Origin of the sequence: Streptomyces sp. NPDC048644 (genome assembly GCF_043199105.1) — a bacterium.
Lineage (GTDB): Bacteria > Actinomycetota > Actinomycetes > Streptomycetales > Streptomycetaceae > Streptomyces.
The window spans coordinates 1-115,343 of the sequence record NZ_JBICVO010000013.1 but is presented as its reverse complement, the minus strand read 5'-3'; the positions used below and the strand labels follow the sequence as shown (position 1 = coordinate 115,343).

Annotated in this window: 87 protein-coding genes and 6 pseudogenes (1 of these 93 running past the window's edge); 43 read left to right on the top strand and 50 right to left on the bottom strand. The window is 70.4% G+C overall.

The window, feature by feature from the left end:
* From ACGFNI_RS26505 to ACGFNI_RS26495, 3 genes and pseudogenes are all read right to left on the bottom strand, one after another.
* Positions 1-990 carry the 5' portion of an erythromycin esterase family protein gene (locus ACGFNI_RS26505; protein ID WP_393687153.1) on the bottom strand. The gene continues 309 nt to the left of window position 1, outside the view, so 990 of the gene's 1,299 nt are visible here — the first part of the coding sequence; the start codon lies at positions 988-990; its stop codon lies beyond the left edge, outside the window.
* A 240-nt stretch (positions 991-1,230) separates the two neighbouring features.
* A complete protein-coding gene (locus ACGFNI_RS26500; RefSeq protein WP_393687241.1) occupies positions 1,231-1,902 on the bottom strand; it encodes a CatB-related O-acetyltransferase in 672 nt (223 codons plus the stop codon).
* A gap of 99 nt (positions 1,903-2,001) precedes the next feature.
* Positions 2,002-2,336: pseudogene (locus ACGFNI_RS26495) on the bottom strand (ABC transporter ATP-binding protein); the annotation flags it as partial.
* Between the two features lie 171 nt (positions 2,337-2,507).
* On the opposite strand from ACGFNI_RS26495, the gene ACGFNI_RS26490 reads away from it, so the two are divergent.
* The 5 genes from ACGFNI_RS26490 to ACGFNI_RS26470 all read left to right on the top strand — a co-directional run bounded on the left by ACGFNI_RS26490 (position 2,508) and on the right by ACGFNI_RS26470 (position 6,812).
* Positions 2,508-3,155, top strand: coding sequence for a TetR/AcrR family transcriptional regulator (locus tag ACGFNI_RS26490; RefSeq protein ID WP_393687152.1), 648 nt, complete (start codon positions 2,508-2,510; stop codon positions 3,153-3,155).
* Positions 3,156-3,374: 219 nt separating this feature from the next.
* Entirely contained in the window at positions 3,375-4,625 is a 1,251-nt protein-coding gene (locus ACGFNI_RS26485) for a glycosyltransferase (protein WP_393687151.1), read from the top strand.
* 382 nt (positions 4,626-5,007) lie between these two features.
* Positions 5,008-5,547 carry a hypothetical protein gene (locus ACGFNI_RS26480; RefSeq protein WP_393687150.1) on the top strand — a complete coding sequence of 180 codons (540 nt, stop codon included), beginning with the start codon at positions 5,008-5,010 and terminating at the stop codon, positions 5,545-5,547.
* A 2-nt stretch (positions 5,548-5,549) separates the two neighbouring features.
* A complete protein-coding gene (locus ACGFNI_RS26475; protein WP_393687149.1) occupies positions 5,550-5,930 on the top strand; it encodes a tail fiber domain-containing protein in 381 nt (126 codons plus the stop codon).
* A gap of 168 nt (positions 5,931-6,098) precedes the next feature.
* Complete coding sequence (locus ACGFNI_RS26470) at positions 6,099-6,812, top strand: 2OG-Fe(II) oxygenase (protein ID WP_393687148.1); 714 nt, start codon at positions 6,099-6,101, stop codon at positions 6,810-6,812.
* Between the two features lie 156 nt (positions 6,813-6,968).
* Here the strand turns inward: ACGFNI_RS26470 and ACGFNI_RS26465 are convergent, their stop codons facing one another.
* Positions 6,969-7,949 carry an AraC family transcriptional regulator gene (locus ACGFNI_RS26465; protein WP_393687147.1) on the bottom strand — a complete coding sequence of 327 codons (981 nt, stop codon included), beginning with the start codon at positions 7,947-7,949 and terminating at the stop codon, positions 6,969-6,971.
* A gap of 524 nt (positions 7,950-8,473) precedes the next feature.
* Between ACGFNI_RS26465 and ACGFNI_RS26460 the strand changes: the two genes are divergently transcribed.
* Together ACGFNI_RS26460 and ACGFNI_RS26455 are read left to right on the top strand one after the other, a co-directional pair.
* Positions 8,474-9,694: a styrene monooxygenase/indole monooxygenase family protein gene (locus tag ACGFNI_RS26460; protein WP_393687146.1), complete on the top strand. Its 1,221-nt coding sequence runs from the start codon at positions 8,474-8,476 to the stop codon at positions 9,692-9,694.
* Positions 9,695-9,775: 81 nt separating this feature from the next.
* The gene (locus ACGFNI_RS26455; RefSeq protein ID WP_393687145.1) at positions 9,776-11,500 is read left to right on the top strand and encodes a styrene monooxygenase/indole monooxygenase family protein; all 1,725 of its coding nucleotides are present in this window, start codon (positions 9,776-9,778) and stop codon (positions 11,498-11,500) included.
* A gap of 52 nt (positions 11,501-11,552) precedes the next feature.
* Here the strand turns inward: ACGFNI_RS26455 and ACGFNI_RS26450 are convergent.
* The 3 genes and pseudogenes from ACGFNI_RS26450 to ACGFNI_RS26440 all read right to left on the bottom strand — a co-directional run bounded on the left by ACGFNI_RS26450 (position 11,553) and on the right by ACGFNI_RS26440 (position 15,264).
* A pseudogene (locus ACGFNI_RS26450) lies at positions 11,553-12,763 on the bottom strand (4-hydroxybenzoate 3-monooxygenase).
* A gap of 185 nt (positions 12,764-12,948) precedes the next feature.
* Positions 12,949-13,671 (bottom strand): GntR family transcriptional regulator, encoded by a 723-nt coding sequence (locus tag ACGFNI_RS26445; RefSeq protein WP_393687144.1) that lies wholly within the window; start codon positions 13,669-13,671, stop codon positions 12,949-12,951.
* 201 nt (positions 13,672-13,872) lie between these two features.
* Entirely contained in the window at positions 13,873-15,264 is a 1,392-nt protein-coding gene (locus ACGFNI_RS26440) for an aminopeptidase P family protein (protein ID WP_393687143.1), read from the bottom strand.
* A 380-nt stretch (positions 15,265-15,644) separates the two neighbouring features.
* On the opposite strand from ACGFNI_RS26440, the gene ACGFNI_RS26435 reads away from it, so the two are divergent.
* Complete coding sequence (locus tag ACGFNI_RS26435; RefSeq protein WP_393687142.1) at positions 15,645-17,618, top strand: collagenase; 1,974 nt, start codon at positions 15,645-15,647, stop codon at positions 17,616-17,618.
* A gap of 278 nt (positions 17,619-17,896) precedes the next feature.
* On the top strand, positions 17,897-18,583 hold the full coding sequence (locus ACGFNI_RS26430; protein ID WP_393687141.1) for a GntR family transcriptional regulator: 687 nt from the start codon (positions 17,897-17,899) through the stop codon (positions 18,581-18,583).
* On the opposite strand, the gene ACGFNI_RS26425 is transcribed toward ACGFNI_RS26430, so the two are convergent.
* The 6 genes from ACGFNI_RS26425 to ACGFNI_RS26400 all read right to left on the bottom strand — a co-directional run bounded on the left by ACGFNI_RS26425 (position 18,567) and on the right by ACGFNI_RS26400 (position 25,425).
* Complete coding sequence (locus ACGFNI_RS26425) at positions 18,567-19,193, bottom strand: SRPBCC family protein (RefSeq protein ID WP_393687140.1); 627 nt, start codon at positions 19,191-19,193, stop codon at positions 18,567-18,569. The two genes, ACGFNI_RS26430 and ACGFNI_RS26425, sit on opposite strands and share 17 nt — an antisense overlap.
* Positions 19,194-19,273: 80 nt before the next feature.
* A complete protein-coding gene (locus tag ACGFNI_RS26420; protein ID WP_393687139.1) occupies positions 19,274-19,759 on the bottom strand; it encodes a (2Fe-2S)-binding protein in 486 nt (161 codons plus the stop codon).
* Positions 19,749-20,621: an FAD binding domain-containing protein gene (locus ACGFNI_RS26415; protein ID WP_393687138.1), complete on the bottom strand. Its 873-nt coding sequence runs from the start codon at positions 20,619-20,621 to the stop codon at positions 19,749-19,751. The genes ACGFNI_RS26420 and ACGFNI_RS26415 overlap by 11 nt, the downstream gene beginning before the upstream one ends.
* Positions 20,618-22,939 (bottom strand): xanthine dehydrogenase family protein molybdopterin-binding subunit, encoded by a 2,322-nt coding sequence (locus tag ACGFNI_RS26410; protein WP_393687240.1) that lies wholly within the window; start codon positions 22,937-22,939, stop codon positions 20,618-20,620. The genes ACGFNI_RS26415 and ACGFNI_RS26410 overlap by 4 nt, the downstream gene beginning before the upstream one ends.
* A 572-nt stretch (positions 22,940-23,511) precedes the next feature.
* Positions 23,512-24,438, bottom strand: coding sequence for a VOC family protein (locus ACGFNI_RS26405; protein ID WP_393687137.1), 927 nt, complete (start codon positions 24,436-24,438; stop codon positions 23,512-23,514).
* 90 nt (positions 24,439-24,528) lie between these two features.
* A complete protein-coding gene (locus ACGFNI_RS26400; RefSeq protein ID WP_393687136.1) occupies positions 24,529-25,425 on the bottom strand; it encodes a LysR family transcriptional regulator in 897 nt (298 codons plus the stop codon).
* A 233-nt stretch (positions 25,426-25,658) separates the two neighbouring features.
* Between ACGFNI_RS26400 and ACGFNI_RS26395 the strand changes: the two genes are divergently transcribed.
* A complete protein-coding gene (locus ACGFNI_RS26395; RefSeq protein WP_393687135.1) occupies positions 25,659-26,324 on the top strand; it encodes an NIPSNAP family protein in 666 nt (221 codons plus the stop codon).
* 230 nt (positions 26,325-26,554) lie between these two features.
* Positions 26,555-27,568 carry an NADPH:quinone reductase gene (locus ACGFNI_RS26390; RefSeq protein ID WP_393687134.1) on the top strand — a complete coding sequence of 338 codons (1,014 nt, stop codon included), beginning with the start codon at positions 26,555-26,557 and terminating at the stop codon, positions 27,566-27,568.
* 186 nt (positions 27,569-27,754) lie between these two features.
* Here the strand turns inward: ACGFNI_RS26390 and ACGFNI_RS26385 are convergent.
* Positions 27,755-27,995, bottom strand: a pseudogene (locus ACGFNI_RS26385) (sigma factor); the annotation flags it as partial.
* A gap of 239 nt (positions 27,996-28,234) precedes the next feature.
* On the opposite strand from ACGFNI_RS26385, the gene ACGFNI_RS26380 reads away from it, so the two are divergent.
* From ACGFNI_RS26380 to ACGFNI_RS26365, 4 genes are all read left to right on the top strand, one after another.
* Positions 28,235-29,548: an alpha/beta hydrolase gene (locus ACGFNI_RS26380; protein WP_393687133.1), complete on the top strand. Its 1,314-nt coding sequence runs from the start codon at positions 28,235-28,237 to the stop codon at positions 29,546-29,548.
* A 249-nt stretch (positions 29,549-29,797) separates the two neighbouring features.
* Positions 29,798-30,562, top strand: a complete 765-nt coding sequence (locus ACGFNI_RS26375) for a GNAT family N-acetyltransferase (protein ID WP_393687239.1) — start codon at positions 29,798-29,800, stop codon at positions 30,560-30,562.
* Between the two features lie 429 nt (positions 30,563-30,991).
* Positions 30,992-31,384: an RNHCP domain-containing protein gene (locus tag ACGFNI_RS26370; protein ID WP_393687132.1), complete on the top strand. Its 393-nt coding sequence runs from the start codon at positions 30,992-30,994 to the stop codon at positions 31,382-31,384.
* A gap of 26 nt (positions 31,385-31,410) precedes the next feature.
* Positions 31,411-31,839 carry an RNHCP domain-containing protein gene (locus ACGFNI_RS26365; RefSeq protein ID WP_393687131.1) on the top strand — a complete coding sequence of 143 codons (429 nt, stop codon included), beginning with the start codon at positions 31,411-31,413 and terminating at the stop codon, positions 31,837-31,839.
* 99 nt (positions 31,840-31,938) lie between these two features.
* Here the strand turns inward: ACGFNI_RS26365 and ACGFNI_RS26360 are convergent, their stop codons facing one another.
* Entirely contained in the window at positions 31,939-33,180 is a 1,242-nt protein-coding gene (locus ACGFNI_RS26360; protein ID WP_393687130.1) for an FAD-dependent oxidoreductase, read from the bottom strand.
* An 83-nt stretch (positions 33,181-33,263) separates the two neighbouring features.
* On the opposite strand from ACGFNI_RS26360, the gene ACGFNI_RS26355 reads away from it, so the two are divergent.
* Positions 33,264-34,058, top strand: a complete 795-nt coding sequence (locus ACGFNI_RS26355; protein WP_393687129.1) for a TetR/AcrR family transcriptional regulator — start codon at positions 33,264-33,266, stop codon at positions 34,056-34,058.
* 93 nt (positions 34,059-34,151) lie between these two features.
* Here the strand turns inward: ACGFNI_RS26355 and ACGFNI_RS26350 are convergent, their stop codons facing one another.
* Positions 34,152-35,336 carry an RNA polymerase sigma factor gene (locus ACGFNI_RS26350; protein WP_393687128.1) on the bottom strand — a complete coding sequence of 395 codons (1,185 nt, stop codon included), beginning with the start codon at positions 35,334-35,336 and terminating at the stop codon, positions 34,152-34,154.
* 17 nt (positions 35,337-35,353) lie between these two features.
* Positions 35,354-35,761: a YciI family protein gene (locus ACGFNI_RS26345; RefSeq protein WP_393687127.1), complete on the bottom strand. Its 408-nt coding sequence runs from the start codon at positions 35,759-35,761 to the stop codon at positions 35,354-35,356.
* A gap of 850 nt (positions 35,762-36,611) precedes the next feature.
* Here ACGFNI_RS26345 and ACGFNI_RS26340 point away from each other — a divergent pair.
* The gene (locus ACGFNI_RS26340) at positions 36,612-37,529 is read left to right on the top strand and encodes a hypothetical protein (protein ID WP_393687126.1); all 918 of its coding nucleotides are present in this window, start codon (positions 36,612-36,614) and stop codon (positions 37,527-37,529) included.
* A gap of 395 nt (positions 37,530-37,924) precedes the next feature.
* Here ACGFNI_RS26340 and ACGFNI_RS26335 read toward each other — a convergent pair whose 3' ends face one another.
* Together ACGFNI_RS26335 and ACGFNI_RS26330 are read right to left on the bottom strand one after the other, a co-directional pair.
* Positions 37,925-39,562: an ATP-binding protein gene (locus ACGFNI_RS26335; protein WP_393687125.1), complete on the bottom strand. Its 1,638-nt coding sequence runs from the start codon at positions 39,560-39,562 to the stop codon at positions 37,925-37,927.
* A gap of 423 nt (positions 39,563-39,985) precedes the next feature.
* Positions 39,986-42,199, bottom strand: coding sequence for an MMPL family transporter (locus tag ACGFNI_RS26330; protein WP_393687124.1), 2,214 nt, complete (start codon positions 42,197-42,199; stop codon positions 39,986-39,988).
* Between the two features lie 269 nt (positions 42,200-42,468).
* Between ACGFNI_RS26330 and ACGFNI_RS26325 the strand changes: the two genes are divergently transcribed.
* Both ACGFNI_RS26325 and ACGFNI_RS26320 read left to right on the top strand, forming a co-directional pair.
* On the top strand, positions 42,469-43,695 hold the full coding sequence (locus ACGFNI_RS26325; RefSeq protein WP_393687123.1) for a sensor histidine kinase: 1,227 nt from the start codon (positions 42,469-42,471) through the stop codon (positions 43,693-43,695).
* Positions 43,692-44,441: a response regulator gene (locus ACGFNI_RS26320; protein WP_393687122.1), complete on the top strand. Its 750-nt coding sequence runs from the start codon at positions 43,692-43,694 to the stop codon at positions 44,439-44,441. The genes ACGFNI_RS26325 and ACGFNI_RS26320 overlap by 4 nt, the downstream gene beginning before the upstream one ends.
* Positions 44,442-44,461: 20 nt before the next feature.
* On the opposite strand, the gene ACGFNI_RS26315 is transcribed toward ACGFNI_RS26320, so the two are convergent.
* Together ACGFNI_RS26315 and ACGFNI_RS26310 are read right to left on the bottom strand one after the other, a co-directional pair.
* Positions 44,462-45,124: an SGNH/GDSL hydrolase family protein gene (locus ACGFNI_RS26315; protein WP_393687121.1), complete on the bottom strand. Its 663-nt coding sequence runs from the start codon at positions 45,122-45,124 to the stop codon at positions 44,462-44,464.
* A 61-nt stretch (positions 45,125-45,185) separates the two neighbouring features.
* Positions 45,186-46,712 carry an FAD-dependent oxidoreductase gene (locus ACGFNI_RS26310; protein WP_393687120.1) on the bottom strand — a complete coding sequence of 509 codons (1,527 nt, stop codon included), beginning with the start codon at positions 46,710-46,712 and terminating at the stop codon, positions 45,186-45,188.
* A gap of 182 nt (positions 46,713-46,894) precedes the next feature.
* Here ACGFNI_RS26310 and ACGFNI_RS26305 point away from each other — a divergent pair, with 182 nt between their 5' ends.
* Positions 46,895-50,176 (top strand): BTAD domain-containing putative transcriptional regulator, encoded by a 3,282-nt coding sequence (locus tag ACGFNI_RS26305; RefSeq protein ID WP_393687119.1) that lies wholly within the window; start codon positions 46,895-46,897, stop codon positions 50,174-50,176.
* Here the strand turns inward: ACGFNI_RS26305 and ACGFNI_RS26300 are convergent.
* A complete protein-coding gene (locus tag ACGFNI_RS26300) occupies positions 50,164-50,898 on the bottom strand; it encodes an acetoacetate decarboxylase (protein WP_393687118.1) in 735 nt (244 codons plus the stop codon). The two genes, ACGFNI_RS26305 and ACGFNI_RS26300, sit on opposite strands and share 13 nt — an antisense overlap.
* 188 nt (positions 50,899-51,086) lie before the next feature.
* Between ACGFNI_RS26300 and ACGFNI_RS26295 the strand changes: the two genes are divergently transcribed.
* Entirely contained in the window at positions 51,087-51,959 is an 873-nt protein-coding gene (locus ACGFNI_RS26295; RefSeq protein ID WP_393687117.1) for a 3-hydroxyacyl-CoA dehydrogenase family protein, read from the top strand.
* Positions 51,960-52,051: 92 nt separating this feature from the next.
* A complete protein-coding gene (locus tag ACGFNI_RS26290; RefSeq protein WP_393687116.1) occupies positions 52,052-52,675 on the top strand; it encodes a TetR/AcrR family transcriptional regulator in 624 nt (207 codons plus the stop codon).
* On the opposite strand, the gene ACGFNI_RS26285 is transcribed toward ACGFNI_RS26290, so the two are convergent.
* Together ACGFNI_RS26285 and ACGFNI_RS26280 are read right to left on the bottom strand one after the other, a co-directional pair.
* Positions 52,672-52,851 (bottom strand): hypothetical protein, encoded by a 180-nt coding sequence (locus tag ACGFNI_RS26285; RefSeq protein ID WP_393687115.1) that lies wholly within the window; start codon positions 52,849-52,851, stop codon positions 52,672-52,674. The two genes, ACGFNI_RS26290 and ACGFNI_RS26285, sit on opposite strands and share 4 nt — an antisense overlap.
* A 145-nt stretch (positions 52,852-52,996) precedes the next feature.
* Complete coding sequence (locus ACGFNI_RS26280) at positions 52,997-54,463, bottom strand: FAD-dependent monooxygenase (protein WP_393687114.1); 1,467 nt, start codon at positions 54,461-54,463, stop codon at positions 52,997-52,999.
* A gap of 63 nt (positions 54,464-54,526) precedes the next feature.
* Between ACGFNI_RS26280 and ACGFNI_RS26275 the strand changes: the two genes are divergently transcribed.
* Both ACGFNI_RS26275 and ACGFNI_RS26270 read left to right on the top strand, forming a co-directional pair.
* Positions 54,527-55,144: a TetR/AcrR family transcriptional regulator C-terminal domain-containing protein gene (locus ACGFNI_RS26275; protein WP_393687113.1), complete on the top strand. Its 618-nt coding sequence runs from the start codon at positions 54,527-54,529 to the stop codon at positions 55,142-55,144.
* Positions 55,145-55,625: 481 nt separating this feature from the next.
* Positions 55,626-55,992: pseudogene (locus tag ACGFNI_RS26270) on the top strand (transposase); the annotation flags it as partial.
* A 91-nt stretch (positions 55,993-56,083) separates the two neighbouring features.
* Here ACGFNI_RS26270 and ACGFNI_RS26265 read toward each other — a convergent pair.
* Positions 56,084-56,329 (bottom strand): annotated as a pseudogene (locus tag ACGFNI_RS26265) (TetR family transcriptional regulator C-terminal domain-containing protein); the annotation flags it as partial.
* Here ACGFNI_RS26265 and ACGFNI_RS26260 point away from each other — a divergent pair.
* A complete protein-coding gene (locus tag ACGFNI_RS26260) occupies positions 56,222-56,707 on the top strand; it encodes a class I SAM-dependent methyltransferase (RefSeq protein WP_393687238.1) in 486 nt (161 codons plus the stop codon). The pseudogene ACGFNI_RS26265 and the gene ACGFNI_RS26260 overlap by 108 nt on opposite strands.
* A gap of 410 nt (positions 56,708-57,117) precedes the next feature.
* Positions 57,118-57,930, top strand: a complete 813-nt coding sequence (locus tag ACGFNI_RS26255; protein WP_393687112.1) for a cutinase family protein — start codon at positions 57,118-57,120, stop codon at positions 57,928-57,930.
* Between the two features lie 118 nt (positions 57,931-58,048).
* Here the strand turns inward: ACGFNI_RS26255 and ACGFNI_RS26250 are convergent, their stop codons facing one another.
* Positions 58,049-60,988, bottom strand: a complete 2,940-nt coding sequence (locus ACGFNI_RS26250) for a BTAD domain-containing putative transcriptional regulator (protein ID WP_393687111.1) — start codon at positions 60,986-60,988, stop codon at positions 58,049-58,051.
* 652 nt (positions 60,989-61,640) lie between these two features.
* Here ACGFNI_RS26250 and ACGFNI_RS26245 point away from each other — a divergent pair.
* Positions 61,641-62,264 carry a lasso peptide biosynthesis B2 protein gene (locus ACGFNI_RS26245; RefSeq protein ID WP_393687110.1) on the top strand — a complete coding sequence of 208 codons (624 nt, stop codon included), beginning with the start codon at positions 61,641-61,643 and terminating at the stop codon, positions 62,262-62,264.
* A 61-nt stretch (positions 62,265-62,325) separates the two neighbouring features.
* The gene (locus ACGFNI_RS26240; protein WP_393687109.1) at positions 62,326-64,083 is read left to right on the top strand and encodes an asparagine synthase-related protein; all 1,758 of its coding nucleotides are present in this window, start codon (positions 62,326-62,328) and stop codon (positions 64,081-64,083) included.
* On the opposite strand, the gene ACGFNI_RS26235 is transcribed toward ACGFNI_RS26240, so the two are convergent.
* The 3 genes from ACGFNI_RS26235 to ACGFNI_RS26225 all read right to left on the bottom strand — a co-directional run bounded on the left by ACGFNI_RS26235 (position 64,067) and on the right by ACGFNI_RS26225 (position 68,085).
* Positions 64,067-65,266, bottom strand: a complete 1,200-nt coding sequence (locus ACGFNI_RS26235; protein ID WP_393687108.1) for a hypothetical protein — start codon at positions 65,264-65,266, stop codon at positions 64,067-64,069. The genes ACGFNI_RS26240 and ACGFNI_RS26235 overlap by 17 nt on opposite strands.
* Positions 65,267-65,548: 282 nt before the next feature.
* Entirely contained in the window at positions 65,549-66,094 is a 546-nt protein-coding gene (locus ACGFNI_RS26230) for a hypothetical protein (RefSeq protein ID WP_393687107.1), read from the bottom strand.
* A complete protein-coding gene (locus tag ACGFNI_RS26225; RefSeq protein WP_393687106.1) occupies positions 66,091-68,085 on the bottom strand; it encodes a Gfo/Idh/MocA family oxidoreductase in 1,995 nt (664 codons plus the stop codon). The genes ACGFNI_RS26230 and ACGFNI_RS26225 overlap by 4 nt, the downstream gene beginning before the upstream one ends.
* Positions 68,086-68,438: 353 nt before the next feature.
* On the opposite strand from ACGFNI_RS26225, the gene ACGFNI_RS26220 reads away from it, so the two are divergent.
* Positions 68,439-68,936: a methyltransferase domain-containing protein gene (locus tag ACGFNI_RS26220; protein WP_393687105.1), complete on the top strand. Its 498-nt coding sequence runs from the start codon at positions 68,439-68,441 to the stop codon at positions 68,934-68,936.
* Here ACGFNI_RS26220 and ACGFNI_RS26215 read toward each other — a convergent pair.
* The 5 genes from ACGFNI_RS26215 to ACGFNI_RS26195 are packed head-to-tail and all read right to left on the bottom strand — an operon-like array spanning position 68,909 to position 74,099.
* Positions 68,909-69,748 carry a hypothetical protein gene (locus ACGFNI_RS26215; protein ID WP_393687104.1) on the bottom strand — a complete coding sequence of 280 codons (840 nt, stop codon included), beginning with the start codon at positions 69,746-69,748 and terminating at the stop codon, positions 68,909-68,911. The genes ACGFNI_RS26220 and ACGFNI_RS26215 overlap by 28 nt on opposite strands.
* Before the next feature lie 35 nt (positions 69,749-69,783).
* Complete coding sequence (locus tag ACGFNI_RS26210; protein ID WP_393687103.1) at positions 69,784-70,758, bottom strand: TauD/TfdA dioxygenase family protein; 975 nt, start codon at positions 70,756-70,758, stop codon at positions 69,784-69,786.
* A 42-nt stretch (positions 70,759-70,800) separates the two neighbouring features.
* The gene (locus ACGFNI_RS26205) at positions 70,801-71,664 is read right to left on the bottom strand and encodes a hypothetical protein (protein ID WP_393687102.1); all 864 of its coding nucleotides are present in this window, start codon (positions 71,662-71,664) and stop codon (positions 70,801-70,803) included.
* A 30-nt stretch (positions 71,665-71,694) separates the two neighbouring features.
* The gene (locus ACGFNI_RS26200; protein ID WP_393687101.1) at positions 71,695-72,954 is read right to left on the bottom strand and encodes a hypothetical protein; all 1,260 of its coding nucleotides are present in this window, start codon (positions 72,952-72,954) and stop codon (positions 71,695-71,697) included.
* 11 nt (positions 72,955-72,965) lie between these two features.
* Positions 72,966-74,099 carry an amidohydrolase family protein gene (locus ACGFNI_RS26195; protein ID WP_393687100.1) on the bottom strand — a complete coding sequence of 378 codons (1,134 nt, stop codon included), beginning with the start codon at positions 74,097-74,099 and terminating at the stop codon, positions 72,966-72,968.
* A 256-nt stretch (positions 74,100-74,355) separates the two neighbouring features.
* Here ACGFNI_RS26195 and ACGFNI_RS26190 point away from each other — a divergent pair, with 256 nt between their 5' ends.
* Entirely contained in the window at positions 74,356-76,347 is a 1,992-nt protein-coding gene (locus ACGFNI_RS26190) for a radical SAM protein (RefSeq protein ID WP_393687099.1), read from the top strand.
* Positions 76,348-76,357: 10 nt separating this feature from the next.
* Here the strand turns inward: ACGFNI_RS26190 and ACGFNI_RS26185 are convergent, their stop codons facing one another.
* Genes ACGFNI_RS26185 through ACGFNI_RS26175 form a run of 3 tightly spaced genes read right to left on the bottom strand, consistent with a single transcriptional unit; the run spans position 76,358 to position 79,309 of the window.
* Positions 76,358-77,461, bottom strand: a complete 1,104-nt coding sequence (locus tag ACGFNI_RS26185; RefSeq protein ID WP_393687098.1) for an amidinotransferase — start codon at positions 77,459-77,461, stop codon at positions 76,358-76,360.
* Positions 77,458-78,285: an SDR family NAD(P)-dependent oxidoreductase gene (locus ACGFNI_RS26180; protein WP_393687097.1), complete on the bottom strand. Its 828-nt coding sequence runs from the start codon at positions 78,283-78,285 to the stop codon at positions 77,458-77,460. The genes ACGFNI_RS26185 and ACGFNI_RS26180 overlap by 4 nt, the downstream gene beginning before the upstream one ends.
* Positions 78,286-78,337: 52 nt before the next feature.
* On the bottom strand, positions 78,338-79,309 hold the full coding sequence (locus tag ACGFNI_RS26175; RefSeq protein WP_393687096.1) for a cupin-like domain-containing protein: 972 nt from the start codon (positions 79,307-79,309) through the stop codon (positions 78,338-78,340).
* A gap of 547 nt (positions 79,310-79,856) precedes the next feature.
* Here ACGFNI_RS26175 and ACGFNI_RS26170 point away from each other — a divergent pair.
* Positions 79,857-80,999, top strand: coding sequence for a glycosyltransferase family 4 protein (locus ACGFNI_RS26170; protein ID WP_393687095.1), 1,143 nt, complete (start codon positions 79,857-79,859; stop codon positions 80,997-80,999).
* Positions 80,999-82,006 (top strand): NAD-dependent epimerase/dehydratase family protein, encoded by a 1,008-nt coding sequence (locus tag ACGFNI_RS26165; RefSeq protein WP_393687094.1) that lies wholly within the window; start codon positions 80,999-81,001, stop codon positions 82,004-82,006. The genes ACGFNI_RS26170 and ACGFNI_RS26165 overlap by 1 nt, the downstream gene beginning before the upstream one ends.
* Before the next feature lie 100 nt (positions 82,007-82,106).
* Here ACGFNI_RS26165 and ACGFNI_RS26160 read toward each other — a convergent pair whose 3' ends face one another.
* On the bottom strand, positions 82,107-83,111 hold the full coding sequence (locus ACGFNI_RS26160) for a TauD/TfdA dioxygenase family protein (protein WP_393687093.1): 1,005 nt from the start codon (positions 83,109-83,111) through the stop codon (positions 82,107-82,109).
* Between the two features lie 431 nt (positions 83,112-83,542).
* On the opposite strand from ACGFNI_RS26160, the gene ACGFNI_RS26155 reads away from it, so the two are divergent.
* The gene (locus ACGFNI_RS26155; RefSeq protein WP_393687092.1) at positions 83,543-84,469 is read left to right on the top strand and encodes an aldo/keto reductase; all 927 of its coding nucleotides are present in this window, start codon (positions 83,543-83,545) and stop codon (positions 84,467-84,469) included.
* An 84-nt stretch (positions 84,470-84,553) separates the two neighbouring features.
* Here the strand turns inward: ACGFNI_RS26155 and ACGFNI_RS26150 are convergent, their stop codons facing one another.
* The 7 genes from ACGFNI_RS26150 to ACGFNI_RS26120 all read right to left on the bottom strand — a co-directional run bounded on the left by ACGFNI_RS26150 (position 84,554) and on the right by ACGFNI_RS26120 (position 92,572).
* Positions 84,554-86,530 carry an acetoacetate--CoA ligase gene (locus tag ACGFNI_RS26150; protein WP_393687091.1) on the bottom strand — a complete coding sequence of 659 codons (1,977 nt, stop codon included), beginning with the start codon at positions 86,528-86,530 and terminating at the stop codon, positions 84,554-84,556.
* Positions 86,527-87,120 (bottom strand): RBBP9/YdeN family alpha/beta hydrolase, encoded by a 594-nt coding sequence (locus tag ACGFNI_RS26145; RefSeq protein ID WP_393687090.1) that lies wholly within the window; start codon positions 87,118-87,120, stop codon positions 86,527-86,529. The genes ACGFNI_RS26150 and ACGFNI_RS26145 overlap by 4 nt, the downstream gene beginning before the upstream one ends.
* Positions 87,117-88,403 (bottom strand): MFS transporter, encoded by a 1,287-nt coding sequence (locus ACGFNI_RS26140; protein ID WP_393687089.1) that lies wholly within the window; start codon positions 88,401-88,403, stop codon positions 87,117-87,119. Before ACGFNI_RS26140 ends, ACGFNI_RS26145 begins: the two co-directional genes overlap by 4 nt.
* Complete coding sequence (locus ACGFNI_RS26135) at positions 88,387-89,262, bottom strand: TauD/TfdA dioxygenase family protein (RefSeq protein ID WP_393687088.1); 876 nt, start codon at positions 89,260-89,262, stop codon at positions 88,387-88,389. Before ACGFNI_RS26135 ends, ACGFNI_RS26140 begins: the two co-directional genes overlap by 17 nt.
* A gap of 61 nt (positions 89,263-89,323) precedes the next feature.
* A complete protein-coding gene (locus ACGFNI_RS26130; protein WP_393687087.1) occupies positions 89,324-90,295 on the bottom strand; it encodes a quinone oxidoreductase family protein in 972 nt (323 codons plus the stop codon).
* 26 nt (positions 90,296-90,321) lie between these two features.
* Positions 90,322-91,380: a 3-keto-5-aminohexanoate cleavage protein gene (locus tag ACGFNI_RS26125; RefSeq protein ID WP_393687086.1), complete on the bottom strand. Its 1,059-nt coding sequence runs from the start codon at positions 91,378-91,380 to the stop codon at positions 90,322-90,324.
* A gap of 172 nt (positions 91,381-91,552) precedes the next feature.
* Positions 91,553-92,572 carry an AraC family transcriptional regulator gene (locus ACGFNI_RS26120; RefSeq protein ID WP_393687085.1) on the bottom strand — a complete coding sequence of 340 codons (1,020 nt, stop codon included), beginning with the start codon at positions 92,570-92,572 and terminating at the stop codon, positions 91,553-91,555.
* Between the two features lie 247 nt (positions 92,573-92,819).
* Here ACGFNI_RS26120 and ACGFNI_RS26115 point away from each other — a divergent pair, with 247 nt between their 5' ends.
* The 5 genes from ACGFNI_RS26115 to ACGFNI_RS26095 all read left to right on the top strand — a co-directional run bounded on the left by ACGFNI_RS26115 (position 92,820) and on the right by ACGFNI_RS26095 (position 100,535).
* On the top strand, positions 92,820-94,322 hold the full coding sequence (locus ACGFNI_RS26115) for a long-chain fatty acid--CoA ligase (RefSeq protein WP_393687084.1): 1,503 nt from the start codon (positions 92,820-92,822) through the stop codon (positions 94,320-94,322).
* Between the two features lie 103 nt (positions 94,323-94,425).
* The gene (locus ACGFNI_RS26110) at positions 94,426-95,154 is read left to right on the top strand and encodes a FadR/GntR family transcriptional regulator (protein ID WP_393687083.1); all 729 of its coding nucleotides are present in this window, start codon (positions 94,426-94,428) and stop codon (positions 95,152-95,154) included.
* 171 nt (positions 95,155-95,325) lie between these two features.
* Positions 95,326-98,856 carry a carboxylic acid reductase gene (gene car / locus ACGFNI_RS26105; RefSeq protein WP_393687082.1) on the top strand — a complete coding sequence of 1,177 codons (3,531 nt, stop codon included), beginning with the start codon at positions 95,326-95,328 and terminating at the stop codon, positions 98,854-98,856.
* Positions 98,857-98,964: 108 nt separating this feature from the next.
* Entirely contained in the window at positions 98,965-99,555 is a 591-nt protein-coding gene (locus tag ACGFNI_RS26100; RefSeq protein WP_393687081.1) for a TetR/AcrR family transcriptional regulator, read from the top strand.
* A gap of 17 nt (positions 99,556-99,572) precedes the next feature.
* Positions 99,573-100,535, top strand: coding sequence for a carboxymuconolactone decarboxylase family protein (locus ACGFNI_RS26095; RefSeq protein ID WP_393687080.1), 963 nt, complete (start codon positions 99,573-99,575; stop codon positions 100,533-100,535).
* Here ACGFNI_RS26095 and ACGFNI_RS26090 read toward each other — a convergent pair.
* The 3 genes from ACGFNI_RS26090 to ACGFNI_RS26080 are packed head-to-tail and all read right to left on the bottom strand — an operon-like array spanning position 100,502 to position 103,586.
* Positions 100,502-101,365, bottom strand: coding sequence for a hypothetical protein (locus ACGFNI_RS26090; protein WP_393687079.1), 864 nt, complete (start codon positions 101,363-101,365; stop codon positions 100,502-100,504). The two genes, ACGFNI_RS26095 and ACGFNI_RS26090, sit on opposite strands and share 34 nt — an antisense overlap.
* Positions 101,362-103,194 carry a GMC oxidoreductase gene (locus ACGFNI_RS26085; RefSeq protein ID WP_393687078.1) on the bottom strand — a complete coding sequence of 611 codons (1,833 nt, stop codon included), beginning with the start codon at positions 103,192-103,194 and terminating at the stop codon, positions 101,362-101,364. Before ACGFNI_RS26085 ends, ACGFNI_RS26090 begins: the two co-directional genes overlap by 4 nt.
* On the bottom strand, positions 103,191-103,586 hold the full coding sequence (locus ACGFNI_RS26080; protein WP_393687077.1) for a hypothetical protein: 396 nt from the start codon (positions 103,584-103,586) through the stop codon (positions 103,191-103,193). The genes ACGFNI_RS26085 and ACGFNI_RS26080 overlap by 4 nt, the downstream gene beginning before the upstream one ends.
* 330 nt (positions 103,587-103,916) lie before the next feature.
* Between ACGFNI_RS26080 and ACGFNI_RS26075 the strand changes: the two genes are divergently transcribed.
* The 4 genes from ACGFNI_RS26075 (at position 103,917) to ACGFNI_RS26060 (ending at position 111,295) form a co-directional block, all read left to right on the top strand.
* On the top strand, positions 103,917-108,140 hold the full coding sequence (locus ACGFNI_RS26075) for an amino acid adenylation domain-containing protein (RefSeq protein ID WP_393687076.1): 4,224 nt from the start codon (positions 103,917-103,919) through the stop codon (positions 108,138-108,140).
* Positions 108,141-108,385: 245 nt separating this feature from the next.
* Entirely contained in the window at positions 108,386-108,691 is a 306-nt protein-coding gene (locus ACGFNI_RS26070; protein ID WP_393687075.1) for a chaplin family protein, read from the top strand.
* Positions 108,692-108,733: 42 nt separating this feature from the next.
* Positions 108,734-109,987, top strand: coding sequence for a hypothetical protein (locus tag ACGFNI_RS26065; RefSeq protein WP_393687074.1), 1,254 nt, complete (start codon positions 108,734-108,736; stop codon positions 109,985-109,987).
* A 297-nt stretch (positions 109,988-110,284) separates the two neighbouring features.
* The gene (locus ACGFNI_RS26060) at positions 110,285-111,295 is read left to right on the top strand and encodes an MBL fold metallo-hydrolase (RefSeq protein ID WP_393687073.1); all 1,011 of its coding nucleotides are present in this window, start codon (positions 110,285-110,287) and stop codon (positions 111,293-111,295) included.
* 101 nt (positions 111,296-111,396) lie between these two features.
* Here ACGFNI_RS26060 and ACGFNI_RS26055 read toward each other — a convergent pair.
* Together ACGFNI_RS26055 and ACGFNI_RS26050 are read right to left on the bottom strand one after the other, a co-directional pair.
* Positions 111,397-112,523, bottom strand: a pseudogene (locus ACGFNI_RS26055) (NADH:flavin oxidoreductase).
* 158 nt (positions 112,524-112,681) lie between these two features.
* On the bottom strand, positions 112,682-113,398 hold the full coding sequence (locus tag ACGFNI_RS26050) for an NADPH-dependent F420 reductase (RefSeq protein WP_393687072.1): 717 nt from the start codon (positions 113,396-113,398) through the stop codon (positions 112,682-112,684).
* A gap of 1,116 nt (positions 113,399-114,514) precedes the next feature.
* Between ACGFNI_RS26050 and ACGFNI_RS26045 the strand changes: the two genes are divergently transcribed.
* The gene (locus ACGFNI_RS26045; protein WP_393687071.1) at positions 114,515-114,910 is read left to right on the top strand and encodes a 3-oxoacyl-[acyl-carrier-protein] synthase III C-terminal domain-containing protein; all 396 of its coding nucleotides are present in this window, start codon (positions 114,515-114,517) and stop codon (positions 114,908-114,910) included.
* Positions 114,911-115,343 lie beyond the last annotated feature (433 nt).

The window sequence follows — 115,343 nt, the reverse complement described above, 5'->3', positions numbered from 1 at the left end:
GCTCGTCAGGCCGAGGGCGAAGTACTCATCGCCGAGCGCGCGGTGCAGGTGCTGTCCCATGGGGAGTCCCGTGAGGTGGCCGTTGAAGGAGATCGGGGTTTTCTGGATGTGGGCGTTGTGAGCTGCCAGCACGACGCGGGTTCCGGGTTCGTAGCGCTCCAGGTGCCACAGGACCGACTCGGCCATGTAGACGTCGCGGGCCGATGTGTCGGCGGCCAGTCCCTTCCCGGCGAAGAGTTCGGCCATGGCGCGGAAGGTGTAGTCGGCGTGGCAGGCGCCTTCGAGGCGGCGCACGGCGATGTCGTAGCTGTGCTGGTCGCCGCGGGAGACGTACAGCGGTTCCAACGAACGGAACCGGATGAGCAGACGCGTCAACGTCGCGCTGAGGGCGTCCTGTTCGGCGGTGGCCAGGCGTGCCCAGGCGGGCGCGGCGACGGCGCCTGAGCCACCGGCGAACGTTGCGGCGATCCGCATCGCCTCCTGGACCGCCGGCAGGGTTTCGGGGTCGATGTGGCGCAGATAGTCGGCGATCGGGGCCAGGGCGGGAAGCAAGGACCCACCGGCCGCGGGGATGTCGATGCCCGCGAAGCGCACCGGTGGTGCGGCTGTGCGGTTGTGCCGGCGCATCCAGCGCAGCGGTTCATCGACTCCTACGGGGATCGTTGCGGCGAGGTGGGCCGACAACTCGTCGTCCGCTCCCTCTCCCTGGGCCCAGGCGTCGAGGGGGAAGCCTTCACTGAAGCCGTATTCGAAGGCCAGGACGGTGAAACCGCAGCGTTCGGCCAGGAACCGCAGGACGCGCTCGCGCATGACTGCGAACTCGTTGATGAAGTGGGAACTTTCGCCGATCGCGACGACGCGGGCGTCGCCGATGACGGCGCGCAGCGGCTCCAGGTCGTCGAGCGGCGCCTCACGGTCGAGATGGGTGAGCGGGACGGCATGGGCGCGAAGCCAGTCGGTGAACGGGGTGTGGCAGGACGGAGCAGGCATGCTGACAGCTCGATTCTCGGTGCTGGATGGGGATGGATCGCCGATACGGGAGCGGTCACCGCACGGAGAGCGACCACCGGAGTGCGGCGGCATGGCGGTGCAGCCGCTCGGCCGCACCGCGCGTAGCGTCTCCCGAAGACGGGGCCGCGGACGGGCCGGCTGCGGGAGCCGACGGGCGCGAAGATCTCCGCAGGTCGCAGGCCGGTCTCCGCAGAGCCGGGCGTCCGGTGCCGGGACCGTTCAACGGGTCGTCGCGCTGCGAGGCGGTGTGTGACCGGGCGCCGCGTTCTCCAGGTCGTCGATGCTGCCGGACATGATCGTGCGGAGGTGTTCGGTGAGGTGCTGGAGCGGCCAGTCCCACCAGGCAAGTGCGAGGAGGCGGTTGATGTCGGCGTCGCTGTAGCGGCGGCGGATGAGACGGGCGGGGTTGCCGCCGACGATGCCGTAGTCGGGGACGTCGTCGACGACTACGGCGCCCGAGGCGATGATCGCTCCGTGGCCGATGCGGACGCCGGGCATCACCATGGCCCGGTATCCGAACCAGACGTCGTTCCCCACCACGGTGTCGCCCCTTCCGGCCAGGCCGGTGATGAGGTCGAAGTGCTCGGACCAGGAACCGCCCATGATGGGGAAAGGGAACGTCGAGGGGCCGTCCATACGGTGGTTGGCGCCGTTCATGATGAACCGCACGCCCTCGCCCAGCGCGCAGAACTTCCCGATGACCAGCTTTTCCGGCCCGTAGTGATACAGCACGTTGCGGGTCTCGAACGCGGTCGGGTCATCGGGGTCGTCGTAGTAGGAGAACTCTCCGGCCTCGATCAGCGGCGAGGTGATCAGCGGCTTCAGCAGCACCACTCGCGGCTGCTCGGGCATCGGATGCACCGCGGTCGGGTCGGCGGGAACAGGCGGCATCACGGATTGCTTCCTTCCTGAAGGGATGTCTGCGGGTCCGGAGAACCTCAGCACTTGGTGGTGAACGTCGCCATCGCCCGCATGGGGGCAGGTGGGCGGCCGTCGGCTCCGAGGCAGCCGACGATCATGGCGACGATGACAAGGGCGCCCTCGTACCCGGTCGGAGCGGCTTCCAACTCCTCGACGAGGGGCGGCAGATGGTTGGTGGGTTCGTCGGGCAACAGGATGTCCGACGGCTCGCTGAGCAATCGCGCCAAGGCGGGACGCCGCAGCTGCCCGGTGGCCAGCCGACCGACCGGCACCGTGAGCCGGCCGCGGTCGAACAGGCCCAGGGACAGGAGCCGTTCAATGTATCCGGCGGCCTCCCCTGCCGGTCCACGGGCGAAGGCGGCCGGCACGGCCTCCCCCGGTTCCCCGGGCCGCGGCTCTTGCGAGCGCAGTGATCTGTGTGGCCATCGGGGACTCCCAAGCATTCGAGAACGAGGCGGCCGTCAAGGGCCGCACGGCCGGGCGAACGCTTCGGAAGAGCATCGATCTCCACTAGTGCGACAGCTGCTGCTTTAAGATACTGCCATGACCCTGTCCCCCTCAGCAACGGATTACCAGTGACGACTCCCACCGACCCAGGACCAGAAGGCACCAGGCCCCCGACCCGACGCCGGCCCGGGGGCCGCACCGCCCGCATTCGCCGGCAGGTACTCGACGCAGTCCTCGCGGAGCTCGGCGAACACGGCTATGACGGGCTCACCACGGACACCGTCGCCGCCCGCGCCGGCGTGCACCGCACCACGGTGTACCGGCGCTGGGGGGACGTCGGCGGACTGCTCGCCGACGTCCTCGACGCGGCGAGCGACGACGACTGGCAGCCACCTGACACCGGCTCGCTGGAAGGCGACCTGGCAGCACTGAACCAGGAGATCCAAGCAGCCCTGACTGCACAGCCACCGATCGTGACAGCACTGATCGCCGCCTCGTTCCGCTCCGAGAAAGCCGCCCACGCCCAACAGCGGCTCTGGGAGGACCGGTACGCCCGCTGCGAGATCGTCGTCAGCCGGGCGGTCCGGCGCGGCGAACTCCCGCCGCACACCGACGCTCAGCGACTGCTCATCGCCGCCACCGCGCCCCTGTACCACCGGCTGGTGCTCCTCCGCACCCCACCCGACCCGCAACTGCCCGGCCACGCAGCCAGAACCGCCGCACTCGCCGCAGCCGCCGGCGCCTTCACCGAGCCCCCGTCAACGGGCAACACCTAAAGGAGAGTTCCATTGTGCGACTCATGACGAGACGCATCGCGAGGGGAGTTCACAAGGGACTTGGTCCGTCCACAGTGGACGGCGAAGGGAAAGGTGGAGTGCTCACACCTTCCCCTTCCATGATCAACATATAGCGCGCCGGGGGGCTTGTGGCAAGACCCGGGTCGTGCCGCAGAATCACCGGCCGAAGCCAGAACACGAGGGCACGGGAGTGGCGAAATGCGTGTGTTGTTGTTGGCGTACGGGTCGCGCGGGGACGTCGAACCGATGGTGGGACTCGCGGTGAGTCTGCGAGCGCTCGGCGCGGAGGTGCAGGTGTGCGCACCGCCGGACTTCACGGAGCTGCTGGACGGTTTCGGCCTCCCGCTGGTGCCGCTCGGCCGGTCGGTGCGCGAGATGGCAACCAGGGCGGTGACCGGGACGAAGGCGCCGCTGCCGGCGGCGGGCCTGTCCCAGCGCGCGGCCCAGATGGTCGCCGCGACGTATGAACAGGTCGCTGCGGTGGCCGATGGATGTGATGCAGTGGTGGCGACCGGCTTGATCCCGGCCGCGGCTGCCGCGCGGTCGGTGGCCGAGAAGCTGGGCATCCCTTACGTGTTCGTGGCCTACTTCCCGGCCTACCTGCCGTCGCCGCACCACCCGCCGCTCGCGTGGCCGGGCCGGCCGCTCCCGCCGGACGTGACGGACAACCGGGTGCTGTGGGACCTGAACACGGAGAATATGAACGCGCTGTTCGGCGACGCCGTCAACACCCACCGGGCGTCGATCGGCCTGCCCCCGGTGGACAACGTCCGCGACCACATCTTCACCGACCGCCCATGGCTGGCGGCGGACCCGGCCCTGGGCCCGTGGCTCCAGCCGGCGGACCTTGACGTGGTGCAGACCGGCGCGTGGATCCGGCCGGACGATCGCCCGCTCCCGGCCGCTCTGGAGGCGTTCCTGGACGCCGGCACACCACCGGTGTACGTGGGCTTCGGCAGTATGCCCATCCGCGACTCGCAGGACGTCACCCGGGCAGCCATCGAGGCAATCCGCGCGCAGGGCCGCCGCGTACTTGTCTCCCGCGGCTGGGCCGGCCTGGCCCCGACCGATGAAGGGGACGACTGCTTCGTCGTCGGCGAGGTGAACCAGCAGGCACTGTTCGGCCGGGTGGCCGCCGTCGTGCACCACGGCGGTGCGGGCACGACGACGACGGCCGCCAGGGCCGGCGCGCCTCAGGTGGTGGTACCGCAGATGGCGGACCAGCCGTACTGGGCCGGCCGGGTGGCCGGGCTGGGCATCGGCGCGGCGCACGACGGTCAGACCCTGACCTTCGAGTCCTTGTCGGCCGCGCTCAAGACGGCCCTGACCGCTGAGACCCGCGCACGAGCGAGGGACGTGGCCGGCACGATCCGTACCGACGGGGCGACGGTGGCCGCGAAGCTGCTGCGCGACGCGGTCAGCCGAGAAAGGCCGCCGGCGTCCGTGTGAACCTGGGTGGCATCGGCCTGGGCCTCTACCAGGTCGCCCGCGAACTGCACTTACTCCTCGCGGTCTGGACCGGCGTCTGCCTCACCTGTCACCGCGGCATACCAGAACCGCATGCGTTGCCGAGGGTGCATTCCGGCTCCGGGTCACGGGCGGCTTGATGTGTGGGAGCGCTCGGGTCGATCGCGTTCGTCATCGTCTTGCCGACGGTTCATCAGTTGGTGCGAACTCGCGTTTGTCAGCTGGTTGGGCCGGATGGGCGTGGATACGGTCGCTTGCGTCGTCCAAGAGGGGCGGCACTCGTCGCGTGCTGCACGCGCTCAGGCCGTCCCGGCCGTCATGCGCTGGTGCGGGTCACGGTGGGGCAGTTCCTATGGGAGTGGACATGAGTCTTGTAGGGCGTAAGACCGTCGCGGTGATGGCCGCGGCTTTGGCGTCGCTGGGCGCGGGGAGCGGGGTCACCGCGTCCGCGACCACCCCATCCGTCGCGTCGTGCAGCGGAACGGAATGCCCCAGCCTGAAGCCGGCCAGGCTCACGACCAGCCAGGCCAGCCTGAATGTCACGCAGATGCAACTGGAGAACATCCAGGCGATGGCGTCCGACGCGGTGACCGGGGAGCCCATCCGCGGCGCGAAGATCGTGTTCGCCACCATCGGCGGCCGGACGCTGGGGGCGGCCTACACCGACTACGACGGCGTGGCCGCGATCACCGCCCCGGAGAACCTGGGCCCCGGAACCCTTCAGGAGCTGCTGGGCGGTTACGAAGCCGCGATGGTCGGCGACGGCATCCACACGCCGGTCGGGGCCCACGGAGCGATCACCGTCGGCATCGATCAGGGCCCCGGTGTCCCGGGCTCCCCGTGCGCCATCTGCAGCGACCGCGGGCTCAAGCAAGACGTGGTGCCGGTCGACTGGAGCCGGTAAGGGTGCGTATCTTCCGCCGGCGGTCCCGGGGTGCCGACCGCATCGGCCCGGATCGTCATCCGGCCGGTGCCCGGGAGATCGGCGCTGTGGCCCCGGTCGGCGCGGTCAACGGCTACGCGGTCCTGGAGACCGTGGCCGCGCTGCCCGTCAGTACCTGGCGCTACCTCTGGGAGCCCGAAGACGTACGTCACCTTGGGCCGATGGCCCAGGACTGGCACGCAGCCTTCGGCTTCAACCAGGACGACACCAAGATCCCCGTCGTCGACGGCCTCGGCGTCGCCCTGGTCTGCGTCCAGGCACTGCACCGCCGTGTGGAAGAACTCACGGCCGAAGTGGACCGTCTGCGAGAAGCCGCGAGCGTGAACCCGTCCGAGACCGCGTGACGACGCCGGACGGCCGGCTGTGCTGCTCCGGTGGCCGGAGGGGCCGACGGTCAGTGGCCACGCGCCCGTCCCGGACCGAGCACGGTCCACGGTCGTCGCCGGTCCCTGAGAGGGCTTGGAGCGTCAGCCCTTCGGAACACCTCATCGAGACCCAGAAGGCAGGACACTTTGGCACCACACGACACCGTGACGGGATCGCCCGAAGCGACGGATCAGCGGCCGGCGGTGTGTGCGGACGCGATCTGGCGGCTTCCGGTGACGGTCTGCCGCGTCACTCAGTTCCTGGGTGAACGGGCGGCCGGCGCCTTGCTGGAGCGCGCCATCGCGTCCACCGGCGACACGTTGAAGCCCTCCATGATTCGAGACCGGGAGGTGGTCCCCGACTTTCGCCGGTCCCTGTCGTGCCAGGACTTCGCCGCGCCTGAGTTGATGGCCGCCATCGATGAGGTACGGGAGGCGGTCGAGCACACTCTGGGCGTCTCCTGCCAGTACACCGAGCCCAGCTACAGCCTCAACCTGCACAACGACGGCGACTTCTACCGGCCGCACCAGGACACCAGCGCCGAGTTCGCACCCCGGCGTCTGCTCACGTTCGTCTACTACCTGCACCGCACACCCCGGCCTTTCGACGGGGGCGCGCTGCGCATGTTCGACGTCGCCCTCCCGCTGCACACAGAGACAGCCGGGAAGTGGGAGGAGCGCACCTGGCGGGACTGGGAGCCCGAACACGACAGCATCGTGTTCTTCCGGCCCACCGCCTGGCATGAGGTACGGCCGGTCAGCTGCCCGAGCAAGCAGCACGCGGACAGCCGCTTCGCCATCAACGGCTGGCTGTGCAGCCCTGCTCCCCGCGAACCGCGGGGAGCAGCCGCCATGACGTGATTCCCCTCCGTACGGCGAGGAGGCCATCCCCGCGGTCGCGGGTGGTGAGGAGAGTGTTCGGATACCACTCCCCCAAGCTCTCACCGTCGGCGCCGCCAACCCGAGCCTCCTCGCCTTCGGCCCGGCTGCGGACCGGTCGGACCACCGCATATCCCCTTATGACCGCAACGTCTCCGAAGGCGGCTCCCCGAACTGCCGGCGGTACGCGAGTGAGAAGCGGCCCGGGTGCAAGAAGCCCCAGCGGGATGCGACGGCGGTGACAGTCGTGGCACCCGGGTCGGAGGCCAGGAGTTCCTTGCGTACGCGGTCCAGGCGGACCTCGCGCAGGTACGCGAGCGGTGTCGTGTCGAGGTGCCGGCGGAAGCCTTCCTGGAGGGCCCGTACACCGACGCCGACGCATTCCGCGATCTCCGCGACCGTGAGCGGCTCGGCGGCGTGCCCCTCGATGACCTCCATGGCGCGGCGGACCGCGGGCGGCGCGATGCGCGGCTGCTCGCCGAGCAGCGCCGGCGTGTAGTTGTGGGGCTGGGCCATCAACAGCTGGGTCATGAGGAGTGATTCGAGCTGTTGTGTCACGACGGGCCGGCTTGTCATGCCGTCAGGCCCCTCCGCCTCCCGGCGCATGAGGTCGACGATGTTGAGCCAGGAACGGGATTGCGGGGCGGTGAGATTCATGCCGAGCGAGAAGGAGATCGGGCGGCGCACGGTGCGGCCGAGCAGACTGCCGAGGTGCGATTCCAGGGACGATCGGTCGAACCACACGATCAGCTGCGGATTGCCGCTGCCCCAGAGCATGTCCAACTTTCCGGCCGGAGAAGGGACGGAAGCGAGTTCGGGAGAGGAAATGATCTCCTCCCGGCCGCAGGTGATTTCGGCGTACCCCGCGAGCGGGATCTGGACGAGGAAGAAGCTCTCCAGGTCGCCCGGAGTGATCCGGACTTCCGTTCCGTAGTCGAGGTAATACAGCCCTGTCCGGTCGAAGGGCGCGCCGTGCAGCCGGGCGTCGAGCGTCGCCGAGCGCTGCGTGATGTGCAGTTCATGCGGACAGAAAGCCCGGCCGACCTCGGCCCGTGCCTCCCAAATGTCCGCTGTGTGGAACCGCTGGCGGTTTGCGAGAGGTGGCTCTTCAGCGGGCATGTGAACCTCCACCGCCGAGACGCGCGATCGGGACAGCGACCCGCGTGATCCGGATAGCGCAGATGATCTTGCCATACCAAGGTTGATTCCTGACCGCCGAGGACCCGAGAAGAATCCAGGGAATCAACGATGCAGGGAGTGCCGGGCCGGACCGCGCTCGTCACGGACGGAGCCGCGCCCAGCGGACAGCCCGTCGCATGCGCGCTGCGCGTGCCACGCGCGACCGGTGCGGCGAGGGCCGCCGAGGCCCTACCCCCGCACATCGCGTCCCCCTTGCCTCTGCTGCCCCGGCTCGCCGGGTCGGCCAGGCCCCTCCAGTCGGCCGGGTGACCCGGAATCCACCCCCCGGTCCTCCGGGTGACCCGGCTTCCCGCGGCTGCCCGCCGCCCCCTCCGGCGGGCAGCCGCATTCCGCACAACCGCCCCCACTCATTGACGCCGCCACGTCGCCGAGACGCCGTCCCCGCGCACGGCACTGCACGGCACCACCTGAAACCGCACAACTCGCCCCCGGAGGTCCCCCTCATGCGCAAGATCACCATCGTCGGAGCCGGCCAGGCCGGCCTCCAGCTCGGCATCGGCTTGATCGCCCACGGTTACGACGTCACCCTCGTGTCCAACCGCACCGGAGACCAGATCCGCCAGGGCCGGGTCATGTCCAGCCAGGCCATGTTCGGTACCGCGCTGGCCCACGAGCGCAACCTCGGCCTCGACTTCTGGGGCGACGCCTGCCCGCCGATTGCCGGGCTCGGCGTGAACATCGCCGACGGCCAGGGCGGCCGGGCGCTCTCCTTCGACGCCCGTCTCGAAGCCACCGCCCGCTCCGTCGACCAGCGCGTCAAAATGCCGCTCTGGATGGGTGAGTTCGCGCGCCGCGGCGGCCGTCTGGAACTCTGCGAGGCCGGCATCGCGGACCTGGAGCGCTACGCGGCCGAGTCCGACCTGGTGATCGTCGCGGCCGGCAAGGGCGAGATCGCCGGGCTGTTCGAGCGGGACGTCAGGCGTTCCCCGTACGACGCTCCGCAGCGCGCGCTGGCCCTGGCGTACGTCACCGGCATGGCGCCGCTGCCCGACCGCACCGGCGTCAGCTTCAACGTCATCCCTGGCATGGGCGAGTACTTCACCATGCCCAGCCTCACCACCAGCGGCCCCTGCGACATCATGTTCTTCGAGGGCATCCCGGGCGGCCCGCTCGACTGCTTCGACGGACTGGCCCCCGACCAGCAGTTGGCGAAGTTCCAGGAGTTGCTGCGGACGTACGTCCCGTGGGAGGCCGAGCGCTGCACCGATCTCGCACTCACCGACGGGAACGGCACCCTCGCCGGCCGCTTCGCGCCGACCGTCCGCAAGCCCGTCGCCACGCTGCCATCCGGCGCGCAGCTGCTCGGGCTCGCCGACGTCGTCGTCCTCAACGACCCGGTCACCGGCCAGGGGTCCAACAACGCCTCGAAATGCGCGGCCTCCTACCTCGCCACCATCCTGGACCACGGCGAGCACCCGTACGACGCCGCGTTCATGGAGCTGGCCTTCGGCCGCTTCTGGGACAACGCGCAGTCCGCCACGGCCTGGACCAACGCGATGCTCGGCGCCCCGCCGCAGCACGTCCTGGAACTCTTCGGCGCGGCGAGCGCCAACTCCCGTATCGCCGCCCGCTTCGTCAACGGATTCGACGACCCGCGCGACTTCTTCCACTGGTTCATGGACCCCGTCGCCGCGAAGAACTACCTGTCCGAGGTCCATTCCTGAGTGCACGTCAGGAAATGGATCCTCGCAACCTGACACCCCGTCGTCAGAGATAGATACGTCACGAGAGCAGGACAGCAGGACATGAGAAGGATCGCGGTGATCGGTGCCGGGCAGGCGGGTGCCCAACTCGCCCTGGGACTCCAGGCGCACGGCTATGACGTCACCCTGGTCACCGACCGCGGCCCCGACGAGATACGTAGCGGCCCGGTCATGTCCAGCCAGTGCATGTTCGATACCGCGCTGCAGAGCGAGCGCGAACTCGGCCTGCACCACTGGGAGGACCGGGCCCCGGGCATCTCCGGCATCGCGTTCTCTCTCATCGGTCCGCACGGCGCTCCGGACGTCTCCTGGCGTGCGCCGCTGGAGGGCCACGCCCGCTCCGTCGACCAGCGCGTCAAGTGTGCCGCCTGGCTGGAGCGGTTCGCGGACTGCGACCGCGGCGAGGTCGTGCTGCACGAGGCGGGTGTCAATGACCTGGAGTGGTACGCCCGTACGCACGATCTCGTCGTGGTCTCGACAGGCAAGGGCGAGCTGAGCCGGCTCTTCCCGCGCAACTCCGAACTCTCCCCGTACGACCGGCCGCGCCGTGCGCTGGCTCTGACGTACGTCACGGGAACGGCGCCACGGGAAGGGGAGGCCGCCGTCCACTACCGCCTGGTCCCCGGCGTCGGCGAATATTTCTCCTTCCCCGCCCTCACCACCACCGGACCCTGCGACATCATGGTCTTCGAAGGCGTACCCGGCGGCCCGATGGACTGCTGGGACGACATCCGCACGCCCGAAGGCCACCTCACCCGCTCGCTGGAAATCCTCCACCGGTTCTTCCCCGATGAATACGAGCGCTGCCGGCACGCCCGCCTCACCGACAGCGGCGGCGTGCTGCGCGGCAGGCTCACTCCGACCGTCCGGCACCCCGTCGCCCGCCTGGCCTCAGGTCGGCACGTCCTCGGCATGGCTGACGCCGTCGTCCTCAACGACCCGATCACCGGCCAGGGTTCGAACACCGCGGCCCAGGCCGCGGCCCACTACCTCGACAGCATCATCCGCCACGGGACCGCCGAATTCACCCCGCAGTGGATGCAGCGCACCTTCGACACCTTCTGGCGCGGCTGGGCGCAATGGGCCGTCGGCTGGACCAACTCCCTCCTGGCCGACCTGAGTCCGCACCACCGCGAACTCCTCACCGCTGCGGCCGAAATCCCCTCGGTCGCGGGCGCCATCGCCGCCGGGTTCGACGACCCGCGCACCCTCTACCGCTGGTGGTTCGAGGAGGCCGAGGCACACCGCTTCCTCGCCGAGAAGCGCACTCAGCACGCCGCCCGCTTCGACAGTCGCGAACTGCGCCGCGCGCTGGGCCAGTACGCCACCGGCGTGACCGTGGTGACGGCCAGCGCCCCCGACGGCCGCAACGTCGGCATGACCGCGAACTCCTTCACCTCCGTCTCCTTGGATCCGCCGCTCGTCCTGTGGTGCCCCGGCAAGAACAGCCCGAGCCTCCCGGACTTCACCGACGCCTCGCACTTCGCCGTCCACGTACTCGCCGCCGACCAGCACCATCTCTCCCGCCAGTTCGCCACCCCGGCCGACGACAAATTCCGCAGCACCCCCACCACCCCCGGCATCGCCGGCACCCCCCTCCTGGACGGCGCGGTCGCCCGCTTCCAATGCCGCACCGTCCAACGCCTCGACGCCGGCGACCACATCATCTTCCTCGGCGAGGTCGAACAGTACGAGGCCGACGGCGGCGCTCCGCTGGTGTTCCACTCGGGGTACTACCACGTGGCGACGAAGCACCCGGATCTGTGAACGAGCATGCGGAACTGCTCCGTTCGTCTGGCGGTCGAGAACCTCGCGGGGTTCAGCGCCCGAGCCGGTGTCCCCCGCCGGGAAGGGTGATCCCGGTGTAATTCGCCGCGAGTTCCGCAGCCGCGTGCCGTGAGGAGGCGATGCGGTCCAGTTGGGAGAGCTGGAGGCGGGTGTCGAAGGAGGACTGGTCCGGTGCGGTGTGGAGCATCGTGGTCATGAAGTACGAGAAGTGCTCAGCCCGCCATACGTGCCGCAGGCAGGTGTCGGAGTAGGCGTCGAGCAGTTCCGTGGAGCCCGAGCCGTAGAGATGGGCGAGGGCTTCGGCGAGTACCGTGACGTCGGATGCGGCAAGGTTGAGGCCCTTGGCCCCGGTGGGCGGGACGATGTGGGCGGCGTCGCCGGCCAGCAGGATCCGGCCGTGACGCATCGGCTCGGTGACCCAACTGCGCATGGGAGAACGGACTTGGCGGTGACGGGACCGCGGTGGAGCCGCCAAGAGGCGTCGGCTCCGATGCGGAAGTCGAGTTCGTCCCAGATCCGGCCCTCGTTCCAGGTGGCGGGGTCCTCCCCGTTGGGGACCTGGAGGTAGAGGCGGCTCACCGATGGGGAGCGCATGCTCGCCAGGGCGAACCCGCGCTCGGAGTGGGCATAGATCAGCTCGTCGTAGGCGGGTGGGGCATCGGCGAGGATGCCGAGCCAGGAGTAGGGGTACGTACGCTCGTGGACCTGGGTCGCTCCCGCGGGGACGGCGTTGCGGACCACGCCGTGGAAACCGTCGCAGCCGATGACGTAGTCGCAGGTGAGGGCGCGATCCTGCCCGTTGTGGGTGTAGTGGACGACACAGCTGTCCGAGTCCGCGCCCGTCACGGCGTGGACCGGCGCGTCGAAGTACAACGGTGCGCCGTCCTTGAGCTGAAGGGCGATGAGGTCCTTCACGACCTCGGTCTGGGCGTACACCCACACCCGGCGGCCGTCGGTCAGGGAGGGGAATGCGATGCGGTGGCGGCTTTTGCCGAAGCGGAGTTCGATGCCGTCGTGGGGCATGCCCTCCCGGTCGAGCCGGGTGGCCGCGCCCGCGCGGCGGAGGGTGTCGACCGTGCCCTGCTCAAGGATTCCGGCGCGCTGACGCTGTTCGACGTAGGCGCGATCACGGCTCTCCAGTACCACGCAGTCGATGCCGCTCCGATGGAGCAACCGTGCGAGCAGCAGCCCGGCGGGGCCGGCCCCGACGACGGCGACGCGGGTACGGGCGGGGTGGTTCATGGGGTCACTCCTCGGAGAGTGCGGCATCGCCACCAGGGTTCCCCACCCTCGTACAGTTGATGGCTTGTCAGATGGCCGTCGGCCACTATCGCCTGGGGTCGTCGGCATGGCGCCGCGCCGTGGGAGCCCGTCCTGCCTCGGCGTCTCGGCCTCCGAGTGCCTCAGCGCTTCAGCGTTTCAGCGCTTCAGGCGGACCGTTTCCCGGTACGCCGCGCCGCTCCCCTGGTTTCGGCCGATGAAGCGCTGCCACCGCCTGCCCACAGGGAGCGGACATGGCCCAGGTGCTTGGCCATGCACTTCTCGGCCATCTTCGCGTCACCCGCGAGCATCAGCTCAAGCAGCTCCAGGTGCTCCTCGGCCGAGGGGATCAGCTCACCTCGCGCGTCCAGGGCGGTGAGCCCGTACAGGCGGGAACGCTTGCGCAGGTCGCCGACGGTCTCGACGAGGCGGTCATTGCCGCAGAGCGCGAGGAGCGAGAGATGGAACTGCCGGTCGGCCTCCAGGTAGCCGATGAGGTCGTGGTCACGCGCCGCCCGCACGATCTCCTCGGCGACCGGGCGCAGCGACTCCAGCTCCTCCCGCCTGGCACTGCGGGTGACCCGGCCGACCATGGGGATCTCGATCAGCGCACGGACCTCGGCGTACTGATCGAGATCGCGCTCGCTGACCTCGGTGACCCTGAAGCCCTTGTTCCGGACGGGCTCGACCAGGCCCTCGCGGACCAGGTCGAGCATCGCCTCGCGTACCGGGGTGGCGGAGATGCCGAAGTCCTCGGCGAGTGTGGGCGCTGAATACACCACACCCGGACGCAGTTCGCCGGAGATCAGGGCGGCCCGCAGGGCGTTGCTCACCTGGTCGCGCAGCCGTTCCCGGCCGACGTTGAGGTCGCGGTGCTTCAGGTGCCCCATAGAGGTTCGTGATCCCTTCGGTCCGGCCTGGAACCACCACCGTACAATGTCACGTTGCTCCAGCGGGCGACAAGGGCGGGCCCGGCCTGCGATGCAGAACTCCCGTGCCGTCCGGCCCCGTTCGGGCGGACCCTTACTGGAGACGTTCAGGCCGCGCCCGGCGGCGTGCGCGAAGGCGCGATCAATCGCCGTCAACCGCCCTCAACAACCGAGGAGTTCTCCCATCCACTCCTCGACCGCGTCGGGGGTACGCGGCAGCGCACCCGACAGCATCCGTGCGCCATCCGCCGTGATGATCAGGTCGTCCTCGATACGCACGCCGATGCCGCGCAGCTCGGCGGGGAGTGTCTCGTCGTCGGGCTGGAGGTAGAGACCGGGCTCGACGGTGAGTACCTGCCCCTCTTCCAGCACCCCGTCGAGATACGCCGCCGCGCGCGCCTGGGCACAGTCATGGACGTCCAGGCCGAGCATGTGCCCGCTGCTGCAGAGGGTGTAGCGGCGATGGAGGTCGCCGTCGGCGCTTTTCAGTACGCCCCAGTCGGCGAGTCCTTCGGCGATCACCCGCATGCCCGCCTGGTGGAAGTCGCGGAAGCGGGCGCCGGGCTTCAGCGCGGCGATGCCCGCTTCCTGTGCGGCGAGGACGAGTTCGTACACGTCCCGCTGGACGGGCGAGAAGCGGCCGGAGAGCGGCAGCGTGCGGGTGATGTCCGCCGTGTAGAGCGTGTCGGTCTCCACCCCCGCGTCGAGCAGCAGCAAGTGGCTCGGGTCCAGGGGGCCGTCGTTGCGGATCCAGTGGAGCACGCATGCGTGGGCCCCGGAGGCGGCGATCGTCTCGTAGCCGGTGCCGTTGCCATCGGCGCGGGCACGCAGGTTGAAGATCCCCTCGATCCAGCGCTCGCCGCGCGGATGGGCGAGGGCCCTCGGCAGCGCCCGTACCACGTCCTCGAAGCCCGACGCGGTGTGGTCGACGGCCAATTGCAGCTGTGCGACCTCCCAGGCGTCCTTGATCATCCTCAACTCGCTGAGGGTGGAGGCGAGTTCAGGGTCGGTCGAGGCACAGCGCCCCGGCGGCACTGCGCGGTACGCGTCCAGATGTACGCACCGGATGCCGGTCATCCGCTCGGCCTCGGCGAGGTCGGGACGGCGCCCGACCCAGAACTCCCCGTAGCGGCGGTCCCGATAGAACTCGTCGCCGTCGTCGCGCGGTGAGCGGGGGCGCAGATACAGCACCGGCTCGTGCCCCTGCGGCCCGTCCGGCTCCAGGACCAGCACATGACCGGCCTGGTCCTCGCCGGTCAGTCCGGTCAGCCATGCGTAGGCGCTGTGCGGCCGGAAGCGGTAGTCGCAGTCGTTGGAGCGGACCTTCAGCTCGCCCGCGGGGATGATCAGCCGCTCGCCCGGGAAGCGGGCGGAGAGGCGCGCACGGCGGGCGGGGGTCAGCTCGGCGACCGGGTTTTGGGTGTTGCCTGGTGGCGGCGTCGCGGCCCAGTGGCCGGACAGGAACGCGGCGAGTTCCGCCGAGATCGGCAGGTCATGACTCGCCGTACGGATTCCGGACGTTGCGGTGTTTCTGGTGGCGTTGGAGTCGTCCATGTCAGCGGTCCCCTCGGGCACGGGTGGGTAACGACGTCACGTGACCTTGTCAGTGCAATTTCACATTACATGTCACTGGTCACCTTCTCGCGCGGACCGCCAAGCTCGCAACGGTCAACAACGGACTGGCAGTTGGCAACAGCCCGCAGAAGGGCGGCGCCCTCACCGTCCCGACCGACCATTCCCCTGTCCTGACGGGTCATCAGTTTCGTCTGCCGCCCGCAGCCCTCTTTCACTGCCATGTGAACTGTGAAATTGTACGGTCGCACTTTTCGCGAGCATGACAGCTCCGCGAGTGCGCAACTTCTGCGCCATCACGGTCCGTATCCCCCACCGCCGTGCGCCACGCACGGCTTCCGACCGGCCTGGAGGCCACAGCTATGCGTAGACCCCCCACCTGCAAGAGACTCGCCCGCCTGCTGATACCAACCGTGGCCGCCGCCTGCCTGGGGCTCACCACGCTCGCCCCCGCCAGCGGCGCGGCACCGGTCGGCGCCGAGGCACCCAAACCCGCACCGAGGTCGGGCCCCGGCCCGCAGCCCGCCTCCGCCACCGTGCTCGCCGACGATCTCGCACCCGGACACGCCGCCGCCCCCGCGCGGACGGGCACGCATGCCGCGAACTCCGCGCAACGTCCTCCGCTCCCCGCGGCCCAGAACGCCGCAGAGCGCAAGCGGGCCCGCTCCGCGGCGAAGTCCGCGGCGGACTGCAACGTCAGCGACTTCACATCGAAGAGCGGCGCTGCCCTGGTCGAGCAGATCAAGCAGTCGGAGACCTCCTGCATCAACACGCTGTTCAGCGTGGCCGGAGCGGACTCCAAGGCCCTGTTCCGCGAGGAACAGATGGTCACGGTGGCGAACGCACTCAAGGATGTCTCGGCCAACTACCCCGGTGACAACAGCACTTCCGCAGCCCAGGAGGTGCTGTACCTGCGCGCCGGCTACTACGTCCAGTACTACCAGCCGGAGAACGTCGGCGAATACGGTCCGACGCTGAAGAGCGCCATTGAGGGCGCTCTGGACAGCTTCTTCGGCTCGTCCCACGCCTTCGACGTCACCGAGGCCAACGGAGCGACCCTGTCCGAGGCGGTCATCCTGATCGACAGCTCCGAAGAGAACGTCCGCTACCTCGACGTGGTCAAGCGTCTGGAGAAGGACTACAACTCGTCGTACGACCCGTTCTACGGGATGCTCGCGGCGGTCAACGCCACCTACACCGTGCTGTTCCGCGGCCACCAGCTGCCGGAGTTCGCGGCAGCCGTGAAGGCCGACCCGAGCGTCCTCACCGGACTGCGGGACTTCGCCGTCGCCCACGATGATCTGCTCGGCACCGACAAGTCCTACCTGGCCAGCAACGCCGGCCTCGAACTCGGCCGCTTTCTGCAGCACGCCGACCTCAAGGACACCGTCAAGCCGCTGGTCAAGGAACTGCTCGGCCGCAGCGAGATCACCGGGCGCACCGCCTCGCTCTGGGTCAGCCTCGCCGAGATGACAGATGCGTACGACAAGGCGAACTGCGCCGATTACGGCACCTGTGACCTGCAGAACCGCGTGCGCGACGCCGTGCTGACGGTCAAGCACAGCTGCGGTCCGAGCGCGAAGATCCTGGCGCAGGAGCTGACCGCGGCCGAACTCTCGGCCACCTGCGACAGCGTCCTCAAGCAGGACACGGTCTTCCACGGCTTCGTCAAGGACAACGGCCCGGTCAAGGACGACAACAACACCAACATCGAGATCGTCGCCTTCAACTCCAGTACCGACTACCAGACTTACGCCGGCATCATCTTCGGCATCGACACCAACAACGGCGGCATGTACCTGGAGGGCGACCCGGCCGCTGCGGGCAACCAGCCGCGCTTCATCGCCTACGAGCAGCCTGACCAGGACGGCGCCTTCCAGATCTGGAACCTCAACCACGAGTACACCCACTACCTCGACGGCCGCTTCGACATGTACGGCGACTTCGCAGCCGGGCAGACCACACCGACCGTGATGTGGGTCGAGGGTTTCGCCGAGTACGTCTCCTACTCGTACCGCGGCGTCACCTACGACCGGGCGATCGAGGAGGCGGGCAAGGGCACTTACAAGCTCAGCCAGCTCTTCGCGACCACGTACGACAACGCCGACACCACCCGCGTCTACCAGTGGGGCTACCTGGGCGTCCGTTACCTGCTCCAGTCGCACCCCGATGACGTGACCGCCCTGCTCGGCCACTACCGCGCAGGCGAGTACGACGCCGCCTACAGCCTGCTGCACGACACCATCGGCACCAAGTACGACGCCGACTTCGCCGACTGGCTGAGCAAGTGCGCAGGCGGCGACTGCGGCCAACTGCCGGCCCGAAGCGGCCGGTGACCTGGGCCTCGGCCACCGGCAAGAACGGGACCAGGAGAGCCTGGTGTCCCTCGCATCGTCCGTGACGACCTGCGCAAGGACGCCGGCCGCACCGGGCAGGAACCCTCCGCCCGGTGCGGCCGGCACCCCGACGCACCCCGCGCTCTTGAGCGCAGCTGAGTGACAGCCCCTCCCCGAGAAACGGGGTGTACACCCCTTCCGTGGGATCGTGTCCCACGGGCCTGGATAGGGTTTTGCGGGGGGCGTCTCCGGACGGCGCAGCCAGCGAGGAGTGGGACATGGGAGAGGGACGCCGCGGCGCGCAGTCCGCTGCCCAGCGCGCTTATGTGGAGATCGCCGAGCGGATGGCCGCGGGCGACCTGGAGCCTGGCGCCTGGCTGCGGGAGGAGTCCTTGGCCGCGTCGATCGGGATCAGCAGGACCCCGGTGCGGGAGGCGTTGCGCAGGCTCGCCTCGGAAGGTCTGGTCCGTTTCGAGGCGAACCGCGGTGCCCAGGTGGTGGCGTGGAACCGCAGCAGGATCGCCGAGATCTACGGCCTTCGCGCGGCGGTCGAAGGGTACGTGGCCGCGGTGGCCGCACAGAAGATCAGCGACGAAGCTCTGGGGAAGCTTGAGGCCAACCTCGACGAGTACATCCGTGTCATCGCCGATGAGCGGCCGGACGCCAGGCAGTACGCGGCCGAGCTGAACAACGAGTTCCACGCCCTGGTACTGGCCTCGACCGCGAACGAGAGCCTCGTCTCCCTGCTCCATGGTGTGCTCGGGCTGCCGCTCGTGCGCCGTACCTTCCTGCGGTACTCCGAACGCGATCTTGCGCGCAGCGTCGAGCATCACCGTGAACTCATCGAGGCCCTGCGCCGCCGGGACGCACCCCTCGCGGAAATGATCATGAAGGTGCACATCCGGGCCGCCGAGCACTCCGTGCTGGAGGCGCAGGACCTCGACAGGGTCAACGACGACGGGTGAGCAGCCAGACGAGCAGAGCGCCCGCCGCGAACGCTCCGGCCACGGGCGCGCCACGCCGGACCACGGGCGGCACCAGGGCCAGCGCATTCAGCTCGGGCTCCGCCTGCGGGGCGGGGGGCCTGGTGTCGGCCGCACCGCTCGCGGACGGGGCCACAGCGTCCGGGGATGCGCCCACCACAGCCTCCAGGTTGGCGGCGAACTGACCGATCAGACGGGCGCCGACGTCCGCCATGGCGCTGCGGCCGAACTGGGCGATCTTGCCGGTGATCTGCAGTTCGGTGCCCACCACCACGCGTGTCTTGTCCGGGCCCTCACCGGCCAGCTGCACGGTGACCAGTGCCTTGGCGGAGCCTTTGCCGCTGCGCTCCTGACCGCCGGCGTCCAGCACCATGCGGCGAGCCGACGCGTCGAGTTCGGTGAAGGCCGCCGTTCCCGAGTAACTGACCTTGATGGGGCCGACCTTGACCGTGACCGCGCCTTCGTAGGTGCCGTCTCCCGCGGGAGTGACCGACGCACCCGGCAGGCACGGCGCCACGCGCGGCACATCCGTCAGCAGCGTCCAGGCGTCGTCCGGTGTCGTCGGCACGAGGAACTCGTGGGTGAACTCCATGTCTCATCTCCTCCGTTGAGTCTGCGCTGTCATCGCTGCGATGCGGAACCGGCCGACCGCCGTCCCGTCCACGGGTGGCCTCACCGGCCTTCAGCGCTGATCCGTGCGTCGACGGTCTTCTCGATGGCGCGGACGATGCCGTTGTAGCCGGTGCAGCGGCAGATGTTTCCGGCCATCGCCTCCTGTATCTCCTCGCGGGCCAGCGGCTCACGCCGCCGGACGAGGTCGCAGGCGGTGATCAGCATTCCCGGCGTGCAGAAGCCGCACTGCAGAGCGCCTTCGCGGGCGAAGTCGGCGCGGAGGGCTTCCACGTCCGGACCCTCCAGTGCCTCCACGGTGACGACCTCCGCGCCCTCGCAGGCGGCGGCCAGGGTGAGGCAGGCGCGCACCGGCAGGTCGTCGACGAACACCGTGCAGGCTCCGCAGACGCCCTGCTCGCAGCCGAGGTGCGTCCCGGTGAGGCCGAGCCGGTCCCGCAACAGATCGGCGAGAGTGGTCCGAGCGGGGAACGTGGCTTCGGTCTTCCGTCCGTTGACACGCAATGCGATCGTCAGGTCATGCGGCATGCGGTGCCTTTCCCACTGCCATCAGCGCGCGGTGCACCGTGACGGCGTGCAGTTGCAGAGCGTGGCGGTCGTGCGGTGAAGCGGTGGCCGTGTCCGCCCCGATGTCAGCCGCGAGCGGCCCGCTCAGGTCGGCCGGGAGCAGGCTGCCGTCCGGCCGGCCGGCCAGGGCCTCCTCGACATGCTCCAGGCGCAGCGGGACGTCCTTGGCGGCCCCCAGCCACACGGAGACCGCGGGCGTCGAGGCGCCGGTGTCGCGCGCCTGGACGACGGCGAGGGATTCGGCGAACTCCCCCGGCTTGCGGGCCATCTTGTACATGCCCCACTGCGTGCCGGGGGCGATCCGGGGCACCGACACCGCGGTGATCAGCTCGTCGTCCGCCAGCGCCGTGCTGAAGAAGCCGAGCAGGAACTCCGTTACGGGGATGCGCCGTTCACCCCGGACCGACAAGACATGGACGGTGGCGCCGAGCGCCGACATCACGGTGGGCCATTCCGCCGACGAGTCGCTGTGCGCGAGGCTTCCGCCGACCGTGCCGCGGTTGCGGATGGCACGGTAGCCGATGCCGCGGGCCGCGTGGCTCAGCAGCCCGTCCGCCACATCGGGCACCAGCTGGTGCTCGAACATCATGTGCGTCGTCGCCGCACCGTACGTCGCGCCTTCGGCGGTCAGGTCCGTGCGCCGCAGTTCCGGTACGGCGGAGACGTCGACGAGGTGCGCGGGCTCGGCGAGACGCATGTTCATGAGGGGCAGCAGGCTCTGGCCGCCGGCGATCACCTTGACGTCGTCGCGCAGCCGGTACAGCAGATCGGCTGCCTCGGTACTCGTCCCCGGCCTGTGGTACACGAAGTCCGCAGGCTTCACCGGTCCGTTCCCGTCATGGCGGCGCCGCGCACCGGAGATGCCTGGGCTTCCTGCAGTGCCGTCCAGATCCGGGCCGGCGTCATCGGGGTTTCGTTCGCCTCGGCGCCGAAGGCCCGCAGGGCGTCGGTGACCGCGTTGGCGATGGCCGCCGGAGGGGCGATGGCGCCGCCTTCGCCCGCGCCCTTCACCCCGAACACCGTGTGCGGGGACGGGGTCTGCATATGACCGATCTTGATCATCGGCACCTCGGTCGCTCCGGGGAGCAGATAGTCCAGGAAGGACGTCGACTTGGGCTGTCCATCGGCGTCGTACACGAGTTCCTCCAGCAGCGCGGTGCCGATGCCCTGGGCGATACCGCCGGTGATCTGCCCGTCGACGATCAGCGGGTTCACCACCGTCCCGCAGTCCTCCACGACCGCGTAGTCGAGAAGCGACACCGATCCGGTGTCCAGGTCGACGCTGACCACCGCGGCGTGGGTGGCGTAGGTGAAGGCGCCGGTCTGGGTGTCGGGCCGGTAGTAGTAGGAGACCTCAAGGCCGGCCTCGACCCCGGGCACGTGGTCCGGGGTGAACAGGAACTCCTTGGCCAGCTCGCGGTAGGTGACCGAGCCGGTGCGCCCCACCACGGCCCCGTCCATGAGCAGGAGCTTCTCCGGGTCCTCGCCGAGCAGCACGCCGCCGATCCGCAGTACCTTCCCGGCGAGTTGCTGTGCCGCGCCGTGCGTGGCCCCGCCGGCCATCACCATGGAGCGGGAGGCAAACGTGCCGTCACCACGAGGGGTGAGGGCCGTGTCGCCGTGCACGACCGTGACCAGCGCGGGGTCAACGTCGAAGACCTCGCTGACCACTTGGCCCAGTGTGGTTTCCGCGCCCTGGCCGTGGCTCTTGATCCCGACACTCAGGGTCAGGCCCCCGGAGGAGTCCATCTCCAGGCGTGCCCCTTCGGTGCCGATGGTGATGGCGAGTCCGCGAGAGGCCCATTCGATGCATCCGTGCGCGGTCTGCTCGGTGAACGAGCCGTACCCGATGCCGATGCGGTGCCGGGCGCCGTCGGAAACGTCCTGCTGCTGCTTGCGCCAGGCGTCGTGTCCGATGAGTGCCGCCACGCGACGCACCGCTTCGGGGTAATCACCGCTGTCGTAGACCTTCTTGGCGACGGAGGTGTACGGCATGTCCGCCGGCCGCACCATGTTGCGGATGCGCATCTCATACGGCTCGATGCCCAGTGCGTGGGCGAGCTCGTCGACGGTGCGCTCGATCGCCAGGCACGCGCCCGGCCGCGCCACACCGCGGTACGGGCCCAGCGGTGTCTTGTTGGTGGCCACGCTGCGGGTACGGAAGCGGTAGTTGCCGAGCCGGTAGGGGCCGGGGATCATCGCCGCCGACATGGTGGCGTCCATCGTGGCCGTCCACGGGTGTACCGAGTAGGCCCCCGCGTTGACCAGGATGTCGGCCTCGACCCCCAGCAGCGTGCCGTCCGCGGCTGCGTGCGCGGTGATCCGGTAGTGGTGGTCGCGAGCCTGGGTGGAGGAGACCATCGCCTCCCAGCGGTCCTCGACCCAGCGGATCGGGTAGGGAAGCCGCATGGCGACCGCGGCGAGGGCGATCTCCTCCGGGTAGACGGAGCACTTGGTCCCGAATCCACCGCCCATGTCGGGCGCGATCACCCGCACTTGACGCGCCTCGATGCCCAGCAGGATCGCGATCATGTCGCGGATCATGTGCGGTGTCTGGGTGGAGGAGTGGACAACGAGCTGTCCGCTGGTCCGGTCGTGCTGGGCCATGACACCACGGGTCTCCAGCGGAACGACCGCCTGGCGGTTCATGGTGTACTCGCGGGTCACGGTCGCAGCGGCGTCGCGAGCGACGGCGTCCACGTCCCCGAAGTCACCCGAGGTGGTGGCGTACACGTTGTCCGGCCAGTCGTCGTGGACCAGTGGCGCGTCCTGAGCCAGGGCCCCGGTGAAGTCCACGGCTGCGGGTAACGGCTCGATGTCCACCGTGATCCGAGCTGCCAGGTCCTCCGCCTCCGCGCGCGTGCCGGCGATCACCATGGCGATGGGCTCGCCGACGTATCGCACCTTCTCCACGGCGAGATGGGGTAACGGGGCCGCGCGGAAACCCTTCAGCGTCGAGGTCGCGGTCAACGGCTCGGCGATCGGGACGAGATCCGTACCGGTCCAGACCGACCCGGGTTCGACGTCCGCGGGTACCGCGACACCACGGATACGCCCATGCGGCACCTGACTGCGTACGAAGGCGACCTCCCGAAGACCCGGAGGCTTCATGTCCGCTACGAACCGCCCTCGCCCGGACAAGTGCCGGGCGTCCTCGCGGCGCGGTGTGCGTGCTCCGATCCCGTTACGCCGTGCGGGATTGCTGCCTGTAGCGCTCATGCATCGCCTCCTTGGTGTGCACGTCGCCTCCCGGAACCGGACGGCGTGCACCTCGGCGGGGCCGGTGACGCCGGTACAGCGACCGGATCACCAAGACCGTAATTGTATGCAACTTACGTCGAGGGTCGAGCTCACATACTCCGCGCGGACATCAGCGTGCGGCCCCGCGACCGCAGGTCGATTCTTCCGCTCGGGCCAATCTGCACCAACCAGTAGGCCCAGTGCAATACCGCCCGAGAAGGCATCTGTAGAGAGAATCTGTCGCCCGTTCAGTGACGCCGAGCATCCGGTCGCGCCACAGCGAACCCATCGGCGCGCACCTGCCGAGCATCGCTACTTCGAGAATAAGTTGTACACAATAACTCTCGGATGCGGCGAGAGACCTCGCGCGAGGGACGTACGCGCGCACCCGCTGCGGGGTCAGATGCCCGACAACAGGGCCGAAGCCGACGACGGCCACGTCATACGCACGCCGGGTGTCCTGCTCCGTCGGGTCACCGCCCCGCGCTGTGGCTGCCGGTCATGAGGGCGGCGAGGTCCTCGGGGTGCAGGAAGGACGGGGGCGGCGGCGGCCCCCAGCTGAAGAGCGCCTTGGCGCCCTCCAGGACCTCCGGCGTCCACAGTTGGTCGTCGACGACGCAGTCCATGTCGCTGTAGTACTCGGAGAAGTTGCCGGCCGGGTCCTTGAGGTACCAGAAGAAGTTGGACCCGGCGTGATGGCGGCCCAGGCCCCACACGTGCCGTTCGGGGTGGTCCTCCAGCATCGCGGTGGCGCCGCGGCCCACGTCGTCGACGTCGTCGACCTGCCAGGATGTGTGGTGCAGGAAGGCGACCGGGGCCTTGAGGACGAGGATGTTGTGGTGGTCGGTCGAGCAGCGCAGGAAGGCCCCGACGCCCTTGACGTAGTCGCTGGCCCGGAAGCCGATTCCGTCGCGGAAGAAGGCGGTGGTGGCGTCGAAGTCGGTGGTGCCGATGACGGCGTGGCCAAGCTTGCGCGGCCGGACCGGGGCGGTGCGTTCGACGCCGGGGGCGCGGGCGCCGGTCCGCTCGCTGCGGCCTGGCCCGTTGTACGGCGTCGCCGGTACGGGCTGCTGGGTGAGGCGCGGGGCGATGTCGAGTACGGCGCGTACGCCGGTGGCGGTGTCGTATGCCGTCAGCGAGGCGGCGGCCCGGTCGCTCGCGATGCCCAGGCGCTCCAGCCGGGAAGCAGCCGCGCCCAGGTCGTCGGGGTCGTCCACGCCGATCCTGACCTCGATCAGACGGCGGGCGGGCGCCTGCACGATGCGCAGCTGGCGGCCCGCGTCGCGCGTGGTGAACCAGCCCTCACCGTCCGGGGTGAGGCCGAAGTCGGTGTAGTACGCGGCGGTTTCGGCGACGTCGGGAACTCCCATGGTGACGGAGGTCAGACGGTGCAGTGCCATATCGGGGACTCCTTTGTCCAGCGGGTCGTGGCAGCGGCTCGGGCCTCCCGGGCCAGGCCAGTGGCGTCGGCTCCCCCGCCCGGTCGGCCGCTACCGGTGCACAACGGGGAGCGCGGTGTTCGAGATGAGGTTCCACATCGCCTGTGCGGCGTCGGTGGCGACGCCGTGGGGCGGGGTCGCCACCGCGACGGTGCAGACCAGCGACGCGTTGTCGAGCGGTACCAGCGCGGTGGGGACGCGGGTCGCGATCGCCAAGGGGCGGGGGACGATCGCGATGCCGAGGCCGTGTGCGACGAGCTCCAGCAGCGAACCGATCTCGTTGCAGGTGACCCGGACGTTGCGGCTGATGCCGGCCGCCTGGAAAGCCTGGTCGGTGACCTGCCGGGCGACGAGGTCGGCGGGGAAGTCGACGAAGGTCTCATCCCGCAGGGCCGCCAGCTCGACGGACGGGCGGCCGGCCAGGCGATGCCCCAGCGGGCAGGCCAGGACCATGGGAGAGGTGGACAGCGGGGTGAGCCGGATACCCGGCGGGGCCTGCGGCGGCATGGTGACGAAGGCGAGCTCGATCGTCCGGTCCGTGACCTTCGCGAAGAGGTCGAGCGGCATGCCCACGGTCACATCGACGTCGACGTGAGGGTTCTCGGCGGTGAACCGGCTGATCAGCGCGGCGAGGTCGAGGCCGGCGAAGGACGGGATCGCCCCGACCGGCAGGGTGCTCTTGGTGACCCCCGGCCCGCAGCGGATCTGGGACTCGGTGGCTTCGAGCGTGGCCAGCGCCCGGCGCGCGCCGACGTACAACTCGCGGCCCGCATCGGTCAGTTCGACCCGTTTCCGGCCACGCACCAACAAGGTGGTGCCGAGCCGGTGTTCCAGCGCGCGGATCGACGCCGACAGGCCGGGCTGGGAGATCCGGAGGCGTTCGGCCGCGGCGGTGAAGGTGCCGGCGTCGGCGACGGCCAGGAAGTACCGGAGCTGACGCGTCTCCATGCATAGATCCTTCTTATGGAAGTGCCAGATTTTCAGTATTGGACATCCGCGAGCTATGTCAACAGGCTCTCTGCGGAGGACGGATCGGACCGGACCGGCGCGGCGGAACGCCTCGGTGGGCAGTTCGTCGAGATACCCGGCGGCGACACCGGTCCCGCCCGCCAAGACACGTGGGCGCGACGACCGTGCCCGGCACCTCCACCACGACCGTCCAGGAAAGGAGCGGCACGACGATGACCCAGCCCGTACCGATCACCGGGGATGACGTCGACCCTCAACAGCAGGAACTGCGCTACGAGTTGGCGACCCTGTCCTTCCGTCTGCTCGACGCCGAAAAGGCCGCTGCCGGGGTCCTGCCCTGGGTCACCGCCCCCGCCGCACGGGGCAGGCTACTGGGCTGCTGGCAGACGGAGAACGGTCCGCTGGGGCGCCTGATGGTGCTGCGCGGCTTCACCGGCGACGCGGAGCTGGGGCACGAGCGGATGCGGGCACGGAGCAGCAGCGAGCCGTTCGGTGCGGATGAGCACCTGACCGATCTGACGATGCAGAGCTTCGCCCCCTTTCCGTTCGTTCCTCAGGTGCGCACCGGCCGGTTCGGTCCCGTGTATGAGATCCGGGACTACCACCTCCGCCCGGGAGGTCTGCCCGCGACCGTCGCCGGCTGGCGACAGGCGCTGCCCGCCCGGCACCGTATCGACCCGCTGACGGTGGTGATGTACGCGCTCGACGGCCCCGACCGGATCATCCAGATCTGGCCGTTCCACAGCCTGGACGAGCGGGTCTGCATCCGCAGGGACCTCTACGCTTCCGGGCTGTGGCCACCGCCCGGCGGCCCGGAACAGATCCTCGACGCCACCTCGATCATCGCCTGGCCGACCGAGTTCTCCCCACTCACCTGACGGCGAGAGGGGCCGACCGTACGAGCGGCGGCGGGGCGGTGGATACCGGAGAGACACCCGCGCGTTCGTTCCGTTATGTGCCGGCCCGTTCAGTGCCGGTCGGTTCGGAGTGCTCATGGACGGAATACGTCGCTCCGTAAGGAAGTTCAGGAGGGGTACCCCGTACGGTCGGCGCCCTCTCCTGGCTCCGGCCGGCCGTTCTCGCGGGGTGAGCAAAGGACAGGTGAAAGATGAAGTCCGTCATCCGGACGGCTGCCGGTGGCCCCGAGGTCCTGCGGCTCGTCGAGCGTCCGGTTCCCGATCCCGGCCCCGGCGAGGTACGGGTCCGGGTGCACGTCTCGGGCGTCAACCCGACCGACTGGCGCAGCCGCAGACGCGCGCTGCCGCCGGGCATGAGCGAGCAGGTGCCCCACCAGGACGGTGCCGGGGTGATCGAAGCCGTCGGCCCGCGGGTCGACCCGGCGCGGGTCGGGCAGCGGGTGTGGATCTGGGAGGCCGCGTGGGAGCGGCCCTGGGGAACGGCGCAGCAGTACACCCTCGTCCCCGAACGGCACGCCGTCGCGCTGCCCGAGCACGCCCCGTTCGCACTCGGCGCGGCCCTCGGCGTCCCGGCCCTGACCGCCCACCGCGCGCTGACCGTTCACGACGGCGGACCGGGGCGTATCGCGCCGGGCACCCTGCGGGGCGCGACGGTGCTGGTGGCGGGCGGCGCCGGCGCGGTCGGCAACGCGGCCGTCCAGCTCGCCCGCTGGGCCGGGGCGCGTGTGGTCACCACGGTCAGCAGCCCCGCCAAGGCCGCGCTGGCCCGCGCGGCCGGTGCCCACCGGGTGGTCGACTACCGCACGCAGGACGCGGCCACGGAGATCCGGGCCTTCGCCCCCGAGGGCGTCGACATCGTCGTGGAGGTCGCACCCGGCGCCAACGCCGCTCTCGACATCGCGGTGGCCGCCCAAGGTGCCGTGGTGGCCTACTACTCGGGCGGCGAGGACGAGCGGCTGTCCGTCCCCGTGCTCTCCTCGCTGTCGGCCAACCTGCGCTGGCAGAGCGTCTTCGTCTACACCGTGCCGCCCACGGCGAAGCAGCAGGCGCTCACCGACGTCGCGGCGGCCGTGGACGCGGGCGCGCTGCGCGTGGGCGAGGAGGCCGGGCTGCCGCTGCGCCGCTTCGCGCTGGAGCGCACCGCCGACGCCCACGCCACGCTGGAGCGTGGCGTCGTGGGGAGGGTACTGATCGACGTCGCCTGATCGGTCCGTACGCTCACCGGCGGCCTCGCGGCCGGGACGGTCGTCGGCACGCACGGCGGCCTTCCGGTCCGCGCGCGGTCCTCACTCCCGAGCACTCGGGTGCCGCCGTCGGCCTCGGCGAACGTCATGCGGCCGAGTTCGTGCCGGGCCGGCGGCAGGCTGCGCTCGACGACGTAATCGGTCGCGTTCGGGCAGCCACGGGCCGACGTATTCCTCGCGCCGCGCCGTGACCGCGCGCAGATGGTTGAGGGCCTGCCGGGTCACCGTGCGGACCAGGTAGGCGCGCGGGTGCTCGACCGTGGCCGGGTCGACCGCGCTCCACCGCAGGCAGCTCCTGCACCACGTCCCCGGCGTCGGTGACGCTGCCCAGCAGCTCGTAGGCGTCTCCGCTGCGATCCGCTTCACGGCACGGAACCGCGGGGAGCACGACGGGTACTGACGTCATGTCACATACGGACCGGACACATACGGACCGGACCGTCGACGGCGCACGGCGATACCGCGAACACAGCAGTGACGCGACTCCTCCCGCAGTACGCGGGGGCCTGCGCCGTACCTCTGAGGTGCCGTGACCCGCGGTGCGGGCTAGGGCCGTCGCGGTACGGGCGGCTCCTGCTCCGGAGCGATGCCGTGGCGTCGGTGCCGGTGGAAGGCTGACGCGCATGTGTGGGGACGGCGGGCTCCCGGCCGGGCACGACGTCCCGGCTCCCCGCCGAATGCCCACCTCTGCGCCTCCGCGCCCGATACCCCGGCGGTCCTGGCGGCGAGGGCCTCGGCCTCCCCGCACTGCTGCGCCCGGCGATGGGACAGGCCGGGGCGCGCTACGACGTGATCGGCATGGATCCGCGTTTCGTCGGCCGCAGCACCCCGCTGGACTGCGGCTGGCCCGTCGGCCCTCCGATGCGCTGGACAGGCCCGAGCCGGGCGGACTTCGACCGCCAGGTCGCCCTGCAGAAGGACTTGGCCGACAAGTGCCGCGCCACCAACGCACCGGCGCTGCCGCACATCAGCACCCGCAACACGGCCCGCGACATGGACGTCATCAGGGAAGCGCTCGGCGAGCGGAAGATCTCCTACCTGGGCTATTCGTACGGGACCTACCTGGGCACGGTCTACACCCAGATGTTCCCTGGGCGTTACGACCGGGTGGTGCTCGACGGGGCACTCGACCCGCGCCGCTACAACCCCCGCGTGGTCCGGGGCTCCGAATCCGCGAACGGCCAGGCGCTCGCCGACTGGGCCGGATGGGCGGCGAAACGTCACGGCACCTACGGCCTGGGCCGCACCCGCGATCAGGTACTCGCCACCGTCGATCACGTCGTCGAGACGTCCGCGCGACGGCCGCTGACCGTCGGCACCGCCCCCGACGTCTTCCTCCTCGATGCCACCGTGGTGCCCCTGGTGATCTTCGCGGGGACCGGCAGCGACACCGACGCGGCACGGGCGGAGCTCAGCGAGCACCTGTCCGTGCTGGCCAGGGCCGCCGACGGTCAACCGACCGAGCTCTCGGGCGAGTTCGCCGGACTCCTGCGGTCGCAGATCACCAGCCAGGGATCACGCTCCGGCAGCGCGCAGACAGCGATCCTGTGCGGGGACGTGCCCGCTTCACGCGACCCCGAACAGTACTGGAAGGACATCGAGCGCAGCCGCGCCGCCCACCCGCTGTTCGGCCCGCTGACCAACACCATCGTGCCGTGCGCCTTCTGGGACCGTCCCCGCGAGCAGCCCACGCAGGTGCGACACGACGCCCCCGCGCTGATCGTGGCCGCCACCGGCGACCCGCGCGTCCCCTATTCCGGCAGCGTCGCCCTGCGCGGCCTGCTGCCGAGCACCAGGCTGCTCACCCTCAGGGGCGCCGACCAGCACACGCTCTACGCGACGTACCACAACGCCTGCGTGGACGCAAAGGTCAACGCCTACCTGATCACAGGCAAGTTGCCCGCCGAGGACCAGACCTGCGTCAAACCGGACGGCCACTGATCTTCCGAGCCGCTGTTGGTCCCGTCAGCCGCGATGGGTGTGCAAGCGCCGGCGTCCATCGGTGATGGTGGCGAGCCGGCCGGAGGTACGGGGCCGGCCGCCTCTGATCGAATACGACAGCGCCGGGCCCGGCCCCTGTCCCGCAGGCGCGGAAAAGTACCTGCGAACGCCCAGGTGAGCATGCTGCAATGCCTCATCGTGAACGAAATAAAGCGCCTCTTTGCCAACGAACCCGACCTTCTGCTCGCAATGGAGCAGAACCTCGCCGAGCACGCCTGCCATCTGCACCAGAACCTGGGAGGCGCCTCCGTCACCCGGACCAACGATCTGCTGATCGCCGACAGCGGCCTGGACGACGACACCTTCAACATCGTCGCGGCGGCCCGCTTCACCCCGGAAACCGCCCCGGTCCGCACCGCGGAAACGGTCCGCACCCTGGCCGCCACCGGACGCCCCTTCTCCTGGTGGGTCGGCCCCGCCTCGGCACCGACCGACCTCGCCGAGCACCTTCAGGCCGCCGGCCTGGAGGCATCGGAGACGGAAGCCGGTATGTGGAAGGACATGCGCACAGCCCTCCCCGAAGCGCCTGCCGACGGCTTGGACATCCAGTTGGCGACCGCCCCGGAGCAGCTCACCGACTACGCCACGGTCCTCGCCGCGAACTGGAACCCGCCCGCCGCCACCGTGCGCCGCTTCTTCGCCGACACCGCCGTATGGGCCCTCGCCACCGACTGCCCCGCCCGCTACCTGGTCGGCTACGTCGACAACCGCCCCGTCTGCTCGGCCGAGGTCTTCCTGCACGCGGGCGTCGCCGGCATCTACAACATCGCCACCCTCGCCACCGACCGCCGCCGCGGATACGGCGGGGCCATCACCCTGGCCACCCTGCGCACGGCCCGCGACGCGGGATACAAGACCGCGGTCCTGCAGGCATCCGCCGACGGCGAACCCGTCTACCGCCGCCTCGGCTTCACCGCCTGCGGCCACTTCACCGAGTACGCCATCGCCCCCTGACCGGCCGCTGTCCCTTCCGTCGGCCCCATCGCGCCCCGCCCGGACCTGATGACCGCGCGGCCTCCAGCGTCCAGCGCGGAATATTCGTTGGCACGCGGTGCAGAGCCGTGGTTACGCTGGAGCCGCTTTGTTGATCACTTACCGGGCCATGGGGCCCTCAGGAAGGGTGCTTGATGCCCCGGACCGCGCCGAGCGCGCCTCGCCGTACCGCATAACCGTCCGTTTCTCCTGCCGCCGTTCCTCTCGCGCGGCGACCGGACGTGAGTTTCCGGTGCCCTGAACCGCCCGCACCACCCGGCCACACCTGTCCGCTGTCTGTTCATGACTTCTGCGACAGGGTCGTCGTGCGGTGGCGTGCCCGTTTTCGTCGAGGCCGCTCGGCCTGCTCTTGCTGCCAGTTACCCCCTTTTCTCAGCAAGGAGCACCCGGGTGTCCAGCAATTCCAGCAACACCGGCGCTCGCCAGAGCGACGCCCACAACACCCTCAGCATCAACACCTTCACCTGCGTGTGGTGCGGACTGACCGTGTCCGCCACCACCGGCGACGGCACCCGCCGCAACCACTGCCCGTCGTGCCTGCACTCCCAGCACGTCATCGACCACGTCGAGGGCGGCCCGAGCCAGTGCCACGGGCGGATGTCCCCCATCGCCATCGCCGTGCTGCGCACCGGCGACTGGATGGTCATCCACCGCTGCGTCCGCTGCGACGAGCTCACCTCGAACCCCGTCTGCGCGGACGACAACCAACTCATCCTGATGCGCATGGCCGTACGGCCGCTCGCCCAACCGCCGTTCCCGCTCGAAGCGTTCGGCACCCTGTGACGTGGGCCGAGAGGAAGGAGACGACCATGCCACGACGCAACAACGCCAGCAGACGGGCCGCATCGCCTCGCCGCTCGCAGCGGCACAAGGACGTCCTGCACAGCCAGGGCGGCCACCGCGCCCACGACTTCCGGTGCGTCGGCTGCCGACTCGACGTGCCCCTGGACGCTCCGGGCACCGGACACCGCAACCACTGCCCGAACTGCCTGGCCAGCCTGCACGTCGACCACCGCATCCCCGGCGACCGCGCTTCCCCCTGCCGCGGCCGTATGGAGGCACTCACCATGTCGGCCCGCCCGGACGGCGAGTGGATGCTCATCCACGAGTGCCTGACCTGCGGCGAACTCAGCGCCAACCGCGTCGCAGGCGACGACAACGCCCTGCGCCTCGTACGCCTGGTACTCAAACCGCTGCAGGACACCAGCGTCGCCAGCCGCACGCTGCTCACCCTGTGACGGCGACTCGGAAGTAGCCAGGGCACAGCACCACCCGCCGGACTGGCACGAGAGGTTGGGCGGTCCGGCGGGCGTGGTGTGCGGGCTCGGTGGGGCGGCCTACGCCCTCGCCGGCTCCGCCGGGGGGCGCCGGGCGAAGGCCGGGGCGTGCTCCGGGCGTGGGCCCAACGCGACCAGCCGGGACGGGAGTTGACGGAACCCGGGGAGGTACCGGGTGGCCAGGACCATCGAGGTGGGTGGGCCGACCCGGCGGCCGGTGAGGACCGGGGCGAAGAACCCGTCGTGCAGCATCAGTTGCATGCGCTGCAGGATCACCATGGGCCGCCACCGTCGGCGCTGGACCTTGGCCAGGTCGGCGGTGGCCAGTCGGCCACGGCGCAGCGGTTCGGCGAGCAGCGTGGCCGCCGCGACCGCGTCCTGGATGGCGAGATTGATCCCCACTCCGCCGGCCGGGGACATCGCGTGGGCGGCGTCGCCGATGCACAGGAGGCCGTCGGCGTACCACTGCGGAAGCCGGTTGAGCCGGACGTCGAGCAGGTGGACGTCATCCATGCTCGGCAGCTGGTCGACCCGGTCCGCGTACCGCGGCATCAGGTCGGCGATCCGCGCCCGGAAGCGTTCGATGCCTTCGGTGCGCAGATGGGCGTCGGATCCCTTCGTGGTGAAGTAGGCGATCTGGAAGTAGTCGTTCCTGGTGAGGCTCAGCGCGAACTCGCCGGCCCGGAATGCGGGGATCAGCCGGGGCTCTTGGGCCTGCTCCGCGACATGCCTGGGCAGCCGGAACCACCAGGTGTCGAACGGGACCGGGAACTCCTGGGGCACCAGGCCGGCGTCCTGGCGCAGCGCGGAGCGGCGGCCGTCGGCTGCGACGGTGAGGGCGGCGCGGATCTCGCCTTCCTCGCCGTCCTGGGTGCGGTAGCGGACGCCGATGACCTTGCCGCCCTCCCGGATCAGCCCGGTCGCGGCGGTGTTCATCCGCAGGGTGAACGACGGCTCCTGCCGGGCCTCTTGGGCGAGCAGGTTGAGCAGGTCCCACTGCGGGATCATCGCGATGTAGTTGTACGGCGCGGGCAGGGCTTCGAAGTCGGTCAGCCGTATCCGGCCGCCGTCCGATGTGGGTACCTCCATGTTGCCGAGCCTGCTCTGTGGCAGCGCGGCGAACTTCCGGCCCAGGCCCAGCTCGTCCATCAGCCGCATGGTGGACGCGTGGACGGTGTCGCCGCGGAAGTCGCGCAGGAAGTCGCCGTGCTTCTCCAGCACGGTCACCTCGATTCCGGCCCGCGCCAGCAGCAGGCCCAGCATCACGCCGGCCGGTCCACCCCCGGAGATGACGACACTCATGACGCTCTCCCTCGTCCCGATTGGAACTCTCCTATACAGAGTCTTTGGAACGGTCTCAGGTGTCAAGTCGTATCATGTTTCACATGCAGGAACACGAGCAGATGCGCGATCTGGTGGCTGCCGCCCTGGTGGCGGCGGGGGAACGCGGCCGAGACGTCGCGGACGTCCCGCTGACGGCGATCGCCACGGCGGCCGGTGTCTCCCGCAGCACACTGCTGCGCCGGCTGGGCGGCTCGCGGGGCCCGCTGGACGAGGCGGTCCGGCGGGCGGGCGTCGACCCCGGCGGCCGTCGGCCGGTCCGCGAGCGCGCGATCGAGGCGGCGGCGGAGCTGGTCGCCGAGCGGGGCCTCGGCGCGATGACCCTGGACGCCGTCGCGGAGCGGGCCGCGTGCTCACTTCCCAGCCTGCACACGGTCTTCGACGGCCGGGACGGCCTGCTCGGCGCCGTCTACGAACGCTACGGCCCGCTGCCCGGCCTGGAGGCCCTGGCCGCCGACCCGCCGGAGTGCCTGGAGGACACCGTGCAGGGGCTCTACCGGGCCGTGATCACGGCGTTCGACCGCGAGCCGCGCGTGCTCCCGGCGATCTTCGCGGACCTCTTCAGCCGACCGGACGGGCCCGCCGCGCGAGCGATGCGGGCATACGTCCCGCGCCTGTTCGACAGCCTCGCCCGGCTCCTGCTGCCGCACGTGGAGGCGGGCCGGATGCGACCGCTGCCACTCCCGATCCTGGTCCAGCTCCTGCTGGGCCCGATGGTCACCCACCTCCTCCTGCGACCCGTACTCGAACCCGTGCGGGGCGCAGAGCTCCCGCCCGTGAACGAGGCTTGCGAACTCTTCACCGAGGCATACCTGCGCGCGGTCACGCGGCCGGAATAACGGGGCCTGGCTTCGCCCCGCCTTTTCACTGTGCGGCGACCGCTGTGGCCACGGGGCCGCGCCCAGTGCCGCGGGAAGGCCGAGCGCGGCCCGTCAGCGACACCGGCGGGTGTTGAGCCGGGCGGCCTGGCGCGTCAGGTGGTCGCGCTCGGCGAGGTGGGGTGCCTTGTGGGCCGCCTCGGCGTAGAGCCGTGCCGCCGTTTCCAGGTCGCCGTCGCGTTCGTGGAGGTACGCCGCCACCGCGGCGTAGCGGGGCAGTGCGGCGTCCAGTCCGGCGAGCGCCGACAGGCCGGCGCGCGGTCCGTCGGCCTCGCCGACGGCGACCGCGCGGTTGAGCCGGACGACCGGGCTGTCGGTCAGACGCGTGAGCTCGTCGTACCACTCGACGATCTGCACCCAGTCGGTCTCATCGGCGGTGGGTGCGTCGGCGTGGAGTGCCGCGATGGCGGCCTGGGCCTGGAACTCGCCCAGCCGGTCGCGGGCGAGGGCCGCCTGGAGGACCGCGACGCCCTCGGCGATCAGCCGCGTGTCCCACCGGCCGCGGTCCTGCTCGGCGAGCGGTACCAGGCTGCCGTCAGGCGTGGTCCGTGCGGCGCGCCGGGCGTGGTGGAGCAGCATGAGGGCGAGCAGCCCCGCCACCTCGGGGTGGTCGACCCGGGGCGCGAGCTGCCGGGTGAGCCGGATGGCCTCGGCTGCGAGGTCGACATCGCCGGAGTAGCCCTCGTTGAAGACCAGGTAGAGGACGCGCAGCACGGTGGCGACGTCACCGGGCCGGTCGAACCTCACATCGGCCACGGTGCGCTTGGCCCGGCTGATGCGTTGCGCCATGGTCGCCTCGGGCACCAGGTAGGCCTGGGCGATCTGGCGGGTGGTCAGCCCGCCGACGGCGCGCAGCGTGAGCGCGACGGCGGACGACGGCGTCAGCGACGGGTTGGCGCACAGGAAGTAGAGCTGGAGTGTGTCGTCCACCGCGGGCACGGGCCCTGGCGCCGGTTCCTCGTCGACGAGGTACTCGCGCCGGCGGCGGGCGGTGTCCGACCGGGTCGCGTCGAGGAACTTGCGCCAGGCCACGGTGACCAGCCAGCCCTTCGGATCCCGAATCGGGTCTCCCTTGCCCGAGCGCGGCCGAGAGCTTGGGGAAGGGTCGGCCGGCCAGACGCGGACCGCCTCGACGAGCGCGTCCTGCACGGCGTCCTCGGCCGCCGCGAAATCGGCTCCGCGGCGGACGAGGACGGCGAGCACACTCGGCGTGAGGCTCCTCAGCAGGGCCTCGTTCATCGGAGTCACCTGAGAGGTCACTCCGTGATGGTGGGCGGTGCGGTCAGGAACGGGCGCAGCTCCAGCCACTCATGGATCGGCTTGCCGCCCGCACCGGGGGCGGCCGACAGCTCGCCGGCCAGCTCAACGGCGCGCTCGTAGCTGTCGACGTCGATCACCATCCAGCCGGCGATGAGATCCTTCGTCTCGGCGAACGGACCGTCGGTGACCGGCGGGCGCCCCTCACCGTCGTAGCGGACCCACTTTCCCTCGGGGGCGAGCGCCTGACCGTCGACGAACTCGCCGGTCTTCTCCAGCCGGGCCGCGAAGTCGTTCATGTACTGCACGTGGGCCGAGATCTCCTCCGGCGTCCACTGATCCATCGGCACGTCGTTGACCGCCGCCGGAGCGCCGCGGTAGTGCTTGAGCAGCAAGTACTTGGCCATCGTGTTTCTCCTCGGTGCTGGTGCGACCCATTTGTGGTCGCGTTCATTGCGGGGACGGAGCCAGCCACGGGTTCTCGACATCCCCGTCCGAATTCTTTGGCTCTCATCGTGAGACAAGGACCACCCGCTCTACCGGATCCGCCGCACCCTGCTCACCCGTGTCCAGCCCCGCCGCCGGCCGCAAAACCCTTCCGCGACGTCACCCACTACAGGATCCGGATCCTGCTCGCCGCAGACGGCACCCGCCCCTACCGGCGCCCGCCACATGCAACGTAGTTGCCGTCTCCTCGAACGCAGTCGAGCCAGGCTATTGACAGGGCAGCACGGGGTGGGTGGGGTCCTCCTCGCGCCCGATCTGCGTCACCCCCCGGGCATACTGACCGCAGAACTCCACCAGCTCCTCGAAGCTGACCGCTGTCAACGCCTCTGCCCCCGGCATCGGTACAGCACGGCCGATGACGTAGTGATGACGCGTGACCATACACGGCTGGCTTTTTTCACGACTCGCAGCAACAGTTGATCACGGTTGCGGGAGGCGCTCGCAGAGCGGCGAGGCCGATGTTCACCAGTCCGGGCAGCAGCCCGGAGAGCGCGCAGGGAAGTCGAGCGAGCCGTCTTCGCCGACCAGCTCGGCACGCTGCGCCGCATGCTGACCGACCGCTCCGGCAACGACCTGGGCCGGGCCGTTCTCACACGGTCGCGCCACTGAACAGCAGCATCGCAACAGGTTCGTCAGGGGCCCGGGGGCAGGCGACACAGGCGCGGAAACCAGCGCCCGCCCCGGGGACCGCCCACCTCCCCCTCCTCTGGATCCACCCCAACCCACCCCGCCCACGGACAGGACCGCACGATGACCGACCACTTCGCCCGCTGGGGCGCCCTGCCACCGGACCGCTACATGACGCGCACCCAGCTCGCCGACCTCGACCAGCCCCGTGAACCCGGCGGACCGGTCAGGGCCACCGTCGAAGGCCGCGACGGCGCCGGACGGCGCGCCACCTTCGATCTCTACCTGATCAGTGAGTCCCGCCCCACCCGCGCCAGTGCCGCCCAGCTCGCCGCAGCTGCCGCCCGCCGCGCCACCGGCACCCGCGTGTGCGAGCAGTGCGGGGCTCGCCCTGATCTGCCGTGCACCCGCGTTGGTGACTGGCTGCTGTGCCGCACGTGCGCCCACATCGACATGCTGCGTGCCCGTCAGAAGCAGGCCGCCGAGGCACGCGCACGCGCTACTGCGTATGCCGCCGAGCTGCTGGCCGACGAGCGCCTTACGGTCCTGCACGTCGGCTACACGGACCACGGCGCCACCTCGGCCGGCACCCTCCGCACCCCCTCAGCCGCCCACCTCACCGCCCTCGACGCCGACAGCCAGGTCCTGCTCGACCTCCAGGTGCGGCTGGTGCCACCCCGCTCGGAGGACATCCCCGAAGGGGCCATCGGCCCGACCGCCGCCGCCACCGCCACCGCCACCGAGCGGATCCGTCTCGCGCTCACCGGGCGCATCATGCTCGTCTGGGCCGCCGACAGCCTCGGCCATCTGAGCAACAGCGAGGCCCTCGACGACGGCTGGCCCTTCCCCACCGGCTACGGCCGCCGCCATGAACTCTGTCACCTGGCCACGGACTGGCGCGGCGACCTCGACCCGAAGACCGGCCAGCCCTGCCCCGCCATGCCGCCGGGCCGCGCCGACCGGATGCTTCATCTTCTCCAGCGGATCGCCAGCCCCGCCGACCACTACCTCGGCCAGGCTCCTCCCGCCGGACAGAAGTGACCACCTCGCCTGCATACAGGGTGAGAACTAGCGCTGAGGGAAGCCCGCGGTCGCCACTGTGCTCGTGAGCCCGCCCTCGGCTACGGAAATATGTACGACGGAGCTCTGCCCGCGGGAGATACTTCGCGGGCAGGCCGTGACGCGATACGCGATGCGAACCGACGGCCGGCGCATTTTGTCAGCATCGCCGCAGCCAGCACATACCGCTTCCCGCTACGATCCCGGAGCCCGAATGTCCCTGCCCCGCCCGGACAAGCCCGACTACACAAAGGTGTTTGTGGAACCCGTATACGCCGGGCACGAGCCGTACACAGGTGCTGAACACGACGACGAAGAGCCCGGAGCCATGCCCGCCGCCCGAGGCCCAGCAGGTGCAGGCACGCAACTTCATTAACTCACGCTGTTTTCTCGTGCTGCGGTGCGGAGAGGGTGACGACCAGTCCTGTGGGGCTGTTGTGAGTGAACTCCAGAGATCCGCGGACCGATTGGAGCAGGCTTCGCGCGATCGAGAGGCCGAGCCCCGTCCCCTTGGTGTCCGTGTGGCGTGGGCTGCGCCAGAAGCGGTCGCTCACCCGGCTCATCTCCCCATCGGTCAGCCCGGTCCCGGTGTCTGCCACATGCACTGCGGCGTCATCGGCCCGGAGCGCGGTCACGACCGTCACCTCATCGCCGGCCAGGGTGAACTTCAGGGCGTTGTCGAGCACGGCGTCCAGTGCGCCGGCGAAGGAGACGGGGTCCGTCCAGGCGAACAACTGGGGCGGTCCCTCCCATCGCAACGCCACCTCGCGCTGTTCGGCGGTGGGCAGCCACGCGGTCACTCGGTCCTGCGCCAGGCTGGTCAGGTCCGTCCGCTCGGCCTGGACCGCTGCGTGCTCGGCCAACGCCAGGTCCAACAGTTCATCGAGCACCGTTGCCAGACGGTGTCCCTCCTCCCGGACACCGGCGACGTCTTCATTCCCGTCGGGCAGTTCCAGGGCGAGCAGTTCGAGGCGCAGCAGGAGAGCGGTGAGGGGGTTCCGCAGTTGGTGGCCGGCATCGGCGACGAACGCGCGCTGCTGCTCCAGTAGCAGTCCGGTTTCCTCGGCCTTCCGCTCGTATGCGTGGTCGCGGGGGGAAGGGCCTCGTCTCCGGAGGAGGCCGAAGAGGCGGCTGGAGGCACGCTGCCGGGGTTGGGGGTGGGGTGGGTGGTTGTCCGCGTTGTCCGTGACTGCCGTGCGGACAATCCCCTCAGGTGCCTCTGCCTCCTGTTCCGGGGAGGCCGAGAGGTGCGTCAGTTCTTCGTCCTGCTCGTCCAGGGCGTCCGTGATGCGCGTGCGTACAGCCGCGTACGAGGGGTGGAGGGGGATGCCGGCCATCTCGCCCACCGCGCGTCGGCAGGTCTCCACCGCCTGCTGTGCAGCGACGTTGATCTGCTCGGCGGACCGATTTGCCCGACGGGCGCGCCTCAAGTCGCTGCCGGCATCTGCCAGGCTCCGCTCGGCTTCGTCAAGTGCCTTGTGTACTCCGGCCACGACGTCCCTGCGGGACTCGGCCAGAGCGCGGTGGTATTCCGCTTTGAGGGATTCGTGCTCGGCCTGGAGCACGGAAACCATGTTCAGCAGGACCAGTACCATCTGCTGCGATTTATGCAGGGCCCTCTCGGTTCGCAGCTGACGTTCCCGTGCCTCGTCGAGGCGCAAGTACAGCTGGTCGCCCCGCGTGAGCCGCGGGGCTTGCGGGTGGGCTCGGGGCACACGCCCCCGCGATGCGTCCTCGGCCTCCCGCCACAGGGACCTGGCCTGCGCCAGCTCCTTGTCCCTCATTCGGGGCTCCGGCACCAGCCCGGTGACCAACTGCTCCAGCAGATCGGCGGGGATGAGCTTGGCTCCGGACAAGTACTTGCTCCACGCGTCTCGGCCGGTCCCGAAACGCTCCTCCAACCGACGCAACGTCATGCCACGGCCACGAGTGAGGCGACGCAGCCATGCGGCGAGTCTGTTGGCCTGCTCGGTCTCGCCCTTCAGCTCGCCGTGCTTTCGCCCCTTGTCAGGCATCGCCTTCCGCCTTTGTCCGCTGTCAACAGGGCCTTTGTCCGCACGCGAGCTGGCCCTACGCGCTTTCCTTGGACGGACAACTCCCCCCGGCCTTCAGTCTGGTGCCATCTCGTGCCCCATGACAAAAGGTCTTCATAGCCATGTTCATGATGCCCCCACGTGCCGTTGGCGCCCTGCAACGTGCGCTTGTCCTCGCGCTGGTCGTCCCGGCGCTGCTGCTCGTCACCCTTGCCGCTCTCCCCGCGCTTGTCGTCCTGCCGTTCAGGCAGGACGGAATAGACCGGAGCATCCGCCTCATCCGTGCTCATAGCGACTATGCGCGCGTGCTCCTCAGGGGCAGCTGTGGCCGCTAGATGAGTGAGACCCGCCAAGCAGGCACGACTTCGGACTCACTCATCCAGCTGTGCCACCCGAGCCGCTCGGTCAGTACGCCGTGACCCGGTCGGGCTCCGGAGCGGGTGCGTTCGTCCGGTGCTGCGGGTGGCCGCCCGTGGTGGGCCTCGGGCGGAACGGCCACCAGATGCTCCGGCCGAGGAGTGCCGCGAGGGCGGGGACCAGCACCAGGGAAAGGACGAGCGCGGAGAGCATGATGCCGAGTGCCATCGCGAAGGCGATTTGTTCGTTTCCCGGGGTCGTGGCGAGCGTGGCGAAGGAGCCGGCAAGGACAAGACCGGCCGTTGCGATGGCCGGTGTCGTGTGCCGTACCGCGCGGGACACAGCGGCGCGGGCCGGGCCCGGTCGTTGCATCTCCTCCCGGATCCGGTCGGCGATCAGGATGTTGTAGTCGGTGCCCAGTGCCACGACGAACAGGAACAGCACCAGGGGGAGGGTGAAGTTGACGCCCGGCTTGCCGAGGACGTGCTGGAACAGCAGCGTGGCGGCGCCGAGGGTGGCGGCGAAGCCGAGTCCGACGGAGAGCATCAGGACGACCGGGGCGAGCAGGCTGCGCAGGAGCAGCAGGAGGATCAGCGCGATCAGCGCTGCCGCGACCGGGAACACGGTCTTCAGGTCGCGGTCGACGGCGGTGGAGATGTCGGCGAAGATCGCCGCCGTCCCGCCCACGTGTGCCGTCGTCCCGGCGGGTGCGTGCCGGGCGACCGCGACCCGGATCGGTCCTGAGGCCAGGTCGCGGGCCTGTTGGCTCTGCGGGGACGCGGTCGGGTAGAGGTCGATCCGGGCGGCACGGTGGTCCTTGTCGAGGGTGGTCTGCCCTACCTTGCCCACGCCTTTGACCTGGGTGAGCGCGTGGGAAAGGCCGTCGAGTCGGGCGGTGGTGAGGGCGCCGCCGTCCTTGGCGGTGACGAAGACGCTCGTCGGGTCCGACACTCCGGCCGGCAGCGTGCGGGAGATCTCGGCCGCGGTGGCCGCGGCGGGGGTCAGGTCGCCGGAATCGCCCCGGCCGTAGTCCATGCGGATGCCCGTCAGCCCGGCGGCCAGCGCGGCGAGCAGGGCGACGGAGGCGGTCAGCATTGTCAGCGGTCGTCGGGTGACCAGTGCGCCGAAGCGGGCGGCACGGCCCTCGCTCGGCTCGTGGTGAAGGGTGTTGGACGGCCAGAACATCTTGCGTCCGGCGGCTGCGAGCAGCGCCGGCAGCAGGGTGAGGCTGCCGAGCAGCATCACCAGGACCGCGACGGCGATCGCGGGGCCCAGGGAGCGGAACTGCCCGAACGTCGCCAGGCCCAGCGTGGCGAACGCGGCCACGATGGTCAGCGCCGCCGAGGTGATCGCGGTGCCCACCCGGCCGGAGATCTGCTCGGCCGCTTCGCGGGCGGGCTGCTCGGGCCGGTTGCGCAGTTGCTCGCGGAAGCGGAACAGCAGGAACAGCAGGTAGTCGATGCCGATGCCGAGCAGGACCACGTTGATCAGGTTCGGGGTGCTCGCGTCGAGCTTGCGCCCGGTCAGCAGCGCGGCACCCGCGACGGCGCCCACCGCCACGCCGCCGATCATGGCGACCGCGAGCAGCGGTAGCAGGGCCGCCAACGCACTGCGGAACACCAGCACGTTGAGCAGGACGATGAACCCCATGACGAGGGCGCCCCCGACCTTCGCGGCGGTCTCGTGGGCATCGGTGGTGTCGACGGTGTCGGCGAGACCCCCGGTGAAGCCGGTGCGCATCCCCGCCTCGGAGAACTGCGTCCGGGCGGCGTCCCGGAAGGTCCGGTAGACGCCCTGGACCCCCTTGTCCGACGGGTTCCCGAGCAGTTGGACGGAGAGCAGCTCGAAACTCCGGTCGGGGGCCGTCATCGCCGGGGCGATCCGGGGCGTCTGGGAGCGGTCCGGGAGCAGGAACGTCGGGCCGTCGTCCTCCTCCCTGGGCATGGTCACCCGGCGTTGGCCCAGCTTCGCCGCCTCGGCCTCGACCCGCTTCTGGTCGGCGGCGCTCAAGGCTCTGCCGTCGGACCTGGCGACCAGCACCGTCACCGTGGTGGCATCGGGGTTCACCCCGAACCGCTCCTCGGCGATCTGCGAAGCGGCGGCCGAGTCGTAGCTGCGGGGCAGGAAGTCCCCTGCCTGGTGCTGGGTGACGCGGGCGATCAATGTCGGGGCCAGGGCGCTCAGTGCGACACCCAGCACCGCCCAGAGGGCGATGACCTTCCACGGGTGTCTGGTGGAGTATCCGGTCAGGGCGCGGATCACGATGTCCTCCGGCGGACGGACTTGCATGCGGACGTCTGCCGGGGGCTCCCGGCCGGTCTCCAGACCATCATCGCGAGGGGCCGTCAGGCGTCGTGGCAGCGGATGATCCGGACCGGGGCCCTGGATCCCTCCCAGGCCCGCGACCAGGACCCTGGTCCTGGTCCCGACCCAGGTCAGCGCCCGGAACGGTGGCCGCGAACCGCTACCACCGCGGCTGCTGTGCCACGCTGTCCCGGGGGCCGGGAGGCCGGACACAGGGAGAACAAGACATGCTCAGGAGCCGACGCGTCGGGCCCGGTGATGCCCGGGAGCCGCTGCACATCGACAGCGGCGAGCCGCCGTGGACCCGTAACGACGCGCTCGTGACCGGCGGAGCCTGCGCGATGAACCTGCTCAGCTACGTGTTCTTCAACGCCCCCGACGGCCAACACGACGTGAGCGTGGCCGGGTTCCTGCTCGTCGCGCTGGCGGCCATGCCGCTGCTCGCCCGGCGCCGCCACCCGGTGGCGGCGCTCGCCGCCGCACTGGCACTCGATGCGACGGCCGCCCTGGCCGTACCGCTGCCCAGCCACTTCGGTGCCGTCCTGGTGGTCGCCGTGTACTCGGTCGCCAGGGCCTGTCCCGGTCGGGTGACGGCGGTCGCGGCCTTCGCGACGGTGTCGCTGACGCTGCTGAGCCAGAGCGGCAACCGGATTCCGCCCTGGCAGGAGGCCATTGCCCCGCCTCTCTCCACCTTGATCGTCGTCGGCACCGCCATGGCGGTCAACCGCTGGCAGCGGGAGGTGGCGGCCCACCGCAGCCTCCTTGCCGACCGTGCGGTGGCCGACGAACGCCGCCGCATCGCACGGGAGTTGCACGACATCGTGGCCCACCACATCACCACCATGCAGCTGATGGCCGGCGGAGCACGCGCCAACCTCGCCCGACCGGAGGTGGCCCAAGAAGCCCTGGTCACCCTGGAGTCCTCCGGGCGGCTCGCGCTGCGCGAGATGCGCCAACTCCTCGACGTACTGCGGGCAGGCGACGAACCGGAGACCGCGCCGTCGCTGCCCCAGCCCGGCGTCGACGACCTCGACCGTCTGGTGGCCGAGTCCCGCATCGCCGGACTGCCGACCGAGTTCAGCGTCCGCGGGCCGCAGCGCCCGCTGCCACCGACCGTCGGCCTCACGGTATTCAGGATCGCCCAGGAAGCCCTCACCAACACCCGCAAGTACGCGGGGCCCGCCCGCGCTTCCGTGCAGCTGACTTATCGTCAGGATGGGGTCACCGTCGAGGTGCGGGACGACGGCGGGGGCACACCACCGCAGGAGGGGGCGCCGGCGGCGGACTCAGGTGGATACGGCCTGATCGGCATGCGTGAGCGCGTCGCCCTGCACGGCGGCACCCTCACCGTCGGCCCGCAGGCCGACGGGGGGTTCGCCGTGACGGCCGAGCTACCGCTGACCACGGACGAGTCGGCCGAGGCGACCGTCCAGCACGAGGGAGCGCGCCGATGACCGGGACCGGGCCGACGCCGCCGCGGATCAGGGTGCTCATCGTGGACGACCAGCCGCTGGTCCGGCGCGGCCTGTCGCTGATCCTCTCCCCCGACCCGTCCTTCGACGTGGTGGGCGAGGCCGAGAACGGCGCGCAGGCCGTCACCCTCGCCGGCCGGCTGCGCCCCGACGTCGTGGTGATGGACATCCGGATGCCCGTCCTCGACGGAGTCGGCGCGACCGGGGAACTCGCCGCCACCCTGCCCGCATGCCGGGTCCTGGCCCTCAGCACCTTCGACCTCGACGAGTACGTCGTGGGCGCCCTGCGCGCCGGGGCCTACGGGTTCCTGCCCAAGGACAGCTCACCGGAAGACCTGAGCGCGGCGATCCGCACCGTCCATGCCGGCGAGGCCGCCGTCGCGCCGCGCCTGCTCACCCGGCTGATCTCCACCTACGTACGGGCACCCCACGGTGCGCCGGCGGCGCCCACCGGCATGGGTGAACTCACCCCCCGCGAGGTCGAGGTGTGGCGTCTGATGGCCACCGGCCTCGACAACACCGGGATCTCCCGCACCCTGGAGATCAGCCTCTCCACGGTCAAGAACTACATCACCAGCATCTTCGACAAGCTCGCCGTCCGCGACCGTGCCCAGGCGGTCATCGCCGCCTACGAATCGGGCCTGGTCACCGCCCGCGCGGCAGCCGGGGATCCGCCCGGCGGCGGGCACAGCGCACCACGGTCCCCTCGCCCCACACCCGGATCGTGACGGCGCGAGACGAGGCGCGGTCACGCGACCAGGCGCAGCCAGGCCGCCGCGAGTGCGGCGTGACCGGCCGGCGTCGGGTGCACGCCGTCCTCGGCCCAGTATTCCGGTCCGGTCGTCGCGGCGAGTTCGGCGAACATGCTGTCGGCGGGCAGCAGTTGAGCGCCGTATTTATCAGCGAGTTCCCGCACGGCCTGGATCTTCGGGTTCAGGTCGGCGCGCCATTCCTTTCGCTCTTCCTCGCCGATGAGCGCGACACCGGCCTCGACGACACCGTGGATCGGCAGGAGGAACGGCTCGATGAGGATCAGCTCCGTGCCCGCCTCGGCGAGGGGCGCGAGCAGGCGGTCATAGCCCGCTGCGAACTCCTCCACGGGGATCACGCGCCCCTGCGGGTCCAGCGTGTGCCAGCCCATGTCGTTGACCCCGACGAGGATCGACACCACGTCCGGGCGCGCGTCGAGCACGTCGGCCTGCCACCGGGGTTCGATGTCCCTCACCTTGTGGCCGGCGATCGCGGAGTTCAGCCAGGTCACGGGCCGGTCGGGGTGCTGGAAGCCCCACTCGCCCGCAATGCGCAGCGGGTAGCCGAACCCGAGTCCGTCCTCACTCTCCAGCCGCTGGCAGTCGGTGATCGAATCGCCGGTGAACATCACGGTGGTTCCCGGGCGGATGGTGATCGTCATCTGTGCTCCTTGATAGGCGGGTTGGGGGAAAAGGGGGTTCATCAGGGAAGGGAGCGGCGGCTCAGGTTCCCGGATTGCCGAACCACTGGTCGGCGGCGCGCTCGAACGCTTTCCGGTCGACGTCGCGCTCGCCCGCCCAGGCGACGATGCCGTCCGGACGGATGAGCACGGCACCCAGTCCGAGGTCGTTCTTCGCCTTCCCGGCCACGTATCGCAGGCGGCTCTGCCGGGCCTTCACCGCGTCGCGCAGGCGGCGGTCGGTGCTGAAATCGAGCGCGACGCCTCGTCCGTCCTGCAACAACTCGCCGAGGCGAGTGCCGTCTTCGAGACAGAGGTCCGGGGCGTTGCGGCCGACCAGCGGCTGTTCGCTGCCGAGGTCGTAGCGGATCGACGCTCCCGACATCCTCTCGAACACGTAGGTCGTTCCGTCACGGGTTCCGAGCAGGTCGCGCATCACTCCTTGAACCGCCTGGCCGTGCGGGTCCGGCCGCATGGCCGCCACCTGGGCGCGCGACCAGTCGAGCACCCCTGCACCGACCGGATGCCGTTCGCGGGTGTAGGTGTCGAGCAGCCCGTCCGGCGCGTGCCCGTGCACGGTCGCCGCGAGCTTCCACCCCAGGTTCATGGCGTCGCCGATGCCGAGGTTGAGTCCCTGTCCGCCGAGGGGTGAGTGGATGTGCGCGGCGTCGCCAGCGAGCAGGACGCGCCCGAGCCGGTAGGTCGTCGTCTGCATCGCCCGATCGGTGAAGCTCGATGCGAGGTGGACGTCGCTCAGCGTCACGCCGGTGCCGGACACGCGGCGCAGCACCACCTGGAGGTGGTCGAGGGCCGGCTGCTGCGAGCGGTCGAACGCGCCGCCGTCGAAGTCCATCACGCCGATGTGCCCCTCGGTGGGCATCCGGAGATACATGCCCGTCGGCGTCAGGTTGATCCCGGGGCTCAGCTCGTCGGGATCGGCGACCGTGGCGAGCATGACGTAGCCGGTGAACAGCGGTTCGGTGCCGGCGAATGCGAAGCCCGCGAGCCCGCGGACCGCGCTGCGTCCGCCGTCGCAGCCGACGAGCCAGCGCGCCGCGTACGCATGCTCACCTGCGTGCGCGACCACGCCCTCGTCGTCCTGCGCGACGGCGGATACCGTGACGCCGCGCCTGATCTCCACGCCGAGCCGGGAAGCCCGCTCGGACAGCACGGACTCGACCGCTTCGAGGTGCGTCAGCACGCCGTCCATCGCCGGGCCGGGAAGCCGAAACGGCAGGGCGGCGAGGTCAACCTTGGCCGGATCGAGCACCATGCCGGCGAAGTGGCCCACGCCACGAGGAGGTGACGGCTCGTCCGCGTCGGGATCCGGATCCGGGCCGGGATCGTCGGGGACGCCCGACGCCGTCAGCAGGGGGTGCAGCATCCCGCGGCGGTAGAACGCCTCGACCGACCCGGCGGACAGGCCCCGCATCCCGAGCGGATCCGCCCGCCACGGGGAGCCGGGCTCCGGCTCCCGTTCGAGCACCAGGACCGAGCAGCCCGCGAGGCCAAGCTCGCAGGCGAGGAACAGACCGACCGGCCCGGCACCCACGATCACTACGTCATGCATGAGAACTCCCTTTCTGATTCTGAAACTGGTTCTTCTGAAACGGGTTCTTCTGAAGCTGGTTCTCTGCGACACGCCAAGATTGCCGGGGGCTGCTCACACGGTGCGCACACGGCGTTGACACGAGGGCACACGGGCACTGCCCTGATGTGAGGGCCCGGCCGTGCGCGTGCGACGATCGGGGAATGGACGGGGGTGCGCGGCTTCGAATCACGCTGCTCGGCGCCTTTCAGCTGTCCCGTGGCGACACCGCCCTGCCCGTACCGGGTGCCCGCCTGCAGGCTCTGGTCGTACGGCTGGCCCTCGCCGGCGGGCACGCGGTCGAGCAGCGCGGCCTCATCGACGCTATCTGGGCCGATGACCCGCCGGCCGATCCGGCCCACGCCCTGCAGGCCCTCGTCTCGCGGCTGCGCCGGAGTCTCGGCTCGGCGAGCGGGGTCGCGCAGTTCGCCGGCGGCTACCGGCTGGCCGTGGAAGCGGCCGACGTGGACGCGCTGCGGTTCGAGCAGCTCGCCGCCGAAGGCCGTGACCGGCTGCGCGACGGCGACCCCCAGGCCGCGGCGGCCGTGCTCGGTGCGGCCGTGGCGCTGTGGGGCGACCGTCCCGGCGCCGAGCCCGCGGTCGTCGCCGCGGTGGCGCCCGCCGTCGCGACCCGGCTGGCCCATGCCTCGATCGAGGCCGTCGCCGACCTCGCCGACGCCGAGCTGGCGCTTGGCCGTGCCGACGAGGCCGCCGCCCGTCTGGCCGCACTCCTCGCCGAACACCCCGTCCACGAGCGCGCCGCGGCACTCCTCATGGACGCGCTCGCCGCCCAAGGGCGCCAGGCTGATGCCCTCGCCCTGTACGAGCGGGTCCGCGAGCGCCTGGCCGACGTCCTCGGCACCGACCCGGGCGCCGCCCTGAGCGAACGTCACCTGCGCCTGCTGCGCGCCGAGCGGCCCGCCCCCGACACCGCTCAGGTCAGGCGGAGCAACCTGCCAGCGCCGCTGACCAGCTTCATCGGCCGCGACGACGACCTGGCCCGGATCGGTACGCTGCTCGCCTCCGGGCGCCTGGTGACCGTGCTCGGTCCCGGCGGCGCAGGCAAGACGCGTCTGGCGGTCGAGGCCGCCCGCCGCCACCTGCACGAGTACCGCGACGGCGGATGGCTGATCGACCTCGCCTCCGTCACCGAGCCCGCGAAGGTCGGCGCGGCACTGCTGGCCGCGACCGGGCTGCGCGGCTCGGCGCTGTTCGAAGCCTCGGCCAAGCTGCGCGGCGACGCGGGCGGTGAACTGGACGTGCTGGCTGACCAGTTGGACGGCCGGGAGAGCCTGCTCGTGGTGGACAACTGCGAGCACGTGATCGACGCGGTGGCGCACCTGATCGCGGCGCTGCTGGCCCGCTGCGCCACGCTGCGGGTGCTGGCCACGAGCCGGGAGCCACTGGCCGTCGACGGCGAGGCGCTGGTCCCGCTCGGCCCGCTGCCCCTGCCCGAGCCGCACGAGGAGGTCGAACAGGCCCGCCGTACGGCGTCGGTGCGCCTGTTCACCGAGCGGGCGGCGGCCGTGCGGCCAGGGTTCGACGTCGACGAGCGCAACGTCGGCGAGGTGCTGCGCGTCGTCCGCAGCCTGGACGGCCTGCCGCTCGCACTCGAACTGGCCGCGGCCCGCCTGCGCACGCTCTCGCTGGCCGGCCTGGCCGCCGGGCTGTCCGACCGGTTCCGCCTGCTCACCACCGGCAGCAGGACCGCCTTCCCCCGGCATCGCACGCTGCGCGCGGTCATCGCGTGGAGCTGGGACCTGCTCGGCGCGGACGCCCGCACGGTCGCGGAGCGCGTCTCGGTCCTGCCCGGCGGCGTCACACCGGCCTCGGCCACCGCGGTCTGTGCCGGCACCGCGGTGCCCGCCGCCGAGGTACCGGAGCTGCTCGCGGCCCTGGTCGACCGGTCATTGCTGCAACTCGCGCCGGACACCGGCCGGTACCGGATGCTGGAGACCATCCGCGAGTACGGCCTGGAGCGCCTGGCCGAGCAAGGAACCCTGACCAACGTGCGGGACCTGGCCGCCCGTTACTCCGCCGAACTGGTCGCCCGCCACGACCCGCTGCTTCGCGGCCCCGGGCAACTCGACGCACTCCACGTGCTGCACGCCGAGTACGACAACGTGCTCGCCGCCCTGCGCCACCTCTGCGACACCGACGACGCCGCGGGCGCGCTCGCCCTCGCGGTGGACCTGATCTGGTATTGGCAGATGCTCGGCCGGCATCCCGAAGCGGCCTACTGGCTCGGTGAGGCGGTCGCGCTGCCGGTCGCGCGGCCGAGCATGACACGCGATATCGCCGAGGGGTTGCTGGCGCTCAACACCGTCGACACCCAGGGTGCGTCGGCCAACGACTGGATCAAGAAGCGGCGCGAGGAACTGCGGGCGCTCACCGGCCGGTTGCTGAGCCATCCGGATCTGCCGGGCCTCCGTGGCGTGCTGACCGCGGTCGAACTGGCCACCCTGACGGAGACCGATGTGTCGCCGGCGGTCCTCCAGCAGCTGGTCGACGGGCCCGACGGGTGGCTGGCCGGTATGGCCCGCTTGTTCCGGGCCCAGTTCGCCGAGAACGACGGCCATCTCGACCAGGTCCGCAGCGATGTGCGCGCCGCGCTGGAGTGCTTCGCCCGAGCGGGCGACCGCTGGGGCCTCGCCAAGGCGCTGCCACTGCACGCGCTGATGCGCCAGTACGACGACGATCTCGACGGCGCGCTGGCCGACCTGAACGAGGCCAAACGGCTGGCCCGCGAGTTCGGATCGCTCAGCCTCAGCGACGAGATCTTCGTCGAACTGCGCCTGATCGATCTGCATGTGCGGCTCGACGAGACCGCGCGGGCGGCCGAGGTGATCGCCATGGCCCGGGAGCGCGCGCTGCGCTCGGCGTCGCCCGGGATGGCGATTCTGCTCGACGCGCGGGAAGCCGCTCTGTGGGTGCGAACCGGCGATCTGGCACCGGCCCGCGAGCTGGTCGAGTCGGTCGATGCCAGGCTGTCCGCGCATGCCCTGTTCGACGCCGACCAGGGGCAGGCACTGGTCGGCGCGGTGCGGGGCATGCTCTGTCTCGGACTCGGCGACGGGCCGGGCGCCGAAGAGGCGCTGGGCCGGGCATACACCGCGGCGGTCAACAGCAGGGACATGCCGATCGTGGCGACGGTAGCGGTGACCGTGGCCGGCCTCGCCGCGCTGTACGGGCGGTACCGCGAAGTCGCCGTCCTGCTCGGCGCGGCGGCCCGGCTGCGCGGCGCCCACGACCGCACCGATCCGCAGGTCCACACGCTGAGCAGCCGCAGCCGAGCCGCGCTCGGCGACGAGCCCTTCGCCGATGCGTACGAGACCGGCTGGCAACTGGACGCACCGGCGGCCCTGACCCGGACCGATCCGGCGCGGCTGCGCGGCATGCCGCCGTCCGCGTCACCTCCCGAGCCGGGCGGCGCTCAGGCCAGGTAGTCATGGACCGGCCGGGCGGGGGCGAGGGTGAGGTCGGTGGTGATGTGGCTGGCGCTGACCACCTCGCGGACGGGGAGGTCGGCCAGGGGTGCCATGACGTGCTGGGAGAGCTGGAGGCGGGCCGGGCCGTGCCAGGCTTCCTTCACGGTGATGTCGGTGATCTGCGTGCGGACCAGGTCACAGACGCGGGGCCGGGAGTCGTAGCCTGGCACCGTCTTCACGGCGAAGGTGGGCACCGTGATCTGCGCGCGGGCCTCCTCCGGGTCGAGCGGTTCCCACTTGTACGCCATGGTGGCGGTGGCGACGCGCTCGCTGCCGTAGTCGAGGGTGCCGATCAGGGCGCCGCGCTCGTGGCGCAGCGCGGGTTCGCCGGCGACCTTCGGGTACGCGCTGAGCTCGCGCCCCGCCGCGGTGGCTCCGAAGGAGTCCAGGTACATGACGTGCAGGTACTCGCCGTACTCGTCCCCGAGGCGTACCGGGATGACCTGACCGCACTCCGTGTACGGCCCGTAGCCGTCGACCTCGCCCATTTTCATGATCTCGAAGCGCACCAGCGGCTCGACGATCTCCAGCGGCTCGGGGACCACCGCACGAAGGGCTTCCGGGTCGGTCCGGTAGACGACGTTCAGGTATTCGCGGTCGGTGAAGCGGGTGGTCCGGGGCGGGTAGAGCGGGACGGTCAGTGGGGTGGTCACCGCGGTCGCTACCTGGTCAGCGCGCATGGCGTGCTCCTCGCATTTCTCGTGTTCCTCGTGCTCCTGGGGGCGGCATCGGCGCCGCCTCCACATTTGCATACACGATGTATCGGATACACACTGTATCCAGAAGTTGGATGTGACATCCACCCGCGTTCCGATCCCGCCGCACCCCTACGGCGGGATCACAGAAGAGCTGCAAGACAGGAGTAGCCGTGACTTTCACGCCCCCCGCCACCACCCAGGACCGGCCGGTCACCGTCATCGGTGCGGGAACGCTCGGCCGTCGCATCGCCCTGATGTTCGCCACCCGGGGCGGCCTGGTCCGCGTCTACGACCCCTCCGCCGAGGCGGGCGAAGCGGCCTGCGCCTACGTGGCCCAGGAGCTGCCCGATGTGGTGAAGACGATCGACGGCGGCCGGCTCGGCACCGTCGAGTCCGTGACCGATCTGCCCCGCGCTCTCGCGGACGCCTGGCTGGTCGTCGAGGCCGTACCCGAGCGCCTGGACCTCAAGAAGCGCATCTTCCGGGATCTGGACGAACTCGCCGAGCCGGACGCCATCTTGGCCAGCAATTCGTCGTCCTACGCGACGAGCAACCTCGTCGACAGCGTGCGCAGCCCCGAGCGCCTGCTGAACCTGCACTTCTACATGCCGCCCCGGCAGAACGCCGCCGATGTGATGTCCTGCGGCCGTACCGACCACGGCGCCATCGAGCTGCTGCTGAAGGTGCTGCCCGAGTACGGCATCCACCCCTTCGAGGCCCGCCGGGAGAGCACCGGCTTCATCTTCAACCGCATCTGGGCCGCCATCAAGCGCGAGAGTCTCGCCGTGGTCGCCGATGGCGTCTCCACCCCGGCGGACGTCGACCGCATGTGGCAGCTGAACATGGGCGTCCCGGCCGGCCCGTTCCGCATGATGGACTCCGTCGGCCTCGACGTCGTCCTCGATATCGAGAACCACTACGCGGCCGAACGCCCGGGGCTCCCCGAAGGGCCGCGCGAACTGCTGCGTACGTACGTCGACGCGGGCCGTCTCGGCGTCAAGACCGGCTCCGGCTTCTACGACGACTACCGGCAGCAGGTCTGAAAGCGACGGCCGCCGGCAGCGGGACCGACACCGGTCACCGGCGGGCGGGCACGTACCCTTCGGGAGGAAGAATCACCTGCAGGGAGCGGTACGTGCCCAAGTCACCCACCAAGCGCCGGCCGGCCACGGTCGCCGCGCTCACCGAGAGCGCGCTCGCCCTCTTCGCCGAACGAGGCTTCCACGCCACGTCGATCAGCGACATCGTCCAGCAGGCCGGGCTGACCCGAGGCGCCTTCTACTCCAACTTCCAGGACAAGGAAGAGCTGTTCCTCGCCCTGTACGACGCGCACACCGACCGGCTCCTGGCCGAGCTGCGGGAACAGGTCGCGGCGTGCACGGACGACCCCGACCCGCTGGCCCGGATGTTCGACCAGCTGGCCACCCACGACGCCAGGGAACGGTCCTGGTTCCTGGTCTCCATGGAGTTCACCCTCCACGCCGCGCGGCACCCGGAGACCGCCCGCGCCCTGGCCGAACACGAAGAACGCCTCAACGCCGGCCTGGCCGAACTCCTCGCCCGCGGCCTCGAATCCGCAGGCCACACCCCCGAGGTCGCCCCCACCACCCTCGCCCGCCTGGTGGTCGCGCTCTTCGAGGGCCTCACCGCCATGCGCGTCACCCACACCGCCACGGACCCCGCCCCCCTGGCCCGCCGCGCCCTCCCCCACCTCGTCCGGGCCCTCAGCACACCCCACGGCTCGCCCGGTACGCCCTAAGGGCTGTCTTCAAATGCCACGCCCACATCCGGGACGGCCGCTTGGTAGGACTCGGCGGCCTTGTCGTAGCGGGTGGTGATCCCTCGGCGCCGCTTCAAGCGGTTGGAGCAGCGCTCGACGACGTTGCGCTGCTTGTAGAGGTGCTTGTCGACGGCCGGCGGGCGGTCCCGCCTCATTGATGCCCCTGCCGCCTCCGGGCCGTAGCCCCTCACTGCGATTCGCACAGCAGGGGCCGAAGTGCGGAAGCGGGGCTGGGAGGTGGCCGGTGCGAACGGTCCGGCTGCCGACGGCCGGGGGGCCTGGACATCGACGGCGTCCTGGTCAGCGGTGAGTCGCGGATACCGCCGCGTGCGCCTCGGCCCGCAGCACTTCGGCGTCGGACTGTTCGCTCGCCCAGGCGACATGGCCGTCGGGGCGGATGAGCGCGGCACGCACGGTGGACCAGGCGGGGCGTGGGTCGGGCCGGTGTGCTGTGTGCGTGATGAGGTGGGGGGTGGAGGGCGGCGCCGGGGTGCCGGTGAAGTGCAGCAGGACGTGGCGGCCGGTCCGGAGCAGTGTGAAGAGGTCTGTGCTGTTGGAGAGTTCGAGGTTGGGTGCGCGGTGACCGGTCAGGGGGTGGTGGTGTGCGGGGCCCGGGTAGGTGACGGCCAGTGCGGAGAGACGTTCGGCCAGGCTTCGGGAGAACTCGGGTACGGTGGCGATGAGTTGGCTCAGGAGTGCGCGCAGGTCCTGGCCCTCCGCCGAGTAGGCGTTCATCAGTGCCGTCTGGGCGCGGGTGCTGAGCAGCAGGTCGGCGCCGACCGGGTGGCGTTCGGCGTGGTAGCTGTCCAGGAGTCCGGCGGGGGCGGTGCCTGCCACTGTGGCGGCCAGTTTCCAGCCGAGGTTCGTGGCGTCCTGGATGCCGACGTTGAGGCCCACGCCTCCGGCCGGGTAGTGCATGTGCGCCGCGTCGCCCGCGAGGAGGACGCGGCCCCTGCGGTACTCGGCGGCCTGGCGGGCGGCGTTGCCGAACCGGGAGAGCCAGCTCGGGTCACGCATGCCGAAGTCGGTGCCGGCGATCCGGGTCACCATGGCGCGCAGCCCGTCGAGGGTGAGTTCGCCGGGGTAGCCGGTACCGGTACTGTCCGGGTCACCGCCGACGATCCGGTGGATGCCGCCCGGCATCGGGACAATCATGACGCCGCCGGTCGGGCCTGACACGGCCAGCACCGCTTCCTGTGGCGGGTTGTCCAGGACGACGTCGCCCAGGAAACCCCAGGTGGTGGCGTCGTTGCCGGGGAAGTCGATACCCGCCGCTTCGCGCACGGTGCTTCGGGTGCCGTCGCAGCCGACGACATAGTCGGCGCGCAGTGTGTACGGGCCGTCGGGGCCGGTTGCCTCAACGCTCACCCCGTCTTCGTCCTGGGTGAGTCCGGTCACCTGCTGCCCCCGCCGGATTTTGGCTCCGGCCGCATTCCCGTGCTCCTCCAGTAGCTCCTCGGTGCGGGCCTGCGGCAGGGCGAGCGTGAAGGGGTAGGGGGTGTCGAGGACCCCGAAGTCCAGCCGGTCGTCGAGCCCGCCGAAGTGACCGCTGGGGATGCGCCGCCCCTCTGTGAGGAAGGGCTCCAGCACGCCCCGGGTGGCCAGGGCCTCCAGTGTGCGCGGATGGAGTGTGAGGGCCTTGGAGTGGGGATCCCGCTCGCGGCGCGTTTCCAGGACGGTGACGGGTGTCCCGCCCAGCCGCAGTTCGGCGGCCAGCCACAGCCCGGTGGGGCCGCCTCCTGCGATGACTACGTGCTCGTGCTCCATGGCAGCTCCTCAACAACATCTTGGTCAGTGACCAAGGTGGGGTGCGTCCAGTAGACTAGGTCGGTGACCAAGAAGCAAGCGGAGGATCTCGCCCGGACTCGGCTCGACCCCGGAACGGTGGTGCGAACGGCCCTGGAACTGCTGGAGGAGAAAGGCGCGGACGGGCTCTCGATCCGTGGCATCGCGGACCGGCTCGGCGTCCGGATGAACACAGTGCTCTGGCATGCGAAGACCAAGGCGCGGCTGTCGGAGTTGATGGCGGACGCGATCGTGGCCGGGGCGCCGGTGGACGGACTGCCCGAGCCCTGGGAACCACGGGTCCGCGAACTGCTCCACCGCTACCGCCGCGCCCTGCTGGCCCACCGGGACGGGGCCAGGATCGTGGCCGGTACGTACGCCGCCGAACCCGCCACACTCCGCTTCGCCGACCTGATGACCGAGGCGCTGCTGGCCGGCGGGCTGGCGGAACGCGAGGCGGTCTGGACCGGCTGGAGCCTTGTCTACTTCGCCTTGGGGCTGGCTCAGGAGGAACAGGCACTTCCTGACGCGATGGGCCCGGCGTTCGCACGACGGCTGGACACGGGCGAATACCCCTCACTGTCCCGAGCCGCCGCGTACTTCGATGACACCTCCTTCGACGAGCGCTTCGACTACGGACTCTCCCGCATCCTGGGGGTGTGAAACGGAACGGCGCCCCAACGGCCGGGCTCTCCACCCTCGACGGAGGGCCCGGCCCGTCCTCGCGGGAGACCCGCGCGCGGATGTTCCGGATCAAGGAGATCAAGCGCCGACCAGGATCCCTGCGAGGTTGTGCTCGTCGCGCGCGCCGACGGCCCGAACCCGCTGCTCGGATCATTGGAAGACGTCGCACATACATTGCTCGGCACAGTCTCCCGGCGGGAGAACAGCGCGCTGCCGGTCAGCTGACCCCTCGCCGCGGCTTCTTCAAACGATCTTGCGTCGCGGATCATGGTCCGGTGATACGTCGCCAGGAACCGCCCGATGCCGAGTGGGAGTTCGTCCGTCCTCTGTTGCCTCGGTCGTAGCGAGGGCGGAAGCGGTTGGATGACCGGACGGCCCTCAAGGGGATCGTCCGGAAGTTTCGGACGGGGCACGGTCTGGCGGGACGTACCGGAGCGGTGCGGATCCTGGGCCACGCTGCACCCAGTTCACCGCCGTGATGGAGGCGATACGGGTGCCCCTCATCGGTCCTGGCCGTCCCCGCGTACGGCCCGATCATGTCCTGGGAGACAAGGGCTACAGCTCGAAGGCGATCCGGGGCTGGCTGCGGCGCCGGGGCATCACACACCGTCCCGGAACGGACCGACCAGATCCGCAACCGGGCCCGGCGCGGCAGCCTCGGCGGACGTCCGCCAGTGGTCGATCACGCAATCCACAAGCAGCGCAACGTCGTGGAACGGTGCTTCAACCGCTTGAAGCACTGGCGCGGCATCGCGACCCGCTACGACAAAACCGCCGAGTCCTACCAGGCAGCCGTAACCCTCGCCTCGCTGCTGATGTGGGCGTGACACTTTGACGACAACTCCTGGCGCGGCAACGGCGCTGAGGGGCGTGTCCGCAGAAGTCGGCGCCCCGGGCTCCGCCGCGGCTCCACGCCGGTCAGGTGCCGGCAGGGCGGTGGACCAGCGACTCGATTGCCAGGGCGGTCAGTTGTGGTTCCACGGCCGTCCGGTCGTCCAGGACGGCGGCGCGGAAGCGGTGGGCGGAGAGCAGGGAGAGCAGCCACCAGGCGCCGGCGTGCGGGTCGAGGTCCGGGCGGATTTCGCGGGCTTCCTGGCCTTGGCGCAGGAGTGCGGCGAGGGCGTCGGCCACGCTCGCCACGGCGTCACGGGTCGCGTCGGCCCATCGGACCGGCCCGGCTGTACGAGGCGTTCACCTCCGTGGCACTGCTCGGCCGGCGCAGGCGACTGTTTCCCGGCTGGTCGCACTCAGCGGGGCGAAGGCGGGGACGAGGTCCTCGGCGTCGGATGCGGCACCGGCTACCTCACCCGGCCGGCCGCCGCAGCCGTGGCTCCCGGCGGGACGGCGCTCGGGGTGGCTCCCTCGCCCTCGGTGATCGCTTACGCCCGGCGGCACAGCCGCCGGCGGAATGTCTCCTTCGAAGCGGGGGTCGGCGAGGCACTGGGGAGGGCGGAAGGCTCGTTCGACGTGGTCGTCAGCGGCCTGGCGGTAGCATCACATTCCTCCGGATCTGCCGGCAGACCAGGCCGGCGATGTCGGTGACCGTGGCGGCGCCGGAGAGCTACTTGGTGGGGACGTTCACGGACAGGTTCGACAGCAGGCGGTGCGCAGCTGGATCGCCATCAGAACCGCGAGCTTCCGGCTCCCTTGCCGTTCACCTTCTCGTACGCGGGACTCGCCTTGTGGGTCGCGGCAGCCCTCATCGGCGCGGCACTCGTCACATGGGCGGCGGCCCTCCGGGCCTCCCGCACACCCGTCCGCGAAGCACTCAGCGCCCTGTGAGAGCCACTCGCCTCACTGAGAACCACTCGCCCCACACGGACCTGCTGCGCCGCACAACAACCGTGCCACCAGCGCAGTCATCGGGATGTCATCGCGATGTGAACAACTCTGCCTAGCGTCTGGTGCGTTCGTTGCAGAGCACGTCCATGAACCCAGGGGGAGATCAGGCAATGTCGAAAACGAGCAGGATGGTACGGGCTCTTGGCACCGCGGCCATGACGGCGGCGCTGACGGCCGGTACCGCTGTCGCGATGCCCGCCGCCGCGCACGCGGCCGACGCGGAGCACTACTACATCGAGATCGGCGGCACCGGCGCCACGGACAACCAGGACGGCTGCCCCACCACCACGCGCTCCTACACTCCCGCGAACGACGCCATCGGCCTCGGCGAATCCGCGGTCAAGGTGTGCTACCCGGCCACCGCCGGTCCGCTCATCGGCCCCACCGGCGGACTCATCGAGCCCCCCTCGAAGGTCAACCCCGAGGCGCTCACCGCACCGACCTACGATGCCAGCGTGGAACTGGGCTACCAGCGAGGGCTGCAGGCGGCACAGGACACCCACAAGGCGCATCCCGACGCCCGGATCACGATCACCGGCTATTCCCAGGGCGCACAGGCCGCGGACCGGGTGCTCCAGACGATCGCGGGCGGCAGCACCGGCATTCCGCTGTCCCAGGTCAACGGCATGCTCTATGCCGACCCGATGCAGCCCGACACCGGCTTCGGGGCGCATCTCCCCAAGGGGCTCGGCATCCCCGGGGTGGCCACCGCTCCCGGCGCAGGACCGGCGGAGTTCAACGGCATTCCGGTCAGGCGGTACTGCATCGTCGGCGACCCGGTGTGCGACTTGAGGTCCCTCACGAACGCGCCCGGCTACTTCAGCAAGCACCCGCTGTACCCGGGGTCCGTCATCCCCAAGACCCTCACCCAGGACGGTCAGGACGGCGTCCAGTGGGTGAATGACAACGGAGACCCCGTGTAAGTAGGGCTCCTGACGGAAACAGAGGACGGCGGGACAGCGGCCCGGCCGGCCATACTTCGGCCGGGCCGGCTCCGTCCAAGGGGTCACCCGAGGAGTCATCCAAGGATTCGTCCAGTGGTTACGAGTCGCCGGCGCTCGGCCAACGTCGTCGGCCGATGTCGTCCAGGACTCGGGAGATTCTCGCGCGGTTGGCGTCGGCAGTGGGGAGTGCGGTGGCCCGGTCGAAGAAGTCGCGCGCTCCGGCGAGGTCTTCCGCCGCGGCGCCGTGCCAGATCAGCCGATGGCGTATCGCGATCTCCGACGCGGTGCCGGTCTGCTCGTCCAGCACCGCGCGTGACCTGCGGCGGAGTTCGGCAGCCGCCTCCGGGTTGCCCAGGTTCCCTTCGGCGGTGGACAGCCTGCCGAGGACGGCGGAGTGCAAGGGGACGTCCCCGAGACGCCTGGCCAGGTCCTCGGCCTTCCCCAGTGTGCCGACGGCGTCGGCGGGCCGGCCGAGGTCGAGTTGGAGGCCCCCGAGGCGGAGCAGGGTCTTGCCGTGGAGCCTGGGGCTGCCCGCCTTCTCGGCGAGGGCGATTGCCTCCGTGTAGCGGTCGTACGCCTTGTCGTACTCTCCGAGCTGGTGATGTATGTCGCCGACGCGGGTCATGACCGAACCCGTGAGCCATTCGTCGTGTTCCAACTTCCCGGCGAGGGCGGCGACTTCGGCGAAATGGGTCATGGACTCGGCTATCCGCCCCTCCAGATTGGCGAATGTCCCGAGACCGGCCGCGGCTCTGGCCTGCTCATGCGGGTCACCGGCCCGGCGGCTGATGTCCAGCGCCTCCGTGAACCAGGTGCGGGCCTGCCGGTAATGACCCTGCAGGCCGTACATGATGCCCAGGCCCGTGCGCAGTGCGGAAGCCATCCGCCGGTCGGTGGCCTGCCCGGCCGCCGGCAGCACCAATTCCAGTGCGGTACGGCACTCGTGGAACCGGCCCTGTCGGGTGAGGTAGTCGACCAGACCCTCGGCGATCCAGCAGGCGTCGTCCAGGCGGCCCGCGGCCACCGCCTGACCGATCACGTCGACCAGTTCGCTGCCCGCCGCGTCCAGCCAGGCCGTGGCCTCCTCCCAGTCCGCGAAGGGCCCGCTACCCTGCGGGCCGGTCAGGAAGGAGGAGGCGCCCCAGTCACCGGCGCAGCGGGCGGCGGCCACGTACAGCCGGAACACACCGCTCCTGGCTGCCGCGACCTCGTCGGGAAACGCTGCGGCGACGCGACGGGCGTAGACCGCCACCAGGTCGTGCAACCTGTAGCGGTCGACGGTCACCTGCTGCACCAGACTCGCGTCGGCCAGGCTTTCCAAGGCGTGCTCGGCGTCGGACGCCGTCCAGCCGAGCAGGGCGGCCAGCGCCAGCCGGTCGAGGTGCACGGTGGGCGACAGGCCCAGGGCGCGGAAGGCACGCTGCTCGGCGGCCGGAAGCTGACCGTAGGAGATCCGGAAGGCGGCTTCGACGCTGCGGTCCTCCACGGCCAGTTCGTCGAGCCGGCGCTCGTCGTCGGTCAGCCGCGCCGCCAGGGCTTCCACCGCCCACAGCGGCCGGTTCTGTATGCGTGCCCCGACGATGCGCAACGCGAGCGGAAGCCGGTCGCACAGGGCGGCCAGCTCGCGTATGGCCGCGCGCTCGCGGGCGGATCCCTCGCCGCCCACGATGCGGGCCAGCAGCCCCGCCGCCTCGTCGATGCCGAGAGGGGGCAGCGAGATCCTGCGGTCCGCGTCCAGCCCCGTCAGACGCTGACGGCTCGTCACCAACACCATGCTGCCGGAACCGGCGGGCAGCAGCGGTCGCACCTGCTCGGCGCAGGAGGCGTCGTCGAGCACGAGGAGCAGCCGGAGCGGAGCGCTCGCCGCCCGCCACGATGCGGCCAGCTCGTCCAGATCCTCGCAGTCCTCCCCCTCACCGGCGCCCACCGCCCGCAGCAACCGGCGCAGTACGCGTTGCCGCCCCGCCGTCTCCCGGTCATCGCGGTGCCCGTGCAGCTCCACGAACAGGCAGCCGTCGGGGTACTGGTCCCGCAGCGCTCGCGCCGCGCGCAGCACCAACGCGCTCTTCCCGACCCCGGCCATGCCGTCCACCGCGCGGACGGTGACCACCCCCGGATCGGCAGCCGCGACGAGGTGCCCGATCTCCTGGTCCCGGCCGGTGAAGTTGCCGATGTCGACGGGCAGTTCATGGCGTACTCGGCGCTTCGGGCGAGCCGGGCCCGGAAGCTGCGGAGCAGGCGGCTGTTTCGTCAGCTGCTCCCCCGTCCGGTCCTGCCCTGCGGCGGGGCCGGGGGCGAACGCGTCGTCGCCGCGGAGGACCGCCTCGTGCACCCGTCGCAGTCCGGCGCCGGGCTCCACCCCCTGCTCGCTCACCAGCCGGCGGCGCACCGCGGCATAGACGTCCAGCGCTTCGGCCTGCCGGTTGCCGGCGCGGAGGGCGCGCATGAGCAGGGCGGCCAGCGCCTCGTTGTAGGGGTGGGCCGCCGTCAGGGAGAACAGTTCGCCCACGGCGTCGGCGTGCCGGCCCAGCCGGAGCTGGCAGTCCACCTTGTGCTGCACCAACACGAGCCGTTGCTCCGTCAGCCGCAAGCGCTCGCCCTCCGCGAAGGGCCCGGGGATACCGGCCAAGGGCTCGCCCCGAAACAGCCCCAGCGCCTTGGACCACGCCTCCACCGCCGCGTCCAGGTCTCCGGAATCCCTCGCCGCACGCCCTTCAGCGGCGCGGTCCTCCCATCGGGCCACGTCCGCGCATGCGTTCCGTGGCACGAAGCGGTAGCCGCCGCTGCCCGTGACGATCACGGAGTCCGCCGAGCCCGTTCCGGGAGCATCCAGGCGCCTGCGCAGCCGGTGCACATAAACCGGGATCACCCGGGCTCCTGTCCCTGGAGGCTCCGCGCCCCACACCCCGTCGAGCAGCTGCTGCCGGCTGACCGCCCTGTCCGGTCTGAGCAACAAAGCAGCCAGCAAAGCCTGTTCACGAACCGGCCCGAGCGCCAATTGCGCGTCGCCGCGCCAGGCTTGGAGCGGGCCGAGCACAGCGAATCGGAGTTGTTGGTTTGCATCCGTGGATAATCCGCGCGTCAACGGCACACCGGGGAGTTTATAGGGACTGCTGGTGCCGCATGACGAAACCCTTGCTCTGCTCCAAGGCCGGGCGGGTGGCGTTCTCGGGCCCCGTGCACGTGAGTTGGGGGTCTTTCATGGCGGTGCAGACACTATTTCCGGCTTTGCGAAAGAGCCCGCTTTCGGCACATCAGGACAGTTTCCGGCATATTCTTCCCAAGGTGCCGACGCCCGGCTGGTGAGCCATGTCCCTGGCACGCCGGCGGTGGTCGGGGTGCGTGCGCGGAACAGGTCGACGGCTTCCGCGGTACACAGGTTCACGGGTCGGCACCGCCTCGTCGTGTGCGGACGGCGGGTCTTCCGGGTGCCGACCGTATCCACGGACCCTGCCACCCCCACTCCGGCAGTCCGGTTGCGGGGCATTCGGGTGGGAGTAGCGTGAGAGTTGACGTCCTGCCGGTTCTGGAGGTGGGCAATGTTTATCCGATTCCTGCGGCGCCGTAAGCCGCATCGGCTCGTCCTTCTCGGTAACGGCCGTCTGATCCGCGGTTTCAGCGGCGGAATGTACGACGGTCACGGATACCAGTCCTGACACCGTTCACGGTGGGATCCTGGAGGATATGCGGTGGCAGAGGACTCCGATGCCCTGGCAGCCATGGAAAAGATCCTGTCACCGCACTGCCGGGTCACCCGGATGTCCGACGGAGCGCTGATCGCGGACTGGAAGCGGACGCGTTTTCTCGGATTGGCGACGACGGAAGTCCAGAAATTCACCTCCGGAATCCCTGAGGAACGCGCCGAACTCGTCACCGGTCTCCTGCGCGCCGGATGCGCGCCGGGCCGCCGGAAGAAATACCCGGACGCCGGCGTCGGGCGTCGGCTGAGTGGCGTGCACCTGCTGATCCGGACCCTTGGATTCGGCCGCGTCCTGCGACTGCTGCCGTTGGCCGCCCCGGGTTACGTCCGTGCCGACCCCCCTTCCGCGGAGGAGGTCGGACGGCTGAAACGAGCGGTGCTGTCCCACAGCAGCAGAAGCTGGCTCGTCAACGGCGACTGCAAGTCCGAGGCGGTGACGGCCTTCGTCCTGCTGCGGCGGCGCGGCCTGAGAGCCGTACTCCACGTCGGTGTGCGGGAACATCCGTTCGCCCTGCATGCGTGGACCGACTCCGGCGGCCTGTGCATCCCCGACTCCGATCCGCGAGGGCACGCCTTCACACCGGTGCTCTCGATCGACTGCGGGGGACAGTGACGTGGATGCGCTCCGTCTCGCATGGGTCGGGGGCGCACCGAGGCTCCGGACCTGCGAGGCCATGGCGCGTCAGGGGCTCGTGACGACGGTCTCCTCGCGGGCCGGCACCGCGGCCGTCGTCGGCTGGGTCGGCTCGGCCCGCGACCGGGCGGCGGGCGCGCACGACCTCCTCGACGGCTCCGACCGGCAGGGGGCCGCCCCGTCCGTGCCGCCCGGCGACTACGCGGCGGTTCTGGTGTACCGCGACCGCATCCTTCTGACGCGCGACGAGCAGGCACGCGTCCCGCTGTTCTTCAAGGAGTCCGGTGGCCGCGTCAGCGCCGTGAGCACCTCGGTCCGCTGCCTGGGGAGCGGCGCAGAGCTGGAACCCCGCTACTTCTGCCGGTACCTCACCGGGAACCTGGCGCAGCCGCACTCGGACCTCACCCCTTTCGCCGGGGTGCACCGCGTCCTCGGCGGCGAGGTGGTCGAGCTGTCCCGCACCGGGCAGCTGCGCAGTCGTACGCTGCGACGTGCCCGCCGGGCCACCGACCCGCCCGATCCGACGGCGGAAGGGCCCTGCCTCGATGAGGCCGCGCAGGAGTTGCGCCTCGCGCTGGAGAACGCCGTCGGACGCCGCATGGGCACGACGACGGCCTGCCATGTCTCCGGCGGCACCGACTCCACCAGCGTCGCGCTGCTCGCCGCACGCCTGCTGGCCGCGGAACGGGGCGGCGCCGGGAGTCTGGTCCTGCTCGCCGGGCGTTTCTCCCGCGGGGAGCTGGCCGCGGAGCGGCCGTACCTCGACGCCGCGATGGAGGAGATCCTCCGTCACGCACCCGCGGCCCGCCCGGTGTTCGTCGACGCCGACGACGTGGCCGACTTCGACGACTTCCAGCACCACGCGGGGGACGCCGACGAGCCTCATGCGCACGCCTTCCGCGCCCCGTTCTGGGCCAGGCTGCACGCCGCAGCCGCGGAACTGGGCTGTGACACGCTCCTGACCGGCTGCGGTGCCGATCCGATCGCGGACGCCAACCCGTTCCACCTGCACCGGCTGGCCCGCACGGGACAGCTCCGGCAGATGACCGAGCAGGCACGTGCCTGGGCCGCGGGAAGCGAGCGTGGCTTACGGGACATCGTCCGCGCCTACGTGGTGCAGCCGGCGGTTCCCCTGGCAGCCGAACGGATCACCGCGCTCCTCCGCGGCGGAACGGTGCTCGGCGGCCTCGGCACCTTCAACCGCCCCGGATGGCTGCGATCCGGATTCGCGCGCGCCCACGGCTATCGGGATGCGGGCATCGCGGAGAGCCGGTTCGTGTTCGGGCGCAAGCCGGAACAGTCGCTCTACGACGCCGCCAATTACGTCGCCGCTCCCGACCTGCTGTCCTGGCAGCGCGCACCACGGGACGGGTTCTTCCTCTCGCACCCCTTCCTCGACCGGGAGGTCGTCGCCACGATGAGCCGCCTGCCCGCCACGGCCACGTTCCGGCCCGGCCGTCCGAAGGCCGTTCTCCGCGAGGCCATGGCGGATCTGCTCCCGGCCCTGATCCGCGGCAGGGCGGCCAAGGTGCCCTTCGACGACCTCTACGCCCGCGGTCTGCGGACCCACGGCGACGAACTCATCGCCCTGTGCCGCTCCGCCCGGCATCCGCTGATCGCGGAGATGTTCGACGTCGAGATTCTGTGCCGGGCCGTGCGGGAGGCCCAACTCGGCCTGGGGGACTCGTACTCCTGGGATCGCGTGAACAGCTCGCTCGCCCTGGTGGCCTGGCTGGAGCGACTGGACCGGCGTTCCGGCGCGCCCGGCGCGGCGGTGCCCGTCAGCGCTGGCTCTTGATGTCCCACAGGGTCCGCTCGACCGGGCCGGCGATGAGGTCGACGAGGCCGTACCGGCTCACCAGGTCGCGTGCTTCCTCCGGAGGGGCGATGCGGTCTTCCTCGCCTTTTCGCCCGATGGACGTCTGCACGCTCGCGCCGTGCGTGCTGAACCTCCAGTAGACGGTGACGAAACGCGGATCCCTGGTGCGTTCGTCGATCGCATTGTTCTCGTGCACCCTGGCGCGGTAGACGAGAGAGTCAAGACCGGTCTTCTGCTGCTCCTTCACCCATCGGGGGACTTTTCCCTTACCCCAGGAGTACGCCACGAAGTCGAGCGGTGGCTGCAGCACGAGCCGGTCCTTGCGCGCGAGGCTCGCGGTGGCATAGAGCGCCACCTGGTCGTACGGGGTGTCCGTGGGCAGTTGCACCACCACTCGCGTGGCGAAAGTGTCGTTCGACTCAACCCATTGCCCGTAGGGCATCCACGGTTGTGCCTCAACCATCTCGCCGGGCTGGTTCATCTCCCGGCGGGAGAGCGGATTCACTCCCGAGGGACTGCGCCACTGCTCGGCATCGGTTCGCCACTGCTGGCGGAGCCGGTCCTTCGAGCTCAGCGGCACCTTTTTCCCCATGGCGTGGAATTCGGTGCCGAGCACGTAGAAACCCACGTCGCTGCGGTTCTGGAGGGTGATGTCGACCGGTACGGCGAAGGCCGTGCGGTCCTTGCTCAGCACCGCCTTTCCCATGGACAGCGTGATGAGCGGCCTGGTTTGGCGCTGGAACGGCTGATAGAGGTTCTGGTAGCCGAAGTTGGCGATCGCGATGACCGAGGAGACGATCAGCGCGGCGGCCACCCGCTTCGGAGCGGGGATCGCGACCGACGTCCGCCACACCGCGAAGACCGCGCATGCCGAACCCGCCGTGAGCACGGCGAACAGCACCGGGTAGGTCGCGGAATCACCGTTCTTGACTGTCTGCACCAGGAGCATGGCGTTGGTCACCAAGGCCGCGAACGCGCCGATCAGTGCGACAAGTCCGGAGTAGGGGAAGCTCTGCCGGGTGCAGTGGTCCAGGATCGCGGCGGCGCCCACGAGCGTGGTGAACGAGACCGCGAGAAGCACGGCACCGGTGATGCGACCGGGGAAGGTCAGGTCATGGACGAAACCCTCCAGGCCGAACCGGGCCAGCAGCAGCGTGGTCATGAGGAGGACCAGCACGATCACTGCCAGCAAGGGCCGTCGCATTTTCGGGCGCGGGCGGGAGTAGGGCTCAGGAGGAGTTCGCACGCGATCACCTCCTGAGGCCGCCGGTCGTGCCCTGCACGTGCGCAGCGCGGACTCAGGAGATCTGCCGCCGCGCCATGGGTTCGAGCACCATCGTCCGTGGCGATCCACCGGGTCGCCATCCGGATGCCCCCGGGCGTGCGAGCCGGTGGTGCGCCAGGGGGCTTCGCGACGCACCGTAGGACCGATGGCCGCGGCGCCTCAACGGCCGCTCATCCAGGGGATACAGCGCGCGGCGCACGTCACCAGATGCCCGGGGGCGGTGCCGGTACCGCCGTCACACCAGGGAACGGACAGTACGCGGATGCCCGGCCGGTGGATGGCGTGATAGGTCCGCAGGGGCATGGTCGTGCTCAGTGGACGGGCGGCGAGAAGGACGCGTCCGCGGGGGCGGACCGCGGCCAGCGCGCCGCTGACGCCGACGGCGGTGCCGGTGGTCTCGACCACCACACCCGGCTGCGCGTCGGCGCCCGGGGTCGCGTCCGGCAGAGCCAGGCGGACGAGGCGGGCGAGCGCCCCCTCCCCCACCACCAGGGTGCCGGCGGCCTCGCCGACGGTTTCCGCGACGGCTTGGGCGGTGGCGGCCCAGTCGCGTGCAGCGCGCTCGTCGGCGCCCGGCATCGGGTACCCGTATGCCCAGGTCTCGGCAGCCGTCGGGGCGTCGGCGAACCACGCCAGGCCGGTTGGCGGGTTCGTGTCCTTCGGGTGGCCGTCGGAAGTGCGCAGAACGCGCCGCCAGTTGCTCACGGTGCACCGCCTTCGATGAGCCGGGCCGGGCAGACGGCGCGGCCCAGTCGTGCGGAGGCGTAGGCGGCCTCCACGACCGCCTGGGTGCGCAGTCCGTCGGCCAGGCTCACGTCCACCGGTGAGTCGTCGTGGACCGCCCGCGCGAAGCCGGTGAACGCCCAGGTACGCAGGTCGATCGCGGTCGGTGCCGCGCCGGTGGCAGGGCTGTCCGCCGGGGCGGGCGTCCCACGGTGGGTGAGCGCGTAGTCCGGCGTCAGCTGCACTTCGCCCTTCTCGCCCCAGATCCTGGTCTGCATGCCCCGTCCGCCGGCCACGGTGGCGCTGCCGATGAGAGTGGCGACGACGGTGCCGAAGCGCAGGACAACGCTGACCACGTCCTCGATTCCGGGCGCCGCGGCCGTCGTCGAGGGGGCGGTTTCCGCGTAGACGCGGTCGGGTTCCCGGCCCAGGAGTGCCCGGACCGCGTCGATCTGGTGGATGAGGTTCATGATGAGGAAGCCGCCGCCCGCACGGTCCTTGGACAGGCGCCAGGTGGTGGAGACGCGCCCGCTGATGCCGCCGAGGAAGTAGGCCACGGGCTTGTCCGTGAAGTACGTGGTGGCGACGCCGAGCGGAGCGCCGATCTCGCCGGCCTCGATGGCCGCACGGGCCTGGCAGAACCTCGGGTCGGTGCGGGTGGGAAAGAGGACGCCGGTGCGCAGTGTGCCGGCCTCCGCGAGCGCGATCATCCGCCGCGCCGAGACCAGGTCCTGGGCGACGGGCTTCTCCAGGAGGACGTGTTTGCCCGCGGCAAGCGCCTCCGTGAGCAGCGGCTCGTGGGTGTCGTGCGGGGTGGCGATGACCACCGCGTCGACGTCGGAGCGCGCCAGCAGGGCTGTCACGGACGTCTCCCGCCGTCCGCCGAACCGGGCGGCCGTCTCCTCGGCCAGCTCCGCGACGGGGTCATGGCAGGCGGTCAGTTCGGCTTCGTCCGCGGCGGCGAGTGCCTTGGCGTCCTCGATGCCGATGTCGCCGCAGCCGATCAGGCCGAAGCGCATCGGGCGTGCGACGAGGGCGGGCCGGCTCGGGGCGTGGCGCGGGGTCTTCCAGTGCAGCGCGGCGCTGATGAAGGCGCGGTCACCGGCGAGGCGCCGGTAGACCTCCGGGGCCTTGTGTGCCGGGTAGTCGGACAGGACGTCCCTGATGGTGAAGCGGCGCTGCTCCAGCAGGGCGAAGAACCGGTCGCTGAGTCGTTCCTCATCCGCCTCGGTCAGCTGGGAGATGTGGGCGCCGCGCAGGTCGAGCAGGCGGTCGTGGAGCTGTTGCAGCGGGACTTCGGCCTGCTCGGCCCGCGGCGAGCCGAGCAGCACCACCCGGCCGCCGTCCGCGGCCTCGGCGATGGCGGCGGCCAGGCCGGGGCCGCTGTCGGTGGCGTCCACGACGAGCGGGGTGCCGCCGTCGGGCCGTCCGGGTTCGCCGAACACGGTGGAGGGTTCCGTCCTGGTGCTCCACGTTTTGGCAGCGGACGCGGCGACCGCCCTCACCTGCGGCGCGCCGCAGGCCACGGCCAGGCGGCGGGTGATGACGCCGAGCAGGCCCTGGCCGACCACTGTCACCGGCTCACCCGGGCGCTGCCCTCCGACTTCGAGGCCGAGCAGGGCGGTGAGAGCGAGCTGCCAGACCGCGGCGTCGGCCGGCGGGACACGATCGGGCACCGCGCGCACGTAGCGTGCGGGCACGACGGCCACGTCGGCGTGGCGCGCCCGGCGCACCGCCACTCGGGTGCCTGCGGGAAGTCCCGTACCACCGCGCACCGTTCCGGCGGCCATGTAGCCGGGGAATTCCGGGAACCGGGAGCCGGCGGTCGGACGGTCCAGCAGGATCGCGCGCTCGGTACCGGGTGACACCACGCTCACGCTGACATCGACCACGACGTGTCCGGGCCCGCCCGGCGGCTCGTCCTGATCGATGATCTCGCACCGGCCGGGACCAGGTAGGACCACCTGTCGCATGCACGCCTCCATGGGGAATGCGGGGACATCGATATTCATGGGATTCCGCAGCGCTGGTCAGAGTTCGAGCGATGAAGGGGCCCGATCACAGAAAGGATGCCCGGATATCCACCATGAAGACATGGTTGACCGGACGTAATTCTTCAGGCACGGTACAGCACATGATTTCTTGGGCATTGCGCAAGATGGCTTTCGACCCCCGCACCATCTCATTCGTCGAGCATGATTTCAGCCGCCTCCTCGCACGACTCAGGAAACGCCGCCCTGCACCGGTACCTGCGGGCGCCCCGGAATCCCGCAGAATCCATTTAGGCTGCGGTGACCGGCGCGTTCCTGGCTGGCTCAACTGCGATGTGGCCGGCTCGGAATTCGACATCGATCTGGCGGCCCGTCGGCTGCCGTTCCCCGACGGTTCGGTCACGGTCGTGGTAATGCAACACGTCGTCGAGCACCTGGAACTGCGCGAGCAGCTGATCCCGTTTTTCCGGGAACTGCACCGGGTCTGCACGGACGACGCCGTGCTCTGGCTCTCCTGCCCCGATCTGGCCAAGGTCTGCACCGCCTACACGACGGACCGGGGGCAGGCGCTGAAGGAGGACCGCTGCCGCCGCTGGCCGGAATACTCCCTCGACGGCGTCCCCGTCCAACAGTTCATCAACGACCTCTTCCAGGCGCGCGGCAGACACCGCAACCTCTTCGACTTCGAACTTCTGGCCTGGGCACTCGGCCAGGCCGGCTTCCACTCGGTCGCCCGGATCGAGGAGTGCGATCTGCTTGCCGCACACCCGGAGTTCCCGCCGCGGCACGACGATGAGCAGTCGCTCTATGTGCGGGTGTGCAAGTCCCGGTAGTGGCACCACAGGTCGTAGAGCGGGATCGAAGCCGGGTCCGCCTGGGTCGGTTTGACCGGTTCGGTCCAGTGGACCATCAGGGCCGGGGGCACGGCGGGATGCACGATCCCGCCGTCCTTCGCCTGGACGCCGGGTGTCCAGGCGAAGACCTCGGCCGGGATGGTGGGGTCGCCGGTGGTGGTGCGCAGGTGGTGCAGGCTGGTGTAGGGCAGACCCGACGTGACGATGAGGTAGTTCAGGAACGGTTGTTCATAGCCGAGTTTCATGTGCGGCGTCAGCTCGCGGGCCCCGGGGAGTGCGGCGGTGATTCCGGCCGGCGTGAGCGCCCCTTTCCTGGAGACGACGAATCCGGTGTTTGCGGCGTATTCGTACTGCTCCGCCGTCAATTTCCCCGACTGTCCGATGGTTTCCTTCCAGGCGCGGCCAGGAAGGTGGGATGTGGCGGTGACGAAACCGTGGTCGGCGAGATAATCGAAGACGAAGTCGATGTTCCGCAGGACAGCGGTGTCGCTGTCGATGTAGAGGAATTCGTCGAACTCTCCCTCCCATGCGGCGAGTTTCCTGAAGTGCCCTGTCCGGCGCTCGTGGAAGGAAAGGCTGATCTCGTCGCACCGTGCCAGGAGCTGTTCGTCCTCCCATACGGTGAACCCGTACCGGTCGCCCAGTGCGGCGATCCGTCCGTACTCGCCGTCGAAGGGGATCAGCCGGAGCGGGATGTCCGGGTTGGTGCGGCGGAAGCTGTTCAGGAACGCGGTGACCAGTTCCACCACACGGTCGTTGGCCACGAAGTACACGCCGCGTTTTCCGGGCATGGCGTCTCGCCCCCTTCTCGTCCAGGAGTGTTGGGTCAGGAGCCGGTGCAGGCGGTCAGCGGATCGCCGCGGACGGCCTCGGAGGTGAAGCCGTCCGGGCCCACCGGGTGATCGCCCAGGACGGTCACCCGGTAGAGGGTGCGGTGGTGGTCGGTGTGGTCCAGATCGGCCGGCTGGAGGTGGGCGACCGCGCGGTTGTCCCAGACGGCGACGTCGCCGGCCGCCCAGCGCCAGCGGACGGTGTACTCGGGGCGCCCGATGTGCTCGTAGAGCAGTTCCAGCAGGTGGCGGCTCTCCCAGGGCAGCAGTCCGAGGAGGCGGGTCACCGAGGCGGGCGGCGCGAAGAGCGCCTTCTCGCCGGTCTCGGGGTGGACGCGCACCACAGGGTGCACGGAGAGCAGGGTGTCCTCGGTGAGCCGCCGGATGACCTCCACGTCCTCCTCGTCGGAGAGCAGCAACTCACAAGCGGCGTAGAGGGTGTGTTCCGCGCGCAGCCCGCCGGCCAGTGCCTGTAGTGGGCCGGAGAGCCCCTCGTACGCCGCGACCAGGTTGGTCCACTGGGTGTCGCCGCCGAATGCGGTGACCACCTCCGAACGGAGAACGGAGATGGCCGGCGGGTTGACGACGGCGGCCAGATCCACGTGCCAGCCGGAGTCGTGCCGCAGGGCCTTGGGCCGCAGCCGTTCCTCGAACCGGCGGCCGTAGCGGGTGTCCTCCGCGTCCGGGTCGACGGTCAGGATCTCCGGGTAGCCCTCGGGATGTACGCCGTGCTTGCGGCCCGGACGCCGGGTCAGCTCCCCGAAGCGCCGCCCGAACGCGATGTGGTCGGCGTGGCTCAGCCGCTGGCCGCGGAAGAAGATCACCTTGTGCCTGAGCAGTGCCGCGCGGATCCCCGCCATGACGGTGTCGGGCAGCTGCGCGGAGAGGTCCACCCCCGCGATCTCGGCGCCGATGCGGCCCGCGACTTGTCGTACGTCGATCCCGGCGAAGTTCTCCGTGACTGTCGCCATCCGCCTTCTCTCCCTTCGGTCGCGTTCGCGGCCCCCGATCGGTCAGGACCAGTACAGGATCGTCTCTGCGTCCAGCGCGCCCATCAGCAGATTGATGGTGGTGCGGAAGACGCCGTCACTGCTGCACGGCGCCACGGCGTGCACGTTCGCGGTGTCGAAGATGTACACGTCCCCGGCGTGGACGGGGACGGTGAGCTGCTCGATTCCGGACAGCGACTCGATCGGGTACCCATAGCTGTCGTCGGACATGCCGAACGCGTGGCGGCTCTCGCGGTCGGGCGAGATGTTCCAGTACAGCAACTCGCCCCCGGAGCCGTTCTCCACACACATCAGCGCATTGCACAGGCGGCTCACCCGCTGCACCTCGCACCCGTCGATATGGCGTGCGTGGCGGATGGCCTCGGCATCATCGTGCGGAGCGAGCACCAGTGCGTCGCCGTCCGCGCGGGAGCGCAGCCGGAACGGGGCGGCTCTCCGGCCTCGGTGTTCCGCGAGGCGGAGCCGGACGCCCTGGCCCGCCAAGTGGTCGCCGTACTCGGCCAGCAGCGAGCGCGGCGTAGGACCCGGGCCCGCGCAAAGCGCCTCCAGTGTCGAACGCGCGCGGTCCGCCTCGTCGAGATACCAATCGAGACTGGAGGCGTTGAAGAGGTGATTGCCGCACCAGGCGTCCACGTCCCGAACGCCGTGTTCCCGGCTCCTGCGCATCGGGCTGCTCCAGAAGTTCCGCCGGATGCGTTCGCAGACGTCCGGCGGCAGTACCCCGCGGAAGACCGCGCCGGCGACCTTTCCGCGCAGGACGTCCGTCCATGCCTGCCAGTCCAGTTCGTCCCGTTCGACGAAGCGGAAGTAGTCACCGGGGTGAACCTGTCCGGTGAGCCGAATCTGATCGGAACCGCCGATACTCACCACCCACCCACCTCCTTCACGGGGTGATTCTCAGTAGACGGCGCTCACCACGGTCTGCGGTGAACCGTGCACCTTGCGCGCGCGTTCCTGCATGGCCATCACGCCGGCCAGGCCCTCCGGGGTGTAGAAGGCGCTCAGCTTGGTGTAGCCGTCGAACTTGACGTCCTCCCCGCTCCGGGACACGGCGGTGGCGGGCTCCGCGAGCAGGCGCGCGTCCTGGGCGACCCAGAGGTGGCCTGTCGCGGTGTCGGCGCAGACGCGGTCGAAGAGTGCGCGCAGCGCAGGACCGGAGAAGCTGCCCGCGTGGTAGACAGCGCGGCTGCCCCAGTTCAGCGTCGGATGGTGGCTGCCGAACTTCACGTAGTAGCGGCGCCTGCCCTGGCCCAGCCGGCAGTACTCGTCCAGGGTGATCCAGGTGCCGTCGGGCAGGTGGAAGCCTTCGGGCGTGATGATCTCGGTGTGCGGGAAGAGCCCGCGGATCTCGTCGGGGTAGTACTCCCGGGCCTTCGACCAGAACGGCCAGGCCATGGTCACCTTGGCGTCGTAGAGCGGTGTGGGCGGGTGGTCGAAGAAGAGCTCGCCCTGTTCGCACGCCTCCATCCACTGGTCGAAGAAGCCGTTGTACCTGAGGTCGTAGAACTCGTGGGCGCGGACGAATCCGCAGTCCTTCCAGTGCACGGCGTCCCAGGCGAAGTGCCGGATGCCGGCCTCGCGCAGCCGCTGCACGGTGTAGTGGACACCGTGCGGCCGGGAGGCGTTGCCGGTCAGGTGGTGGATGACGAGGCCGTCGCCGAACCGGGCGCGCAGGGATGCCGCGAGGTTGTCGATGAGCGGGTCGAAGTGCCGTCCCGCGGCGTCGAAGTCGTCGGGGAAGGCCCGGTAGAGGGCGTGCGCCTGGTCGGCGATCTCCCAGCCGGATGCGGGACACTGCACCTCGGCTATCGCTCCGGGGGCGGGCTCGTCGGTGCGGAAGTAGAGCGGGAGCGCAAGATGACGCTCCGTCAGTTTCAGGTGGAACTCACGGCCGCGTTCCGGCGGTTGCCCGGACACTATGGTCTCCGCGATGGCGGGGTCGGCCTCACCGTGCAGGCTGGCCAGGAAGACGTCGCGGGTGATCCGTTGGAATTCGCGGATCAGGGCGTTGCGGTCGATGAATCCTTGCAGGGTTTCGGGATCCAACGCGTAGGGGCGGTGGGAGATCAGGTTGGTGTAGCCGACGCCCGCCCGGGTTCTGTGCTCGATGTCGTCGTCGATGAAGCGGTACCAGCGGTGTGTGGTCGGCTCCGCCATGCGGGTCTCCTTCACTCGGCCGTCAGTGTCGCGAGGTCGAATCCGTACATGCGCGCGCAGTTGCCCGAGGTCACCTGCTCCCGGGCCGCTTCGTCGGAGTCCGCCAGGCAGCGTCCCAGCACGTCCCTGGAGTTGGGCCAACTGCCTTCGTAGTGCGGGTAGTCGCTGCCCCACAGGAAGTTCCCCGCCCCGAGTTGACGCATGGTCAGCACGCCCACCTCGTCATCGGTGAAGGTGGCGTGGACCTGGCGGCGGAAGTAGTCGCTCGGCGGCATGGTGAGGTCGGTGCGCAGCGCCGGGCCGAGCTTGTCGTAGATCCGGTCGGCGTGCAGCAGGTGGTAGGCGATCCAGCCGATGTCGTTCTCGGCCAGGACGATGTCGAGGCCGGGGAAGCGCTGGAGTACGCCGGAGAAGATCAGGTCGGTCAGCGTGTGCTGGATCTCCTCCGTGTAGGCCATGTTGCGCTGGATCCGGCCCATCGGGGTCGCGTAGTCGAAGAGCCGGGGGCTGTCCCGGTAGCCGGTGAGGCAGTGCATGGAGACGGGCATGCCCAGCTCCTGAGCTGCCTGCCAGAAGGGGTCGTTGGCGGATCCGGCCAAGTCGCGCTCGGCGGGCGCGGAGGCCCAGATGGCGGCGCCCTTGAGGCCGAGGTCGTGGCAGCGGCGCAGTTCCCTGACCGCTTCCCCGGTGTCCCAGAGGGAGATCAGCCCGAGGCCGGCCAGCCGCTCCGGCGCGTGCCTGGCGTAGTCGGCGAGCCAGTCGTTGTAGGCCCGGAAGCAGGCGCGCTGAAAGTCGCCGTCCGCGAGCCAGAAGAGGTGCAGGGCGAGGCTGGGGTACAGCACCTCTCCTGCGACCCCGTCCAGGGCCATGTCCTTCAGCCGCGCGGCCGGATCGCTGCCCCCGGCGCGGGCCGCCTCGACGACGACTTCTGCCCCGTCGGCGAAGTTCTCGGGCGTGGTGTCGGTGGCGTAGAGGGTGTTGACCAGGGCGGGCCTCAGGTCGTCGCAGGTGAAGTACCAGCCACGTCGCCCGGAGTCCCAGGAGACCCGGGGCGCACGGTCCCGGTATCGGCGCTCCAGTCCTTCGGTCCACAGTCGCACCGGTTCGACGACGTGGGAGTCCGCCGACAGCACAGGGGCGGTCACAGGCCCACTCCTCCCATGGGTAAGGGCCATCGCGTCACACATCGGCAACCGTGACCTGCGGCGATGACGGAAAGCAGTAGGACGCGTAATCGGAAAGCCGCCCGAGGAGTTCGGGACGGACGGCGGCAACACGTTCACCCATTCTTCGGCTCGCACATGACCGGTCAAGGGTGCGCACCACCGAGCGCGTCGATTCGGACACCTGGCGTAGCGGGCTGCTGGCGGGGTCAACCGACGGTGTGTCACCATTCGCCGCATGCCGGTCGACGACACGACCGCCCGAGCGCAACAGGGCGCGGACATCCTCCTCCTCAGCGCTTCCAACTACCCGGCGCTGCCCATCTACCCCTACGCCTTCGTGCAGGTCTCGGCGATGGCTGCCCGCCACGGTCTGACGACCGCCCGCTTCGACCTTCTGCACACACCCAGAGCATCGTGGCGCTCGACGCTGCGGGACGTCCTGGAGCGCACCGCCCCCCGGCTCATCGGCATCCACCTGCGCCAACTGGACTCCATCTTCATCTGGAACTACGCCGACTACGACCTCCCCGGCGCCCCTCCGGTGCGCAGGAACAGCTACTGGCCGTTTCATGACACCCAGCAACTCATCGGAATCCTGCGCGAGTTGACAGAGTGTCCGATAATGTTGGGCGGCTTCGGCTTCACCACCCGCACTCCGGACCTGCTGGAGCGGCTCCAGCCCGACTTCGGCGTGACAGGCGAGCCGGACGAGGTGTTCGAGCACCTGGACGACGTGCTGGCCCACCGCGATGTGGAGCGGATCGCCAACCTCGCCCGCCGCTCCGGCAGCGGCTACGTCCTCAACCCCCGGGTCTTCCTGCCACCCGCCGGCCACACCGAGTACACCGAGGCCGTCCTGCGCGATCTCCTGGACTTCTACGGTCCGCAGCGCGTCACAGGACCGGACTCGGACGTCCATGTCGCGGTGGAGGTGCAGCGCGGATGTCCGTACCGCTGCTACTTCTGCACCGAGCCGATGGTCAAGGGACGGCGCCACCGCATCCGTGACCTCGACGTGGTGATGGCCGACATCACCTTCCTCGCCGACCGGGGAGTTTCCCGTGTGTGGCTGGTCTGCTCGGAGATCAACGTCGGCAGCAACGGGCTGCTGTTCGAGATGGCCGCGCGGATGCGGAAGCTGAACCACGGCCGTACGAAGCCGGTGAGCTGGACCTGCTATCTGCTGCCCAACCCCCCGCTGGAGCGGAGCGAGATCCGGGCGCTGCTGGAGTCGCGCTTCGAGCCCAGCTGGAACCAGTTCGCCTCGTATCACGACGGGAACATCAAACAGACACGTGTTCCCTACCGGGCCAGGCACGCGGTGCAGGCCCAGGTCGACTGGCTGGAGGAGGACCAGGCGTTCCGACGTGCACACGGCCTGCCCGAGCCGACCCGGCGTCTTGACATGTTCCTGGGAAACACCTACGCCACCCCGGAGACCGTCTCGGCCACCCTGCGCACCGTCAGCGAACTGCGCCTGGGCGAACGGTTCGACGACTCGCTCATCACCCGCGCCACCCGGGTCTTCGACCTGGACGACGGCCTGCTCGGCGGCACCTCGGCCGCGGCCTACTCCGTCGGCCCGGACGGGCTCCTGGACGAGGTCGACCTGGTACACCCCACCTTCAGCTACCCGGTCGCGCTGGTCGAGGCCCTCGGCAGCCGCCGGGCGGTGGACGAGTTCTTCGCCTACGTGGAGAAGACGTTCCTGTCCCGCGCCCACCGGGCCCGCCTGGACTGGGCGGCCTTCCTCGCCCGCCACACCGACGGGGAACGCCTGGCCCGGTGGTGCGAGCGTCTCCGGGCCTCGTCCGGTGAGCCCGGTGAGGACGAGGCGGCACGCACCGTCTGCGCCGCCATCGCAGCGGACGGCGGTACCGCACTGCTCCAGCGGCTACGGGACAGCACCTCGGCGGAAGAAGGTACCGGCCGGCTCGCCCGCGCCCTCGTCGAACTGCTCGTCGGCACCGAGCCGGAGCGCACCCGCGCGGTCTTCGCGGCGATCGGCCTGCCCGGCTACTGGAACGACCGCACCGCCAGGACCGCCTACGACGTCTGCGCCGTGCTCGCCGCCCGGTTCACCAGCGTCGATGACCTGCTCGACGCGGCACGCGCGGCGGCGGGCACGGGCGACCCGGCCCTTCCCCTGCTGGCCGTGGAGTACTGCCTGTACGACAACAACGTCCTGCTGCGCCCGGACTACGCGCGGCTCCTGTTCCCCGCCTGACGGTCCGGTGTCACCGGCCGCCCGGCCGGGACAGGTAGCGCGCGGGCCCGCCCTCCCGCACGGTGTCAAGCGTGACGCAGTGGAAGGACCCGCCGAAGGTGTAGACGTGCCGGAAGTCCACCGGCACGCAGCGGAATCCCCAGGCCGTCAACGCGTCGATGAGCGGCTGTTCCTGGCGTTCGACCACCACGGTCTCCGGGTCCAGGGAGAGCACGTTCATGCTCACCCATGGACTGCAGAAGTACATCGGCCAGTCCTTCGGCAGCGTCGGCTCCGGGGCGGGCAGGATCTCCCAGCCGTCGAAGAGCTCGTGCGGGACGTAGCGCTCCGGGTGGACCAGGAGCTTGCCGGGCGCCAGCGGTGCGACGGTGGCATCGATGTGCATCGCGTGCGGGTCGTCGGTGTCGATGACCGTCACGTCGAAATCCGGGCCGAGTGCCCGCCGCACCCAGTCGATGCCGAACTCATTGGTGACATGGCTGCGTTGGACGATGAGATCGCGGCCGAAGCGGAGGAAGTCGGCGGCGTCGAAGACCGGCTCGAACTCGGTCACCGCCCAGTCGCCCGCCTCGCCCCCGGTGCGGTACAGCTCGTCGGTCAGCTGGGGGCGCGGAGCCGGGAGCCAGCGGGCGCCGCGCCGGAAGTACGACTTGATCAGCGAACGGAAGGCGTCGACCTCGTGGTGGCGGCAGCGCCAGGACATCGGTGCCTCGATGAGGGCGTCGCCGACAGCCATCAGCAGATCCCTGGGCATCCCGGCGTAGAGACCGCCGTCGGAGGCCCAATTCGGTGTACGGAACGGCGTCTGGTGCTCGACGGCGTCCGGCCTGACCACCGCGATTCCGTGTGCCTCCAGCACCTCGGCCAGGCCCTCCAGCTCCTCCTCGGCCGCCTTGAGGAGGCCGGCGGGCAACGGGGATCCGCCCTGCTCCTGGAAGACGGACCGAGCGGCGTCGGGCACGACGTGCGTCATCGATTCCTGCCAGGAGGGGAAGACCCCGCCCAGCAGGCTCCCCACCACCACTTCCCTTAACGGATCCCATTCGGTGTACGAGTTGACCGCCGGCAGCAGCCGCTGCTTCTGCTCGTCCGGGTGCCCTGCGTCGTTCGTCATGCTCCCCCACTTCGGCGCGGCGTTGCCTTCGGTTCCAGGTGCCCGTCAGGTTCTTCGTGCCGCCGGGCGGCACTGGCCAGTCCGCCGGCGGTCTCACCCCCGTCGATCACGAATGTCTGCCCCGTCACGAACGCGGCGTCCGGGGACGCCAGGTAGGCCACCAGGGCAGCGATCTCTTCCGGGGATCCGAGCCGCTTCAGCGGCAACGCCCCCGCCTGCTGGGCGAGTTGCGCTTCGGTGTACTCGGCTCGTTGCATGGGTGTGAGCACATAGCCAGGACAGATCGCGTTGACCCGGATCTTCGGTGCCAGCTCCAGGGCCAAGGTCCTGGTGAGTTCGATGACCCCGGCCTTGCTCACGTTGTACGCGGCGTAGTCGGGCATGCCCACCATGCCGCTGACCGAAGCGGTGTTGATGATGGCGCCGCCGCCCGACGCCATGCGGCGCCCCGCCTCGCGGGCCACCAGGAACACCCCGGTGAGGTTCACCCGCATCGTCTGTTCCCAGTCCGCGAGCGAGGTCTCCAGGAACGGCCGTCTGATGCTGACCCCGGCGTTGTTGCACACCACGTCCAGTCCGCCCCAGGCGGCGTCCACCTCGGCGAACGCGGCCTGGACCGACGCTTCGTCCGCTACGTCCGCGTGGAGCGACAACCCCCCTTCGGGGACGCCGTCCGCGAACCGTGTGAGGGCGTCCCGGTCGCGGTCCAGAACGGCCACCCGTGCCCCGTTGTGTGCGAAGCGCTGCGCGATGGCCGCGCCGATTCCCGAGGCGCCGCCGGTGACCAGCACCCGCCGCGTGTGATGCCCAGCCTGCTCTGCCAAGCCTGGTCTCCTGAGTGATGAGGCCCCGCGTGGTGCGGGGTTCCGAAGCGGTCTAGGACGCGCTGGGATCGTTTCCGCGGGAGAAGTCCCCGGAGCGCAGTGCGTCGTAGAGCCGCTTGCCGGTGGAAGGCGGGCTGAAGAAGAAGCGGGTCGACTCCGCGCGGCTCAGCAGCCCGTGCACGACGAAGTCGCGGGCGGTGGCCTTCCAGTACGCCGGTCCGAGGCCCCCGAGCTGGGCCAGGTACTGCGTCAGGCCCAGCGGCCGGCCGAACCAGTGGTTGACCGAGACGGACGGGGAGTGCGCCCGGATGTCGTGCCACCAGCCGCGTGGGATGTAGAGCAGGTCGCCCGGCCCCATGCGCACGTGGTGCAGCACCGCGCCCTTCAGCCTGGGGAAGCGGCGCAGGTCCGGCGCGGCGAGGTCCACCTGGCTGTTCACCAGGTTGTCCGGAAAGGGGTAAGCGGCCCTGCTGTCGCGCCACGCCAGCAACGTCACGCTCTTCTCGCCCCAGAGCTGGCAGAAGAAGTTGTCCTTGAGGTCCGAGTGCAGCATCGAGCGCGTGCCGGCGGAGCCGATCCATACCCGGGTGTCAGTGGGGTACCCGTCGGGCGGGAGCAGAGCGGCGAAGTCGCAGTCGGCCGGATCGAAGATCTCGTGCGCCCGTTGGTACGCCAGGTAGCAGGGTGCGGAGGGTTCGGCGGTTTCCACCCGCTCGACGAACTCGGCGAAGCTCAGCTCCCGCTCGTAGCGTCGTTGGTCCTGCGGGAAGAGGACGCCGGTGTCGGGGAGGTCCAGCAAGGCCGTGACCCGCCGTGCGCCGTGGCGCTCCGCCAGGGCGGCCGGATGCCACGCGGCGCGGGCCGGCCAGGAGTCGAGGAGGCCGGTACAGAGCATCGGTCCGGAGCGCCGGGCGACAGTACGGCGCAGTGCACCGATGTCGGACGCGGCGGCCCGCGCTACCCGACGGACCGTCAGGCCCTCGTCCAGCAGCTGCAATGCCATCATGGCCGTCGGATTCGGCACCTCCTCGGTTAACTCCAGTTGCTTTCCGAACCGTCGTGCTCCGGATCGTTCGATTCGGCTCATGACAACTCACTGTCCGGGCTCGCCTGCTCCTTGCCTAGCCCCCCTGGCCAGGCACCCCACCTGAACGCCCACTTCCGGCCAGCGGCGGGCGGGCCTCCGTGCGCGTCGTGAGGCGCACCGCCCGGCCACGCCGCCACGATTGAGACGGTTTCGGTCGCGGTGGCGTGGCCGGGCGGTGTGCGTTCCGGCAATCGCGGACGTCACAGGGGCAGCATCCGCCACTCGCCCCTCGACGAGCCCAGGACGCAACGGCCCTATTCCCGGCGTAAGCACGGCCGCTGCCGCCGCACAACAGCGGCAATGCACCGATCCACGCTGTCCGGATGTCACCGGATACCGCCGGGCGGACGGTGTGGGAATGACTGCGTGGGCAGCAATGGGGGCGGACCGCCGGCGCGAGAGGAAAGGTCCGCCATGCAGCACGAGGAGATCGAGCAGCTGACCGAGGAACTTCCCGAGTACGAACTGCCGAAGTGAGGCCCTCATGCGGATCGCCTATCTGCACGCGTGCGAAATTCCCTCGGTCTTCGCCAACGGAGTTCATGTGATGCGCATGTGCGACGCCTTCGCGGACGCGGGGCATGACGTCACCCTCTACGCGGCGACGGGATCCACGCCTGCCGAGGACGTCCATGCGTACTACGGCACCCGCAACCGCTTCCCGGTGCGCATCTTCGGCGCGCCGCGGATCCCGGTGCTCGGCCTCTGGATCCGGGCCTGGCGGGTCCGCCGGGCCGTGCGCCGCTCCGGTGGCGTCGACCTCGTCTACGGCAGGGATCTGTACGCGCTGCTCGCCTCGGCGGGCCTGGCGCCGCTCGTCTACGAAACTCACCTCCTCAGGCCCGGCAGGGACCAACGCGCCATGGAGCGGCTGCTGTTCCGGCTGCGGGGCCTGCGCCGCGTGGTCACCGTCACCCAGGCGCTCGCCGATGACTACCGCCGCACCGTCCCCCGGCTGCGGCGGCCCGGCGGGCCCGAGATGGTGACCGCATCCGACTGCGCCGATCTCCCTCCGGCCACCGGGCCGACGGCGACGCTGCCTGGCCGGCCTGACGCCCTGAAGGTGGGGTACGTCGGACACCTTTACCCGGGCCGGGGCATCGAGGTCATCCTCGCGCTGGCCGCCTCCCTGCCCGATGCCGACTTCCACCTCGTCGGCGGCACGGACGAGGACCTGGCCCACTGGCGGAGCCGGACCCACCCGCCCAACATGTACTTCCACGGCCACCGGCCACCCGCCCAACTGCACCCCTACTACCGCGCGTTCGACCTCGTCCTCGCTCCTTACCAGCAGCGCGTCGCCATCGCCGGGGGCGCCGGGGACATCAGCCGCTGGGTCTCGCCGATGAAGCTGTTCGAGTACATGTCGCACGGCAAGACGATCATCGCATCCGACCTGCCGGTGCTCAGGGAGGTCCTGACGGACGGCGTCAACTGCGTGCTCTGCCCGCCCGACGATGTCGCGGCCTGGACGGCGGCCGTCAAGCGCCTGGCCGAAGCCCCCGAGGAGCGCGCATCTTTGGGCCGGGAGGCCGAACGGCAACTGCGCAGCGACTACACCTGGCGGGCCCGCGTGGACCGCGTCCTGCCTCTCACGGACAGCGCACCCGTGCGCGGGAGCAACTGATGCGGGCGGCCGTGACCGGCGCGGCCGGCTTCATCGGCTCGCACCTCTGCGACCATCTGCTCGCCGCCGGCGACACCGTCATCGGCATCGACGCGCTCACCGACTGCTACGACCCGATGCGCAAGCGGCGCCACCTGGCCGATGCGCGCCGCTCCCCCGTCTTCTCCTTCCACCACGTCGATGTGCTGGACCCGCAGCTCGACGCCCTGCTCGACGACGTGGACGTCGTCTACCATCTGGCCGGGCAACCCGGTGTACGGCCTTCCTGGGGGCGGGAGTTCGAGCTCTACACCCGCCGCAATGTACTGGCCACCCAGCGCCTGCTGGAGACCGTGCGCGACCGCCCGCTCCGCAAGTTCCTCCACGCCTCCAGTTCGTCGGTCTACGGTGATGCCGACTGCTTCCCGACACCGGAGACCGCCTGCCCGCATCCGGTGTCACCGTACGGCGTGACCAAACTCGCCGCCGAGCACCTGTGCGAGATGTACCGCACGACGTACCGCGTGCCCACGGTGTCCCTGCGGCTGTTCACCGTCTACGGCCCGCGCCAGCGCCCCGACATGGCCTTCTCCCGCCTGATCGCCGCCGCATCCGGCGGTCCCTCCTTCCCTCTCTACGGTGACGGCGGGCAGACCCGCGACTTCACCTACGTACGGGATGTCGTCGCGGCCATGCGGGACGCCGCCTGCTCCCCCTTCACCGGGATCGCCAACCTCGGCGGCGGCCGGCCTGTGTCCATCCGGCAGGCGATCGGCGCCGTCGAGCAGGTCGCAGGGCCGGTCGCCCTCGACCGGCGGCCGGCCCTGCCCGGCGACGCCCGGCACACCGGCGCCGACATCACCGTCGCCGCCCGCGAGTTCGGGTTCCGGCCCCGTACCCGGCTGGAGGACGGACTGGCGGCGATGGCCGAGCAGGCGGCACCGGGCGACGCGGATGGGCCGGATGGTGCGCTGAGCACCGGCATCGGGGCGCCGAGCACCGGGATCGGGAGAGGGCGACGGGAGTGAGCGCGGACTGAGCACGGACTGAGCGACGACCAAGTCCTGGTCGGCGTCGCCGGCCGCACGAGGGAATCCCCCGCCGCTACGCCCTCGCCGTGATCCGGCGCTATCCCGGCATCGGTCCGGTGTGGTCACTCTCTCCGGGGCCGGTGAAGGGCTTGAGCGGTTCTCCTCGCACGGATTCGGATACGAAACCGTCCGGCCCGACCGGGCGGTCCCCCTGGACCAGCACCCGGTACATCCTGCGCCGGTAGTCGGTGTAGAGGAGATCTGCGGGCTGGAGATGGGCCACCGCGCGGTTGTCCCAGACGGCGACGTCGCCGGGCTCCCAGTGATGCCGCACGGTGTATTCGGGACGGCTGATGTGGGCGAAGAGCAGTCCGAGAATGCCGTCGCTTTCCCAGGGGAGCATTTCGGCGACATGAGAGACGGAGGCCGGTGGCAGGAAGAGCGCCTTCTGCTTCGTCTCCGGGTGCACACGCACCACCGGGTGCAGGGACAGCAGCGTTTCCCTGACTCTCTTCCGGATGATCTCCAGGTCTTCGTCGTCGGAGAACAGCAGCCGTACTCCGGCGTGCAGAGCATGCTCGGCGCGCAGGTTGTCAGCCAACTGCTGTAGGGGGCGGGACAACCCTTCATAGGCGGCGACGAGATTGGTCCACTGGGTGTCGCCACCGCACTCCGTGGCCACTTCACATCTGAGTATCGAAATCGCCGGCGGATTCACGGCGGAGGCGATGTCCACATGCCAGCCGGAATCGTGGCGCTCCGACTTACGGTACAACCGCTCCTCGAACCTGAGGCCGGTCCGGGTGCCTTTCGCATCCGGGTCGACGACAAGGATCTCCGGGAACCCTTCCGGGTGCGTGCCGTGCTGCCGGCCCGGAAGGCGGGTCAATTCGCCGAAGTGACGGGCGAAAGCCACCTGGGCGGCGTGGTTCAGGTTCTGCTCACGGAAGAAAAGCACTTTGTGGTGGAGCAGGGCGGCACGGATCTCCCTCATGGTGTCGGGGTCATACTGATCCGCAGCCGCCAGATCCACCCCTCGAATGTTCGCCCCGATTCTTCCCGCGACGCCGCGTACGTCAATCCTGGAAAACTCCTTGGCCACGGTACGCCCTCCTCGGTCATGCCCAGCGCAGAATTTCCTACCACCGCTGAAGGTATCTGCATGGAACGAGAGGAATTCAACGGTCAACCGGTTCGATTATCGGCAGTCATGAGAGACCGTCAAGGAGCCGCGACTTCCTGGCCTGCTGATTCGGCCAGGTTCCGGCAGGAAAATATCTGATCTCCTCGCCTCTCGCGTCACCACTGCCCCTTGTGTCCGGCATATCGGACACTTCATGCGCGTTTCGGTCATGATCCCGACGGCGTCGGCGAGTCCTGATCGAAGAGGGCGCTCTTGCGTCCCGCCCAGGCACTCTTACCATGCGTGAGACCCCGGATGAGGCCGTCCACCGACGAGCGACTGAGGTGGGGGGCAAATTCAGCTGAGGGCAGCTCTTGAACGGGCATCAAGTTTCCGTACACTGAGGAACCATGCGCTATCTCTCCATGGGAACTTCGGGATTACAGGTCTCCGCAGTCGGCTTGGGATGCAACGAATTGGGGAGGTCCGTCGGGCTGGACCAGGCGCGTACGGTGGTAAGTGCCGCGCTGGATACCGGGATCACCCTGTTCGACACCGCCGATGTCTACGGAGACTCCGAATCCGTGCTCGGTGAATGCCTTCAGGGACAGCGAGAGAATGTCGTCCTGGCGACCAAGTTCGGGCATCAGAAAATGGGGATGGGGTATGGCCCCGCAGCCGGCGCCAAGGGCGGACGTGCTTACATTCGCCGCGCTGTCGAGGCGTCACTCCGGCGTCTCCGTACGGACTACATCGACCTCTACCAAATCCATACACCCGACCCGCACACTCCCGTAGAGGAGACGCTCGCCGCGCTGACCGAGCTGGTCCGTGAAGGCAAGGTCCGGTACATCGGGAACTCCAATTTCGCGGGCTGGCAGATCGCCGAAGCCGCGTGCGCCGCCCGTTCCGGCGGGTTCGAGCCGTTCATCTCCGCGCAGAACCACTGGTCGCTGCTCAACCGTGATATCGAGAACGAAGTCGTCCCGGCCGCACGTCGTTTCGGACTCGGGGTACTGCCGTATTTCCCACTGGCGAACGGCTTGCTGACGGGCAAGGTACGGCGCGGCAGGGCCATCCCGGAAGGAACCCGCATCGCGGAGAGCGCGTACCAGGTGACGGAGGCACGGCTTGACACCGTGGAAGCATTGATCTCCTGGGGTCTGGAGAACGGTCGCAGTCTCCTGGAGATCTCGATCGGTGCTCTCGCCGCGTTCCCCGGCTGCAGTTCAGTGATCGCAGGGGCCACGAAGCCGGAACAGGTGACCGCCAACGCGGCGGCAGGGCAGTGGATTCCCACCGCCCGAGAGCTGAAGGAGGTCTTGGAGCTGCTGTAGCGGCGGCGGGGAAGCCCGGGTTCTTCCCGAGGCTTCAAGTCGGTTGCCCGGAGCTGACGTTGGGCTCCGGGCACCTCGGGGTGATCACGTGCTCTGCCGTGGCCCCTCTCCCCCGCCGGTGCGCAGTTCGGCGGCGAAGTCCGCGAACCAGGCCAGCATGTCGGGCCGGGTCACGGCGCCTTCGGTGCTGACGTCGGTGACGCGGGCGCCCTGGAGGATGTGTTTGACCGGGACCTCCAGCTTCTTTCCCGTGAGGGTGCGGGGCACCGCATCGATGGGGACGACGACGTCCGGCACATGCCGGGGTGACAGGCTCTGCCGGATCGCGCCGACGATCTCGGCGCGCAGGGCGTCGTCGAATCGCACCCCTTCCGCGGGCACGACGAACAGCGGCATGCAGTAGCGGCCGTCCGGCAGTTCGGCGCCGATGACGAGGCTGTCCGCGATCCGCGGGAGCTGTTCGACGACGGCGTAGAGGTCGGCCGAGCCCATCCGGACGCCCATGCGGTTGAGGGTGGCGTCGGAGCGTCCGGCCACCACGACGGAGAGGTCGGTGTCGACGGTGACCCAGTCGCCGTGCCGCCACACGCCCGGATAGACGTCGAAGTAGCTGCTCTTGTAGCGCTCGTTGCCGGGGTCGTCGACGAAGTACAGCGGCATCGACGGCAGTGGCGCCGTCACCACCAGTTCGCCTTGCTGCCCGGTACGCGGCTGCCCGGTGGCGTCCCAGGACGCGAGGGCCACCCCCAGGGCGGGTCCGGAGATCCGGCCGGTGCGCACCGGCAGCAGCGGGGAGTCGCCGGCCAGGACCGAGCAGATGTCGGTGCCGCCGCAGATCGACTGGAGCCTGGCATCGGGGGCGAGCGGGCCGCGGGCCCAGTGCCAGGTGCTGTCGGGCATCGCCGAGCCGGTCTGCAGGAGGGACCGCACCGTGCGCAGGTCCGTCTCGGCCGCCGGGTGGGCGCCCGCCTTCTCCGCGGCGATCAGGTAGGCGGCGCCGACGCCGACGACCGTCGCGCCGGTGCGTTCGGCGATCCGCCAGACCCCGTTGATGTCGGGGTGGGTGGGGCTGCCGTCGTACAGGACGAGGGTGGTCCCGTGCAGCAGGCCCGCGACCATGAGGTTCCACACCATCCAACTGGTGGAGGTGTGGAAGAAGTAGCGGTCCTGCGCCCGCAGGTCGGCGCCGAGGCCGAGTGCCTTGAGCAGTTCGACGACGATGCCGCCGTGGCCGTGCACGATGCCCTTCGGCAGGCCGGTGGTGCCCGACGACCACAGGATCCACAGCGGGTGGTCGAACGGGACGTCGGCGAAGGCCGGTTGGGCCTGCCGGCCGGCCAGTTCGGTCCATCTGTGCTGTGTCACGTCCGGCCGCCGGGACCAGGCAGGACCACCGTCGGACGCGTACAGGCGGTCGACGGCGACGAGGTGGCGGACCGTGGGCAGGCCGTCCAGGATCTCGGCGGCGTGCGGGCGCCGGTCGTACTCCTTGCCCGCGTAGCGGTAGCCGTCCGCGGCCACCAGGACCGTCGGCCGCGCCTGGCGCAGCCGCGCGAGCACGCTCGGCGTACCGAAGTCCGGTGAGCAGACCGTCCAGGTCGCGCCGACGGCAGCGGTGGCCAGGAGGGCGACCACGGCCTGCGGGATGTTCGGCAGGTACCCGGCGACACAGTCTCCGGGGCCCACGCCCAGCTCGCGGAGGGTGGCGGCCACGCCCGCCACTTCGCCGGCGAGCCGGTCCCACGAGATCTCCGCGGGGTCGCCCGTCTCGGACACGGCGATGAGTGCGGGGCGTTCGTCGGTGGCGTGGGCGAGGCACTGCCGGGCGAAGTTGAGGCGCGCGCCGGTGAACCAGGTCGCGCCCGGCATGGTCGCGTCGGCGAGTACCTCGTCGTAGTCGCTGACGGCGGGCAGGCCGTAGTACTCCCACACGGCCGACCAGAAGCCGGGCAGGTCGTCGGTGCTCCAGCGCCACAGCTCGGCGTAGTCCGTGAACGACAGGTCGCGCTCCTTCTCCAGCCATCGCAGGAAGTCGGCGATGTTGGAGTGGTGCGCGCTCATGCGGACGCCTCGGTGTCCGATGTCGTGCGGCAGCCGAAGGTGTGGAGGAATTCCTGTGCCTGCGGCCAGTCCCCGTAGCCCGATGCGGGATTGAGGTGTCCGACCGGGCCGAGGTCCACCAGGCGGCTGCCCCAGTCATGGGCCAGTGCGGCGACCCGGTCGAAGCGGGCCATGGGGTCGTCCGTGCTCGCCGCGACGATGGCGGGGAACGGGAGGGGCGTCCTCGGGACCGGGAGCCAGCCGTTCTCCCGCAGGGTCTGCGGTCCGGGGTGGCCGTCGGGCAGCGGGGTGTCGAAGTCCGGCGGGGTCGCGAGCAGGGCGCCGCGCACCGTGTGGTGGTGCCGGGCCGCCCAGTGCACGGTGGTGTGCACTCCGGCGCTGTGCGCGACGAGCACCACCGGCCCCTGGATCCGGGACAGGGTGTCGTTCAAGGCCGTCACCTGCGCGTCGCGACTGAGCCGGGTGTCCGTCAGGGGCGGCACGGTGACGGCGCCGGCGATCCGGGCGGCGAGTGCCGTCTGCCAGTGGTCGGGGACGTGATCGCGCAAGCCGGGTACGAGCACGACCGTGGGCGTGGGGGTGGGATTCATGTCGGGAGCTCCGATTTTCCGAGGGACCAGGCCGAGAGCGAGACGAGGCCCTTGTCGTAATGGCGTCTGCCGAGCGCGAAGGCCAGGCCCGCCACGAGCGAGACGAGCGGGATGACGCGGAGTGCGGCGTGCAGGCCCACGCGGTCGGCGAGCATGCCGGTCACCGCCGGTCCAGGTGCCAGGCCCAGCAGGCTGTTGGCGAGGGTGAGCGTGGCCATGGCCGTCGCCGCGACGGCGGCCGGGGTCAGGCTCACCACCATGGCGGCGGCAGGCCCCGCGGTGGCGTTGGACAGCAGGGTGCCGAGGCCGACGAGGACGAGTTGCGGTGTGCCGGGCGGCAGTTGGAACCCTGCCGTGAGGAGGGTGAGCGACCCGACGCTGCAGACGATGGCGACGGTCCACTTCAGGTGGGGTTTCCGGCGTCCGAGCCGGTCGCAGACCATGCCGCCGCCGACCATGCCGATGCCGGTGATCAGCGCGAACGCTCCGGCGGCGAGCCCGGCCTTGGCGGGCGCCAGACCGTAGGAGCGGTCGAGGAAGCTGGGCATCCAGGCCAGCAGCGCCATCGCGAGGAACATCTGCAGCCCGCTGCCGACATAGGCGCACAGCACGGAGACGGAGGAGAACAGCCGCGGCAGGAGTGTCCGCACCGGCCCCCGGGTACCCGGTGTGCCGCCGGGCCCTGCGTCGGCCGACGCCAGTTTCCGCTCCGTCACGACGACGCTGTAGAGCGCCGCCAGGGCCAGTCCGAACAGGCCCATGACGGCGAACGTCCAGCGCCATCCGAGGTGTTGGGCGACGACGCCGCCGATCGACACGCCGAGTACGGATCCGAAGGCGCCGCCCGCGATGAACGTGCCGGACAGGGTGGCCCGCAGGCGGGCCGGGAACACGCTCAGCACCACGGCGATGCCGACGCTCCCGTAAGCCGCCTCGCCCACGCCGACCATGAAGCGGCCGAGGAACATCTGGCCGTAGCTCGCGGAGACGGCGCAGCCCAGGGTCGCCAGGCTCCACACCACCGCGGCCACGACCAGGCTCCTGACCCGGCCCCAGCGGTCGGCGAGCAGCGACAGCGGGAAGGTCAGCACGCCGACCATCAGGGCGACGACGCCGCTCAAGGACCCCAACTGGGCGTCGGTGAGCAGCCATTCGGCCTTCAGCAGCGGGAACACCGCGTTCAGCACCTGCCGCGACATGTAGTCGGACAGCAGCAGTCCGAAGCTGAGGACGAACACCAGCCACGCGTAGCGGCGGGTCACCGGCTCAGCAGGGCCGGTCACCGGCGATCCCGGCACGCTCCATCTTGCGGACGGCCGGCCAGTAGTCCTGGACCGCGTAGTGCTGGGTGGAGCGGTTGTCCCAGATGGCCACGCTGTTCTCGGTCCAGCGCCAGCGGACCTGGTATTCGGGGATCGCCGCCTGACTGGTCAGGTAGTTCAGCAGGAGGTTGGCGCCGGGGACGTGGTCCTGGCCGAACCGCACGTGCTCGGGGGTGTGATGGTTGACGAAGTGGGTGGTGAAGGCATTGACGAAGAGGATCTTCTCCCCGGTCTCCGGGTGGGTGCGGACCACCGGGTGCTCCGGGTCCGGGTAGCGGGCCTTGAGCCGGTGGCGCTCTTCCACCGGCATGACCGCGCCGAAGCTCGCCTCGATGCTGTGCCGGGCACGCAGGCCGGCGATCTGCGTACGGATGTGCTCGGGGAGCCTGCGGTACGCCTCGGCCATGTTCACCCAGATCGTGTCGCCACCCACCTCGGGGGTCTCCACACAGCGCAGCACGGCGCCCATCGGCGGGCAGTCGCGCCATGTCGCGTCGCAGTGCAGGGCGTTCTCGTAGTGCTCGGGCTTGCTGTCCAGGTCCTTGTAGATGCGGACCAGGCCAGGGTTCTCGGGGTCGCTGCCGAGGACCGGGTGGTCCTCCAGCGGGCCGAGGCGGGAGGCGAAGGCGACGTGCTCGGCCCGGGTCATGTCCTGGTCGCGCAGGAACAACACCTTGTGGCGGAGCAGGAGTTGTTTGATCTCGGCGAAGAGTGTGTCGTCGCGGGCGGCGTCGCTGAGCTGGACGCCGTGCAGTTCGGCTCCGATGGTGCAGGTCAACGGTTCGGCCTGGATCCGGGTCCGGGTGGAGGTCTGCGTCATGGGTGCTCTCCTGGGGTTCGGGGGCTCGAAACGGTCGGGGAACTCAGAGGGCTCGGATGGCTCAGGGGACCAGGACGGACGAACCCGTGGTGCGGCCCGCCTCCAGTGCGCGGTGCGCCGCCACGACGTCGTCGAGGGCGTAGCGCTGGTTGATGCGGATCGCGATCCGGCCGGCGGCGACGTGGCCGAACAGTTCGCCGGCCAGGCCGTCCCGCTCCGCCGGCTCGGCGATGTAGTCGGCCAGCGCGGGCCTGGTCACGAACAGCGAGCCGTGGATGGCGAGTTGCATCGCGTCCAGCGGCGGCACACCGGACGCCGTGCCGAAGCACACCAGGAGGCCGCGGCGGCTGAGCGAGGCCATGGATCCGGCGACGGTGTCCTTGCCGATGCTGTCGAGGACGAGGGGCACACCTGCCCCGTCGGTCAGCTCCCGTACGCGCGCGGCGACGTCCTCCTGGCGGTACAGGATGGTGTGGTCGCATCCATGGGCGCGGGCGAGTTCGGCCTTCGCCTCCGTGGAGACCGTGCCGATCACGGTGAGACCGAGCAGCTTCGCCCACTGGCAGATGATCAGGCCGACACCGCCGGCGGCGGCGTGCAGCAGGATCGTGTCGCCCGGCGTCAGCGGATGGATCCGGCGCAGCAGGTAGGCGGCGGTGAGGCCGCGCATGGTCATCGCGGCGGCGGTCTCGCAGTCGATGCCGTCGGGCAGCCGGATCAGCGGGTCGGCCGGCATGATCCGTTCGGTGCTGTAGGCGCCGAGCGGGCTGCCGGTGTACGTGACGCGGTCGCCCTCGGCGACGTGGGTGACGCCCGTGCCGACGGCCTCGACGACGCCGGCGCCCTCGACGCCGAGACCGGCGGGCAGCGGCGCCGGGTAGAGGCCGGTGCGGAAGTAGGTGTCGGCGAAGTTGAGGCCGATGGCCTCGTGCCGGACGCGGACCTGTCCTGGGCCCGGGTCGCCGACGGTGACCTGCTCCCGCCGCAGGACGTCGGGGCCGCCGGTCTCGTGGAAGCGGATGGCGTGTGCCACGTGGTGCTCTCTTCGTTCGGTGGTGGTCAGCGGGTGGTGTCGCGGAGCATGAACCCGCGCTGTCCTGGACGCCGGTTGGGCACCATGCCGAGCCGGGCCAGGGTCTGGTCGGTGTCGGCGTAGTACTCGCCGATGTGGTAGATCTCCTTGGCCTCCACGCCGCTCGCGACGTCACGGCCGAGGGTGTCGGCGATCTGCACCATCTGCTCGACCTGCCGGACGGAGCTCATGCGCTCGCCCTTGCGCGCCCAGAGGTTGTCCTCGTTGCCCACGCGGACGTGCACGCCGAGGGCGATGGCGACGGCGTTCATGGGGGCGACGGCGCGCATCGAGGACTCGATGGTGAGCACGGCGCCGTCGGGGACGCGGCGGACGAACTCGATCAGGTCGGCGGGGTGGCGCCCGGCGAACCCGCCGCCGATGGCGACGTAGTTGAGGACCAGGGGGCCGGTGTACACGCCGTTGCGGATGAGGCGCTCGACGGTCTCCAGCTGCGCCATGGTGGCGAGTTGGAAGTGCGGCTGGATGTCGTTGGCGTGCAGGCGTTCCAGGTGTTCGAGGTAGAAGTCGGGACCGGCATCGACGACCATGTCGCGGTAGGCCCGGTAGTAGTCGGGCTTGGCGATGGAGGTGCCGGCCAGGTCGTCGTCCGTCATGATCTCGACGATGTTCATCTGGCTGGTGTTGATGGCGATCGTCACCTGGTCGGGGCGCGGGGTGAGTTCGGCCAGCAGGTGACGGGTGTCGTAGCTCAGCCACTTCGCGTCGGCGCCCTCGTCCTCGGGAGCGAACGAGATCGACCCCCCGATCTGCAGGACCATGTCAGGAACGGCCTCGCGCAGCCGTCCGAGCAGCTCGTTGAACATGGACATGCGCTTGGAGCCGTGGCCGTCCAGTTCACGTACGTGGATGTGGAGCACGGTGGCGCCGGCGTTGTAGCAGTCAACGGCGGCCTGGACGTGCTCGTCCATGGTCAGGGGGAGGTCGTCGGCGTCGCCGGGGAGCCACTCCGGGCCGTAGGGAGCGGCCTGGATCACCAGCTTCTCCTGGTTCTCGGGCAGCATGGAGTCGTCGAGGAAGTGCACGGGTCATCTCCTGGTAAGCAGACGCTGCGGGCTGATGGCAGCCGGGCGCCATCGGGCCCAACTCGCCGTGTTCACAAGGGTGTTGCTCGATGAATCTGCGGTTTCCCTTGCGATACGGCCACGTTAGGAGCGGGTTACGCGCCGCGCTTCACCCGAGGTGACAGGAGACTTGTCACTTGGGGACAGGGCCGGTGGCCGCCCGGCGGGTGCGCCACTCGCGCGCACTGGTGCCGAACCGGTCGCGGAACCAGCGGGAGAAGGCGCTGGGGGTGGAGAAGCCGAGCAGGCCGGAGATCTCCGTCAGGGAGCGGCGCGGGTTCGCCACCAGCTGCTCGGCGAGCTGGGTGCGCGTGGCGTTGACGAGCGAGGAGAACGTCTCGCCTGACGCGGACAGATGCCGGTGGACGGTCCTGCGGTCGACGCCGAGGCTCCCCGCGACCTGTTCGATCGAGCAGCGGCCGGTCGGCAGCAGGACCTCGATCAGCTCGCGCACCCGGTCCAGCTCGGTGGTGTCCGATGCCACCGCGATGGACTCGAAATACTGGCGGGCGTAGCCGCGCAGCAGGGGGTCCGACATCGTATTGGGGGTGTCGAGTTCGGTGGCGTAGAAAACGAGGCCGTTGAATTCCCGGTCGAATTCCACCACCGGCCCGAAGTGTCGCCGGTGTGCGGCGACGTCGCGAGGGGCTCCGTGGGTGAAACACACGGACACCGGCCGCCAGCGGGCGCCGAGGAAGACCCGCAGAAATCCGTGGAAGGCACCGACGGCCAGCTCGATGGCCTGCCGGGCGCGGCGCGTCTCACCGAGCTCCAGGCTCACCTTGACGGTGGCGAGTCCGTTCGCCTCGGTGAGCCGGCTGCGCAGCATCTCGTTGCACATGCGCTCGTGGCGGACCAGGAGTTGGATGGCGCTGCGGACATCGGGCTCCTCGCGCAGAACGAGGCTGATGGGCCCGAGATTCGAGAAGCGGCGGCGCTCGGCGAGGAGCAGACCGAAGTCCTCCCGGCGGGCGGCCACGGCGGAGAGTTCGAGGAGATCGGTGACGGCGACGCCTGATATCCACCGGTCCTGGACAGCGAGCCCGACCGGATCGAGACCGACGCGCTTCATCAGGGCGCGCGGATCGATGCCGAGGGACTGGCTGAGCTCTACGTAGCTGCTCAGCGCTGCGTTGCGGACCAGTGGCTTCATCGGGGCGCTCCAGGACTCTGTCCCCAACTGATAAGCCATTCGTCCCGTCAGGTCAAGCGATGCGCCGGTCCTTGACCTAGCGTGGCAGCACCGCGGAGTCCGCACAGAATTCCGGCACACCACACCTTGGCAAAGCCTCAGCCTCGTGAAAAGTCCTCGTTATCGGCTCGAATTCGCGGACGAATTCAGGATTCCACTCCCTCGGCGCCACGGAAGGGCACAGGCCCCCCGACGACAAGGAAGCCGCATGACCGACCTGTTCGCACTCCTGGCCCGAGCCGTCCGGTCCCACGCCGACCGGACGGCCGTACGGCAGGGCAGCGCCCAGCTCACGTACGCCCAACTCGACGACCTCACCGCCCGGTTCGCCGCACTCCTGCGCTCCATAGGTCTTCGAGCGGGCGACCGCGTGGCAGTGGCCCTGCCCAACGTCATCCACTTCCCCGTCGCGTACTACGGCATCCTGCGCGCCGGTGGCGTGGTGGTCCCGATGAATCCGCTGCTGAAGTCCGGCGAGATGGCCTTCGTGCTCCGCGACTGCGGTGCCCGTCTGGTGGTGGCTTCCCCTTCCTGCTCGGACGAGGCCGCTCCGGCGGCGGCGCGGACCGGTGCGGAGTGCCTGGTAGCGGACCCGGCGACGTTCGCCGCTGTACTGCGCTCGATTCCGGCGATGGCCGGGTCGGCCTGCGGTGCCGACGACGACACCGCGGTGATCCTGTACACGTCCGGCACCACGGGTACTCCCAAGGGTGCGGAGCTGACGCACCGCAACCTCGTGAGCAACGCGCTGACCACGGCGCGGACGCTGCTGCGCGTGGGGCCGGACGACGTCCTCTTCGGCGGCCTCCCGTTGTTCCACGCGTTCGGGCAGACCTGCGCGCTCAACACCGCGGTCGCGGCGGGCTCCTGTCTGACCCTGCTGCCCCGCTTCGACGCGGCCGGGGCGCTGGAGACGCTGCGCCGGGACGGGGTGACCGTCTTCCTGGGAGTGCCCACGATGTACAACACCCTCCTCCGGAACGGAATCGGGGAGCCCCTGCCGCGGCTGCGCCTCGCGGTCTCGGGCGGCGCCTCGCTGCCCGTCGAGTTGCTGCACGCCGCCGAGCGGGAACTGGGCGTCACCGTACTGGAGGGCTACGGGCTCTCGGAGACGTCGCCGGTGGCCTGCTTCAACCCGCCCGACCGCCCCCGCAAGGCCGGTTCCATCGGGCTTCCCATCCGCGGGGTCGACCTGCGCATCGTCGCGGACGACGGTGCGCAGGTCGGCCCCGGCGAGGTCGGCGAATTGACGATCCGGGGCACGAACGTCATGAAGGGGTACTGGAACCGGCCGGACGCCACCGCGCACGCCTTGCGTGACGGGTGGTTCCACAGCGGCGATCTCGCCCGTGTCGACGAGGACGGCTACTACTTCGTCGTCGACCGCATGAAGGACCTCGTCATCCGCGGCGGCTACAACGTCTATCCGCGCGAGATCGAGGAGGTTCTGTACCGGCACCCGGACGTCACGGAGGCCGCGGTCGTCGGTGTTCCCGACCCGGCGCACGGTGAGGAGATCGCCGCGGTGCTGGTCCTCAGGCCCGGTGCCCGCACGACGTCGGACGAGCTGCGCGACTACGTCCGACAGCGGGTCGCGGCCTACAAGTACCCGCGGATCGTGCGGTTCGTCGACGCACTGCCCAAGGGAGCGACCGGCAAGATCCTCAAGCGGGACATCGTGATCGCCCCGCCGGAGCCCCTGGACACCTGACCGTCACGGCCGGTGAGCCGAGAGCCCCCACGGCACTGGGAACTCTTCACGAAATGCGCTCGGAGCTGACCGCACTCCGCTCCCAGATCTTCATGATGTTCAAATGTCTGACCTCTGTGCGTATGCTGTCTCCATGAAACCCATCAGCACACCCCGGAGGTCGGCAAGCCTGTCCTCGCAGCTCGTGGACAGCCTCCGCTCGCACATCGAAGCGGGGGGATGGCCCGTGGGCACGCGCATCCCGCCGGAGCAGGCCCTCATCGAGGAACTCGGGGTCGGACGCAGCACGCTGCGGGAGGCGCTCGGCGCGCTCGTGCACCTGGGCCTGCTGGAAGCCCGGGTCGGGGACGGCACCTACGTCCGCGCGTCGAGTGAGCTCCAGTCGGTCATGGTGCGGCGAGCGAGTTCCGCGCAGCGGGACAACGTACTCGAACTGCGCACCGTCCTTGAGGAGTACGCCTCGGGGGCCGCCGCTCTGCGTCGCAGCGATGACCAACTGCACCAACTCAGAGAGCTGTTGGCCGACGCCGACGCGGCCTGCGCCGGTGAGGACACGTCCGCGGCCACGAATGTCGACGCGTTGTTCCACCGGGCCGTCGTCCGGGCGAGCGGAAACGACCTCCTGATCGAGGTGTACGACTACCTCGGTACGGCTCTCACCTCCTCCCTGGGGGGCCTGCCCTGGGATGCCACCGGCGCCGAGGAACATGCCCGCCTGCACAGGCGACTCGTCGACGCGATCGAGGCCAGGGACGAGAGCGGCGCCCGCGACGCGGCAGCCGCGATCGTCCAGCTCACCCGCGACAACCAGGCCGAGGCGGAGGGACAGTGAGCCCGCGGCAGCCTGCCTGACCGGTCTCACCGGTGCCGGCACGCCGCTGCCCGCTCCGATCAGGCGGAGCGTGCCCTCCCACCGCATGCAGGACATCAGCGCTCTCCACGTCGCTTTCAAGTGAAGTTCCCCCAGATGAACGGGCCTTCAAGGCCCCGAAGGAGACACCACATGACTGGCTCGCAGCCCCCAACTGACGAGATCAGCGCACGTACCGCTCAGCGCAGCGCTCACCTGTACGCGACAGATCCGCAGTTCCGCGACGCCGCGCCCCTGGATGCCGTCACCGAGGCGATCCGGCGGCCCCCACTGCCGCTCGCCGACCTCGTGGCCACGGTGATGGAGGGATACGCGGACCGCCCCGCCCTGGGCGAGCGTGCGACGGAGGCGGTCACCGACCCGGATACGGGCCGCACCACGCTGCGCCTCCTGGAGCGGTTCGACACGCTCACCTACGGCGAACTGTGGGAACGCGTCGGCGCGTTGGCTGCCGAGTGGCGGCACCACCCCGACCACGCCGTGGGCCCGGGTGACGTCGTCGCGGTGCTCGGTCCCACGAGCGCCGATTACACCGTGGTGGATCTGGCGTGCGTCCGCTCCGGCGCGGTGAGCGTTCCGCTCCAGGCCGGGGCCTCCGCGGAGCACCTGGCCCCCATCGTCGCGCAGACCGCACCGCGCGTGCTCGCGGTGGACGTGACGCACCTGGATGTCGCGCTCCAGGTCTCGGCGGATGCCCCGTCGCTGGGCAGGATCGTCGTCTTCGGCCACCGTCCCGAGGTCACCGCGCACCGGGAGCAGCTGGACTCCGCGCGCGGCCGACTCGCGGCGCAGGGCCGGGGCGTCGCCCTGGACACGCTGGCGTCACTCATCGAGCGGGGAAGCACCCTGCCACCGGCTCCCCGGAGCCCCGAGGGGTCGACGGCCGACGCACTCAGCTCGCTGATCTACACCTCGGGGAGCACGGGCACCCCCAAGGGCGCCATCTACACCGAGCGTCATGTCAAACAATTCTGGGTCGACTTCGTCCCTGGCCAGGACATGCGTCCCGCCATCGTGCTCAACTACATGCCCCTGAGCCACATGGTGGGACGGGGCGTGCTGTTCAGCACACTCGCCAAGGGCGGCATCGCCTACTTCGTGGCATCGAGCGACCTGTCGACCCTGTTCGATGACCTCTCCCTGGTCCGCCCCACCGAGTTCCTCATGGTGCCCCGCATCTGCGACATGCTCTTCCAGCGCTACCAGAGCGAGTTGACCCGCCGGAACGATGCGGGAGGCGATGCGGCCGAGGTCGCGGACCGCGTGAAGGAGGAGCTGCGGGAGCGGACCCTGGGCGGCCGACTCCTGTGGGCCGTCAACGCATCGGCCCCGCTGAGCGCGGAGATGACGGCATTCGTCGAGAGCTGCCTGCACGTCAGGATGCTCGACGGTTACGGGTCGACGGAAGCCGGCATCGTCTCGCTCGACGGCCGGGTGCTGCGCCCGCCGGTGACCGACCACAAACTGGCGGACGTGCCCGAGCTGGGATACTTCCACACCGACTCGCCGCACCCCAGGGGCGAACTGCTGGTCAAGTCCGACCGGCTCGTCCCCGGCTACTTCCGGCGCCCGGATGCCACCGCCCAGGTCTTCGACGAGGACGGCTTCTACCACACGGGCGACATCATGGCCCGCGTCGGTCCCGACGAGATGGTGTATGTCGACCGCCGTTCCCACGTCATCAAGCTGTCCCAGGGCGAGTTCGTGGCCGTTTCCCGTCTGGAAGCCCTCTTCACCGGCAGTCCTGTCGTCCGGCAGGTCTTCGTGCACGGCAACAGTGCGCGCGCCTACCTGCTCGCGGTCGTCGTGCCCACACAGGACGCGCTCGACCGCTTCGGCGATGACACCCGGCGCCTCAGGTCGATCCTGCGCGATTCCCTGCACCGCCTCGCCGCCGATGCGGGCCTCAACTCCTACGAGATCCCACGGGACTTCCTCATCGAGACCGAGCCGTTCAGCCAGCAGAACGGATTGCTCTCCGGAGTGCGCAAGCTGCTGCGCCCTGCGCTGACGAAGCGCTACGGCGAGTCCATCGAAGCGCTGTACACCGAACTGGCCGAGCGCGAGACCGACGAACTTCAGGCACTGCGCCAGGCCGGACCTGACCTGCCGGTACGGGAAACCGTGTGCCGGGCCGCCCGAGCGCTCCTGGGACACCAACAGGACGACGTGCAGCCCGGCACACACTTCCTCGAACTCGGCGGTGACAGCCTCTCCGCGCTGTCGTTCTCCCAGCTGCTGAAGGAGATCTTCCACGTCGACGTCCCTGTCAACACCGTCATCAATCCGGTCAACACGCTCCAGCAGGTGGCCGAGCACATCGCGAAGGCGCTTGCGTCGGGACACCGGCGCCCGACCGCCGACAGCGTCCACGGACCGGGCGCGACGCGGCTCGCGGCGGGCGATCTGACGCCGGACGCGTTCCTCGACGCGGAGACCATGGCGCAGGCCGGCAGGCCGGCCGGTCCGCTGCCCGAGGCCAGGACCGTCCTGCTGACCGGCGCCAACGGCTACCTGGGCCGCTTCCTGTGCCTCGCCTGGCTGGAGCGCGTCGCCGAGCGCGGCGGCACGCTGGTGTGCGTGGTCCGCGGGAGCACCGACGCGCTTGCCAGGACACGGCTCGACGCGGCCTTCGACAGCGGCGACCCGGAACTCATCCGGCGCTACCACGACCTGGCAGCCGAGCACCTGGAGGTGGTCGCCGGCGATATCGGAGAGGCAGACCTCGGGCTCGACAAGGAGACCTGGCAGCGGCTGGCCGACACCGTGGACCTGATCGTTCACCCGGCGGCACTCGTCAACCATGTCCTGCCGTACGACCAGTTGTTCGGCCCCAACGTGCTGGGTACGGCCGAACTGATCAGGCTCGCGGTCACCTCCCGGATCAAGCAGTTCACCTACCTGTCGACGGTCGCCGTCGTCTCCGGGTCCGAGGACGCGGCCGACGAGGCGGCGGACATCCGCACGGCCTGCGGGGCGCGCGACCTCGACAGCGGTTACGCCAACGGCTATGCGGCCAGCAAGTGGGCGGGCGAGGTGCTGCTGCGCGAGGCGCACGACACGTTCGGCCTGCCGGTCGCCGTGTTCCGCTCGAACCTGATCCTCGCGCACCCGCGCTACCGGGGCCAACTGAACATCCCGGACGTGTTCACACGCCTGTTGCTGAGCCTGCTGGCGACAGGAATAGCCCCCGGCAGTTTCTACGCCCGGGGCACCGGTGCCGGCAGCGGGCACTTCGACGGACTCCCCGTGGACTTCACAGCGCAGGCCATCGCCTCGCTGGGCGACCACACACGGGAGGAGTACCGGACCTTCAACGTCGTGAACCCGCACGAGGACGGCATCTCACTCGACACGTTCGTCGACTGGCTGATGGCAGCCGGACACCCGCTGACCCGCATCCACGATTACGACGAGTGGCTCGACCGCTTCGAGGCCGCCTTGCGCGGCCTGCCCGACCGCCAGCGGCAGCATTCGCTGCTCCCCCTGCTGCACGCCTTCGCACAGCCGGAGGAGCCGCGGCCTGGTTCCGCCCTGCCGGCGCACCGATTCTGCGCGGCGGTGCGGGCCGCCGCCCTCAACGAGGAGAACGACATCCCCCGTCTGTCGCAGGACCTGATCACCAAGTACGTGGCGGACCTCCGGTCGCAGCACCTGCTGTAACCCTCCTCTCCGGGCGCTGGGGCGGCACCACCCCTGTTCGAAGGCGCGAGGGGCTATTACTATCTACCTCAGGAGGTAGTAATAGTGCCATCGAGCCGGAAAGCGAGAGTGGGCCGCCCCCGTCAGGTCGAGGACGAGGCCGTGTTCGCCGCGATGGGCACGGTGCTGCTCCGCGTCGGCTGGGCGCGCATGACCATGAGCGAGATCGCCGCCGAGCTCGGGGTCACCCCGGCGGCGCTGCGGCAACGGTTCGGCGCCAAGCGTGAGTTGTTCGCCGCTTTCTACGACCGGCACACCGAGCAGCTCAAGCCGGGCGGGGACGACCCACCACACGACGGGTCCGCGCTCGACGCCCTGCGCGCGATGGTCCGCCGGTCCGTCGCATTCGTCGAGACGCCGGAGCAGATGCGCCACGCGATGTCACCACTCACCGAAGCCGGACAGGACTCCGACCTCCAGCGGATGACGCGGGAACGGTTCGTAGCAGGAGTGCGGCACACGACCACGCTGCTCGAACTTGCCCACGCCAACGGCGAGATCACCTGCTCCGACCCCGCCGGTCTGGCCCGCCAGCTACAGCACTGCCTCGTCGGCGCCTGCCTCGTCTGGTCGTTCGCCGCCGAACGGCCGATCGCCGACGAGGCGCTGGACGCGGTCGGGCGGACACTCGCGCCCTACCTCCCTGATCACGACCGCTGATCGCCGAAGGAGACGACGTGACCACGACCGCACGCATCGGCCGCGACCTCACCAACCGCCCCACCGAACCCCGCATCCTCCCGCTCGCCCTCGACGACATGACCCAGGCGCAGCGCGCCCTGGCCGGAATCGGGGCCTCCACCGTCATCCGCACGCTCGTACACCGCGACGACCTGGTCACGGCGATGGGCCCGCTCGGCCAGGCGCTGCTGTTCTCCGAACGGACCTCACCCCGCGACCGCGAACTGGCGATCCTGCGCGTCGCGCTGCGGACCGGGGCGGCATACGAGTGGGCGAACCACACGCTGGGCGCGCTGGGAGCAGGCGTGAGTGAGGCGGAGATCCGCGCGGTGAACGACCCGGAGGCGTCCTGGCCCGAAGCGGATGCGGCCCTGCTGCGCACGGTGGACGAGTTGTGCGCCGACGACTGCGTGTCCGATGGCACCTGGGCGGCGCTGCGGGCCACCCGCGACGACGCGGAGATCATCGAGTTCTGCCTGCTCGTGGGCTACTACCGGATGATGGCGGGCTTCTTGAACTCGGCCGGTATCCAGCCCGAACCCGGACGGCCCGCCTTCGGCGAGGTGCCCGCCGCGGCGCCGGGCACCCGTCCCGCCCCCGCGGCGAAGGGCGCGGGCGGAACACCCGCGAGAACCTGGGACCTCGCCTTCCACCACCCGTCAGGCGACCAGGACCTCACCCTGGTCATGGAGGTGCGCGACGGCCGGATCACCGGGTCGGCGGCCAACCGGAGCAACGGCATCACCACGACCGTCACCGACGGCACCGCCGACGGACCACGGTTCTCCTACACATCCGTCATGACCGAACCCGTACGCCTGGAAATATCCTGCAACGGCACCGTCGACGGCGACTCGATCGCCGGCGACATCACCGTCCAGGGCACCGGCCCCTTCCCGTTCGACGGCACCCGCACCCACGGTCATCAGCCGGCGGGAGGCCGGGACGGCAGGAAGTAGGGGCGGTTGTGAGCGGCGACCGGGGGTGACTGGTAGCTCCAGGCACCGGCGGCCGGGGTGTCGGCGACGAGTGAGCCGATATCCCGGCCGAGGTCGCTGTCCGGGGCGTGGACGGTCAGGCTTACGCGGTCGGTGTGCTCCGGGGCGCTGAGGTCGTACCAGCGGTAGGGCTGGTAGACGTTCATGGGGCCGGCGAGTACGCGACCGTCCTGGCAGGTGCCGTAGCCCGTGATGGGGGTGTTGTTGGCGGGGGCTGCGGCGATGTCGTCCAGCGCGGCCGTGAGGGAGAACAACGGGGTCTCGCTCTTCTCCAGGGCTTCGTCCTGGCCGACGTCGGCCGCCTTGCCGTGCACGGTCCACGTCTCGCCCGCGGGGCCGTTCAGAGAGGGCAGGCCGACCTCGAACCAGCCGGGGTACTTCGGTTCCGCGTACAGTGCGCGCCCGGCGCTGATGGCGTACGGGTTGTCGCACAGGACGTGGATGCGGGCGATGCCGAGCAGTTTCGTCTGGTCCCAGCCCTGCGCGTACTGCGCGTAGGTCAGCCGCGGGATCCGGTCGCTCTCGGCGGTCGGGAAGGCGATGACGTTGTACTCGATCTCCTGGGTGACGCCGCCGCCGAACGCGTACTGCGCGAAGTACAGCTGGTAGTTGAACGACACCAGCGCCTGTCCGTCGAACTCGGCCGCGGACAGGCCGGGGTGGTGCTTGGCGAGCAGTTCACCGACCGGCCCTGGAGCGACCAGCCAGTCGACGCCGAGGTGATGCAAGGCCCCGTAGTGGAACGGCAGTTGGAAGGGCTCCGGTACCGGCGGCAAGGGCAGCGGACTCATGCGGGCGCTCCTGGGGTGCTCGGGGTGAGAGGGGCGGGGCGGTCGCGTGCGACGAGGTCGGCCTCGATGCGTTCGGCACTGCGCAGGGCGAGGGCCGCCATGGTCAGGGTCGGGTTGGCGGTGGCGACCGACGGCATGCTGCCGCAGCCGACGGCGTACAGGCCGGGGTGGTCCCAGCAGCGCTGCCATGAGTCGACCACCGAGGTGGCCGGGGAGTCGCCCATGATGTGGGTGCCGGCGGCGTGCCCCGCGCCGCGGTAGCCGTAGGTACGGCCGCCGTGGGTGAAGCGGCCGGGCCAGGCCGCCGCGGGCGCGTAGTCGGTGTGGTCATCGGCGCCGAGCAGCGCGAAGATCTGGTCGGAGACCGCGCGGGCGGCGGCCATGCCGTCCTTGATGTGGTCTGCGAGGTCGTACGTGACCAGGGGCCGGGGCAAGCCGAGCGGGTCGCGCGCGTGCGGGTGGAGCGTGACGCGGTTGGCGGGGTCGGCGCCCTGCTCCATCTCGAACTGCAGGGTGAACTGGCGGCCGACCCGATCGCCGACGGCACGCCGCAGCTCCGCCCCGAAAAGCCCGTCCTCAGAGATGAGTTGAGCCACATCCTCCTCGACGGATCCCTTGGCCCAGACCCATCCCCAGTTCCCGATCTCGATACGGAACGGCGCCCGCAGCCGGCGCCCGGGGCCGGTGCGGAAGCCCTCGAAGCCGGAGGTGGAGCCGGGCCCGCGGTAGGGGCCGACGGCCTGCGGCAACCTGCCCCAGGTCAGCAGGACCGGGTGGTCCATCAGGTTGCGGCCGACCTGGCCACTGCGGTCGGCGAGCCGGGACAGGAGGAGCAGCCGGGCGTTCTCGATGGCGTGCGCGGCGAGCACGACGACATCGGCGCGGGCCGTGGCCACCGTGCCGTCGTACGACCGGTACTCCACGCCCGTGGCCCGGCCGCTCCCGTCGACGAGGACGCGGCTGACGACGGCCCGGTCCCGGAGCGAGACCGAAGTGCTCCAGCGCCCCTGCGTCTTGAGCGGGGTGTACTTCGCGTGGGAGGGGCAGTGCGGAATGCACGAAGCGTTGCCCAGGCACCGGCTGGCCGGATCCGGCCGCCCGTGCGCCCCGCGCGGAACGTAGCCGCGTCCGTGGTCGTAGGCGGGATCGGGGATGCCGTTGCGGGCGTGCGGGGTGCCGACCACACGCAGCGCCGCCTCGCTCAGGGCGACGGGGTCCTTGACGCGCCGCCCGTCGAGGCGTGCCGCGATGACCCGGTCCAGGTAGCTGGCGGGCAGGGGCCGCATGGGGAAGACGTAGCCGTCGGGGAGCGGCAGCCCCGCGTGCGCGCGCTGCTCGTCGGCGTCGGCCGCCACGCCCAACTCCTCTTCGGCCGCACGGTAGTAGGGCTCCAGATCGTCATACGTGAGCGGCCAGCGCCGGCCGTATCCGAAGGCTTCGGTGTCGAAGTCCTCCGGCAGCATGCGCGGCGCCAGTCCGGTCCATACGTTGCCGGTGCCGCCGTTGACACGGACGTAGCCGCTGGCGTACGGCAGCGGGCCGTTCTGGAGCAGATGGCCGGCCGCTCGGAAGCCGGGCGCGCCGTCCGTGCCGACGACGTCGGTCACTTCGGGCCAGGGCGCGGCGGGCTGGGGCCGGTAGGCGGAGCCCGGCACTTTCGCGGACGCCGTCAAGTAGGTGGTGAGCGGGTCCGGGTCGCCCTGCCCGGGATCAGCGGCATTCGCTCCGGCCTCCAGAACCAGGACTCGGCGACCGCGCCGCCCGAGTCGCTCCGCAACCAGCGAACCCGCCGCACCCGCCCCCACGACGATCACGTCGTACCGGGTCACAGGCCCCTCACCTCGGCCGGCCGCTCGGCCCAACTGCCGTACCCGGCAGGTGCGGTGGCGGGGGCCACGAGCCCGGCCGCCGTCCAGGCGAGCCCCTGGGCGTAGGCGCGCGGCGACACCACGAACGGCGGCGGACCTGGCCAGCTGCCCGTGTACCACAGGAACGTTACGGCACGGGCGGCGTCCAGCAGGTCGCCGTCCAGATCCCGCGCAGGACGGCCCCGCTCGCACAGCAGCCGCCCGAAGAGGTCAGCCCCGAGCTGTTCCACCGCCACGGCCCGGTACACATCGACGAGCCCCGTCGCGCGAAGGTGCGCGCCGTCGAACCCGGTCAGCTGCGCCGACAGCACAGTGAAGCCGTCCGCCTCGTCCTCGTCTGTCGTTATCCGCACGAAGCCAACCGTGCCCCGAAGGACGGTGGGCATGCTGCGCCGCCGCGCGGTTGGCTTGTTCTCTACGCACACGCGGAGGCATCAGGGGCCGACGGACCGGAGCCGCCCGCACCTTGTGTGCCGATTTCCCGTTCCCTGACGCGGAGTTGCCCGCTCCCCCACGCACTCCGGATCCATCGCACCCGCGCAGACATTTTTCCCGATGAACCGATACATCAGCCCTGTTGGCTCGTTGACCCTGTGCAGCGGGTGAGTCGCGACCGAGAGTGCAGACGAGCCACCAACCCGGTTGCCGTTGAGCAGAAGGACCTTCGTCAGGAGACGGCAAGCATGAACAGGAAGTCCGGCAACTGTGATCGCTGGTTGCCGCTGACCGTCGCGCAGACGGGCGTGTGGTTCTCCCAGCAGGTGGATGCGGAGAACCCCATCTACCGTGCCGCCGAGTACGTGGACATCCACGGCCCGGTGGACTTGAGCGTACTTCGCGCCGCGCTGCGCCGCGCCGTGACCGATACCGAGGCGTTGCAGGTCCGCTTCGAGACGGACGACGAGGGCGGCATCCGGCAGGTGGTCGACCGTTCGCTGGACTGGTCGCTGCCGGTGGTGGACCTGCGCGGCACCACCGAACCGACCGGCCCGACCGGCCCGTCGACCGGCCCGTCGAGTGCCCCGGAAGCCGATCCGGCCGGCGGGCCGACCGGCCACCCCGTCATCGAGCCGCCGGCAGCGGCCCCCGACCCCTGGACCAGGGCCCGGCAATGGATGTGGGCCGACCTGCGCCGGCCGGTCGACCTGCGCCGCGGTCCGCTCTTCAGCTTCGCGGTGCTGCAACTGCCCGACGACCACTGCGTGCTGTACCTGAGCATCCATCACATCCTGCTGGACGGCTACGGCTTCTCCCTGTTCATCCAGCGCGTCGCCGAGCTGTACACCGCCCTTGAGGCCGGCCAGGAGTGCCCGCCAAGCCGCCTGGGCTCCCTGGTAGAGCTGCTGGCCGACGAGGCCGCGTACCAGACGTCCGAGCGGTTCACCTGTGACCGCGATTACTGGGCCGCCCGACTGGCCGACCGTCCCGCCACCGCGGCTCTGTCGGACCGACGGCCTTCGGTCCCGCACGGCTTCGTACGCGAAACCGGGTACGTCCCTGCGCCCGCCGCCGACGCGCTGCGGGCGCTGGCACGGCAGTGCAGGTCAGGACTGCCCGCGGTGGCCATGGCGGCACTGGCCCTGTACGTGCACCGCATGAGCGGCACCACCGGCGTGATGCTGGACCTGACGGTGACGGGCCGCTCCGGCACGGTGGCCCGCGGCGTGCCGGCCATGCTGGCCAACATCCTGCCGCTGCACGTGGAGCTCGGCCCTGACACGAGCGTGCGCGAGCTCGTACGCCGCACCTCCGAGCGGGCCCGCGGCCTGCTGCGCCATCAGCGCTATCCGTCGCAGCACCTCGCCCAGGACCTGGGATTCGTGCCTGCCGGCGGCTATCTGGGCGACTGGGGCATCAACATCATGGGATACGACCCGCCGTTGAGCTTCGGTCCGCATCCGGCCATGCTGCACAACCTCTCCAACGGACCGGTCACCGGCCTCGGCGTCAACGTCTACGAACGGACCGCGGACGGCTCGCTGCGCATCGATTTCAACGCCGACCCCGCCCTCTACGACGCCGAGGCCACCGCCGCCCACCACCGCCGCTTCCTGGCCCTGCTGGAGACCCTCGCCGCCACCGAGCCAGGACAGCCCGTCGGCGGCATCGACCTCCTGTCGGCCGCCGAACGCCATCAGGTGACGACCGGCTGGAACGACACCGCCCGCACGGTGCCTGCCACGACACTGCCGGAAATTTTCCGGGCACAGGCCCGCAGCACACCCGCCGCCACCGCGCTGGTCTGCGGCGACCTCATGCTTTCCTACGCCGAACTCAACGCGCGCGCCAACCGGCTGGCACACACGCTGCTCGAACGCGGCGCAGGACCCGAGACGTTCGTGGCGCTCGCCCTGCCGCGCTCGGCCGACTACCTCGTCGGCCTGCTGGCCGTGCTCAAGACGGGTGCGGCGTCCGTACCGATCGCCCCGGACCTGCCGGCCGAGCGCATCCGCTTCCTGCTCGCCGACACCCGCCCGCGGTGCGTACTCACCACCACCGCCACCGCCCGACGCCTGCCCGCCGACACCGACACACTGCCGCTCGACGATCCGGCCGCACTCCGTACGCTCGAACACCGGCCGGATACCGACCCCACCGACGCCGACCGCCCGGCCCCCCTGTCGCCGGACCACCCCGTGTATGTGAGCTACACCTCCGGTTCCACCGGCCGCCCTAAGGGCGTGGTCATCGAACACCGTCAGATGACCAACCTCTTCTTCGATCACGAGGCCGAACTGATCGGTCCTGAGGCCGCCGCGGCAGGCCGCCGGCTGCGCGCCGCGCTGACCGCCGCCTTCTCCTTCGACACCGCCTGGGTAGGCATGCTGTTCCTGGCTGCCGGCCAGGAACTGCACCTCGTCGAGGATGCCGTACGCATCGACCCGCCGGCCCTCGTCGACTACATCGCCAAGCAGCGCATCGACTTCCTCGACCTCACCCCCAGCTACCTCCATCAGCTCATCGCCGACGGGCTGTTCACCGGCGACCGGCACCGGCCTGGGGTCCTCATGGTGGGCGGCGAGGCCATCGACCCCGCGTTGTGGGAGACCCTGCGCGCCCAGCCCGGCACGAACGCGTACAACTACTACGGGCCCACCGAATGCACCGTCGACGCGGTCTATTGCCGCCTCGCCGACCACGGCGACCGCCCGGTCATCGGGCGTCCCGGCCACAACATCCAGGCGTACGTGCTGGACAGCCTGCTCAATCCGATGCCGCCCGGCGTGCCGGGCGAGCTGTATCTGGCGGGTGACCAGATCGCCCGTGGCTACCTCGACCAACCCGCCCTGACCGCCGAACGGTTCATCGCCAACCCCTTCGCCCCTCCCCGCACCGATCCGCACGGCCGACCTGGCGCTCCTGGCCCCCGCATGTACCGGACCGGCGACCGGGCGCGCTGGACGGCGGGCGGCGTCCTGGAATACCTCGGCCGCATCGACGAGCAGGTCAAGATCCGCGGCTTCCGGATCGAGCCGGGCGAGATCGAGGCCACGCTGGCCCGCCATCCGTGCGTGGCCCAAGCGGTGGTGGCCGTACGAGAGGACTCCCCGGGCGATCAGCGCCTGACCGCGTACGTGGTGCCCGCGCCCCCTCCGGCACCCCACACAGCCACCCTCGCCGCCCCCGGTGCCGAGCCTCACCCCGTCCCCGCCCCCCGCACTGCAATCCCCACCACCTCCGGCCCCGCCTCCCCGGTGGACATCGCCGCACTCCGCTCCTGGGCCACCGCGCGGCTGCCCGCATACATGGTCCCCAGCACCTTCGTCCTCCTCCAGGAACTGCCGCTGACCACGAACGGCAAGCTCAACCGCGCCGCCCTGCCCGCCCCCGAAACCCCTGCGGCCCCCGGCGGCCGACAGCCGAACAGCCCGCAGGAGAAAGTGCTCTGCGCGCTGTTCGCCGAGGTCCTGGGCGTACAACAGGTCGGCATCGACGACGACTTCTTCGCCCTCGGCGGACACTCCCTGCTGGCGGCCAAGCTCATCAGCCGCATCCGCGCCGCCCTGGGCACCGAGCTGTCCATCGGCGCGCTCTTCGAAGCCCCCACCGTCGCCGGGCTCGTCCGGCTGCCCGCGACCGGCTGCCAGTCGGACGGATTCGGCATGCTCCTGCCGCTGCGCGCCCGCGGCTCCCGGCCACCCCTGTTCTGCGTCCACCCCTCCGGCGGCCTGAGCTGGTGCTACGCCGGGCTGCTCCGCCACCTCGGACCTGACCGCCCGGTGTACGGACTCCAGGCCCGCGGCCTGACGCTCACCGGCACCGGCACGCTGCCCACCACCTTCGATGAGCTGATCGCCGACTACGTCGAGCAGATCCGCACCGTCCAACCCACCGGCCCCTACCACCTGTTGGGCTGGTCATCCGGCGGCGCACTCGCCCACACCATCGCCGCCCGGCTGCAAGGGGCAGGCGAGCGCGTGGCCCTCCTGTCCATGCTCGACTCGCGCCCCATCGACCCACACGAAATGACGGGTGCGGCGCTGGAGGAGCACGACATCCTCGCCGCGCTTCTCGAAGCCGTCGGCCACGACCCGGGACGTACCGGCCGCCCGCCGACCGCTTCCGGCATCGCGGACAACAGCAGCAACGACGTGCTGGCCTCCCTGAACGAGCATCCCGCCCTCGGCGAACGCCAACGCGCCACGGCCACCAAGGTGTTCACCAACACCGTCAAGCTCCTCCCGACCTTCACCGAGAGCGTCTTCGACGGGGACCTCCTGTACTTCCACGCGACGCGGGGCAAACCGGCCCATGCGCCGTCCGGCGAGGCGTGGCGCCCACTGGTGACAGGCCGCATCACAAGCCACGACGTCGCGTGTACACACAACGCCATGACCCAGCCGGACCCACTGGCCCACATCGGCCGGGAACTGGCCACGTACCTGGACACCGTCCCCGCGCACTGAACCGGCCGGCCCCTGCGGCAGCGCAGGGGCCCGAGCCTGACCACCTCAGCTCGTCAGCGCTTCAAGATCACACCATGGTCAACTCGTGCGATTTCCGGGCGCGTTGCTTCGGCACGGCCGGGTGACGTCCGCGTGTCGGGAACCGGGTTCTGTCGTTGGTGGAGTGCGACCGGGTACGTCCGGCCGTGTGCGTAGCCGGTCGGTCACAGGTCCGGGATCTGGTTCCCAGGTGAAGGAGGAACGCAATGAGTGTGGAGTTGCGGGGTACGGGCGGCGCGGTAAGTGCGGGGGTGCGGGCCGCGGTGTTGGGTGCGGTGGCCGGGGCGGCCTTGCTTCCGGCCGACGCCGCGCAGGCGAACGTCATCGGCATCGGGAACGCGGCGTTCGGCAACACGTGCGTCAACCAGGGTGGTGCGCGTGCGATGGGCTCCACGGTGGCCGGGAGCGGGGCGGTCAGCGGCAATCACGTCGGTCTGCCGTTGAGTCTGCCGCGTAACCATTGCGGTAACAGCGGCGTCGTCTGCTTCGTCCTGTTCAGGGCCAGTGTGTGAAGGGATCGGCGAGCGGCGGGTTACCGGCTGATGGTGGTGAATGTGGCGGCAACGGGTGTGACGGTGGAAGACCGGGCGGCGGTCGAGCTGCTGGCCCTGAGCGGGCGGGCGCTGCCCCTGCTGCGGGAGTGGGTGGGCAGGGATCCGGGCTGTGGTGTGGCGCGGGCGCTGCTGACGTTGGTGACCGGTGACCGCCTGGACGACACCGTACTGAAGGAGCAGCTGACGATCGCCTACCGGGATGCGCGGGCCACCGGTGAGCGGCAGGCGAGCCTGGTGTACGGGGTGTTCCTCCATACGCACCGGCAGTACCGGCTGACGGCCGATCATCTGGTAGGGCACTTCGCACGCTGGCCCGCCGATGAGCTGGCCGGGCTCATGCTGGGCGCGTTCTCCGGGTGCGGGGACGCCGCCTACCGTGCGCACGGTGATGCCCTGGTGGAGCAGCAGGCCGAGCTGGCGGGCCCGGAGCGCTGGCCGTGGACGAGCTGGCTGGCCTCGATCCGGGCGGAGCAGGGCCGGGTGCGTGAGGCGCACGAGTTGGCCGGGCAGGCGCTGGCCCTGTATCCCCGCTCGGGCGTGGCCGCGCACGCGCTCGCACACGCCGAGCACGAGCTGGGGTCCGGGCGTGCCTGCGTCGAGTTCCTGGACGAGTGGCTTGCGGCGGACCCGCAGGCGGTGCAGTTGCGGCATCTGAGCTGGCATGCCGCGTTGCAGTCGATCGCCTGCGGCGACTTCGCGGATGCGCGCCGACGCGCGGATGCGGCGCTGCCGCGTGCGGACGTCGGCATGCGGGCCGCGACGAACTGGCGCCTCCTGCTCGTCGGGCAGACACCGGCCGACCGCAGCGATCCTGAGCACGTACGGGAACTGCTCGCCGCACCAGGCGGGATGGCGGAGGTCTTCCACACCTTCAACCTGGCCCTGGCCCTGGCCGTTGAGGCCGCGACCGAAGACCTGGAGGCCCTGGCCCGCCGGGCTGCCGCCGACGAACGCTCCGACTACCGCGAAGTCCTGGCCCCCGTGGTCCAGGCACTGGCGGAGGTCACCGCGGGCCACCCCCGCGCCGCGGTCGACCTGCTGAACGACCTGGGCGAGAAGGCGGAGCGGATCGGCGGAGTACGGGTGGAGCGAGAGATCATCCAGGACACCCTTGCCCGCGCCCTCGTCGATACCGGCGAACACACCCGCGCAGCGGACCTGCTGCACCACCGCACCACCACGCGCCACCACCACACCTACGAAGACCTCCTCCTCACCGACACCACAGCGGCAACGGTGGCCGGACCCCGCTGATCCCTCGCCGCCGGATCCACCGGTTCCCGCTTCAGCGGATTCGGCATACGGCGAGGACGACACCCTCCCCTTCCCTAAGCGCTTAGATATATCTATGCTCGGCCGACCCGCCCAGCCACCCCGGGAGGCCCAGATATGTCGTTCCCTCAGAGAGGCGCCGAGCCCTCAACGGTGTCGCATCGTCCTGCCCATGGTGACCGGGGAGTGTCCCGACGTCGGCTTCTGGGCGCCTCGGTGGCCTCCATCGCTGCCGGTGGTGCAGCGCTCGGCGCTCAGTCCGCCGCGGGTGCGGTGCCCGTGTCCGCGCGGGAGCCCCGCGAACGGTCCGCCGTCGTGCTACTGGGCACCGCCGGCGGTCCTCCGCCGGTCACCTCGCGCGCCGGAACGGCCACGGCACTGTCGGTGCGCGGACGCGTCTACATCATCGACTGCGGACGCTCGGCCGTCACCCAGTACGGCCACAGCGGGCTGGAGTTCGGGGACATCGCCTCCGTGTTCATCACCCACCTGCACATCGACCACATCGCCGACTACGCCAATTTCCTTCTGCTCGCCGCCCATGGCCCCAACGACGCCGGAGATGCCGTTCGCCCTCCCCTCGATGTCTACGGCCCCGGTCCCGCAGGCGCATTGCCACCCGCGCACGGCGGCGGGAGCGTGCCCACCATCGCCCCTGGCGACCCCACCCCCGGGCTCAAGGACCTGACAGCGCAATCCATCGACGCCAGCGCCTACAGCAGCAACATCTTCGCCCGTGAATCCGGCGCACACGACCCGCGCAGCGCGGTGCGGACACACGAGATCGCCCTGCCGGAGATCGGCGCGGATCCGCTGCACAACCGAGCCCCTGACATGGACCCGTTCCCGATCATGGATGACGGCACCGTGCGGGTCAGCGCCGTCCTGGTGCCGCACGGTCTCGTCTACCCCTCCTTCGCCTACCGCTTCGACACCCCGGACGGCTCGGTGGTGTTCTCCGGCGACACCGCGCCGACCGACAACCTCGTCAGGTTGGGCCGGGGAGCCGACATCCTCGTCCACGAGGCCATCGACCTCGACCACTACCGCAACAGCAGCGGATACAGCCAGGCCGTGCTCGAACACTTCGCCAACGCGCACACCGATGTCACCCGCGTCGGGACGATCGCCGAGCGCTGCGGGGTCTCCACCCTGGTGCTCACCCACCTCGTCCCGGCGGACTCGTTCCTGGTCTCGGATGCCTCCTGGCGGCACCGCGCCCAACGGGGGTTCACCGGCCGGGTGGTGGTCGGCAACGACCTCGACCGCATACCGCTGCGAAGGCGGTGAGCTGTTCAGGAGCCGTTGGCCGGGCGGGTGGTGTGCCGAGGCGTCAGCAGGTGCCAGGCCGCACTCCACCCCGCGAGAGCGACCTGCCCGGACAACAGCCCCTAGCTCAGCGTCTTCTGCGCCGTCGCGTCGTACGGCGTCAGCTCATCGAACCGGTTCTCCAGGACCTTCGCCGCCCACTGCGGGTCCTGGAGCAGGGCGCGGCCGACGGCGACCAGGTCGAACTCGTCGCGCTCCAGGCGGTCCAGGAGGTTGTCGATGCTGTCGAGCTGGGCGCCCTCGCCCGCGAACGCGCGCATGAAGTCGCCGTCGAGGCCGACCGAGCCGACGGTGATGGCGGGCCTGCCGGTGAGCTTCTTGGTCCAGCCCGCCAGGTTCAGGTCGGAGTCGTCGAATTCCGGGCGCCAGTAGCGGCGGGTGGAGGCGTGGAAGGCGTCGACGCCGGCTGCCGCGAGCGGGGTCAAGACCGCCTCCAGCTCCTGCGGAGTGTCGGCGAGCCTGGCGTCGTAGGCATCGGCCTTCCACTGCGAGTAGCGGAAGATCACCGGGAAGTGCGGGGAGACGGCCTCGCGGACCGCGGCGACGATCTCGGCCGCGAACTTCGTACGGGCCACGGCGTCGCCGCCGTAGGCGTCGGTGCGCCGGTTCGTCCGCGCCCAGAGGAACTGGTCGATCAAGTAGCCGTGGGCGCCGTGCAGTTCGACTCCGTCGAAGCCGATGCGCTCGGCGGTCGGGCGGCCTCGGCGAAGGCGCCGATGACGTCATCCAGGTCGCGCCGGGTCATCGCCTTCCCGGCGTTCCCGGTGCCGTCGAGGCGGATGCCGGAGGGACCGACGGCGGGGGCGTCCGGATAGGGCTCATCGCCCTGCTCGCGCACCATGCCGATGTGCCACAGCTGCGGCACGATCGTGCCGCCCGCCGCGTGCACGGACTCGGCGACCTTCGCCCATCCCGCCAGCTGCTCCTCGCCGTAAAACCGCGGTACCCGGTCGCTCTGCCCGGCCGACTCGTGGCCGACGTAGGTCCCCTCGGTGACGATCAGGCCCACGCCCGCCGCGGCGCGACGGGTGTAGTAGGCCCGCACGTCCTCACCGGGGACGCCGCCAGGGGAGAACTGGCGCGTCATCGGCGCCATGACGATGCGGTTCGGGACGGTCAGGCCGTTCAACGCGGCGGGGCGGGACAGGAATTCGGCCGCGCGGGCGGCGGACGACGTGGTGATGGACACGGGGGTGCTCCTTGCAGAAACCGGTCGATAGGTGAAATGGGCGGGGAGTGTGCTGAGGGGCGGCCGTCCGCGCGGCGGGGTGGAGATGCGGGCCGCGCGGCCGGACGGTGAGGGGCATGGCATGCCCCTCACCGTGGGAGAAGCGGCAAGCGCCGTATTCAGTAAGGGAGTTCCGCGACCGGCGGGCGGTGGGCCTGGTCGAGCAGGACCTTCAGGGCCGCGGAGGAGAGCGGCGCGACCGGGGCCTCGACCAGATCCTCCTCCTTCGCGACCTGGATGGCGGCGTACGGGAAGGAGTAAGCCTGCGTCTGCCGCTCGAAGCGCCAGCTGTCGGCGAGTGCACCGACGTCCACCGTGTCGTATCCCAGCTTGCCGATCAGCGCGGTGGCCTCGGCCCGTGCCCCGGCGTCGTCCCCGGCGATCGGCAGGGCACTGCGGTCGGCGGCGCCTGCCGGGCGGGCGAGCTGCGGGATGTGAGTCCAACCGATGTCGTTGAAGGCCCTGACCAACTTGACGCCCGCCAGCCTCTGTTGGGCGAACTCGCCGGTGCTGACCTTCTCCTCGTCCAACTCCTCGATCCGCCCGTCACGGGCGGGGTAGTAGTTCGAGGTGGCCAGGACGACCTTGCCGGCCAACGCATCCACCGGGAGGTTCCGGTAGGCGCCGAGCGGGATGGACAACACGACGTGATCTCCTGCCTCGGCAGCCTCCTGCGCCGTGCCGGCCCGCGACCGCTCCCCCAGCTCGCCGACGAGCCCGGCCAGGGTTTCCGGGCCGCGGGAGTTCGCGACGACCACGTCCATGCCCGCGGCCACGGCCAGGCGCGCGACCGCGCTGCCTATCAGCCCGCTGCCGATGATTCCCAGAGTTGTCACGTGCTTTCCTCACTGCTGAACGGCTGCTGAACGTGCGGACCAGTGGTCCGATTCCTTGCTTGACTGCTCATCGCCCAGGGCCGGTCCCCATGGCCCGGTGGGATCAGGAGGCCGGGGCGTCCTCGACGTCCTCGGGGCCCTATCCCCGCAGGGGTATTCCAGCCCGGAGGGCGCACCCGGCTTCCCGGTAAGGCCCCGGGTGCGGCTGTCGCCCCCGCGCGGCATGCTGAGTCTGACCGTGGTGTCCGTCCTGGTCTCTGATACGAGGAGGGCGACTGTGCCTCCGGGTTGTCTCGCCGTGAAAAGCGCGCGTGCCATCACGGCCGGGTACGGTCCACTGGGCCGGCCCTTCGGCCGCCTGGTCACCACTGAAGAACTCGTGGAGGACATCGCCCCGAAACGCCACGCGAAGGCGCCCCAGGACGCCGCCGGGGTTGTCCCCGTGTCCTTCCTGCGGGAGAAGCTGGGCATCGCGTCCGTAGCGACGACACACACCACCGACGCCCTGACGGCCCTGACTCTCGCCGGTGCTCCCGGCGCCGACCGAGCCGGACCCGCTCATCCCCTGTTCAACCCCGACATCGACGCGATGACGACGCAGGCGCTGCGCCTGGCCCTGGACGACTACACAGCCCCCTCCCGCCGGCCGGAAACCCGGCCCGGCTCGCTCGCCGGGCACATCCACGTGTCCTGGTCGGGCGACGACCGGCTGATGTTCGCGCTCGCCGAAGCACGACGTGTCGCCGGATGGCACAGGCCCGGCCTGTCGTCACTGCACATCCTGTCCGGATGCGCGGGGCTGTTCGAGGCCCTCAACCACGCCGAGTACCTCCTGTACCACACAGAGGCCCGGAGCGACGAGAACGCCCTGGTCTTCGTCACCGCGAGCAGCGACCTGTCCGCCATCGCCCACACCCGCAGCCCCTTCCCCGCCCCGCAGAACGAAGACCTCGACCAGTGGCTGTTCCCGGCGATCTTCGGCGAGGGAGCCGGCGCCATCGTTCTGGGACGCGCAGACCCCGACGGCGGGGACTGGGTCGTCGAGGACTTCGAGACCGGGCCCGTGACGGAGGACTGGCGCGTGACCATGCCACCCGACCCGGACACCCCCCCCACATGGTCATCAGAGCACGCGGCGTCGGCGCCGCCTACCGCAGCCACGTCCCCCTCGCCGCGCGCCGCGGACTCGCCGCACTGGGGTTGGACACCTTCGACGACCTGCACCGGCTCTGTCTCCACGAATCGAACCCCCGGATGGTCGCCGAGGTCGCCACCGAACTCGGCGCACCCGCCCCGGCGGTGCAGAGCATCAGCTCGACCGTGGGAACACTGGCCGGCGTCTCCGTCTTCGCCCTCCTCGACGAAGCCCTCCACTCCCACAGCCAGACCCCGGACGCCCGCGACACCATCGTCTGCGCACTCATCGGCGATGTCGGCGGATCCGTCGCCGCCGGACACGTATCCCTCCGCTACAGCCATCCGGACCAGGGAGGTTCGGGGCCGCGTCGCTGATGAAGGCTGCCGCATCTTGCGACTGTGCCATGCCACGTTAGTTGGAACCGGAAGGGCACGGTGACCTGCGCCTCTTCCTCCAGCGGGACAGCGGGGCTGGAACCGACGGGGCAGTCCTGCCAGCACCTGCAGCGAGGTGTCACGCTTGTTGGAACCGGTCGCGAACCGCACCACGGGACCTGCCAGGCCAGGAAACAGCTGGACGGAAGCGTGTCATCGCCGACCCGACGAGGGTGCCAGCCCTCGTGGCCAGGTTCCAGCTCACGCGTCACGGCACAACCGGCTACGCCGCCCTTCGCGCTCAACTGGCCAAGTGCAAAGCTCACTGGCCAACTAGGGCGTGTTTGAGATATTGATCAAGTCTGTGAAACGGTCTTGATATGGCTCGTGGAGATCTGACGGACGAACAATGGGCCCGACTGGAGGTGGTGTT

Bases quoted from the DNA above. Each gene is read 5' to 3' on its own strand.
- ACGFNI_RS26500 (WP_393687241.1), bottom strand. From the start codon at position 1,902: ATGCCGCCTGTTCCCGCCGACCCGACCGCGGTGCATCCGATGCCCGAG.
- ACGFNI_RS26485 (WP_393687151.1), top strand. From the start codon at position 3,375: ATGCGTGTGTTGTTGTTGGCGTACGGGTCGCGCGGGGACGTCGAACCG.
- ACGFNI_RS26480 (WP_393687150.1), top strand. From the start codon at position 5,008: ATGAGTCTTGTAGGGCGTAAGACCGTCGCGGTGATGGCCGCGGCTTTG.
- ACGFNI_RS26465 (WP_393687147.1), bottom strand. From the start codon at position 7,949: ATGCCCGCTGAAGAGCCACCTCTCGCAAACCGCCAGCGGTTCCACACA.
- ACGFNI_RS26460 (WP_393687146.1), top strand. From the start codon at position 8,474: ATGCGCAAGATCACCATCGTCGGAGCCGGCCAGGCCGGCCTCCAGCTC.
- ACGFNI_RS26455 (WP_393687145.1), top strand. From the start codon at position 9,776: ATGAGAAGGATCGCGGTGATCGGTGCCGGGCAGGCGGGTGCCCAACTC.
- ACGFNI_RS26445 (WP_393687144.1), bottom strand. From the start codon at position 13,671: ATGGGGCACCTGAAGCACCGCGACCTCAACGTCGGCCGGGAACGGCTG.
- ACGFNI_RS26440 (WP_393687143.1), bottom strand. From the start codon at position 15,264: ATGGACGACTCCAACGCCACCAGAAACACCGCAACGTCCGGAATCCGT.
- ACGFNI_RS26435 (WP_393687142.1), top strand. From the start codon at position 15,645: ATGCGTAGACCCCCCACCTGCAAGAGACTCGCCCGCCTGCTGATACCA.
- ACGFNI_RS26430 (WP_393687141.1), top strand. From the start codon at position 17,897: ATGGGAGAGGGACGCCGCGGCGCGCAGTCCGCTGCCCAGCGCGCTTAT.
- ACGFNI_RS26425 (WP_393687140.1), bottom strand. From the start codon at position 19,193: ATGGAGTTCACCCACGAGTTCCTCGTGCCGACGACACCGGACGACGCC.
- ACGFNI_RS26420 (WP_393687139.1), bottom strand. From the start codon at position 19,759: ATGCCGCATGACCTGACGATCGCATTGCGTGTCAACGGACGGAAGACC.
- ACGFNI_RS26405 (WP_393687137.1), bottom strand. From the start codon at position 24,438: ATGGCACTGCACCGTCTGACCTCCGTCACCATGGGAGTTCCCGACGTC.
- ACGFNI_RS26400 (WP_393687136.1), bottom strand. From the start codon at position 25,425: ATGGAGACGCGTCAGCTCCGGTACTTCCTGGCCGTCGCCGACGCCGGC.
- ACGFNI_RS26395 (WP_393687135.1), top strand. From the start codon at position 25,659: ATGACCCAGCCCGTACCGATCACCGGGGATGACGTCGACCCTCAACAG.
- ACGFNI_RS26390 (WP_393687134.1), top strand. From the start codon at position 26,555: ATGAAGTCCGTCATCCGGACGGCTGCCGGTGGCCCCGAGGTCCTGCGG.
- ACGFNI_RS26375 (WP_393687239.1), top strand. From the start codon at position 29,798: ATGGAGCAGAACCTCGCCGAGCACGCCTGCCATCTGCACCAGAACCTG.
- ACGFNI_RS26365 (WP_393687131.1), top strand. From the start codon at position 31,411: ATGCCACGACGCAACAACGCCAGCAGACGGGCCGCATCGCCTCGCCGC.
- ACGFNI_RS26360 (WP_393687130.1), bottom strand. From the start codon at position 33,180: ATGAGTGTCGTCATCTCCGGGGGTGGACCGGCCGGCGTGATGCTGGGC.
- ACGFNI_RS26355 (WP_393687129.1), top strand. From the start codon at position 33,264: ATGCAGGAACACGAGCAGATGCGCGATCTGGTGGCTGCCGCCCTGGTG.
- ACGFNI_RS26350 (WP_393687128.1), bottom strand. From the start codon at position 35,336: ATGAACGAGGCCCTGCTGAGGAGCCTCACGCCGAGTGTGCTCGCCGTC.
- ACGFNI_RS26345 (WP_393687127.1), bottom strand. From the start codon at position 35,761: ATGGCCAAGTACTTGCTGCTCAAGCACTACCGCGGCGCTCCGGCGGCG.
- ACGFNI_RS26340 (WP_393687126.1), top strand. From the start codon at position 36,612: ATGACCGACCACTTCGCCCGCTGGGGCGCCCTGCCACCGGACCGCTAC.
- ACGFNI_RS26335 (WP_393687125.1), bottom strand. From the start codon at position 39,562: ATGCCTGACAAGGGGCGAAAGCACGGCGAGCTGAAGGGCGAGACCGAG.
- ACGFNI_RS26325 (WP_393687123.1), top strand. From the start codon at position 42,469: ATGCTCAGGAGCCGACGCGTCGGGCCCGGTGATGCCCGGGAGCCGCTG.
- ACGFNI_RS26320 (WP_393687122.1), top strand. From the start codon at position 43,692: ATGACCGGGACCGGGCCGACGCCGCCGCGGATCAGGGTGCTCATCGTG.
- ACGFNI_RS26315 (WP_393687121.1), bottom strand. From the start codon at position 45,124: ATGACGATCACCATCCGCCCGGGAACCACCGTGATGTTCACCGGCGAT.
- ACGFNI_RS26310 (WP_393687120.1), bottom strand. From the start codon at position 46,712: ATGCATGACGTAGTGATCGTGGGTGCCGGGCCGGTCGGTCTGTTCCTC.
- ACGFNI_RS26305 (WP_393687119.1), top strand. From the start codon at position 46,895: ATGGACGGGGGTGCGCGGCTTCGAATCACGCTGCTCGGCGCCTTTCAG.
- ACGFNI_RS26300 (WP_393687118.1), bottom strand. From the start codon at position 50,898: ATGCGCGCTGACCAGGTAGCGACCGCGGTGACCACCCCACTGACCGTC.
- ACGFNI_RS26285 (WP_393687115.1), bottom strand. From the start codon at position 52,851: ATGAGGCGGGACCGCCCGCCGGCCGTCGACAAGCACCTCTACAAGCAG.
- ACGFNI_RS26280 (WP_393687114.1), bottom strand. From the start codon at position 54,463: ATGGAGCACGAGCACGTAGTCATCGCAGGAGGCGGCCCCACCGGGCTG.
- ACGFNI_RS26255 (WP_393687112.1), top strand. From the start codon at position 57,118: ATGTCGAAAACGAGCAGGATGGTACGGGCTCTTGGCACCGCGGCCATG.
- ACGFNI_RS26240 (WP_393687109.1), top strand. From the start codon at position 62,326: ATGGCGCGTCAGGGGCTCGTGACGACGGTCTCCTCGCGGGCCGGCACC.
- ACGFNI_RS26235 (WP_393687108.1), bottom strand. From the start codon at position 65,266: ATGACCACGCTGCTGCTGGCCCGGTTCGGCCTGGAGGGTTTCGTCCAT.
- ACGFNI_RS26225 (WP_393687106.1), bottom strand. From the start codon at position 68,085: ATGCGACAGGTGGTCCTACCTGGTCCCGGCCGGTGCGAGATCATCGAT.
- ACGFNI_RS26215 (WP_393687104.1), bottom strand. From the start codon at position 69,748: ATGCCCGGAAAACGCGGCGTGTACTTCGTGGCCAACGACCGTGTGGTG.
- ACGFNI_RS26210 (WP_393687103.1), bottom strand. From the start codon at position 70,758: ATGGCGACAGTCACGGAGAACTTCGCCGGGATCGACGTACGACAAGTC.
- ACGFNI_RS26200 (WP_393687101.1), bottom strand. From the start codon at position 72,954: ATGGCGGAGCCGACCACACACCGCTGGTACCGCTTCATCGACGACGAC.
- ACGFNI_RS26190 (WP_393687099.1), top strand. From the start codon at position 74,356: ATGCCGGTCGACGACACGACCGCCCGAGCGCAACAGGGCGCGGACATC.
- ACGFNI_RS26185 (WP_393687098.1), bottom strand. From the start codon at position 77,461: ATGACGAACGACGCAGGGCACCCGGACGAGCAGAAGCAGCGGCTGCTG.
- ACGFNI_RS26170 (WP_393687095.1), top strand. From the start codon at position 79,857: ATGCGGATCGCCTATCTGCACGCGTGCGAAATTCCCTCGGTCTTCGCC.
- ACGFNI_RS26165 (WP_393687094.1), top strand. From the start codon at position 80,999: ATGCGGGCGGCCGTGACCGGCGCGGCCGGCTTCATCGGCTCGCACCTC.
- ACGFNI_RS26155 (WP_393687092.1), top strand. From the start codon at position 83,543: ATGCGCTATCTCTCCATGGGAACTTCGGGATTACAGGTCTCCGCAGTC.
- ACGFNI_RS26150 (WP_393687091.1), bottom strand. From the start codon at position 86,530: ATGAGCGCGCACCACTCCAACATCGCCGACTTCCTGCGATGGCTGGAG.
- ACGFNI_RS26145 (WP_393687090.1), bottom strand. From the start codon at position 87,120: ATGAATCCCACCCCCACGCCCACGGTCGTGCTCGTACCCGGCTTGCGC.
- ACGFNI_RS26135 (WP_393687088.1), bottom strand. From the start codon at position 89,262: ATGACGCAGACCTCCACCCGGACCCGGATCCAGGCCGAACCGTTGACC.
- ACGFNI_RS26120 (WP_393687085.1), bottom strand. From the start codon at position 92,572: ATGAAGCCACTGGTCCGCAACGCAGCGCTGAGCAGCTACGTAGAGCTC.
- ACGFNI_RS26115 (WP_393687084.1), top strand. From the start codon at position 92,820: ATGACCGACCTGTTCGCACTCCTGGCCCGAGCCGTCCGGTCCCACGCC.
- ACGFNI_RS26110 (WP_393687083.1), top strand. From the start codon at position 94,426: ATGTCTGACCTCTGTGCGTATGCTGTCTCCATGAAACCCATCAGCACA.
- car (WP_393687082.1), top strand. From the start codon at position 95,326: ATGACTGGCTCGCAGCCCCCAACTGACGAGATCAGCGCACGTACCGCT.
- ACGFNI_RS26090 (WP_393687079.1), bottom strand. From the start codon at position 101,365: ATGAGTCCGCTGCCCTTGCCGCCGGTACCGGAGCCCTTCCAACTGCCG.
- ACGFNI_RS26075 (WP_393687076.1), top strand. From the start codon at position 103,917: ATGAACAGGAAGTCCGGCAACTGTGATCGCTGGTTGCCGCTGACCGTC.
- ACGFNI_RS26070 (WP_393687075.1), top strand. From the start codon at position 108,386: ATGAGTGTGGAGTTGCGGGGTACGGGCGGCGCGGTAAGTGCGGGGGTG.
- ACGFNI_RS26045 (WP_393687071.1), top strand. From the start codon at position 114,515: ATGGTCATCAGAGCACGCGGCGTCGGCGCCGCCTACCGCAGCCACGTC.